General features: G+C 49.8%; 112 protein-coding genes and 1 pseudogene (2 of these 113 running past the window's edge). 99 read left to right on the forward strand and 14 right to left on the reverse strand.

The window, feature by feature from the left end; all coding sequences use genetic code 11:
• The 32 genes from DNH61_RS11665 to DNH61_RS11815 form a co-directional block, all read left to right on the forward strand.
• Window positions 1-473, forward strand: the 3' portion of a protein-coding gene (locus DNH61_RS11665) for a conserved phage C-terminal domain-containing protein (protein WP_111146840.1). 355 nt of this gene lie to the left of the window's left edge; only the last 473 of its 828 coding nucleotides appear in the window; the start codon falls outside the window, past its left edge; it ends in the stop codon at window positions 471-473.
• 109 nt (window positions 474-582) lie between these two features.
• On the forward strand, window positions 583-1,284 hold the full coding sequence (locus tag DNH61_RS11670) for a DnaA ATPase domain-containing protein (RefSeq protein WP_181438673.1): 702 nt from the start codon (window positions 583-585) through the stop codon (window positions 1,282-1,284).
• Window positions 1,271-1,393, forward strand: coding sequence for a hypothetical protein (locus DNH61_RS26995; protein ID WP_281272380.1), 123 nt, complete (start codon window positions 1,271-1,273; stop codon window positions 1,391-1,393). The genes DNH61_RS11670 and DNH61_RS26995 overlap by 14 nt, the downstream gene beginning before the upstream one ends.
• 83 nt (window positions 1,394-1,476) lie before the next feature.
• Window positions 1,477-1,602 (forward strand): hypothetical protein, encoded by a 126-nt coding sequence (locus tag DNH61_RS27000; RefSeq protein WP_281272381.1) that lies wholly within the window; start codon window positions 1,477-1,479, stop codon window positions 1,600-1,602.
• A 12-nt stretch (window positions 1,603-1,614) separates the two neighbouring features.
• Window positions 1,615-2,820 carry a phosphoadenosine phosphosulfate reductase domain-containing protein gene (locus DNH61_RS11680; RefSeq protein WP_111146843.1) on the forward strand — a complete coding sequence of 402 codons (1,206 nt, stop codon included), beginning with the start codon at window positions 1,615-1,617 and terminating at the stop codon, window positions 2,818-2,820.
• Window positions 2,783-3,172 carry a DUF4406 domain-containing protein gene (locus DNH61_RS11685; RefSeq protein WP_245948148.1) on the forward strand — a complete coding sequence of 130 codons (390 nt, stop codon included), beginning with the start codon at window positions 2,783-2,785 and terminating at the stop codon, window positions 3,170-3,172. Before DNH61_RS11680 ends, DNH61_RS11685 begins: the two co-directional genes overlap by 38 nt.
• Entirely contained in the window at window positions 3,169-3,414 is a 246-nt protein-coding gene (locus DNH61_RS11690) for a hypothetical protein (RefSeq protein ID WP_111146845.1), read from the forward strand. Before DNH61_RS11685 ends, DNH61_RS11690 begins: the two co-directional genes overlap by 4 nt.
• A gap of 1 nt (window position 3,415) precedes the next feature.
• Window positions 3,416-3,553, forward strand: coding sequence for a hypothetical protein (locus DNH61_RS26365; protein ID WP_181438674.1), 138 nt, complete (start codon window positions 3,416-3,418; stop codon window positions 3,551-3,553).
• Between the two features lie 27 nt (window positions 3,554-3,580).
• A complete protein-coding gene (locus DNH61_RS11695) occupies window positions 3,581-3,763 on the forward strand; it encodes a hypothetical protein (protein ID WP_111146846.1) in 183 nt (60 codons plus the stop codon).
• 29 nt (window positions 3,764-3,792) lie between these two features.
• Window positions 3,793-3,951 (forward strand): hypothetical protein, encoded by a 159-nt coding sequence (locus DNH61_RS26370; protein WP_181438675.1) that lies wholly within the window; start codon window positions 3,793-3,795, stop codon window positions 3,949-3,951.
• Window positions 3,952-4,160: 209 nt separating this feature from the next.
• On the forward strand, window positions 4,161-4,388 hold the full coding sequence (locus DNH61_RS11700; RefSeq protein ID WP_111146847.1) for a hypothetical protein: 228 nt from the start codon (window positions 4,161-4,163) through the stop codon (window positions 4,386-4,388).
• A 49-nt stretch (window positions 4,389-4,437) separates the two neighbouring features.
• Window positions 4,438-4,947 (forward strand): Holliday junction resolvase RecU, encoded by a 510-nt coding sequence (gene recU / locus DNH61_RS11705; RefSeq protein ID WP_111146848.1) that lies wholly within the window; start codon window positions 4,438-4,440, stop codon window positions 4,945-4,947.
• Between the two features lie 420 nt (window positions 4,948-5,367).
• Window positions 5,368-6,450: a coiled-coil domain-containing protein gene (locus DNH61_RS11710; protein ID WP_111146849.1), complete on the forward strand. Its 1,083-nt coding sequence runs from the start codon at window positions 5,368-5,370 to the stop codon at window positions 6,448-6,450.
• Window positions 6,451-6,651: a hypothetical protein gene (locus DNH61_RS11715; RefSeq protein ID WP_111146850.1), complete on the forward strand. Its 201-nt coding sequence runs from the start codon at window positions 6,451-6,453 to the stop codon at window positions 6,649-6,651. It begins immediately after the preceding gene.
• A gap of 179 nt (window positions 6,652-6,830) precedes the next feature.
• Entirely contained in the window at window positions 6,831-7,358 is a 528-nt protein-coding gene (locus DNH61_RS11720) for a hypothetical protein (RefSeq protein WP_111146851.1), read from the forward strand.
• Window positions 7,359-7,620: 262 nt separating this feature from the next.
• Complete coding sequence (locus tag DNH61_RS11725; RefSeq protein WP_111146852.1) at window positions 7,621-7,809, forward strand: hypothetical protein; 189 nt, start codon at window positions 7,621-7,623, stop codon at window positions 7,807-7,809.
• 14 nt (window positions 7,810-7,823) lie between these two features.
• Complete coding sequence (locus DNH61_RS11730) at window positions 7,824-8,063, forward strand: hypothetical protein (protein WP_111146853.1); 240 nt, start codon at window positions 7,824-7,826, stop codon at window positions 8,061-8,063.
• Window positions 8,064-8,072: 9 nt separating this feature from the next.
• Window positions 8,073-8,336, forward strand: a complete 264-nt coding sequence (locus tag DNH61_RS11735; protein ID WP_146240999.1) for a hypothetical protein — start codon at window positions 8,073-8,075, stop codon at window positions 8,334-8,336.
• Window positions 8,337-8,347: 11 nt separating this feature from the next.
• Complete coding sequence (locus tag DNH61_RS11740) at window positions 8,348-8,905, forward strand: terminase small subunit (RefSeq protein ID WP_111146855.1); 558 nt, start codon at window positions 8,348-8,350, stop codon at window positions 8,903-8,905.
• Window positions 8,902-10,605 (forward strand): terminase large subunit, encoded by a 1,704-nt coding sequence (locus tag DNH61_RS11745; protein ID WP_111146856.1) that lies wholly within the window; start codon window positions 8,902-8,904, stop codon window positions 10,603-10,605. The genes DNH61_RS11740 and DNH61_RS11745 overlap by 4 nt, the downstream gene beginning before the upstream one ends.
• A gap of 12 nt (window positions 10,606-10,617) precedes the next feature.
• Window positions 10,618-12,411: a portal protein gene (locus DNH61_RS11750; protein ID WP_111146857.1), complete on the forward strand. Its 1,794-nt coding sequence runs from the start codon at window positions 10,618-10,620 to the stop codon at window positions 12,409-12,411.
• A 13-nt stretch (window positions 12,412-12,424) separates the two neighbouring features.
• Entirely contained in the window at window positions 12,425-13,870 is a 1,446-nt protein-coding gene (locus DNH61_RS11755) for an SGNH/GDSL hydrolase family protein (protein ID WP_111146858.1), read from the forward strand.
• Window positions 13,871-13,979: 109 nt separating this feature from the next.
• Complete coding sequence (locus DNH61_RS11760; protein WP_111146859.1) at window positions 13,980-14,831, forward strand: hypothetical protein; 852 nt, start codon at window positions 13,980-13,982, stop codon at window positions 14,829-14,831.
• 15 nt (window positions 14,832-14,846) lie between these two features.
• A complete protein-coding gene (locus DNH61_RS11765) occupies window positions 14,847-15,779 on the forward strand; it encodes a N4-gp56 family major capsid protein (protein ID WP_111146860.1) in 933 nt (310 codons plus the stop codon).
• Window positions 15,780-15,823: 44 nt separating this feature from the next.
• Window positions 15,824-16,102, forward strand: coding sequence for a hypothetical protein (locus tag DNH61_RS11770; RefSeq protein WP_111146861.1), 279 nt, complete (start codon window positions 15,824-15,826; stop codon window positions 16,100-16,102).
• A gap of 57 nt (window positions 16,103-16,159) precedes the next feature.
• Window positions 16,160-16,741 carry a hypothetical protein gene (locus tag DNH61_RS11775; RefSeq protein ID WP_111146862.1) on the forward strand — a complete coding sequence of 194 codons (582 nt, stop codon included), beginning with the start codon at window positions 16,160-16,162 and terminating at the stop codon, window positions 16,739-16,741.
• Entirely contained in the window at window positions 16,741-16,953 is a 213-nt protein-coding gene (locus DNH61_RS11780) for a hypothetical protein (RefSeq protein WP_111146863.1), read from the forward strand. The genes DNH61_RS11775 and DNH61_RS11780 overlap by 1 nt, the downstream gene beginning before the upstream one ends.
• Window positions 16,950-17,597: a hypothetical protein gene (locus DNH61_RS11785; RefSeq protein WP_111146864.1), complete on the forward strand. Its 648-nt coding sequence runs from the start codon at window positions 16,950-16,952 to the stop codon at window positions 17,595-17,597. The genes DNH61_RS11780 and DNH61_RS11785 overlap by 4 nt, the downstream gene beginning before the upstream one ends.
• A 208-nt stretch (window positions 17,598-17,805) precedes the next feature.
• Entirely contained in the window at window positions 17,806-18,069 is a 264-nt protein-coding gene (locus tag DNH61_RS11795) for a hypothetical protein (RefSeq protein WP_111146866.1), read from the forward strand.
• A 199-nt stretch (window positions 18,070-18,268) separates the two neighbouring features.
• The gene (locus tag DNH61_RS11805; RefSeq protein ID WP_111146868.1) at window positions 18,269-19,837 is read left to right on the forward strand and encodes a hypothetical protein; all 1,569 of its coding nucleotides are present in this window, start codon (window positions 18,269-18,271) and stop codon (window positions 19,835-19,837) included.
• Window positions 19,837-20,895, forward strand: a complete 1,059-nt coding sequence (locus DNH61_RS11810) for a hypothetical protein (protein ID WP_111146869.1) — start codon at window positions 19,837-19,839, stop codon at window positions 20,893-20,895. Before DNH61_RS11805 ends, DNH61_RS11810 begins: the two co-directional genes overlap by 1 nt.
• Window positions 20,896-20,956: 61 nt before the next feature.
• A complete protein-coding gene (locus tag DNH61_RS11815) occupies window positions 20,957-21,748 on the forward strand; it encodes a trypsin-like peptidase domain-containing protein (RefSeq protein ID WP_111146870.1) in 792 nt (263 codons plus the stop codon).
• A 145-nt stretch (window positions 21,749-21,893) separates the two neighbouring features.
• Here the strand turns inward: DNH61_RS11815 and DNH61_RS26095 are convergent, their stop codons facing one another.
• Entirely contained in the window at window positions 21,894-22,109 is a 216-nt protein-coding gene (locus tag DNH61_RS26095) for a hypothetical protein (protein ID WP_146241001.1), read from the reverse strand.
• 7 nt (window positions 22,110-22,116) lie between these two features.
• Here DNH61_RS26095 and DNH61_RS11820 point away from each other — a divergent pair, with 7 nt between their 5' ends.
• Genes DNH61_RS11820 through DNH61_RS11830 form a run of 3 tightly spaced genes read left to right on the forward strand, consistent with a single transcriptional unit; the run spans window position 22,117 to window position 28,156 of the window.
• The gene (locus DNH61_RS11820; RefSeq protein WP_111146871.1) at window positions 22,117-23,655 is read left to right on the forward strand and encodes a hypothetical protein; all 1,539 of its coding nucleotides are present in this window, start codon (window positions 22,117-22,119) and stop codon (window positions 23,653-23,655) included.
• 14 nt (window positions 23,656-23,669) lie between these two features.
• Window positions 23,670-24,074 (forward strand): lytic transglycosylase domain-containing protein, encoded by a 405-nt coding sequence (locus DNH61_RS11825; RefSeq protein WP_281272382.1) that lies wholly within the window; start codon window positions 23,670-23,672, stop codon window positions 24,072-24,074.
• A gap of 5 nt (window positions 24,075-24,079) precedes the next feature.
• Window positions 24,080-28,156, forward strand: coding sequence for a hypothetical protein (locus tag DNH61_RS11830; RefSeq protein ID WP_111146872.1), 4,077 nt, complete (start codon window positions 24,080-24,082; stop codon window positions 28,154-28,156).
• A gap of 193 nt (window positions 28,157-28,349) precedes the next feature.
• Here the strand turns inward: DNH61_RS11830 and DNH61_RS11835 are convergent, their stop codons facing one another.
• A complete protein-coding gene (locus tag DNH61_RS11835; protein WP_111146873.1) occupies window positions 28,350-28,886 on the reverse strand; it encodes a hypothetical protein in 537 nt (178 codons plus the stop codon).
• A gap of 533 nt (window positions 28,887-29,419) precedes the next feature.
• On the opposite strand from DNH61_RS11835, the gene DNH61_RS26375 reads away from it, so the two are divergent.
• A complete protein-coding gene (locus DNH61_RS26375; RefSeq protein ID WP_181438676.1) occupies window positions 29,420-29,596 on the forward strand; it encodes a hypothetical protein in 177 nt (58 codons plus the stop codon).
• Between the two features lie 26 nt (window positions 29,597-29,622).
• Here DNH61_RS26375 and DNH61_RS26380 read toward each other — a convergent pair whose 3' ends face one another.
• The gene (locus DNH61_RS26380) at window positions 29,623-29,766 is read right to left on the reverse strand and encodes a hypothetical protein (RefSeq protein WP_181438677.1); all 144 of its coding nucleotides are present in this window, start codon (window positions 29,764-29,766) and stop codon (window positions 29,623-29,625) included.
• Window positions 29,767-29,780: 14 nt separating this feature from the next.
• Here DNH61_RS26380 and DNH61_RS27005 point away from each other — a divergent pair, with 14 nt between their 5' ends.
• The 3 genes from DNH61_RS27005 to DNH61_RS11855 are packed head-to-tail and all read left to right on the forward strand — an operon-like array spanning window position 29,781 to window position 30,811.
• A complete protein-coding gene (locus tag DNH61_RS27005) occupies window positions 29,781-29,912 on the forward strand; it encodes a hypothetical protein (protein ID WP_281272383.1) in 132 nt (43 codons plus the stop codon).
• The gene (locus DNH61_RS11850; RefSeq protein ID WP_111146876.1) at window positions 29,896-30,147 is read left to right on the forward strand and encodes a hypothetical protein; all 252 of its coding nucleotides are present in this window, start codon (window positions 29,896-29,898) and stop codon (window positions 30,145-30,147) included. The genes DNH61_RS27005 and DNH61_RS11850 overlap by 17 nt, the downstream gene beginning before the upstream one ends.
• Window positions 30,086-30,811: a peptidoglycan recognition protein family protein gene (locus DNH61_RS11855; RefSeq protein ID WP_111146877.1), complete on the forward strand. Its 726-nt coding sequence runs from the start codon at window positions 30,086-30,088 to the stop codon at window positions 30,809-30,811. Before DNH61_RS11850 ends, DNH61_RS11855 begins: the two co-directional genes overlap by 62 nt.
• A 410-nt stretch (window positions 30,812-31,221) precedes the next feature.
• Here the strand turns inward: DNH61_RS11855 and DNH61_RS11860 are convergent, their stop codons facing one another.
• Window positions 31,222-31,695, reverse strand: coding sequence for a hypothetical protein (locus tag DNH61_RS11860; protein ID WP_111146878.1), 474 nt, complete (start codon window positions 31,693-31,695; stop codon window positions 31,222-31,224).
• Between the two features lie 585 nt (window positions 31,696-32,280).
• On the opposite strand from DNH61_RS11860, the gene DNH61_RS11865 reads away from it, so the two are divergent.
• From DNH61_RS11865 to DNH61_RS27245, 3 genes are read left to right on the forward strand one after another with little or no spacing between them, the layout of a single operon-like run.
• Window positions 32,281-32,862: a TetR/AcrR family transcriptional regulator gene (locus DNH61_RS11865; protein ID WP_111146879.1), complete on the forward strand. Its 582-nt coding sequence runs from the start codon at window positions 32,281-32,283 to the stop codon at window positions 32,860-32,862.
• A gap of 2 nt (window positions 32,863-32,864) precedes the next feature.
• Window positions 32,865-33,605: a CPBP family intramembrane glutamic endopeptidase gene (locus tag DNH61_RS11870; protein WP_111146880.1), complete on the forward strand. Its 741-nt coding sequence runs from the start codon at window positions 32,865-32,867 to the stop codon at window positions 33,603-33,605.
• Complete coding sequence (locus tag DNH61_RS27245) at window positions 33,578-33,844, forward strand: HIRAN domain-containing protein (RefSeq protein WP_111146881.1); 267 nt, start codon at window positions 33,578-33,580, stop codon at window positions 33,842-33,844. The genes DNH61_RS11870 and DNH61_RS27245 overlap by 28 nt, the downstream gene beginning before the upstream one ends.
• Window positions 33,845-34,056: 212 nt before the next feature.
• On the opposite strand, the gene DNH61_RS11880 is transcribed toward DNH61_RS27245, so the two are convergent.
• The gene (locus tag DNH61_RS11880; protein ID WP_111146882.1) at window positions 34,057-35,433 is read right to left on the reverse strand and encodes a S41 family peptidase; all 1,377 of its coding nucleotides are present in this window, start codon (window positions 35,431-35,433) and stop codon (window positions 34,057-34,059) included.
• 188 nt (window positions 35,434-35,621) lie between these two features.
• Between DNH61_RS11880 and DNH61_RS11890 the strand changes: the two genes are divergently transcribed.
• Window positions 35,622-36,215: an HNH endonuclease gene (locus tag DNH61_RS11890; RefSeq protein WP_245948149.1), complete on the forward strand. Its 594-nt coding sequence runs from the start codon at window positions 35,622-35,624 to the stop codon at window positions 36,213-36,215.
• A 135-nt stretch (window positions 36,216-36,350) separates the two neighbouring features.
• On the opposite strand, the gene DNH61_RS11895 is transcribed toward DNH61_RS11890, so the two are convergent.
• A complete protein-coding gene (locus DNH61_RS11895; protein WP_111146884.1) occupies window positions 36,351-38,507 on the reverse strand; it encodes a glycosyl hydrolase 53 family protein in 2,157 nt (718 codons plus the stop codon).
• A gap of 204 nt (window positions 38,508-38,711) precedes the next feature.
• Window positions 38,712-39,539, reverse strand: a complete 828-nt coding sequence (locus DNH61_RS11900) for an AraC family transcriptional regulator (protein ID WP_245948150.1) — start codon at window positions 39,537-39,539, stop codon at window positions 38,712-38,714.
• A 288-nt stretch (window positions 39,540-39,827) separates the two neighbouring features.
• Between DNH61_RS11900 and DNH61_RS27250 the strand changes: the two genes are divergently transcribed.
• The 4 genes from DNH61_RS27250 (at window position 39,828) to DNH61_RS11920 (ending at window position 44,455) form a co-directional block, all read left to right on the forward strand.
• Window positions 39,828-40,130, forward strand: a complete 303-nt coding sequence (locus DNH61_RS27250; RefSeq protein WP_425452244.1) for an HNH endonuclease — start codon at window positions 39,828-39,830, stop codon at window positions 40,128-40,130.
• A 317-nt stretch (window positions 40,131-40,447) separates the two neighbouring features.
• On the forward strand, window positions 40,448-41,404 hold the full coding sequence (locus DNH61_RS11910) for a 5'-nucleotidase (RefSeq protein WP_111146886.1): 957 nt from the start codon (window positions 40,448-40,450) through the stop codon (window positions 41,402-41,404).
• A 443-nt stretch (window positions 41,405-41,847) separates the two neighbouring features.
• Complete coding sequence (locus DNH61_RS27010) at window positions 41,848-41,979, forward strand: hypothetical protein (protein WP_281272384.1); 132 nt, start codon at window positions 41,848-41,850, stop codon at window positions 41,977-41,979.
• A 481-nt stretch (window positions 41,980-42,460) separates the two neighbouring features.
• The gene (locus DNH61_RS11920; RefSeq protein WP_111146888.1) at window positions 42,461-44,455 is read left to right on the forward strand and encodes a hypothetical protein; all 1,995 of its coding nucleotides are present in this window, start codon (window positions 42,461-42,463) and stop codon (window positions 44,453-44,455) included.
• Window positions 44,456-44,630: 175 nt separating this feature from the next.
• On the opposite strand, the gene DNH61_RS11925 is transcribed toward DNH61_RS11920, so the two are convergent.
• Window positions 44,631-45,032, reverse strand: coding sequence for a type II toxin-antitoxin system death-on-curing family toxin (locus tag DNH61_RS11925; protein ID WP_111146889.1), 402 nt, complete (start codon window positions 45,030-45,032; stop codon window positions 44,631-44,633).
• Window position 45,033: 1 nt separating this feature from the next.
• Entirely contained in the window at window positions 45,034-45,300 is a 267-nt protein-coding gene (locus DNH61_RS11930) for an AbrB/MazE/SpoVT family DNA-binding domain-containing protein (protein WP_111146890.1), read from the reverse strand.
• 138 nt (window positions 45,301-45,438) lie between these two features.
• Here DNH61_RS11930 and DNH61_RS27015 point away from each other — a divergent pair, with 138 nt between their 5' ends.
• The 14 genes from DNH61_RS27015 to DNH61_RS11995 all read left to right on the forward strand — a co-directional run bounded on the left by DNH61_RS27015 (window position 45,439) and on the right by DNH61_RS11995 (window position 60,428).
• Window positions 45,439-45,645: an ATP-binding cassette domain-containing protein gene (locus DNH61_RS27015; protein ID WP_281272385.1), complete on the forward strand. Its 207-nt coding sequence runs from the start codon at window positions 45,439-45,441 to the stop codon at window positions 45,643-45,645.
• Window positions 45,614-46,174 carry an ATP-binding cassette domain-containing protein gene (locus tag DNH61_RS11935; protein WP_281272386.1) on the forward strand — a complete coding sequence of 187 codons (561 nt, stop codon included), beginning with the start codon at window positions 45,614-45,616 and terminating at the stop codon, window positions 46,172-46,174. Before DNH61_RS27015 ends, DNH61_RS11935 begins: the two co-directional genes overlap by 32 nt.
• Window positions 46,158-47,768, forward strand: a complete 1,611-nt coding sequence (locus DNH61_RS11940; protein WP_111146891.1) for a hypothetical protein — start codon at window positions 46,158-46,160, stop codon at window positions 47,766-47,768. Before DNH61_RS11935 ends, DNH61_RS11940 begins: the two co-directional genes overlap by 17 nt.
• A 351-nt stretch (window positions 47,769-48,119) precedes the next feature.
• Window positions 48,120-49,322 carry an L-lactate MFS transporter gene (locus DNH61_RS11945; RefSeq protein WP_111146892.1) on the forward strand — a complete coding sequence of 401 codons (1,203 nt, stop codon included), beginning with the start codon at window positions 48,120-48,122 and terminating at the stop codon, window positions 49,320-49,322.
• Between the two features lie 269 nt (window positions 49,323-49,591).
• Window positions 49,592-51,421: a cache domain-containing sensor histidine kinase gene (locus DNH61_RS11950; protein ID WP_111146893.1), complete on the forward strand. Its 1,830-nt coding sequence runs from the start codon at window positions 49,592-49,594 to the stop codon at window positions 51,419-51,421.
• Window positions 51,409-52,989 (forward strand): response regulator, encoded by a 1,581-nt coding sequence (locus DNH61_RS11955; RefSeq protein ID WP_111146894.1) that lies wholly within the window; start codon window positions 51,409-51,411, stop codon window positions 52,987-52,989. The genes DNH61_RS11950 and DNH61_RS11955 overlap by 13 nt, the downstream gene beginning before the upstream one ends.
• A gap of 118 nt (window positions 52,990-53,107) precedes the next feature.
• Window positions 53,108-54,418, forward strand: a complete 1,311-nt coding sequence (locus DNH61_RS11960; RefSeq protein ID WP_111146895.1) for an extracellular solute-binding protein — start codon at window positions 53,108-53,110, stop codon at window positions 54,416-54,418.
• A gap of 71 nt (window positions 54,419-54,489) precedes the next feature.
• Window positions 54,490-55,359, forward strand: coding sequence for a carbohydrate ABC transporter permease (locus DNH61_RS11965; protein ID WP_111146896.1), 870 nt, complete (start codon window positions 54,490-54,492; stop codon window positions 55,357-55,359).
• Between the two features lie 12 nt (window positions 55,360-55,371).
• Window positions 55,372-56,229 (forward strand): carbohydrate ABC transporter permease, encoded by an 858-nt coding sequence (locus DNH61_RS11970; RefSeq protein WP_220036934.1) that lies wholly within the window; start codon window positions 55,372-55,374, stop codon window positions 56,227-56,229.
• A 39-nt stretch (window positions 56,230-56,268) separates the two neighbouring features.
• The gene (locus DNH61_RS11975; protein ID WP_111146897.1) at window positions 56,269-57,756 is read left to right on the forward strand and encodes an alpha-N-arabinofuranosidase; all 1,488 of its coding nucleotides are present in this window, start codon (window positions 56,269-56,271) and stop codon (window positions 57,754-57,756) included.
• A 229-nt stretch (window positions 57,757-57,985) separates the two neighbouring features.
• The gene (locus DNH61_RS11980) at window positions 57,986-58,942 is read left to right on the forward strand and encodes a calcium/sodium antiporter (protein ID WP_111146898.1); all 957 of its coding nucleotides are present in this window, start codon (window positions 57,986-57,988) and stop codon (window positions 58,940-58,942) included.
• Window positions 58,943-59,095: 153 nt separating this feature from the next.
• The gene (locus tag DNH61_RS11985) at window positions 59,096-59,569 is read left to right on the forward strand and encodes a hypothetical protein (RefSeq protein WP_111146899.1); all 474 of its coding nucleotides are present in this window, start codon (window positions 59,096-59,098) and stop codon (window positions 59,567-59,569) included.
• The gene (locus DNH61_RS11990) at window positions 59,566-60,081 is read left to right on the forward strand and encodes a hypothetical protein (protein ID WP_111146900.1); all 516 of its coding nucleotides are present in this window, start codon (window positions 59,566-59,568) and stop codon (window positions 60,079-60,081) included. The genes DNH61_RS11985 and DNH61_RS11990 overlap by 4 nt, the downstream gene beginning before the upstream one ends.
• Before the next feature lie 119 nt (window positions 60,082-60,200).
• Complete coding sequence (locus DNH61_RS11995; protein ID WP_111147342.1) at window positions 60,201-60,428, forward strand: MerR family transcriptional regulator; 228 nt, start codon at window positions 60,201-60,203, stop codon at window positions 60,426-60,428.
• A 288-nt stretch (window positions 60,429-60,716) separates the two neighbouring features.
• Here DNH61_RS11995 and DNH61_RS12000 read toward each other — a convergent pair whose 3' ends face one another.
• Window positions 60,717-60,911: a carboxymuconolactone decarboxylase family protein gene (locus DNH61_RS12000; protein WP_245948180.1), complete on the reverse strand. Its 195-nt coding sequence runs from the start codon at window positions 60,909-60,911 to the stop codon at window positions 60,717-60,719.
• Window positions 60,891-60,944: pseudogene (locus DNH61_RS27255) on the reverse strand (carboxymuconolactone decarboxylase family protein); the annotation flags it as partial. The pseudogene DNH61_RS27255 and the gene DNH61_RS12000, both read right to left, overlap by 21 nt.
• 258 nt (window positions 60,945-61,202) lie before the next feature.
• Between DNH61_RS27255 and DNH61_RS12005 the strand changes: the two are divergent.
• Window positions 61,203-65,357 (forward strand): S-layer homology domain-containing protein, encoded by a 4,155-nt coding sequence (locus DNH61_RS12005; protein WP_111146901.1) that lies wholly within the window; start codon window positions 61,203-61,205, stop codon window positions 65,355-65,357.
• Between the two features lie 256 nt (window positions 65,358-65,613).
• Entirely contained in the window at window positions 65,614-66,282 is a 669-nt protein-coding gene (locus DNH61_RS12010) for an ion channel (protein ID WP_181438678.1), read from the forward strand.
• 135 nt (window positions 66,283-66,417) lie between these two features.
• Here the strand turns inward: DNH61_RS12010 and DNH61_RS12015 are convergent, their stop codons facing one another.
• On the reverse strand, window positions 66,418-68,007 hold the full coding sequence (locus DNH61_RS12015) for a bifunctional metallophosphatase/5'-nucleotidase (protein ID WP_111146903.1): 1,590 nt from the start codon (window positions 68,005-68,007) through the stop codon (window positions 66,418-66,420).
• Window positions 68,008-68,196: 189 nt separating this feature from the next.
• On the opposite strand from DNH61_RS12015, the gene DNH61_RS12020 reads away from it, so the two are divergent.
• The 11 genes from DNH61_RS12020 (at window position 68,197) to DNH61_RS12065 (ending at window position 78,842) form a co-directional block, all read left to right on the forward strand.
• On the forward strand, window positions 68,197-69,300 hold the full coding sequence (locus DNH61_RS12020; RefSeq protein ID WP_245948151.1) for a phosphate/phosphite/phosphonate ABC transporter substrate-binding protein: 1,104 nt from the start codon (window positions 68,197-68,199) through the stop codon (window positions 69,298-69,300).
• Between the two features lie 104 nt (window positions 69,301-69,404).
• Window positions 69,405-70,187 (forward strand): phosphonate ABC transporter ATP-binding protein, encoded by a 783-nt coding sequence (gene phnC, locus DNH61_RS12025; protein ID WP_111146904.1) that lies wholly within the window; start codon window positions 69,405-69,407, stop codon window positions 70,185-70,187.
• Window positions 70,180-70,995, forward strand: coding sequence for a phosphonate ABC transporter, permease protein PhnE (gene phnE, locus DNH61_RS12030; protein ID WP_111146905.1), 816 nt, complete (start codon window positions 70,180-70,182; stop codon window positions 70,993-70,995). Before phnC ends, phnE (DNH61_RS12030) begins: the two co-directional genes overlap by 8 nt.
• Window positions 70,996-71,011: 16 nt before the next feature.
• Window positions 71,012-71,818 carry a phosphonate ABC transporter, permease protein PhnE gene (phnE, locus tag DNH61_RS12035; protein WP_111146906.1) on the forward strand — a complete coding sequence of 269 codons (807 nt, stop codon included), beginning with the start codon at window positions 71,012-71,014 and terminating at the stop codon, window positions 71,816-71,818.
• A gap of 74 nt (window positions 71,819-71,892) precedes the next feature.
• Complete coding sequence (locus tag DNH61_RS26385; RefSeq protein WP_181438679.1) at window positions 71,893-72,060, forward strand: hypothetical protein; 168 nt, start codon at window positions 71,893-71,895, stop codon at window positions 72,058-72,060.
• A 34-nt stretch (window positions 72,061-72,094) separates the two neighbouring features.
• Window positions 72,095-72,745 (forward strand): SGNH/GDSL hydrolase family protein, encoded by a 651-nt coding sequence (locus DNH61_RS12040; protein ID WP_111146907.1) that lies wholly within the window; start codon window positions 72,095-72,097, stop codon window positions 72,743-72,745.
• A 9-nt stretch (window positions 72,746-72,754) separates the two neighbouring features.
• On the forward strand, window positions 72,755-73,513 hold the full coding sequence (locus DNH61_RS12045) for a VOC family protein (RefSeq protein ID WP_111146908.1): 759 nt from the start codon (window positions 72,755-72,757) through the stop codon (window positions 73,511-73,513).
• Window positions 73,514-73,573: 60 nt separating this feature from the next.
• Complete coding sequence (locus tag DNH61_RS12050) at window positions 73,574-74,443, forward strand: hypothetical protein (protein WP_111146909.1); 870 nt, start codon at window positions 73,574-73,576, stop codon at window positions 74,441-74,443.
• Window positions 74,444-74,675: 232 nt separating this feature from the next.
• A complete protein-coding gene (gene bglS, locus DNH61_RS12055; protein WP_111146910.1) occupies window positions 74,676-75,392 on the forward strand; it encodes a beta-glucanase in 717 nt (238 codons plus the stop codon).
• 116 nt (window positions 75,393-75,508) lie between these two features.
• Window positions 75,509-77,218, forward strand: coding sequence for a sensor histidine kinase (locus tag DNH61_RS12060; RefSeq protein WP_111146911.1), 1,710 nt, complete (start codon window positions 75,509-75,511; stop codon window positions 77,216-77,218).
• A 4-nt stretch (window positions 77,219-77,222) separates the two neighbouring features.
• Complete coding sequence (locus tag DNH61_RS12065) at window positions 77,223-78,842, forward strand: response regulator (protein WP_111146912.1); 1,620 nt, start codon at window positions 77,223-77,225, stop codon at window positions 78,840-78,842.
• Between the two features lie 94 nt (window positions 78,843-78,936).
• Here DNH61_RS12065 and DNH61_RS12070 read toward each other — a convergent pair whose 3' ends face one another.
• Window positions 78,937-80,466 (reverse strand): extracellular solute-binding protein, encoded by a 1,530-nt coding sequence (locus tag DNH61_RS12070; RefSeq protein ID WP_181438680.1) that lies wholly within the window; start codon window positions 80,464-80,466, stop codon window positions 78,937-78,939.
• A gap of 176 nt (window positions 80,467-80,642) precedes the next feature.
• Between DNH61_RS12070 and DNH61_RS12075 the strand changes: the two genes are divergently transcribed.
• The 8 genes from DNH61_RS12075 to DNH61_RS12110 all read left to right on the forward strand — a co-directional run bounded on the left by DNH61_RS12075 (window position 80,643) and on the right by DNH61_RS12110 (window position 98,138).
• A complete protein-coding gene (locus DNH61_RS12075; RefSeq protein WP_111146914.1) occupies window positions 80,643-84,980 on the forward strand; it encodes a carbohydrate binding domain-containing protein in 4,338 nt (1,445 codons plus the stop codon).
• 505 nt (window positions 84,981-85,485) lie between these two features.
• Window positions 85,486-86,346, forward strand: coding sequence for an ABC transporter permease (locus tag DNH61_RS12080; protein ID WP_245948181.1), 861 nt, complete (start codon window positions 85,486-85,488; stop codon window positions 86,344-86,346).
• 17 nt (window positions 86,347-86,363) lie between these two features.
• Window positions 86,364-87,242, forward strand: coding sequence for a carbohydrate ABC transporter permease (locus DNH61_RS12085; RefSeq protein WP_111146916.1), 879 nt, complete (start codon window positions 86,364-86,366; stop codon window positions 87,240-87,242).
• A 120-nt stretch (window positions 87,243-87,362) separates the two neighbouring features.
• Window positions 87,363-89,066: an extracellular solute-binding protein gene (locus tag DNH61_RS12090; RefSeq protein ID WP_111146917.1), complete on the forward strand. Its 1,704-nt coding sequence runs from the start codon at window positions 87,363-87,365 to the stop codon at window positions 89,064-89,066.
• Window positions 89,067-89,152: 86 nt separating this feature from the next.
• On the forward strand, window positions 89,153-90,862 hold the full coding sequence (locus DNH61_RS12095; RefSeq protein WP_181438681.1) for a sensor histidine kinase: 1,710 nt from the start codon (window positions 89,153-89,155) through the stop codon (window positions 90,860-90,862).
• Window positions 90,840-92,462 carry a response regulator gene (locus DNH61_RS12100; RefSeq protein WP_111146919.1) on the forward strand — a complete coding sequence of 541 codons (1,623 nt, stop codon included), beginning with the start codon at window positions 90,840-90,842 and terminating at the stop codon, window positions 92,460-92,462. Before DNH61_RS12095 ends, DNH61_RS12100 begins: the two co-directional genes overlap by 23 nt.
• A gap of 257 nt (window positions 92,463-92,719) precedes the next feature.
• Complete coding sequence (locus DNH61_RS12105) at window positions 92,720-95,137, forward strand: glycoside hydrolase family 44 protein (RefSeq protein WP_245948152.1); 2,418 nt, start codon at window positions 92,720-92,722, stop codon at window positions 95,135-95,137.
• A 214-nt stretch (window positions 95,138-95,351) separates the two neighbouring features.
• The gene (locus tag DNH61_RS12110) at window positions 95,352-98,138 is read left to right on the forward strand and encodes a glycoside hydrolase family 3 C-terminal domain-containing protein (RefSeq protein WP_111146920.1); all 2,787 of its coding nucleotides are present in this window, start codon (window positions 95,352-95,354) and stop codon (window positions 98,136-98,138) included.
• A gap of 168 nt (window positions 98,139-98,306) precedes the next feature.
• On the opposite strand, the gene DNH61_RS12115 is transcribed toward DNH61_RS12110, so the two are convergent.
• Entirely contained in the window at window positions 98,307-99,473 is a 1,167-nt protein-coding gene (locus tag DNH61_RS12115; protein ID WP_111146921.1) for a GntR family transcriptional regulator, read from the reverse strand.
• A 584-nt stretch (window positions 99,474-100,057) separates the two neighbouring features.
• On the opposite strand from DNH61_RS12115, the gene DNH61_RS12120 reads away from it, so the two are divergent.
• From DNH61_RS12120 to DNH61_RS12195, 17 genes are all read left to right on the forward strand, one after another.
• Window positions 100,058-101,296, forward strand: a complete 1,239-nt coding sequence (locus DNH61_RS12120; protein WP_111146922.1) for an extracellular solute-binding protein — start codon at window positions 100,058-100,060, stop codon at window positions 101,294-101,296.
• A gap of 87 nt (window positions 101,297-101,383) precedes the next feature.
• Entirely contained in the window at window positions 101,384-102,256 is an 873-nt protein-coding gene (locus DNH61_RS12125; protein ID WP_111146923.1) for a carbohydrate ABC transporter permease, read from the forward strand.
• Between the two features lie 56 nt (window positions 102,257-102,312).
• On the forward strand, window positions 102,313-103,158 hold the full coding sequence (locus DNH61_RS12130) for a carbohydrate ABC transporter permease (protein ID WP_111146924.1): 846 nt from the start codon (window positions 102,313-102,315) through the stop codon (window positions 103,156-103,158).
• A gap of 64 nt (window positions 103,159-103,222) precedes the next feature.
• Window positions 103,223-104,710: an alpha-N-arabinofuranosidase gene (locus tag DNH61_RS12135; protein ID WP_111146925.1), complete on the forward strand. Its 1,488-nt coding sequence runs from the start codon at window positions 103,223-103,225 to the stop codon at window positions 104,708-104,710.
• 148 nt (window positions 104,711-104,858) lie between these two features.
• Window positions 104,859-105,593, forward strand: coding sequence for a suppressor of fused domain protein (locus DNH61_RS12140; RefSeq protein ID WP_111146926.1), 735 nt, complete (start codon window positions 104,859-104,861; stop codon window positions 105,591-105,593).
• Between the two features lie 117 nt (window positions 105,594-105,710).
• Window positions 105,711-106,034 carry a hypothetical protein gene (locus DNH61_RS12145; RefSeq protein WP_111146927.1) on the forward strand — a complete coding sequence of 108 codons (324 nt, stop codon included), beginning with the start codon at window positions 105,711-105,713 and terminating at the stop codon, window positions 106,032-106,034.
• Window positions 106,034-106,321 carry a hypothetical protein gene (locus tag DNH61_RS12150; RefSeq protein WP_111146928.1) on the forward strand — a complete coding sequence of 96 codons (288 nt, stop codon included), beginning with the start codon at window positions 106,034-106,036 and terminating at the stop codon, window positions 106,319-106,321. Before DNH61_RS12145 ends, DNH61_RS12150 begins: the two co-directional genes overlap by 1 nt.
• A gap of 100 nt (window positions 106,322-106,421) precedes the next feature.
• Window positions 106,422-107,786, forward strand: coding sequence for an aminotransferase family protein (locus DNH61_RS12155; RefSeq protein ID WP_245948153.1), 1,365 nt, complete (start codon window positions 106,422-106,424; stop codon window positions 107,784-107,786).
• Complete coding sequence (locus tag DNH61_RS12160; RefSeq protein WP_111146929.1) at window positions 107,783-109,363, forward strand: M2 family metallopeptidase; 1,581 nt, start codon at window positions 107,783-107,785, stop codon at window positions 109,361-109,363. Before DNH61_RS12155 ends, DNH61_RS12160 begins: the two co-directional genes overlap by 4 nt.
• A 13-nt stretch (window positions 109,364-109,376) precedes the next feature.
• Window positions 109,377-109,550 (forward strand): hypothetical protein, encoded by a 174-nt coding sequence (locus DNH61_RS26390; protein ID WP_181438682.1) that lies wholly within the window; start codon window positions 109,377-109,379, stop codon window positions 109,548-109,550.
• 217 nt (window positions 109,551-109,767) lie between these two features.
• Window positions 109,768-110,436 (forward strand): helix-turn-helix transcriptional regulator, encoded by a 669-nt coding sequence (locus DNH61_RS12165; protein ID WP_111146930.1) that lies wholly within the window; start codon window positions 109,768-109,770, stop codon window positions 110,434-110,436.
• 12 nt (window positions 110,437-110,448) lie between these two features.
• Window positions 110,449-111,381, forward strand: coding sequence for a hypothetical protein (locus DNH61_RS12170; RefSeq protein WP_146241003.1), 933 nt, complete (start codon window positions 110,449-110,451; stop codon window positions 111,379-111,381).
• 11 nt (window positions 111,382-111,392) lie between these two features.
• Window positions 111,393-111,752 (forward strand): HAD hydrolase family protein, encoded by a 360-nt coding sequence (locus DNH61_RS12175; protein WP_111146932.1) that lies wholly within the window; start codon window positions 111,393-111,395, stop codon window positions 111,750-111,752.
• Window positions 111,749-112,486: a sugar phosphate nucleotidyltransferase gene (locus tag DNH61_RS12180; RefSeq protein WP_111146933.1), complete on the forward strand. Its 738-nt coding sequence runs from the start codon at window positions 111,749-111,751 to the stop codon at window positions 112,484-112,486. The genes DNH61_RS12175 and DNH61_RS12180 overlap by 4 nt, the downstream gene beginning before the upstream one ends.
• Window positions 112,483-113,688 carry a glycosyltransferase gene (locus DNH61_RS12185; protein ID WP_245948154.1) on the forward strand — a complete coding sequence of 402 codons (1,206 nt, stop codon included), beginning with the start codon at window positions 112,483-112,485 and terminating at the stop codon, window positions 113,686-113,688. Before DNH61_RS12180 ends, DNH61_RS12185 begins: the two co-directional genes overlap by 4 nt.
• A gap of 151 nt (window positions 113,689-113,839) precedes the next feature.
• On the forward strand, window positions 113,840-114,361 hold the full coding sequence (locus tag DNH61_RS12190) for a hypothetical protein (RefSeq protein ID WP_111146934.1): 522 nt from the start codon (window positions 113,840-113,842) through the stop codon (window positions 114,359-114,361).
• 98 nt (window positions 114,362-114,459) lie between these two features.
• Window positions 114,460-115,343, forward strand: the 5' portion of a protein-coding gene (locus DNH61_RS12195; RefSeq protein ID WP_111146935.1) for an FAD-dependent oxidoreductase. 295 nt of this gene lie beyond the right edge of the window; the window shows 884 of its 1,179 coding nt (coding positions 1-884); its start codon is at window positions 114,460-114,462; the stop codon falls past the right edge of the window.

Here is a 115,343-nt window from a genome sequence, read left to right on the forward strand (position 1 = left end):
TTTATGCCCTATGCAGACGGTACAAATACAGTATCAATACGGTATCCATAGACTTGGGGGAAGAAGAAGAAAAAGAAAAAGAAGAAGAACAAGAAGAAGAAATAAAAGATATTGTCCCTTTTTCTGAAATCATCGACTACCTCAATGCTAAAGCTGGAACCAAATACAGGGCATCAACCGATTCAACGAAACGGCATATCACAGCCCGATGGAACCAGAATTATCGGCTTGACGATTTCAAAGCGGTGATTGACAAGAAATGTGCTGAATGGCTTGGAACAGACTTGGAGCAATACCTGAGACCGGAAACCTTGTTTGGAACCAAGTTTGAAGCCTATTTAAACCAGAAGATTGTGATTAAGGGGGGTGGTCCAGGTGGAAAGCATGGGCAAGGCCATGAAAGAAATGCTGGTACGTATCGAGCAGATGCGGATCCACTCGCAGAACTCTACATCGGAACCCCAACAGTCTAATTACAAGTGCAGCAGGTGTAAGGACACGGGAACCATTAACACCTTCCGATGGATTGAAGATGACAGCTACACATACAAGGATAGACCCATTCCCCGACAGGTTGCTCAAGTGGAATTATGTTCGTGCCATTACGACCAGCAATTCACTAAATATAACGCCTCATCGGGCTTCAGCAACAAGGAACTAGGGCACACGTTCAAAAATGCGATCATTGACGACGAAAACCGGTCCTACTTTGAAATCGCGGTGGACTTCATCAAGAACATTGACAATCACCTGGACTGGGGAACATGGCTGTATCTCTTTGGAGATGAGAGCCGGGCGAAGAGCCTGACGGATCAACACGGCAGGGAGTACAGCGCATTCGGTACCGGCAAAACCTACTTGATGCAATGCATCGCCAATGCGCTGACCCATCGAAAGATACCAGCCATCTACGTGAACGAGGAAAAGCTGTTTGGGGACATTAAGGCAACCTATGACCGGGCCAGTGATGAAAGCGAGCAGGACGTGCTGAAACGGTACTACAACATCCCGGTTCTGCTGATTGATGACTTGTTCACGACATCGTACAAGGACTGGGCAGAGGGGAAATTGTTCAGCATCCTGGATGCTCGAGTGAATGAGAAGAAGGTGACCATCATCACCAGCAATTACGCGGTCGGGCGAATCAGGGACCGGCTGCCGGTGAACGGCGGGAAGATAGCCAGCCGCATAACGGGACAAGCTCAGCTGATCGAGATGGTCGGAACGGATCGGCGCAGGACGATAGCCAGAAAACGGAGGGATGAAAGGCATGAGGCAGGTTGACGATTACGAGCTCTACGAATTGGACTTTGACGAATTCATACGCCGTGGCCGGGAGGATAACGGGTTGCGACCGCTGCCAAGGCCGGAGGAAAGGAAAGAGACGGCATGACCTGTCACTGTGACCAACACCAAGACCTGCAGCGTAAATGCCACGACTGCCTCAAACGGATGCGGCAGGAGTACCTGGACGAGATGTCCAGACTAACCCGGCAGATATCACAGATCGAGATTGAATACTGGCAGATAGATTGCAAATACCGCAAGGTGGCAGACGAGCTGAACCGCAGGGATGGCCGGGTAAACCGGATGTTTAGATAGGGAGGGTGAGAGATGAACGGCTATAAGCCCAAAGAGATTACGGCTATCGCAGAAATTCTTAAGGCCTACACGAACGAAGCCATAGAAGGACCGTTCAACGTGGCATATAGCGGGGGCAAAGATTCAACCGTAACACTGGCGCTAGTGATGAGGGCACTGATGATGCTACCTCGGGAAAAATGGACCCGGAGAATATATATCACCTCGGCCCAGACGTTCCTGGACCTCACGACTGATGCGACCAAACAAAATGAGTTCGTGAAGATCCAAAAGCTGATTGATAAGCAGCAGCTGCCGATGGAGATAGCGGAAGTTTCGGCCAAGCCGGGAAGCACGATTCTGGATTGTATCCTTGGCAAGGGATACCCGTTACCGCATAGCAACGACAAGTGGTGTACCCATAAGGCGAAGATCGAGCCGCAGGAGAGGTTCATGAAGGAGAAGCAGTTTGCCTTGGCGGTAGTCGGAACCAGAATTGCAGAGTCCAAGCAACGGGCGGAAACGATCGGCAGCATGGCAGCTGAAGGTGATGTGTTCTACGCCGAGCGCAAGGACAAGAAGGGCAAGGTTGTTGCAACATCCCTGCAGCCTATTGTCCACTTCACAACCGAAGATGTCTGGACGTACCTGGCGACTGAGAAGACACCTTGGGGCGATGCAGAGGAAATTAGCCAGCTATACAAGGATGCAACAGGGGAGTGCGGTCTTAGGCGCCGGAAGGCCGGCAAGGACGAAACAGGGGATGCATGCGGGGCGAGGTTCGGCTGTGTCATTTGCCCGGTCGTAACGATTGACCGCAGCACACAGGAACTGTCCAAGAAGAAGCCCTGGTTCCAGCCCTACGCTGACCTGAGAGATACCATGATCCGGATGTACAAGGACCCGAAGAATAGGTCCGGCCACAGGCGAAACGGGATGAAACTTGCATATGGACAGGGAACCTTCACGGTTAAGGCCCGCATGGAGCTGTTTGAACTGTTCATGGCAGCTGAAGAAGACAACCGGATATTGGCTCGTTACCACGGAGTAGAGCCGCAGCCTCTGTTCACTGAGGAACTGGTCGAGCGGATCAAGCAGCAGTGGCAAGAGGACCTGGCATCGAAACCCTGGCTGGAGGATGCGGAAGAGCTGGGCAGGTTCTTCGAGGTAAAGCTGAAAGGTGCAAACGAGGGATACCAGGTTGAATGGAACCATTATTACGATACGCCGGGAGCGTAGGGGATATAAAAATGACATTATCAACGGAGGTAACATGCTCATTTACTTATCAGGTCCTATGAGCGGAATAAAGGAATATAACTACCCAGCATTCCGTAGTACAGCAAGGGACCTACGAGAAAACGGATATAAAGTGATAAACCCCGCAGAGATAAAGCCAATTGAGCAGACATGGGAAGGTTTTATGAAGGCAGACATTAAGGCTCTTATGGATTGCACGACAGTTGTCATGCTTCCAGGGTGGGAAAGTTCTAAAGGAGCGCAGCTAGAGAGGCACATCGCCGAAGCTCTCGGAATGGAAATATTTGAACTTAGTGAGTTTCAAACAAGCCAAGGGAGGAAACGAAGATGAAAAAGAAAGAACGCCGCACGTTTGCGATGCAGGAAATGAGCCCAGTAGGACCAGCAAGGCCGCTGATGGAGAGGACGGAGCTTGAACGGGCAGAGGCATCGCTGAGGACTTATCACCTATCGCCGGAAGAGCTGGCCGCATACATCGAGAAGACGGGGGCGCCCATACGACCGCTGAATCAAGGGCGCAGGCAGCCAAGCTTGATGCACCGACATAGACCACGGGCAGGCAAGGAGGCATAACATGCCAAGCAACATATGGGTGGTCGCAATCGGCAAGCGGATCCACAAGGAGCATCTAGCGAGGGAGCAGGCTGAGCAGTTGGCAGCGGATCTACGGGAAGGCGTGCGGCAGGTCAGGGTGTATCAGTGGGTTGGGTAGTGAAGATACATGGGGAGGTAACGGAAAATGAAAATCAGCCATGAAGAGTACTTAAAGCGCGTCCTCTTTTCAAAGCAGCTGCAACTTGAAAACCTTAATATAGCTCATAGAGTTGCAATTGCTGAGTATGAGAAAGAAAAGACAATGCTCCACAAGGATATTAATTCACTAGAAAACCAGTTGAATGATGCTCAAGTGGAACAAGCCTGAATAGCAAGATACATGGGGAGGGGAACGCGGTGGAGACGACTTTGGATGAAATGAAATTCATGCCTGTTGGTAGCAAAGTGGGTATAGCATGCCCAGAATGCGAAGGACATGAAGATCATCGAAAGCTGGCAAGCGGAAAATGGATTTGTGAGTGGTGCGGAGATGTCAAGGATATGAACACCGTTTGATATCAAGATACATGGGGAGGGTGGTGTTCATGAGGTGGAAAGGCTTTTGACTAAATGCTGTCATTCTCAAAGAGAGGCGGACAGGGACGATAATGGAATCCCGATTCGTGTGTACTGTCCCGAATGTGACGCTATTGATCCGAAATTAGAATGGGTCGAAATCGAAGAAACAGAATGAATATCAAGATACATGGGGAGGAAGAACGTACATGAACGAATTCTTGAAGTTTTATAACGAGGTAAAGAAACCGGATTGGACATTGGAAATTTACCATTCCCGTTATGCAGACTGGTCGATATCCATTGGATATTTACCGGAAAGCCCTAACCATGGCGATACAATTTTGAGCTTGCAAAACTGCGATTTAAGTTACGCTCTAGCCAAAGCAGAAGTGCTGCTGAAGGACTTTTTAAAGGAGCATGAGGGCGGTTACTAGCATTTGGTGACATGACGGACTGAATATCAAAACATGGGGAGGACAAGCCATGAGCATCCAATACGCAAACCGGGGCATGGGGCTGGAGACGCTGATCGAATACGCCAATGCTCAGTATGCGGCTAAGGGTATCGCAAATATACAGAAGATTGCGACACCTTGGAAGGTGGTGAGACGGGGCAAGCAGATTGTGACGGCGTTCCCGGAGAAGAAAAGCACGGTGGACTTCATTGGGGTGTACGAGGGTAGGGCAATCGCCTTCGATGCAAAGGAGACGGAGAATAAAACGCGGTTCCCATTAGCAAACATTGAGCAGCATCAGGTTGATTTCATGAGGGCATGGGTGGCGAATGGAGGGGTGGCATTCTTTCTCATCAACTTCAAGGCGCACCAGCAGATATTTTACTTGCCATTCGGATATATCGACGGATTGAATGCTACTGGCGCGACAGGCAGTATCCCTTACAAAGATTTCTTGAGATACAGGAACGTAAACGAAGTCATCCAGGGCAACGGTATCGCACTGGACTATCTCAAACATGTGGAGGGGATCGCATGAAACGAGTGGACAAATGGCACAACCTGAACGGCACGTACACGGCTATGACGGATGGAAACGTGATTGTTGGGTGGATCATCCCTCTACGACCTCCTAGAAGGCGTTCTAAGAGATTAAGAGAGTTGGCAGGGTAAATGTCCATCCAGACGCACAGAGCGTCTCAGAATGGCAAATAGGCGGCTTAAATGACGCGCACGAAGGGTGGTGATGGCGTGGGGTGGGAAGTGATGCTCAGGGTGGGGCTAATCTGGATGATGCTGATCCTGTTATTTCTGGCTCTTTTAATCCGCAGGAAATCATAAGTTAAAAAGTCGTAAAAACCGCGTCATATCAACGTTTTTAGCTATTCAGCAGGCAGGTTTTTTGGTATAATTATGTTATCCGTTATAGAACGAATAGAACAATTTTGGAGGGATAAACGTGAGCAATGTATCCGAGCTGCAAGCACAACTGAATGAGCTGGAGCAGAAGAAAGCCCAGCTGTTTGAACAGCCAAGCGTGGATCAGGTAGAAGTACGCCGCATCAATGAGCAGATCAAGGAGATTGAGAAACAGCTGGCCGAGAAGTTTAGTCTTGAGCAGCATGAAGAGCGCATGGAGCAAGCGGCTGTGCAGATCACGCACACCATCGAATCTATCGACATCGGAGAAGGTGAGCGGCTACCGCTGCGGGATCTGGTAACCAGCGAGCAAGCCTATCAACTGCTGCTGGTACACTTCAACACCGCGTTTGTTGGACAAGCCGAGCAGTTCAGCAAGCAAATTTTGACCACGGAAGAGAGTTACCAAGGACAGCTGCAGGCGAACACGGAGGCTCAGAACCAGCTGCAATACCAGATTGCTCAGCTGCAGCAGCGTAACGCGGACCTGACCACTCAGCTTAACCAAGTAGAGGCAGAGCGTGACAATGCCAAGGCTGACCTGGAGGATGCACGCACCAAGCTTGCTAATGCAGCAGCCGAGATTGAGCGCCTGAACAGCCAAGTGGATGACCTGCGGAAAGAGATTGCTGTCGGTGCCCGTGAAGCTGTGAAGGTGGTAGACACGAACCTGACAGCGAACTACGCCAAGGCGGTGCAGGAGTTCAAGAACAGCCGTCCAGCCATCTACAACATGCATCCGCTGGACAATCTGGGCAAGCGTTTTGGTGGCTACTTGCTTGAGACGGATGAGTTTATCAAGTTCGGCTTCTTGGAAAAAGGCAAGTACCGGGAGGTATCGGCTGAAGAAGCTGCGCGATTTCGGGAAGAACGTGCTGCAAGAGGTGAAGAAGTCAAAACCGAACCTGCTGCAGAAGTTATTCCGAATCCTCCACTGGACGTAACACCGCCGGCGCTTGACAGTTCTTTTCGCCCCGAAGAGACCGACATTCCCGGGATCGCTGACGAGTCCGCTGACGGATCGCTGGTACCGCAAACACTTGAGCAGCTCAGCGAGGAAATCATCGAGCTGAAGCGCCGCGTAGACCGGTTGGAAGGTTCGCGGATCGTAGAGGTGGCGTAGATGGAAACATTGGGCGATGCACTGCCGAAGGAAATAGAACGTGTACAGGAGATTATCCGTGAATACGAGAAAATCCCTGCCGGACATCTCGCGGCAGAAATGATGAAGGCTGACGTTAAACGGGCGCAAGAGGCCATGATGAGTGGAGATTTGGCCGGGATGCTTGCGGCATATCAGGCGTTGAAAGAATACGAACTGTAGAGGTGGCGTAAGCGTGACTTATAAATGCCCACAGTGTGGTAGGGAGTTTACGATGGAAAACAGCTTAGTTCACCACCTACTAGAGCATGAGATTGAAAAGCTGAAGAAGAGGACGTAACACATTCAAGGGGGCACCTAACCGGTGTCCCTTCTCATAACCGCTATAAGGGGGAATAGCCATGATTGACGTAAAGCGGCTGCTGTACGGACATACGAAGTTAATCGCGGCACTTGCAAACATCCATAGGAGCATAGCCCAGGTGAACAAGAAACGCAGGTACCCGGGCTGTACTCAGCAGTACAATGACGATGTTCGAGGAATAGGCGGGCTGCCGGTAAGCCAGACGGAACGGTTCGCACTCGACAATGTGATGAACGTGGATGAAGAGCGCCAGCAGTACGAGTGGGATGCAGAAGAGCATGAATACGTCATAGGGCTCGTGAAATCGGCTTTAGAGGCGCTGGATGATCGGCAGAGGGAATGTATCAAGCTGTGCTACTTCCAAGGCAGGGAGCCGGTTGCAGCGTCCATGATGATGAATCTTAGCTTATCCCACTTCTACCATGTACACCGGACGGCGATTGCGGACATTGAGAAGTGCCTGAATGACGGAAACATTTTCATGAATCGGCTGATTCCCGTTAAAAAACCGCAAAAACGCAATAAAAATGCCAGAAAAAGAACAGCTATTTCTGAGGTATCATAGTAATATGCAGGAAATTCATATAGGAGCATCGGAGATTTACCCGTACAATCCCGTACCGGGCGAATACAGACACCCGATGCTCCCGAGAACAACACGGCTCGCCAAACGGCGGGCTTTTTACTTGTTAAGGGGATGAGAGGAATGGAGTGGCACCCCATGACGTAGATCATTTCACGATCATTATCGTGTTGGCAGCAATCGCCTTCCATTGGTGGGCGGTGTTATATGCAAGGGCTGAGAAAGCGGAAGAGGAGGACGAGTAATGGAAATATACGTGCTCTTCATCGAGTATGAGATTATCGAGCTCATCACAACGAACAAAGAACTGTGGTTGGAACAGCTGAAGCGAAGAGCGCGGGAAGATGGAGGATTGCACCCCGGGGACCACGGGGAAGTGTGGAAGGACAGCAAGAAGTTGTATGACGTATATAAGCTATCGGATATCAGGTAAGGGAGGGACGAGTGATGGACATCGTGGTTATCGTAGCCGGACTGACCGCTATATTCGTGGTGCGTGAGTACATCCACTACAAGAGCGATGAACGTAAGGATGCGCTGATCAGTGAGCTGACGGATAAACTCAAGGCCAGCAGCTTCACGGAGTATAGAGAGGCCAAGCAAGAGCCGCAGACGGTGTTATACGAACCAGTGAGCAATGATGATAGGGATTTGTACGAGAGAGAGTTGCAAGCGAACAAGATGTGAGGGGGAGTCATGATGGAAGAGCTGATGAAGTTTAACCCGTACAGCGTAACCATTGATTTCAACGATCACAGAGTTGTACATGAACGTGATATTGAGATGTATTACGGTGGGCGTGAAAACTTTCTGGATTTCGAGCGATGTGTAGAGCTTAACAGAGTCTTCAAAGTCCAGGTATACCCCAAGGGCTCGGTCGGATTCTACACTGTGTGTGCTTCAGAACTTCAGCCTGCTTTGCAAAAGATGTGTGAGGCGCTTGAGAACGATAAAGAGTAGGAGGTGAGACGATGGCGGCACTGACCGACAAACAGAAGCTTTTCGCTCAAGAATACCTCATAGACCTGAATGCGACACAGGCCGCAATTAGGGCAGGATACAGCGAAAAAACGGCCAGAGCAATAGGGGCTGAAAACCTAACGAAACCTGACATTCAGGAATTGATCCAGCAGCTTATGGTGGAACGCTCTAAACGCACTGAGATAACCGCTGATATGGTGCTGAGGGAATATGCCAAGATTGGTTTCAGCAACATATCCGATTACCTCAAGGTTGAGCAACAGGAGGTGATTGTAGGCTTTGAAGGCGATGCAGAGAACGGTAAGAGTCCGGTACGACAAATGGTTCAGATGGTCAGAATATACGACACTGATACTGTGGCGAGGGAGAAGCTTGATGCAGTCGCTGAGATCAAACAGACCAAGGAAGGAATAGCGCTAAAGCTTCATGACAAGAAGGGGGCTCTAGACTCCATAGCGCGTCACCTCGGCATGTTCACTGATAAGGTAGAGCATTCCGGTAAAGTTACGCTGTCCTATGAGGATCAGCTGGCGGAGTTGATTGAATGACCAACGCGCTACTGAAACTGAAGCATGACAACCACCTGTACTTCCGTAAATGTCTCAAGATCAAGGACAAGAAAGCGCGTATTGTACCTTTCACCATAAACGACAGCCAGGACCGGCTTAATCAGATTGTGACGGACCATTACACGAAGTACCCGGACCCGGACACACGGCCCACGCTGTACATCATCATCCTGAAAGCCCGGCAGCAGGGAATGAGCACCTTCACCGAGGGATTGTTCTTCAAGGCCATCACACTGGGGCTGCCGAATGATAAGCCGTTTAACAAAGTGGCTATGATCGTTTCATACGATGATGACTCAGCCAAGACGATTAACGATATGTCAGGGCGATACCTGCAGTACCTGCCGGACGTAATCAAGCCAATGAACCGGCCTATTCGCGGCAAGGGGATCTACTTCGAGAATCCGAGCCGGGAAGAGTTCAAGGTTAAGCCGGGGCTGCAGAGCAAGTTCCTGATTGAGACGGCGAACAACAAGAATGCTGGCTCAGGCTACACCATCAATTACCTGCATATATCAGAGCTTGCCAAGTGGCAGGACGCTGAAACCACCATGACTTCGTTGCTCCAGTCGGTGCCGGACTATAACGGTATCGTAATCGTGGAGAGTACAGCGATGGGCGTAGGTGGTTATTTTTATGATTTGTGGATGAAAGCCAAGCAAGGAAAGAACAACTATGTGCCGCTGTTTATTCCCTGGTACGAGCATAAGGAATACGTCACGCCGCTGGCTGCTGGTGAGGAAGTTAAGCTGGATCAGATTGAAGAAGAGTTGGTGCAGAACTACAACCTGACTCCTGAGCAGGTCAAATGGCGACGCAAGACCATATCCGACAAGCTCAACGGGGATGACGAGAAGTTCAAGCAGGAGTATCCTTCCAACGACATGGAGGCGTTCCTGACCAGCGGACGCACACGGTTCAATACTCGCATCCTCACACAATGGCTCAACCGGGCCAAGGCTGGGGAGCAGGGCAACATCGAGTATGGTCAGTTTGTTCCGCAGCATGACGGCTATATCACCGTATGGAAGCATCCTGAGCCGGGCAGGCGGTACGTGATTGGTGCGGATACATCAGAGGGGCTGGCAACCGGTGACTATGATGCAGCTACCGTATGGGACGCTGAGACATGGGAGCTGTGCGCTAGGTGGCATGGGCACATTGACCCGGATGTATTCGGTGAGATCGAGCTGCCGCGCTTGGGCAAGTACTACAACGAGGCGTTGATCGTGCCGGAGGTTAACAACCACGGTTATACCACGGTAACGGCCCTGAAGCGCGTCAATTACCCAAGGATATACATGCGTGAACGCTATGACGGCTTAGTGGATGAGATGACCAAGGCGCTTGGCTGGCGTACAGATGCCCGTACAAAGCCGCTGGCGATTGACTTCATGGCAAAGTGTATCCGCGAAGGACTCATACGGGTGCATGATGAGCAACTGATCAATGAATGCATAACGTACATCCGGGAGGCAGACGGCACAACGAATGCGCAGGAAGGCTGCTTTGATGATTTGGTGATGGCTTCGGCTATCGCCCTATTTGTGCTTTCTAACTACCTGTCGGATTACTTCGATGCACGAGATCCGGCCGGCAGCATGTATGACCGTCAGGACAACCTGCCACATGCGCTCCGGGATGACCGGGGGCATTTCAATTCATGGGAGAACTACTAGGGAGGTGATGGAGTGGCAAAGGTATTGCAAAGCATATTTGGCAAGCGAGACAAGCCAGAGGGCAAGGCGATTGACAGCGTAGATGGAGCAACACGGTACAAGATGATCAAGACGGGCTTTAACCAGAGTTTGAGCGCACTGAGTGGGGATCACAGCGTTTGGAAAGAGGCCGATGAATTCTATCTCTCCAAGCAATGGCAGCAGGAACGGCCGTCATGGCTGCTTAACCCGGTCATTAACTACATCGCCTACGTGGTGGATCAGAAGACACCGCAGATCACCAACAACCGGCCAAGGGGATTGATACTTCCCACGGTGCAGGGAGACGAAGAGGTAGCCAAGCTGTTCACGCAGGTGACAGAAGTCATCGCTGAACGCGCAGATCTTGATGAAGTCATTGCGGAGGTGGTACCGACAGGCCTGCTGCTCGGCATTGGGTGGTTCAAAGTCTACTGGGACAACACGAAGAGCGGCGGGCAGTATGACCCAATGAATCCCATGCGCTCAAACGTGTGGAAAGGTGATGTATGCGTAGAGTCACCGGACCCGGCAAACATCTACCATGACCCATCCGCTCACAAGGTGGAGGATTGCCGCTATATCATCTATGCGGTGCCAAAGACGGTGGAGTTCATCAAGGAGAAGTTTGGCGTGGACGTTGACCCCGAAAACAGCTTTGAGACGGAGATATACAGCCGTCCTGGTGCTGACAATGCGAAGAATCGCGTCATGCTGTATGAATACTGGTACAAGGAGCAAGGAGGTATCCACTGTACCTATGCAGCTGGCGGTAAGATCCTGAAGGACATCCGTAACGTGTACAAACATGGGCGGTATCCATTCGTGCGGTTCGTACCCAAGAAGAAGCGTAAGTCGATGCTTGGTATCGGTGAGCCGCAGAACATCATGGAGAACCAGAAGCTGCTGAACAAGTTCATGGAGATGCTGACCCGGAACACGGCACTTACAGCTAATCCTATCCTGTTCGTGGATGCGAATAGCGGAATTGACCCTGCCAAGTTCCAAGCTAAGCCGGGAATAGTTCAGCCAGTAACAAATCTATCTCAGACCAAGCCTGCAGAGTGGTTCCAGCCGCCGCAGATCAGCCGGGACGTGCCGCAGACCATAGACAAGCTGATTGAAGTTATCGAGCGTATGGCGGGCATTTATGACGCTCAGACAGGCGAAACACCATCCGGTGTCACCGCAGCCGCAGCTATCCAGATGCTGGTTGAGCAAGGTTCCATCCCAATCAAGGGCATTGCAGCCAACCTTAACCGTGCCATCAAGGACGTTTACGAGCTGATGATCGAGCTGGTCAAGGAGTTTTATACCGAGGAGCGCTATATCCGCATTACAGACGAGCAGGGCAATCATGAGTTCATGCCGTTTGTAGGCGCACAGTACGCCGAAATTGATCTTGACGTGCAGGTGAGTGCCGGAGCATCCACGCCGACATCCAAGGCATATATCGCCCAGCTGGGAGCCGACCTGTTTAGTGCCGGTGTGCTGCTGCCGAGCGAGTATCTGGACATGCAGGAGGGCCTGCCGAACAAGGACAAGATTGTCGCCCGTCTGAGAGAGCAGGAGCAGATGCAACAGCAGCAGATGCAGCCGCCACCGCCTGACCCAATGGCTGAGCAAGCCGCAATGGAGCAGCAGATGATGGCTGAGCAGCAGCGTCTACAACAGCAGCAGGAGCAAGAGGCGATGAAGTTTGAACAGCAAGCAGCGCTGAAGCAGATGGACAACGAAACCAAGCTGCAGATCGCGCAAATGAATGCACAACTAAAACTGAATAGGTAAAGGGGTGAAGGGGATGCCAATCGTGACAGTACAGCCTAGAAAGCAAGCCACCGGAGAAATTGTCAGTGAGTTTGTGGACTCGGTTGGTCCGTCAGCAACGACTTGGACCTACCCAACACCACAGAATCACATCTATGTACGCAATGAAGGAACAGCAGACATCACCGTAACAGTGGGGCTGCACGTGAAGGTGATCAAGCCGGGCAAGTCCTGGAGCGACACACTCACGTTTACATCACTCAAGATCAATGCAGCAACGAGGTCACAACCGTTTGTGCTGCGGACCATCCAATATGAGCGTCCAACCATCGCAAGCTTTGGAGACACTCAGGCGCCTGCAGGGTATAGCTCAACCGTGCTGCTTGTATCGCTCAATAATCCCTTTGAATACACGGGCGTAGCCTTTATAGGGGACAGCATCACGGCGGGCTATGGAGGCACCGGGTACACCAACACGTCAGCCGGCGGCGACATGATCTTTGGTAACTACTGGTACGTCAATACAAACGGCTATTGCTGGTCAAATGAGACGGGCAAATACCTTGTTACCAAGTACAATCGGGATTTCATCGTTCCTGTGACGCATGAACGGATCATCTTCACCAATCCGCAGTTTAGCAATTCAGGGTACACCAGCGGTAACCCGACCAATACCCGGGCGATTGGGCGTAAAATCGCTACGCTGCCCAACATCGGGGCTGGCGACAAGGTATCATGCACCTATTATGGCGATCATTTCGGCGTGTATTTCAGCTACGGCCCGGATCGAGGCATTGTTGAGATATACGTCGACGGCAATCTGGTTCAGACGGTTGACACCTACGCTTCAGCAGCTACATACAAGCAGCTGATATCCATCACAGGGCTGCCAATGGCACAGCATGAGGTGGAAATCCGGGAGACGAACCGGAAGAATGCGAGTGCTAGCCAAAACGCGGTGATTGTTGAGGGCTTTGTTATCCAAAAGGTGGTTAAAGCGTGGAACCGGGGTACAGCCGGGGTGGATAGCCGCTGGCTAGCCCATCAAGCGCTTAACGTACTGCCAGCAGGTGAGCTGATCACGCATGCTATCGTGCAGGTCGGCACCAATGACCGTATCAAGATATCCTCCACACAGGAGACAACGCTCAATGTCTTGGAAATTGTTGAGAAGTTGAGGAGCGCGAACATTAAGCCGATCCTGATGTCATCCATACCGGCTGGCACAACGAATGAAGAGCAGTACAGCATCCATATGGAGGACATCGATAACGCCATTGCTGCTGCCGCTAAGATACTCGGCATTGATTACATTAGCAATTATCACGGGTTCTTGGATTACTGCGACTTAAAGGGCGTGACCATCGAGTCATACTTACCCGATAAGCTGCACCCAGGTGATGCAGGTTACACCGTGATGTTAAACCATATACTCTACCGCCTTGGACAGGCCCGGAAACGGGACGGTGCAACGTGGTAACAGGCCCCTGGTGAGAATCCAGCGGGCCTATTTTCTGTAGTTTATCGCACTAAAAACCAGCGGCGTTGATCGTGTGGAGTTGCGCCGCCCACACAAGGAGGAAATGAGCATGAGGTTACACCCGTTTTTCAATGAAGATGGGGACATTGGCGGCGGTTACGCCCCAGAAGCAGTAGAAACAGCGCCTGAGCCGTCTAGCGTTGTGACAGAGGACTATGAGTCCTTGGGTGATGGGAACGCCCCTGAACCGGCAGAGACAGGCGCACAGCCCACTGAGGACGTTACAAAGCAGCAATCCTTCGCTAACCGGTTGCGTGAGGAGAAAGAACGTGCAATAGCCGAGGAACGAGCCAAGTGGGAGAGGGAACAGCAGGCAGAACTTGCCTATTTGGACAAGGTCGCGCAGATGAATGGTTTCCGTGACCGCGAGGAGTACAAGAGGGCGCTGGATGCGCACCTACAGCAACAACAGATGGAACAGGAAGCACATCGGATGGGGCTTGATCTTGAGACCTATCAGCAGTTTTTCCAGCCGGTAAACACGGAACTGCAGCAGCTCAAGACAGAGGTAGAGGCATTCCGGGAGATGTACCAGCAGCAGGAGACAAAGGCGCAGCAAGCAGCCAAGTGGAGCGCGTTATATAACGAGTTCCCAGCGCTTGCAGAGAGCGCATCAGCGTTCCATGAGGGCAAAGACCCTGAATGGTACAACGACGGCATGAAGGGCTACATTGACCGCGGCTATGACCCGGTAGATGCGTACCGACTGGCCCACGCCAGCACGATTGCAAGGCAGCAAGAGCAAGAAACGCTTGCGAGGATCACCGGCAGAGACGAAAGACAAGTCCTGTCAAGCACAGACTCACCACACAATATGCAGCTTAACCCTGCTGACATGAGCCCGGAGGATATCGAAAGGATATCCGAGCGAGTGCGCAGAGGCGAGCGCATCACATTCTAAGGAGCTGAATAATCAATGGCAACTCAAACAACTCAAACTGCAGGATTAGCACCGTCTATTCAAACTTATTATGATAAAAAACTGCTGGCACGCCTTCTTCCAATGCTGTTCCATCAGCAATTTGGTCAAAAGCGTCCTATTCCCAAAAATGGCGGTAAGACAATCGACTTCCGTAAAATGCAATCCCTTGCGCCGGCCACAACACCGTTGGTTGAGGGTGTAACCCCGAGCGGAAACAGCGTCACTATGGTGAGTGTCACTGCTACACCAAGCCAATACGGTGATTACATTGAGTTCTCGGACGTAGTTGATATGGTGGCAATCGACCCATTGGTTGATGAGTCTATGGATGTATTGGCCGAGCAAGCAAAAGACACCATTGACCGCATTAGCCGGGATGTTTTGGCAGCTGGTACCTCTGTCCAATACGCAAATGGCAGAGTGTCGAGGGCTACAATTGCGGCAACAGATCTTTTGACTGTTAAGGAGATTCGTAAAGCCCGCAGAACCTTGAAACGGAACAATGTTAAACCATTGGAAGGTGGCGATTATGTAGCCATCATTGAGCCGGGAACTGCTTATGACTTGCAAGATGATCCGAAGTGGGAGGAGCCTGTAAAGTATGCGGGTTCGACTCAGATATTCAACGGTGAAATTGGTCGTATTTATGGCGTTCGTTTCGTGGAGACCACCAATGCGAAGAAGTTCCCAGGCGCAGGTGCTTCGGCTATCGACGTTTACGCTACACTCGTACTCGGCAAAGACGCTTATGGTGTGGTAGACGTTGCCGGTTCTGGAGCTGTTCAAACCATCGTGAAGCCCCTCGGGTCCTCAGGCACAGCTGATCCTTTGAACCAACGTTCAACGGTGGGTTGGAAAACCATGTTTACCGCCAAAATTATTGAACAAGCGGCAATGGTGCGTATAGAACACGCAGTATCTCAATAATACGGGGGGTCTCCCCCTTTATCACAACATAGGAGGCTATTAATATGGCAGTAAGTAAACAGCAGATAACAGATGCACAATTGGATGAAATCACAAAATCCACAGCCGAAACACTGGCAGAGCAGCCGAAGCGCAAAATCAGAATTTGGATGTCTCAAGAAGAGCGGAAACGCCTTGAGTCTTCGCAAGAGGCTGGAAAGAAGGTTGAATGGCCGTATGAATTCGTAAGCATTAACGGTCACAATTATCAAATTCAGCGCGGGGTTGAGGTAGAGGTTCCGGAATCGGTAGCCGAAATTCTCAGCGATGCTGGACTTATCTAAGATGGTACAAGGCAGGGCTTGATGGCCCTGTCTTTTTTCGTATAAGGGGGTTTCAACGTGGCAAAAACACTGTCCGATCTGCGGTATACGATGGAGCGCTACGTCCAGGATTCGCTGGATAACCAGAATGTCATTAACTGGTGCAACGATGCACAGACGGAGATCATGCTTTCCATCGAAATACCGGATGCAATGACCCTTGAGGTCAATAACACGGACATATCTTATCCAATTCTGACCGACAACATTAAGCGCATCAGCCGGATGTGGCTAGCTAGTGACCGGCAGCAGGGCGTTGACCGGGATTTACAGGCGACCTACCGGCTTTACGGCGGGCATATCGTGTTTTCACACCGATTCGCGCAGCAGGACGTGCTACATATCGAGTTTTACCGGCATCTGAAGCACTTCGCGGCTATGACGGACACTATCGACCTGTCGGACCGGTATGAATCGCTCTATACGTCCTACGGAATCGCACAGTACTATGACCTGCCAAGCTCCATACAGCGGATGGGCGAGCAGACAGCCAAGCGACTATACGACAAGCATTACACCCGGCACATGATGATCAAGGAACAGATCTCCGTTCAGTACCTGATGGAATCTCAACCGTACACGATTAAGGGGGGCTGGTGATGCCAATGAAAACCTACCAATTCACGGTGGCTACCCGAATTGACGCTCCCGGCACCGAGTGGCACAACACGCTGTACGTCATCCCGGACATGCTGACTCCCCGCGTAAAGACAGACGGCCCGGCAGAGGCTATGCTGAGCGATGAGGTAGTCAACTTCTGCGAGCTGAATAAATGCACAGTCTATGAGCAGGTAAGGAGTTGGGGCGGATGAACACCTGGAATGCTGGCCAGATCATGACAGCCGTCCGGACGATTAATAAGATGGACGTGGACTATCTCGGACCCGACCCTAGCACGCAGGACCAAATCCTGTTCCAGTTCATGAACGTTGCACTCTGGAAGCTTGCACGGCTCTGCTACAACACGGAGGTAAGCGATACGGTCAACGTAACAGGTGATGGCATTGTACCTTTCACCAAGGGCAATGCGGCGATTAAGGACATGTACGAGCCATTACGCATCCTGCAGCTGGTGGACGGCCGGGAGATTGAGGTTCCTAAACGGTACAGCGACACGGCCCCGATTGGGTGGCATTGCGAAGCACCGAACCAGCCCATTGATATTCGCGGTATAACGGGCCAAGTGAAGATGAAGTATATCCGGTACCCCCGGCAGGTTACGCAGGCTGCTGACCCCGTTGACTGCCCGGAGAGCGGCTATCAGACGTTGATCATGGAGATATCTTCTTCCGTGAAGTACGTCAAAAACTTCTACGCCGAGGCTGAAGCTATGGGCGGCGCGGCCAAAACAGGTTATGCTGGTATCACGCAGGCCGCGATATCTGCACGCGGGCCGTCATCGGGCGGTCAGCCACCGAGCTATGACGATGTGCAGAAAGCGAGAGGAGGGATGTAAATGCAGCGACCACCAAAAGCAGGAGACACGATGTATTGTCCGCTATGCGAAAAATCTTATTATCGTTTTAGAGAAGACATTATACCTGGGACGGTATTAAGGGGAAGTTCAGTTGAACCCATTGGGGATGCAGAACTGCCACAGCCCGGAAATAAGATAGAGTGTCCAGTTCACCACTTGCCGTTTGAGATAAGAGGTGGTGAATGATATGCCACAAGGCTTCCAACAGCCTGTTACGCAGGCTGCTGACCCTGTTGACTGCCCGGAGAGCGGCTATCAGACGTTGATCATGGAGATATCTTCGCAGGTCAAATATGTGAAGAACTTCTACAATGAAGCTGATGCAATGGTCGGTGCGGCGAAGACTGGTTATGCCGGTATCACGCAGGCTGCTATCTCAGCGCGTGGGCCATCATCGGGCGGTCAGCCACCGAGCTATGACGATGTGCAGAAAGCGAGGGGAGGGATGTAAATGCAGCGACCGCCAAAAACAGGAGACACATTGTATTGTCCATTATGCGACAAGGATTACTACCGTCTTAAAAAAATTACTTCCATGTTGATCAGAGACACGCTTGAACCCATTGGGGATGCAGAACTGCCAGAGCCCGAAAAAATGATAGAGTGTCCAGTTCACCACTTACCGTTTAAGATAAGAGGCGGTGAATGATATGCCACAAGGCTTCCAACAGCCTGTAACGGTTGATTTAAGCGTGGCAGGTGGAATCAATACGGTTGCTCAGCCGACTGCTCTAGCAGCCAACCAAGCGCGTTATATGATCAACGGTGTGCAGCCGCAGGGGAAGATTGGACCTTGCGCCCAACGCCCCGGCAGTATACCAGTAACGACGACAGCACTCAGCAATCCTATCCGCTGGCTGACCCTGTACCGCACCGGGGCCATAGACAAGATCATTGCCACGGCTGGCACATCGCTTTACCGGTTCAACGGCAGCGCACTACAGCCTGCATCTGGGGCGCTAACGAGTGCCGATATCTACGAAGTGGATTTCACGGACCGTAACTCCGTCAGCCGCAAGATCATCACGGACACGGGCGGCATCAAGGCTTACAATGACGATACATTCTCTGTTGCGGATATTGTCCCTGCGGCAGACGATGCAACGCCTAACCCACCGAATATATTGTCGCAGCTGCACACCAAGAAGATGAAATACTGCTTCAGCTACCAGGGGCACCTGTTCGTGAGTGACGGCAGCGACCAATGGTGGTACTCGAAACGATGGACCTTTGACTATTTCCCTTCGGTTCAGTGGGAACGTTGGGTGCGCCAGAACGACTATATGAACGGCCCGGGCATTGCATTTGATAATGTGCTGATGCTCCCGATGCGCAGGGGATGGGGCGTTCTGTTCGGCACCAACTTTGACACGTTCCAAGGGAATCAATTCTTAAATACACAGGCCGGGGTGGTTGCGCCCCGGTCTATTCAGCGTATCACCTACCCAGACGGGGCACAGTCGGTTGTGTACCTCTCTGATGATGGCATATACGAAATCTACGACACGCAGCTAATGGACACCGGTTCCCGGCGGTACGCTACGCGGTCGATATCGGTAGACAAGGTAGACCTTGAGGCAATCGGGCTATCAGAAGCCGAGAAAACAGCCGCTGTGGGCTATTACGACCCACGGACGAATCTTTATATGCTGCGTTTCAACAAGGGCGAGGAACGACTCTGCTACGCTTACGATACACGCAACCGGGAATGGTATCCGTGGACGAATATTAAGGCTAATGGGTTTGTTCGAGCTGGTGAACTGTACTATGCCGGGGAATCAGGCCATCTGCACAAGTTTGACGCCAATCTCGGCAGCGACTGGAACAATGCGGGGAAGACATCCGGAACACCTATCAATTTCTACCGTGCTTCGGACATGCTCAAGTTTGAGACTACCGGGCAGATGTCAGTTCTGGATGAAGTTATTGTCAACGCCCGGCAGTATGCAACCAAATCTAGCTTGGATGTGAAAGTGGTTTTTTATTCCTCCATGCGAGAGGTAAATCAGGCGATCAAAAACACCTACATGACCTGGGATGTTACAGCTTGGGACGATGGAGTGTGGGCCAACTTAGAATATACGGACCTTGTGAGTGCCCCGAAACCGCTGATTTTCTGCAAAAACTCGTACTATTTCCAGATCATTTTCAAGAATGACAGGGACGAGCTATGCGAGATATACGACATTAACTTAAAAGGGAGGGCATCCGGCTACTGATGGCAAACTTACCTTCGAATAGAACCAAATTGCAGGCGGCTGTTACCAACCAACAGCCGACTATTGTTGCGTCTTCACAAGCCAACCGTGAGGCTATGATAGAAGCATATGACACGATTGACCTGCTCAACCAGAAGGTTGACGGTCTGGCGGCGGGCGGCACACTTAGCCCTCTACCACCGGACTTCATGCACCGCCAAGCTTTGATCAATAGCAATATGGACGTTTGGCAGCGCGGCACCTCCTTTACTTCTGCAGGTTTCGGCCCGGATCGGCTTCGGCTGATATTAAACAACGGGGCGACGATCACATCGCACGGCAGGTCAACCGATGTACCAAACGTGCAAAGCCAATACTCCTACGAAATCAACGTGACCAACACGGGCGGCGGTACGGGTGTCATCGTCCGGCAGATCGTCGAGGCACAGCATTACATGGCGGGCAAGCAGGTCACGCTCTCCGGCTGGATTAAAGGTCCTTCGGGCGCTACCGTCTTCCACGTTGTCAACGATGAATTCAACGCTGGAACCACGATGACAGGCGCGTGGATACCCTTCATGGTTACGGGAACGGTAACAAGCACCGGGAACCTATCCATTGACCCCATCCGGAACGCTAGCCTGCCGGGAACCTATCGCCTGTCACAGCTGCAATTCTGTACGGGTGGAGTAGCACTGCCGTATCAGCCCCGTGGATTTGCCGATGAATTCAGGCTGTGCTTGCGGTATTACGAGAAGAATTACGGATATCTGGCTTATGCTGGTACATCCAACCAGGGGAACATTGCGATTGGCACGGCTGAGGTTGCGGACGCTATATTCTCAAATATCCGATATACCGTTCCAAAACGAGCCCGGCCTACCGTGCTGATCTATTCTTTTGGTGGCACGGCAAATCGTGTGTCTCCTATAAATTCAACTACAACTATAGGCACAAATGTAACTGTGGTAAATGACTTGTCCAATGAATACGGATTTTCAAAATTGGCTGACACAGCAGCAACCTTTACGGTCGGCAGCAGGTACTGGTTCAACTGGGTGGCCGATGCTGAAATCTAATATTGGCGAATCCTGCCAAACCTAGTAAACTGGAACTATAAAACCAGTGAGGTGCTGCCATATGAAACGGAAATCATTAGCTATTATCCTTGTTGCTATATTCGCCTTATCTACTACGGCATTTGCTGCTAAGCCCATATCGCTCTGGATCAACGGGAAAGAGGTTAAGCCAGCTGTCGCGCCGCAGATGATCAACAACACGACGATGGTCCCACTCCGGGTAATCAGCGAGGCGCTGGGTGCGGATGTGAAATGGGATCAGAAGCAGCAGCGTGTGACGGTGACCGCGCCGCAGCAGCCGGTTCAGCAGGCGGGCTTGACGCTTGAGCAGCTGAACAAGATCGGGGAGAGCGTTGGAATCATCTACGCCTACAACGGTGACCAGTACATCTCCCAAGGCTCCGGCTTCATCGTGGACGGTGTGCTGGTAACCAACTGGCATGTTCTGGAGGGCGCGACACAGTTCGTTGTAGCGTTCGGTAACAAGGAGGCTACGCTGCGGGTTGCGGATGCGGTGTTTAAGAATGAAACGGTTGACCTGATCGGCTTCAAGCTGGCCGGCTACCCATCGTTGAAGCTGAATACCAGCGAACCGATGAACAAAGACAAAGTGTATGCGCTCGGCCATCCTGCAAGAAAGTTCACCATTACTGAAGGTATGTTTGTATCGAGCTCTGGGAATGGAACGAGGTGGATGCATTCGGCAAAGACTGATCCAGGAGCTAGTGGAGGCATCGTAATCAACGCAAAAGGCGAGGTAATTGGAGTATCGGTTGAAGCGCTGGAAGGCGGTTACTCCAATTATGCAGTCCAGGCAAAGGTATTGAAACAAGAGCTTGCCAAGGTAAAGTAATATAAGACTAGAGGCACCCAAACGGGTGCCTTTTTCATGTCCCTAGGAGGGTTAAAATGTCGATATTTTCAAATGCGCTTAGTAAGCTGCAGCAGGTCAAGAACAATTCCGTTCCTATGCCCAGCAGCTCGAATTCACTCTTTAATCAGGCAACTACAAATCTTGCTACTAAAAATACCGGTTCATCTGTTCCTATGCCCTCACCTAATTTACCGAAACCCGCGACACCGGCAGTTAGCCTTCCTAAGACTCCGGTAGCGACTAACAATAATGCATCGCGGCTGACGACACCTAACTTGCCTACAGCTAATTCAGTCCCATATCCCGGCATGCCCAAAACAACGGCAGCAGTAGCAAGCAACGTGCCAATGCCACCAGCTAAACCGGCAACAGCACCAACAACCAATTATGGCGGCACTGGAGACCCACTGAACGAAATCCTGTATTCCAAAAAGCAGTATGATTCCGGAAATAAAGGATGGGCCGCTAATAACGCTACCCAATACTATGGCAAGCTGACACCGGAAGAGGCTGCACTTGTAAAGGGGATGAACACGCAGCAGTTGGAGGCTTATATCAACAACAAGAACAAAACAAGCAATACGCTTACAACCACAGATCCACGAGCCCCGCAACCAGAGCTGCCGCCTATGCCAGCAATGCCATCTGCACCATCCAACGGCGGGTACACATCCCCAGTGAACATGGGCGAATACGCACCGATGACGCGGGAACAGATCGAGGCAGAGGCACAGGCGCGGATTGATGCACAGATTCGTGAAAGGGAAGCTGCGGCGAAGCAGGCGAAGGAAGGCATGCAGACGAGCTATAACCGGATGTACGAGAACATCAACGAGGACCGGGCGCTTGAGAATTCCTATAACGAGCGGAACCTCTCGCCATTCAGCGGCAAGTCAGATTATGCGCTGGGTATGGTGGAGCAACAGCGGGGCCGGACAGACCGCGAGAACCAGCAGGACCTGCAATCACGCCTTGCCAGCATCGACGTATCGCTCAAGGACTTCATCGACGCCACGCCGGAGCAGAAGCAAGCCATGATGAACGAGCTCACCCGGATGGAGCGTGAATACGGTCTTGCTGCGGATGCTCAAGCTTTCGGTCAGTTCGACTCCAACCGGAACTATGGGCTGAACTATGCAGGGGTTTACGGCTACGGTCCGGGCGGCCAGATGACGGCAGCCATGCAGAATCAGATGTTCAGCCAGGGTATACAAGAGGGGCAGCTCACAGGAATGTATAAGGGACAATCCACGCTGGATAACAAGAGGTTCAATGTAGATACAGCCTTGGCTTACGGAGACCGCGCGGGCATGATCCTGACTCCGCAGCAGGACGTGAGCGGCTACCCGCGACAAATTCAGAGTGGCAAGGCACCACAGACGCTTGAAGGTCAGAACCAGCAGTTCCAGCAAGGCATGCAGCAAAAGCAGTTTGATCGGGGCGTTTATGAATCTGATCGTAGCTATCAGTACACACAGGGTCGCGACAAAGTGGCTGATGCGCAATGGGAACGGGAGTTCAACCGAATCAAGGAGCAACAAGGTATGCAAAATGCGTTGGCATGGGCACAGCAGAACCTTAATCAGGCAGAATTCGACGACCGCAGCGCTCAAGGTTGGGCTGGTCTGGATTGGCAGATGCAGCAGGGCGGAAGTGCAGGATATTCCTATAATGGCATGACTTCTAGTCAGGTCCTTTCGAGCGTAAGGAAGTTGTATGCTGACGAAGACGGAATGCTGCCGACTGAAGGTAAAAGCAGAGAAGAAATGTTTGAAACGGTAGCTGATTTCGGGTTGCCGCCAGATCAAACAAGACAAGTTCTGTTCTCGCTGGGATTCAGCAAGGAAGAGGTAGATTCCATGCTGGGTAACTACCCGGGAAAGTAGGAAGCTCGGTAAGCGTGCCGCAAGCTTATCAGGGCATAGTATCGACCGCGGCTAAGAATTACGGCATGCCGGAAGGGCTGGTAGCCTCTATTATCAAGGCCGAGAGCAATTACAACCCCAATGCTAAAAGTGGTGCAGGTGCAATGGGAATGATGCAGCTTATGCCGGGAACGGCAGCAGGTTTAGGCGTCAAAAATCCATACGATCCTGCACAGAACATAAATGGCGGCACGAAGTACATTTCACAGATGTACCAGAAGTACGGCGATTATCAACTTGCTCTGGCTGCCTACAACTGGGGGCCAGGGAACGTGGACAAGGCCATCAAGAAATACGGGAAGAACTGGGCGGCGATCAGCGCTCATGCACCAAAGGAAACACAGAATTACGTGACCAAGGTTATGAAAAACTGGGGGTAAGGTAAATGGACGAATTTGAACGGGTCAGGAGAAGGAAGCAAGGGGAAGAGGCAAAACGACGTGTCATGGAACGTTTAGCAGCGCTAAATAGTGGCGCTGGACAACCAGTCGAGGATGAATTTGCTGTTGTCCGGAACCGGCCCGTCAACGTTCCTCCTCCCAACAGCAACAAACTAACACTGCCGGCCACGGCTTTCAATCAGCCAGAGCGAACGATATACGGCACGGATAACCTAACTCGCAGCGTACAAGGCATACAGGCTTTCAACGACAGGGCCGAGGCGGAGAGGCAAGCAAAGAAGGCTGCTGAAGAAAAGGCGAAGCAGGATTATCTGGATAAGCAGAGGGCCACTCGAAATGCGCAGGATCCCAAGAATCCAGTCCTCAAGTTTCTTAAAGACAACACGGTTGATGCCGCTGCTGGCTTTATCGACAAGGCTCAGGTTGGCAAAACCGGCATTCCCGGCGTGGATGATGCAGGGAAGTTCTTGAGCCGTTTTGGACAAAAGGCAGGGCATGCAGTAGGCGTGGACACCCAGAAAGCTGGGGCCGCGCCTATTTTATCGACTGGCAGCAAGGCAGCAGATATTACGGCTGATTTGGGTGGCGCCATTGCAGGATGGACCACTAACCCGGCGAACATCGGGCAGGGGCTGGCTTCCATGCCGTACAAGATCGGCCAGACATTCGCCCAGAATGTCGCTCCTAAAGCTGGACCAGTGGCAACCAGAGCTATCCAGGGCAGCGTGGCCGGAGCTGTGCAGGGCGGTGTCATCGGCGGCGTTCGCGGGGAGACGGATGCCGATCAAATGGCGATGAACATCGGCATGGGTGCTTTAGGTGGTGCAGTCGGTGATGTGGCCATGTACGGGCTGGGCCGTGGTATTTCCAAGCTGGCATCCAAGTTCAGAGGTCCCGGCAATTCTGCTGAGCCGGCAGCGCAGGAGGTTCTTGCCTTACCCGAACCACGGCAGCGCGGTAATGTGAACCGTGCGGACACGCCTGAAGTCATCATGGATGCTGATGTGCGGCCGCTTGGTCTTCCTAGTCCATCTGGACGACCGCAGGGCGTGACAGGGGCAGTGCAGCCGCCACTGCAGCGAGTGGGCAGAGCGGCACAGGTAGAGGTTCTGCCGGCCGCAGATGTCACGGTGCCGAAGCTTCCCCGGGTAGATGTAACCCCACCGCCGGGGCAAGCAGCACCAAACATGAGGCAGCGAGGATTTGCGGAAACTCTTCAGGCGAGTGACAAGCCGCCGTTAAGCTTCAAGGAACGGATGTCAGCGGCCTATCAACCCATACGGAATGCGGACACCCTTGCCGCTGCGAATCTTCGCATCAGCCGGGATATAGAGGAAGCAACATCATTTGTATTGGGAGATACAAGATTCACGGCAGAAAAGGCAACAGTCGCCCAACGGCTGATTGATCACTACAACGGAATTGGAAACCACCAAAGAGCCGTGGACATCGCAATGAAGGTATCGGAAGAGGCGACTACAGCCGGCCAAGCGAATCAGGCTTTGTCCATGTTCAACCGGTTGTCTCCAGAAGGCGTTCTGGTTTATGCGCAGCGTGTGGCAAGGAAAACAAATGAGAAGACCTCTGTCTTTACTAAGGACAAAGTTGTCACACCAGACATGGCGGCAAATCTACAGGGCCTAGCTGCAGCTGCCAAGAAGATGACCGGAATCAAGGAACTCTCCAATAACGTCAATGACATTCTTGACCGTGCCAAATCGGGTGTAAAGCTGACTGAATCAGAGGCTCAAACCTTGAGGCACTTTGTCAACGAGTCGAAGCAATTCATTAAAGAAACCTCTCGCCAACCAAGGGCCCCGAGAGCGCCTAGGCAGCCGAAGGACAACCGGGTGAGGGATAATCTTACCGCATTCCTTGATGCGCAAGAGCAGGCCGCTAAGGAGCGTCTGCGGTCAAAAGGTATACAGGTTAGCAGCACTCCGCTAGACGTGTGGATGGATTATGCGATTATCGGCGCGGCCAAAATGGGAAAACAGGTCATAAGGTTCTCCGATTGGTCCGAGGAGATGGTGAAAGAGCTGGGCGAAGACATTCGGCCACATCTAAGACAACTGTACGAACGATCTATGGAAGCATATGAAGCATCAACTAAGAAAGTCACCAGACGGACGATCAGCGAAGCAGAGAAGTTGACGGACAAGGTGATTCGCACGAAGCAGCTGGAAGGAGATGAGGCGAATAGTCTTCGTGAGTTGGCGAAGAAAGTTTCGTCCCTCTCGGGGGATGCGCAGCAGATTGCTTCACAGGACCTGCAGGTCATCCTCATGGGTTTAGATAAACCCGGTATTTTGAAAAGGATCAGCACCTTTCAAACCATTGGGCAGCTGCTCAATACCAAGACAATGGCTCGTAACGTATTGGGAAATGAGTTGTTTTACCGGCTTGAACGTATCAATAAGTGGGTTGCTACTCCGATAGATATCGCCCGGTCTAAGATCACAGGCGGCGAGCGAACGGTGACATTCAGAACAAACAACCAGGGAGAGTTCTGGAGAAACTGGGTTTCTGGCGGAAAGGCGGGCTGGAAGCAGGTTAACGTCAATGGACTGCAAACAGCATATGACCTTGGCAGTCCTGCGTTTACCTCGAAGTTGAATCCATTAACGTACTTGGAGAAGGCTTTGGGGGCTACGCTCAAGTCGTTCGATACTGCAGCATACATGCGAGCTTACAATAACACGGTAGGCGAGATGGCGACGCTGCGGGCTATTAACGAGGGGCAGGGCAATAATAAAGCGCTAATCCAACAGTACATCCGTGAAGCTGACGAGAACATACTAAAAATCGCGGATGAGTATGGCCGTTATGTTACATTCCAGGACAACAATCTCATTTCGCAAGGACTGGTTAAGTTCAAGAGGGGGCTGAATGTAGGCAAGGATTTCGGCGTCGGGGATCTCGTTATAAAGTATCCGAAGACCCCGGGAGCTTTGCTTATGCGGGCATTGGAGTATTCTCCAGCAGGCTTTCTGCGAAGCGCGAAAATCCTGATGCAGCCGATTTTTAAGAAGGAGCCTAACACGGCAGAAGTCACTCAAGCTCTAACGAGGGCAATTATAGGTACTGCAGGGCTCTCTGGTATGGGATATTACTTGATGGACGTCGGCATTCTTACCGGCTCTGCCAGCAAAGACAGAGACATTAGAGGGTTGCAGCAGGCGGCCGGCCAAGGTCAGTATCAAGTAAATCTTTCGGCGCTAACTCGGTGGGTTCAGAGTGGTTTTGATTCAGAGAAGGCTAAACTCCAAGAAGGAGACCGCCTGTACACTTACGATTGGATGCAGCCGGCTTCTATCGCAATATCCATTGGAGCGAACGTGAAGAAGAATCTCACCGAGGGCAAGGACGGACTGTCCGGCACGTTTGGTACGGTCTATAACAGCTTGGAAGGCGGTTTGGGCACACTCACTGAGCAATCTGTCTTAAGCGGTCTTAAATCAGCTGTAGAGGGGTATCCGGGGCAATCGGTGACGGATAAGATTATGGACGTTCTGACCGAAATTCCAGCATCTTTCGTACCAACGGCATTCAATCAGTTCAAGCAAATGAATGACAACTACAGGCGTGAAACCTATTCACCAAATAAGCTCGAGCAGTCCCTGAATCGCGCACAAGCCAAGATACCTATTTGGGCTGAGTCGCTGCCGCAGCAATATGACACACTGGGTAATCCCAAGGAGACATACCAGGATAACAACGTATTTAATGTGATGTTTAATCCTGGCTTCACTAGCAAGTACAAGCTCAGTCCAGAAGCCAAATATATTGTTGAATTGATCGCGGAGACAGGAGATGAGACGCTTGCGCCGCGTGTTCCTGGCAAGAAAGTGACAATCGAAGGACAAACCTTCATACTAAATGGCGATATGTTCAGCCGGCTGCAGCAGCTGCAGGGCGAGGAAACTAAGAAACGGATTAACAAGCGGATGAACCAGAATATTCAAGATCCGGCGAAGAAATCTAAGAGGATTTCGAAAGAGTTAACGCGAGCTGGAGACGAGGCTAAGAAGCAGTTAGGCCGAGAGTATAACTTAAGATGACGAGTCATTGCACGACTATTTTGGGTATGATATGCTTACAATAACAAAAGGAGAGCGTTGCACCGCTCTCCCTTGGCAGCACCTTGGGGTGGTACCCCTCCAAACATGATGTAGGAGAAAGTAACCCGTCAGGCGTCCAACCTGTGGCGGGTTATTTATTTTGGATAACAAAAAGACGCTCCAAGGAGCGTCTTTATTTTACGTATGCTATGATCGCTGCAATAATCGATCCTGCAGCAGAAGCGAGAGCAATCCAGGTGGTCACTGTAAACCGCGTTCTTTGAGTGGCTTCGTTAAATTGTTCTTTGGTCACCAGATTTTCGATCTTATCTGAGACCTTTTCAAGCTCAGACCTGGTTGCCATTGTGCTGCTGATATTATCTATTTTATCAATGACCCGATTCAGGTTAGCTTCTATTCGACTCACAGATTCGCCAAGGTGTTTAACATCATTTTCAACAATACCTAATTTGCTGCTAATTTGTTCGCTCATGTCGTCACCTTCCTTAGTAGAGGCCATTTTTTCGTAATAGGCCTGCAGTTGGCGGTACGCTTCTTTAAGGTTTTCGTGTTCTTGGTATATACTGCTTATATCCATTTTAACACCAGTTACAGACTCGTCAATCTGCTGTTTGTATTGAAGTATTTGAGATTGTAAGCCGAAAGCTAAATGAGCAATTCTGCCATCTATGGCTTGTCCCAGAAAATCAATATACTTGCTGCTTGTCAAACGCCGTCACCACTTTGTCTACGCTCGTCCAAATACCTTTGATAGATCGCCTCTAGCGACCTAATAATCATCGGTAAATTTTCTGGAGCTACATTAAGGGAAGCGTGTATATAATTTCGAAGGTTCCCTTCTTCATGTTCAACTATAGGCCCGTTGTCTTCCATAGTGAATCTGGTCATTAAAGGTACGTGTTCTTCAAACAGATCTATGGTGACCATGTTCTTATGATAATTAGTTATAACTCCGTTGACATGGATTCGCTTATAGTCCTTGTCTTTTTCGAAGGTAGCAAGAAACTTTTCATTAGACATATAGACCCACCCCATTCATAAGTTAACGGATTTTATTCTACTATAGTTCGATAGTAATTTCTAGAAAAATATGGTGGTGAAGTGATGATAAGAGATGGTCCTTAAATATTATTGACATATTCCGCCAACTCGGTTAATATAAAAACAAATCCGGAAGCACCGGTCAAGAAAGAGTCCATTGGGAAAGCATCCCATGGGCTCTTTTTCGTTGTGGAGGTCCATATGATCGAAATGGAGCCGATGGAATGCGCGGTAGATGAGCGCACCTATTCCATCCTGGACAGCTGGTTCGGCCGGGAGATGGCCGGCAAGCTATTATATGAAGGAAAATCCGCCTATGAGGTGGGGCAATGTACGAACTATACCAATTCATTATTGAAATCAGCCAACGGCCTTTAACATTCGGCACGTTGGCTGCTGTTTTTTTATTCGTCCTTGACAAATTTGGTCGCAAGCTCGTGACCAGTCAGGTCAAGCGCATATTTCACGTTGATGACAAGTCTGAGCTGCGGGAACACTTGGCCCTGCAGCGGCGCATTGAAAGCAAGGTCGATAGCATCATCACACATTTGGGGGTGCCTATATGCGATTCACAACCGAGTACTTTGAATCAACCACCAACCCGGTCCACAAGGACCTTTATGCCATCCTTACAGGCGGTCATAGGCCGGGCAAACCAATCAAGGAGAGTGAGAAGCATGGAAAGGATCAATAAAGGAATACTGCTGCCGCTGCTGGCTGCTATAGCAACCTTTCTCAAGCAGGCGTTTGGCATCGAGGTGCCGGATGAATGGCTGGACGCCACAGCCAATCTGGTGCTGTTTGCAATCATGCTGCTGGGAATCTTCATGAGTCCGAAGAAACCGAAGAAGAAGGAGGTTGAACAACATGACACAGACGACAATCACGAGTTTGCGGGGCTTGATGTGGAGCGCGAATCTGCCGTTTAGCAGCCTGCCGCCCATTGAGGACATCACCGACCAACTACCGAAGCATGCCACAAAGATATGGGGCTGGCGCAAGTATAATGAAGTGAAGCGCCTTGTGGTCCATCATATGGCTTCTGAGGCGCCGCTGGTGAATCAGGCTGATTACCACGTCAATTCCCATAACTGGCCGGGGATTGCTTACAATTTGGTTGTATCGAACGGCCGGCTGCTGCAGACCAATGACCTGCTGACCTACACCACGCATGCCAAGGGGGCAAACGATGATTCCATCGGCATTGCCATCCACGGCGATCTTTCCAAGCGAGAGATGACCAGTCAGGAACGGGAGCTGCTTTATGCCGGCATCCTGTTGGTTAAATCCATCTGGCCAAAAATAGCGGTGGTGGGGCATAACGAAGTCAGCGCGACCGCCTGCCCTTGCACCAGTATGAACCGGATCCGGACGGACATCGCGAACCTGGAGCATCAGATGGAGTTTGCTGCCACACCGCAGAAACAGGCTGAGATGGCTTATCGAATCGCAAATGAACTGCTTTATTTGTACAATCTATCCAAAGGAACGGACCAGTACGGCAAGCCGGTTGAATCGGAACGAGCGGAGAAGGCGCAGCGCAGGCTGCTGCAACTCGAGCCGGAGATGCGGCGGCTGGGTTTCTTGGCATAGTGAAATGGCCTGCTCTTGTAGCAGGTCTTTTTTTATTGCGGTAAAATAACCTTGGGAGGTGCAGCATGCTTACCAGGGAACAAGTAAATGAGCTCTACAAAAACGGCATCTGTAAATGCGGAGCAGCTGGCCGGTGGCGCTGGCGTTATTACCATGGTGTACGTGTATTCGCCTGTACTAAATGCAACCGGCCGAAGTATTGGCCCGTGGGATATGATTGATCATCCTCACCTGTTGATAAGGCGGGGATGTTTTATGTATACAGGTCATTTCCTCTATACATATTTTCTGTATTATCTAGGTATCCATCCCCCTCGCCTCCACCATGAAAAACCCGACCGCGTGAGGTCGGGTTTTTCATTTGCTTATATAGTGCAGCATATCTTATGCTGTAAGGGGGAAGACAGACGTTACTGTTCTGACCAATTGACGGTTAACTCAATAATGCCATCTCTAGAGGTTAAGGCCCCTCCAATCATGGACCAGCTTTCATTGTTTTTAACGTTATCCCCTTGAATAATAATGTTGTTATTATCGATAGTATAATTGGATTGATCCAAGTTTTGCGTATTGAAATAGTCCGTGTACAACTTTGTAATCGTAAACATGCTTTCTTCAGTAGTAAAGATGAGCATTACGGATTTTTTGCCATCGTTGATTTCAGCGTGTGAAGTGCTTATCTTAGCATCTTGTGGTAGAGGAAATGTTTTAGGTAAATACTCTGGTATCTTTTCTTGCTCGTTTAAATGTTGAATGTTCTGGGCAACTTTAGTATTCTCTGATTGTTGTTTACGGTCGTTTTGAGTGGATTGGCAGGCACTGAGCACTACGGTTAATAGCAAAAGGTAAATGATTAGCAAATTTCGAGATTGCTTATGTTTCATTTGACATAGGACTCCTTTCAAGCTTGCTGGTTTTCAAAAGTTTATTTATCTACTTTACCCAATTTTATAAATGATTACAATTCATCGAATGGTCCATTTTATTATACATGTATATTTGTCCCAACTTTAGAGGGATATGCTGTCACATCTCCGCCTGGGGTGTGCAGAAGAAGACAATCAGGCTGACCTAGATCGAAGACGGTTACGGGGCATCGGCCTAGGTGACATCAAAACTGTGACTACACCCGTAGAAGCCTATGTGGCGTTATCTTCGGACAGGTGGTGTTCAAATCCCCTCGCCTCCACCATATATATCCACAACCGCATGAGGTTGTGGGTTTTTCGCTTTTTTGGTAATTTTATTGCAAGCTCTATTTGTTCGGCGGCAACCCTCCACTATGACCCCATCCTGTAGACGAGAAAGACTCATGTTCCGACGGCGTCTGCGTTTGGAAGTATGGTATCAGTCCAATCAAAGACACAGTTGACCGTCTCCCGTAGGCTAAAAATGTGTTGCAAGAATTACGTTAGTAATATAACATATATAATATAACAAGTGTTATTAATAGTTGAGGAGGAAAGCTTATGCCCCCGAAGCCGAAAGTGACGCGCGAACTCGTTCTGGAAGCGGCGCTCGAGTTGGTGCGTGAAGAAGGGATGAATGCCGTCAACGCACGTAACGTTGCAAAGAAACTAGGTACCTCTACCCAGCCAATATTCAGCCATTTTCCATCAATGGAGGAACTGAAGGAAGCGATTTGCGTTTATGCCGAGCATTTATATAACACCGCAATGCTAGAGGCGATGAAGAGCGGCAGTAACGGATTTCTGGCGATGGGCCTTGCTTACATCCGGTTTGCACGAACGGAAAAAAGATTATTCCATCTTCTGTTTATGTCAGGGCGACTTCAGCAGGAGAAGGTGTCGGACATTGCGGGTGCGAATGAAGGTGACGAACAGGTGATTGCGATGATCGGCAGCATGACCGGACTCTCGGTCGGCCAAGCACGCAAATTGTATGCCGGTATCTGGTTTACGACGCACGGCATTGCCTCGCTGCTTGCAACCAACGGCAGCTCGATGGACGATGAGGAGGCACAGGCCGTCTTGGGCCGTGTGTTTAAAGGTTTGTTGATTACACTCAAAAAAGAAGGCGAGGAACTTTAACCATGTCCAATACTTTCATTCGCAAATATCCCTACGTCGCCGCTGTCATCGCGGCGGTGATCTGTACGTTTATTACCGCTGCCGGCTCTGCGGCCGCCGAAATCGCGGGACTGAAGGAAGTCCCTGCTTCTCTCATTATGACGGCCTCCGTAGCATTGTCCATTTTGGTCGGCCTGCTGCTGCTTCGCCGTTCTGGCTTCTCAGCTAAGGAGGCGGGTATTCGGCGACCTGCCTCTGGCAGCGTTCGCCCCGTGTGGCTTTTTGTGCCGCTGCTGCTGATAGAGGTGATTCCGCTTGTCATATATGGCCCCGAGTTTACCCGTCCGGGAGCCGAATATGCGGCGCTGGCTCTGTTCACTGTCGTTGTTGGCTTCAATGAGGAACTGTATTTTCGCGGCTTGTCCTTCACCTATCTGTTGAGCAAGAGTCGAAAGCAGGCCGTTATCGGATCATCGTTCATCTTTGGCGTGCTGCATGCCGCCAACGCTCTAAACGGAACAGAGCCTGTCGAAGTTCTGCTGCAGATCGCCTTTGCTTTTCTCGCCGGCCTTACGCTTGCCCTCATTGTCAGCATTACCCGTAGCCTTTGGGTCGGGATTCTGTGGCATATTGTCCATAATTTTGTCTCTTTCAACACGGAGCTTGTCTTTGACCAGACGGCGCTTATCGTGATTATGGCACAGGTATTCATTTTGGCTGTCTATACAGCCGGCTTATGGAAACGTGGAACGGCAGAAGCCTGAGACTGAGAATAATCTCCTCGCGGACTCAAATTGCTAAAAATATGAGAATTGGAGATAGAGTAGTACTGAAAAGAGAACCAGAGAACTCTTATGACATCTATGCTATTAAAGTACTCGATTACGAGGCTAATATGTTGGGTGATATAGTGAAAGAACCAGCTCTATCATTTCTACTGTTTGAAGACTGGGAGTACCTTGTGTATCATCCAGATATATCACTATTTAACAATAAGGCATAGATGATTTTTATTTTGTCTACACAACCTCTCCAAAAAGCTTAAGCATCACGCGGCGGCGGATGGTAGATTTACCAAGCTGCGGTTCGCCTCCACCATGTAAAACCACATCCGCATGAGGATGTGGTTTTTGCTTTTCCAGCACATGTAACTTTAAGTTATCTCTTCGTAACGGCCTGATGCCAATCGCAGGCTTTACAGCTTCGCTAGCATCACTATTTTAACAGTTCCAGTGCTTTTGCCATTACCGGATCTCTTTCCGAGTCCAGGTCTTCTTCGGTATATATGACTTCTTCGTCCGGCGGCATACCGGCACCTTCGTATATATTTCCGCGTGCATCCGTATATTTTTCACCGCTGAGCGTGACGATCCATTGATTCGGCAGGATATTGAACATCATATCGCTGAATACACCATTAGTGGTCTCGCCGATCACGGTGACGTTGTTCAGTTCACCAAACGCCATGCGGGTCGTTTCAGCGGCGCTCGTGCTTAAGCGGCTGGTTAATACGATGATCTCGGCGGCGTTGATACGATTCTCGTTTGGTTCGATATAAATCGGCGTCGGGGGAAGAAAGCTGTCATAACCCTTATGGTTTCTGGCGGTTTTCGTGTATGCCAATGTTTGGCTGGCTGCGAATCTGCTTACCAAATCCAATCCAAATGCATCCGAACCGCCTCCGTTGAATCGCAAGTCGACGATGATTTGATCAACGTCGCTTAAACGATGCACGACTTGATCAATCGCCGGATTCACTTGCAGCATATCAAAATGGTTAAATGAATCTACAGCAATATAACCGATGCCTTCTTGAATTTGTCCATATTGGATAGCCCCATCAAGCTGGCTGTTCAATCCATCGGGAAAATAAGTTTTTTGAATAATTTCTTTCATCTTCTTACCGTTATTCATATAAAACGCAGTTCTCGGGTCCTCCTTTGCCTGAGAAGCAATCCCCTGCATACCGGCAATGACTTGCGTATGGCCATCATCGAGCTTTTGGATGATCTCTTTAAAGACCTGTTTTAATTCTCCGGCGGAAGTATCACTCTTTACTTTCGGGCGGTAATCATCGTAAAGCTTTTTCCATTCTGCTGAATGAACCCCAAACAAAGCATAATTTTCATCGAATATTTGCCAGAACGTCTCAAAGTTTTGAATGGGATCTTCTGAAAAACGGCTGATGCCGACTTGAGGCATTTGATCGATACGATCGAACTGTTTCCTATAACCGATCTCATCGCTCAAGGTTCCGTTTTGAAACCGGCCGATCGGCATTGGTTTCCACATCAACATATTAAAGAGCGCGTTCCCGCGGATCTTATCGATCCACACCGTGCCGTCTCGCTCTATATGACCATACGCAAATGGCAATACGCTGTCTGTTGTATAATTGAATAGCGTAAGATGCTCATAATCCGTTTCGAGAATATAATTATAAGCTTGCGATTTCCAAAGTTCGCGTTTGGCCGGATCCATAGCAGGGGCCTTCCCGTCATGACTCTGCCATATAAAGTAGATGCTTAGAGCCCCCGTCAATATGAGAATGCCAAGTATTATACCAGCGATTCGCCTAAACTTTTTTTTCATCCAAGGCTCTCCCGCTCTTTTTATAGGATTGTTCACCTTTTAACATAATTATACTTTTTACCAGGTTCCAATTTGCTGGCCTTAGGTCTGAATTTTCACTGGCCTTCTGTCTAGGAGCTTTGAATTGCTGTCGTTCCGCGGCTTCGTCTCTTGCGACGTCTTTATTGATCCAGGTGAAAATGTATAACATGGAAAATAGTGCACACCTTAAAAACGAAGTCGTGCTGGAGCCTGAAGCCAAAAACGAAGCATCACACTCCGCCGAATTGTGGTTTTGCACAACCAGGGTTCGCCTCCATGTTATCTGTGGTTATAACATTATTATACGAAGGGGAAACATCATGATAAAAGTCCTCAATATGGACGGCCAAGAACTAACACCGTGCGTCCTTGACCGGGCATGGCGGGAAGTGAACCGGGCCCGAGCTGTCTGGATTGATGCAGAGACGATACAACTACTATATAATCCATTCGCTTTCCCCGGGTATCGCAAGACTGCATTGAAGAGGGATAATCACACTTGTTTGTGGTGCGGGCTGCCTGCAGCAACAGTCGATCATATCATTCCCTCAAGCAAGGGTGGCTCGGATCTTCCGCAAAACCTGCTTGCTTCCTGCAGCGAATGCAACTCGAAACGGGGAAACCGTTCAGCGATCTCCTATCTTAAAGAAAAATCGGGTGCTGTTCCGAATATACTCAAGCTGCTTCGTCTGGTCATGATAGCATACGGATTTTCTATAAAATCGAAGATGAAAAAAGCACTGTCTCCTAAAGGGAATTAGGTCAGTGCTTTTTTGTTTAGCTTTATCTAGCTTATTTTTGTACATAAGAAACCCGACCGTGTGAGGTCGGGTTTCAACATACAGGATTCGAGACTCCCTGGATTTCCATACGTTTCGCATAGATAACCCCGATAATTACTTCTTGAGACGGTTTGCCTTGTGTAATTCCTCAAGCAGCAGCCGGGCATGCTCAGCAAGAGTTTCTCTTGCATTCGGAGATATATGCTTGTCATTGGATGCCCGATTTAGATGAGTTAGGTATTGGTCCACAAACTTGATTGCGTTCTTCAGCGACCCCTTCTTCCAATGATGCTGAACTTGTTTGAGTGAGTTGGTTAACTGCGGAACCAGGGGACCCGATAGCTCTTTCGATTTTATAAAGTTGTCCATCAGGTTCTCGAGTACACAAGTATCCATCATAACGGCAATCGGTGCCGTAACCTTTCCACTCGCAGTCGTGCCCGTTACTGTAAAGGAACCTAAGGCTGCATAAGACTCTGCTGCAATGGGATCCCACGTTACGGCGATATTTACCACCTCATTGGTCTCGACATCCAGTAATCTCACTGTCTTTGGCAGCTTTGGTGCGTGGTAAAGCCTCGTAGTCAGATAGAGATTGCTCTCAAGAATTTGTTTACTGTATGCTTCATGAAATACGCGCGTGGAATCATTAGCCTGCCAGTAATCCGTATTTCCGATTCTTGTAAACATGGATTGCCAAATCGCCGGCTCCCACACCAGCATGGTGGAACAAGCATTATTGATGGTATCGTTGCAAGCACGCATAACGTCTGTCATAAAGTCTGCTTGACCTTGAACCGAATTCGGATAACCCGTGGCGGACTCTCCGCCCGCTGCGGGATGAGAGGTTTCAGAAATCGCGAGTTCATAATCAGGGAACTCTGTCGCAAATGCGTGTAAGTAAGTGGTCAGGTCAGACATTTTCCCATGCCATTCCGGGTAATAGGAGATGGACATAATATCGAAGCTATTGTTGTAATCTTCTTGAAGTCTATGAGTCAGCTGATTCCAAAACTCCATGGTCTTGGCCAGCCGGTTTGTGCTGACAATAACATGGATTTTGGTCTTGGAAGCAGGTGATGCAGCCTTTGCAGCGCGCAGTCCTGCATCAACTAATCCTGTAAAACGATCCCAGGCAGCATCATAGGCAGCCTGCTCCTCCGGATCAGCTGAATTCCAGTACTCCCACAATAATTCTCCTCCCTGCTCTGCAAAATAAGAAGGATCATTTTTTGCATAGTTGGGTTCAAGTCCTGTTGCTATTTTCTCATTCCCCCACATCATGCCGTTGATAATTTCATTCCCTACCTGTACATATTTAGGCGTTACACCAGCTTCAATATGGGCGGCCGTCACGTCGTAAGTAAAGTTATATACAGCTTCCACAAGCTCTTCGTAGTTCAGGTTCTTCCAGCCTTGAGGCTTCACCTGCTTGCCCGGGTCTGCCCAGCTATCCGAATAATGGAAGTCGAGACCAACCTTCATCCCAAGACCGTTTGCATACAAAGACTTGTTCAGGGTATCTTCCGGATTCATACTTCCGTTCACATTGGGAACAGGGGCACCTGTATTCTCATCTCTGGGCTGGTTCCAGATCCTGAAACGTACAAGAGACATGCCGGTTTCCTGCATGGTTCCGATCATATGTCCGTCAGAAGAAGGAGAATCTGTCCGGTTCTGTGTCGTGTACATTCGATTTGGAAAACTGGTGTCCCACGATATATCAGCACCAACGGTAAGATTTTCTTTAAGGACATAGTTATTGATTCTCAGTTCTGCAATTCCCGGAATAGCCCCGTTTGATACACCAAGCAGGGTTGCTTTCAGGTACCTGATTCCTGCAGATTGCGTGATCAATACATCCTCTCCGCCCGTAATTCCTTTTGCAGAATGATCAGATAGGGTAAACCAGCTTACTCCATCGCCGGAGGCTTCTAATTTGTACCGGTATTCTCCATGCAGGGAAGGAAAGACAACTCCAACTTTACGCATGCCACGGTAGGTTCCGCCTAGATCAATCTCAACGGAGTTCTGCCCGGCTCCCAGAGAGGCTTCCCAATAGGTGTTCAAATCTTGATCGATTGCAAGCTTGGGGTCCCCGGTATTTGATTGGGCTGAAACCCAATCTTTCGTTGTTAGGTTTGTCACGGCGGGTTTAATGGCTGCATTACCGTAATATGCGGAGGCTTGCGTACTGAAGAGCGGAATGGTGAGCAGCGAGATGACACTGGCTAGACTAACGGATTTTCTAAGGAAAGACTGTTTTCTCACGTATACGACCTCCTATAACAGCTCGAGTGATAGTGAAGAGCTTCTGACTGATAAGAAGTACATAAATGCATTGTAAACGATTACAATTGTCTTATGTATAAGGATGCTAAACAATAACTATAAGGATATGAAACTTATGAATGACCATGGCGCCCCAGCTCTAGCTGAGCAGCGGAGTCCATTGGCAAGCGCAGGATCGACTTATCACACATACATTTCACGATACTTCCTGGGTGTAATGCCTTCCCGCCTCTTAAACGTGGCAACGAAGTAACTTAGATCATTAAACCCTACTAGAATAGCAACGGTTTTAAGCGGAATATCGGGATTTTGAACCATGATTTCCTTGGCCTTGCTGATTCTTAATTGAATGAGGAAAGAGTAAGGGCTCACAGCTAGCGTATCTCTGAAAAGCCGGTTTAAATACTGTGGACTCATATGAAAGGTGCTGGCTATATCACTCAGCGTAACATCTTCCGCATAGACGGATTCAAGCCATTCTACGATTCCCCGAACCTTCCCGTAATAGTGGGAGAGCGACAGTTGATTATTCGCCTTGCCATACGTACGGAGTTTGATCAGATAATCGAATAAGAAGCTCGACAACTCCAGCTTTGAAAATTCAGAATCGGTTTCGACTTTTTGGAACATGTCCAGGATGATGGATAGGAAGGGGAGGTCTTCTAGATCGGTATACATCGTTGATGAGTTCAGCTTTAATGACTCTAAGATTGATACAGCGGATGCTCCGCCGAAGGTAATATAAACAGTTGACCAGCGTTTTCCTTCTGTATAATAGGAGTGGGGCGTATAGGGCTTCAACAGGATTCCCCGCCCCTTCGATAGCGAATATTCCTGGCCGTCAAAATAAAATTTACCTTCACCGTCAATGGTAAGTAACCAGTGATAATAGGGATAACCCCTCGTCCTCAAAAAATCCATTTCTTGCGGATTATAGCCTACACTTTCTACAAACAAGGGTAAGGAGTCTTCAACAGTAATGAACTGATATCGCATTTTTTTGTTAAGCACTTGAACACCAACTTTTAACTGGTGAGTGTTATGAATTGCAAGTTAATGCTGATGCGGTAATCGTGTCATTTTCTCCATATAAGAGGATATGTAATCTTTGAAACGTTTGAGGAGTACCGTATGTCTCCATATCTACAGCATGGCCACGATTTACATGTCCCAGAGGGAATATCTAACTTGCCTGGTTACATTCAAGTAGTTAGTGACACAGAGGAAGATTCATGTTTTGACTTAAATAATGAAGTGGTTAGTCTAAAACGGAGCGTATTAGTTCGACTAAGAAACAAAATGCTAGTACACAAAATAAAGCTTCTTTATGAAAATACCTGTCAAATTTGCGGGTTTAAAATGCATATACGTGGGGATTATTACTATTTAGAGGTTCATCATATTAAACCTTTAGGAGAGCCTCACTTAGGGCCTGATACACTGGGAAATATGATTTGCGTCTGTCCAAATCATCACGTTTTATTGGATTTAGTCGCGATCGCTCTAGATAACGATCTAATTTTAAGTATGGCACGACATTCGATTAATAATGAATATATTGATTATCATAACCTGAAAATTGTTAATATAGATAATAGATAAAATCAATTTTACCCAAAAGTCCTAACCAGCACACTCCGACGAATTGTGGTTTTGCATAGCTACGGCTAGCTTTTTTGAACCCTTGTCCTTGCAAAACCACAACTAATAATACTGGACAAGGATTCAGCATGCTTGTCACTAATAGAAGTACCCGACTTACGTCCATACGATGTTGATTGGGTATTTTTTGCAAGTGGAGGTATTTGGAGGATTTAGTCGAATATTGATGTAATATCATTTGAGATGATAATCGATGGGAAGGGACAGGCTTTCCCCTTGGAATTTGCTTACACACATATAACAGTAAGGAGGAGACCATGCCTTATCCCATAGAAGAGAAGTTTGTAGTTGCTGTCGCCTCAAGCGCCCTTTTCAACTTGGAGGAGTCCGACAAGGTATTCAAGGAAAAAGGGGAGGAAGAATATCGCCAGTATCAACATGATCATGAACAAGATGTGCTAGAACCGGGAGTTGCATTCCCTTTGATAAAACGTCTGCTTATGATCAACGGCGATGATCTGACCGATCAACCAGTTGAGGTCGTGTTACTGTCGAGGAACGACCCCGATACGGGTCTTCGTGTTTTCAAATCCATTCAACACTATGGACTTTCGATATCTCGTGCTGCATTCGTTGCAGGATCGAATCCATTCATTTACATGAATGCATTTAACGCTTCATTATTTCTTTCAGCAGATCCTAACGATGTGCGATCTGCCATTGAAATGGGTTTACCAGCTGCTCAGGTGTTTCCTACTGGATATGTTGATGATGAGGAAGAGTTAGAACTTCGGATTGCATTTGACTTTGACGGTATTATCGCCGATGATTCAGCGGAAGGGATCTATCAAGCTCTTGGAATGCAAGGCTTCCATGAGAATGAGAAGCAAAAGGCAAGTGAAGCTCTGCCGCCCGGGCCGCTTTTCAAATTTTTTGGTGAAGTAGCCAGTCTTCAGCGTCGTGAGTGGAAGAGGAAGCAGAAGGATAATGCGTATTCTCCACGTGTCAGGATAGCTATAGTAACGGCTAGAAATGCACCTGCACATGAACGCGTAGTAACGACGCTAAGAACTCTTGGTATATTGGTTGACGAAGCTTTCTTCCTTGGCGGAATAGAGAAGGGTAGAGTATTAAAGGTATTTCGTCCTCATATCTTTTTTGATGATCAGGTAGGTCATATTGAGGGGGTATCAAGTGTTTCACCAACCGCACATGTTCCTTTTGGGGTTGCCAATAAAATTAAGCCGTTGACGCCACCTTCCCAAACATCATAACTAAGACACTACGTCGAATTATGGTTTTGCAGAACCACGGTTCGGTTTTCTGAACCCTTGTCCATGCAAAACCACAATGGTTAATGTTGGATAGGCTTCAAACCAATTTAATATCTGAGATGCTGTAGCATTCTAAGTATTTAGATAATGTGTTGGATAGTAATCTTTAAATATATTTGACATTCAGCAAACTAGTAGAATAAAATTAAGTTGCAAAACAAGGATGGCAATTGTTGGAGAGTTACCGTGATGCGGAGTTGGCATTTTGATGCCCGCAATGTGTTCGGGAGTAATCCGACGAGGCTTCAGCCGTATGCTCAACAGGGCATGCATGTCAAACGACATAAGTTAGTGGAGCTCAGTAGTCTCCATAAATTTATGCAAAATTTGGCGTGCCTTAGCAAGGCGTCTTTATTTTGCAAAAATTTATAGGAGGTTTTTTTGTGTTTATAAAAGCGAAGGGGTTTATTAAAACCTTTAAAAAACGTGCAAGTAAACCAAGTTATTGGGTTACTGTAACTACTCGTATCATTATTGGTGTGGCTGTAGCAGTTGTAGCCCGATACATTTTTTAAGCTAAGTGACTTATAAAAATGGAGCCAGTTCTTAAGACTTCTGCAAAAGGGGTGCTTTCTCAGGAGGGCTCTGATTGTTAATTAGAGTTTGATTGAAAACAACAGAAAGCTCGTTTATAACAGCTTCACAGGCTAAAAAAGCGAGCTTTTTGCTTCTGTAAAATTTTGCAGTGTCTTCCTCGTAAGTGCTGAACAGTAATCCATAAAAATATTTTGATATTTGGCGATTCAATAAGATTGGACCAAGTTGTAAATTAAAGGTATCGATTATTGGAAAGTTATCGTAATAGAGAGTTGGCATTTTGATATCCACGATGTATTAGGGAGTAAGCCGATGATGCTTCTGCTATATGTCCAACAGGGCTCGAATGTCAAACATCATAAGTTAGTGGAACTCAGTAGTCTCCATAAATTTGCGCGAATTTTGCCGTGCCTTTAGCAAGATGTCTTTATTTTTTGAAAATTCACAGGAGGTTTTTTTATGTTTAATGTGCAATCTTCGCCAAACGAGAAGCCTATTAAAGAAGAGAAAGATTACCCCGCAATAGCTGTCATAGGTGGTAGTGGAGAAGGGAAAAGTACAGCAATTGCTGGTTTATGTAATCCCGGGTTTCAGGAAAGTATGCTTCTGTTTGCCGGTGAGGGTAATACAACTTCTTGTATATCGAGAATTGTAATTAACCCTGAGTTGAACAAAGCTGAAATTGTAGTGAATAAATTTAAAAGAAGAGACGAAATTCGAGTTGAATTGGAACGTCACTTTAAAACTTCTTTAGTTTCGGAATTTAAGAATTGTTTGTCGAGTAGGCCCAAAAAGGAATCAGAGCATAGGCGCTTTTATGCAGATGCAGTAGGGAAGAAACTATCGCCTATTGATGCTACCTTTAGAATTGACAAGTTGCTTCAGGGTTTTGAAGATGCCTGGGTTAGATACCAGGATATCATGGTGTCTAGTATAGAGTTCATTGACAAGCAGGCTGACTCGTCTTTTAGAAATAATTATTTTGATTGTTTGAAAGAAGAAAAGAACGAAGCAAATCGTATGATTGATACATTTATTGATCAGAAAATGTTCCCACATGAAGAGAGTCTAAATGGTGTTGATGAGAATAATACTATTTCCACACTGTTAAATGAACTTTGCGATTTGGTGTATGACAAAGCTTTGGACTGTCTTCAAAATGCAGGTTTTCAAGTTGACGAAAATTCACTTGCTGCTTATGCTTTTAATAAAACATCTGAGGGTTTTAAACTCAGTGCCCAAGCTGTTACCAACTCCAAAAGAGTGACTGCACCAAGTGCAGCTTGTATCATCAAGGAAATGGTGCTTCGTGTTCCTGGTCCAGGGTTACTGATAGATAATGGATTGATTGAGACAGCTTACTGTGTGTATGATGTCGTAGGATTTGATAATGATGGAATTGATAAAATTCCGGAGCGTGTTCAAGAGGCACTACTTACGCCTGTTTTGTATGATGCAATTCTCTTTGTGCGGAGCACTGCATCACCAGCCGCGAGGAATCGAGACTATTTAAAAGCTATTAAGCAGTCCGTACGCCCGAGCAAACTTTTAGTAGCAGTTACACATTTCGACCGTACCTCTATTTTTGAGCAAGATGAAGACCCTACTCCGGATATAATACAAAAACAGATTTCTCAGATCAAAAATGACACAATGGATCTGATTGAATCTGTGATTGATATGGAATGTCCTGTAAAGTTACCTAATAAGCCGGATATAATATGCTTTGCAAACATCGCGCGTAAAAGTCGGTTAGGAGAAGAGGCAGTTACGTTCTTTAGGGAGAATGACCCTTATCAAATGCTAAGGATGTCCATTTCCAAAGCATTTGTCCAAGTTCGACCTAAGATAAAAGACCATAACATTCATCAGAGTCAAAAAGGAAAATTTCTCTTAACTAAAGAGCCCATTAATGAAATTATTGGTCAGATAATTAATGGTCTGACCAGTAGCATAAACGATGAATACAGTGTTTTACGGGATCGTTCCAATAAGCTTCATCATTGGACTGTTGATGCAGTTCTATGGAATCTTTATCATGGTCGGCCACATGTATCATATGCTCAAGTCTGGGAAAATGTTAGTATTCAGACATTCTCGAACTTCATTAGAATTTGCATGGAAAACCTGACACCTACAAAAATCGAAATAGGAGTGCAGGTGGGAAAGTATTCAGACCGTGTGAAGCTGGAGTTTGAATCAAATCTTAAACTTGAGTTGGATCAAGTAGCTCGTAAAATTTTTCTTGAATCGGGGGATTCCTCTCAGACAAATTCTTGTAAGGAGACTATATGGCAACTTGCACGTACAACTAAGTACAATAAGTGGAAAATTTTTGATGATCTCCGTAAATGTCTCCTGACTGCAGTAAGCCAACAAAGCTATTTAAAGGATCTACTTGATTCAGCTGTTGAGAATGCCAATCGTTCTACGTATTCCCGGCTTTTCCTGTGAACTTCTCCCGAGATAATAATGATATAAGTTCAATTGTTTGGTGAGGTGATTTACGCCGCCTCCCCAAACATCCGAATCATCACACTCCGGCGAATTGTGGTATTGCACAACCACGCCTCGTCTACACCAAACCAGCAAAAAACCCGACTGCGTAAGCTCGTAAGGTCGGGTTTTGCTATGATTGAAGGGGTTCACAATGTTGTTCGATTACCCGCGCAAGCTCCTGGAACGGATACTGATGGTTGACCATGTCTACAGTAAAATCTTCTGCCGCTTTTTGATTCATAACAAACGCCTGTCCATTTAGGCGCAGAAAAACAACTAATGCTGTAAAGGCTGTCCGTTTGTTAGCATTCTGAAAGGGGTGATTCTGTCCGAGAGATTCAAAGAGTGCGGCAGATTTCTCATGTAGGGTTGAGTTGGCTTCTTCGCCGAACGCGGATGAATAAGGACGATAGACAGCGGACTCTAATAGGCTCGTACTCTTGACTCCAATCTGCTCTCCGGGACTGTAGCGTTGAATCATGGAGACATTTATTGCAATCGTTTCTTGTACGGTTAGGTCACGAATGCCCATCTTAACGATCCTTAAGCCCTTTTAGGGTATCATCATAGCTTTCTATAACTTCCGATAGCGTTTCGAGAAAATCGGCACTGATTCCAGGAGGGAGTTCAGCTTTATTCGCTTTGCGAATCACGATCTCCCCATCCAGGGCTCTTACATGGATATGAACGGAGTCTCCCAGTTCCAAACCAACTTGCTTCAGTGCCTCGGTCATGGTTAGGCCAAGACTGTTCCCAAACTTCGTTACTTTTCGCTCCATATTAATCACCTTATCCCCCATAATAACCTCCTTATCATCATATCAGCTTTTATAACAATTACACCGTTATAACGCGAAGCAGGGAAGTGATAAGGAAGAGCCGCTGAAGTGATTTGGAAACTCTACTGACAAGCTTACCGTATTACAGGGATGGAAGGAGTGATTTCATTGCAGCTGGTGCTGGACAAGATCACGAAGCAGTTCAACGAGAAGCAGGTGCTTCAAGGCGTGGAGCAGCGGTTTGAGAAGGGGAAGATATACGGGCTGCTGGGACGGAACGGGGCAGGCAAGACCACGTTGTTCGTTGTTCAACTGCCTGAGCGGCGAGCTGAAGATGGATGGCGGCCGGGCCTTATTGGAGGTTGACGGCGTGTTACGCGAGCTGCGCGAGCAGGATGTAGGCTACGTCTACTCGCTGCCGATCCTGCCGGAGTTTCTGACAGGCTATGAATTCGTGAAGTTCTTTATGGATAGTAACCGCCACGAGAATCTTCAGGCCGATCTAACGATAGACCAGTATTTCGACAAGATGAGCATGGCGGAGGAGGAGCGGCACCGGCTCATTAAAGGGTATTCGCACGGAATGAAGAACAAGCTGCAGATGCTGCTGTTCCTGATCACGAAGCCGCCGGTCATCCTGCTGGATGAGCCGCTCACCTCCTTTGACGTCATTGTGGCGCTGGAGATGAAGAAGCTGCTCCGCGAGATGAAGCATAATCATATCCTTATCTTCTCCACCCATATTTTGCAGCTTGCATCCGATCTTTGCGATGAGCTCGTTATTTTAAATCGCGGCCAGTTAGCGTCCGTGTCGCCTGAGCTGCTGCGCAGTCCAGAGTTCGAGCAGAGCATTATCGAGCTGCTGAAGGATGAGAGTCATGCTGAAGGTTCTTAGCACGCTGCTGGCGATCCGGACGTCTTCGGCGTTCAATCTGTTCTTCTACTATGTTCAGAGGCTGCCCTTGCTTGGCAAGATGGTCAAGAATTCCGTGTATGCAAGACTGGAGCTGAAACGCACGGCCGCTGTCTTTGTAATTGCCGTATTGCTGCTGTGGAGCGTCATATCCAAGCTGCTATACCTGTACCTGCTTGTCTATTTACCGATAACGGCTGCAAGCGAACGGTCGAACGCACACGAGCCGCTGGAGCTGTTCATTCACGTGTTCGTGCTCATCAGCTTACTGGTTGCAGGAGTGAGCAGCGCCAATGTACTGGAACCGAAGCGGGAAAAATATGTAGCGGTGAAGCTGATGCGAATGTCGCCTACACTCTATATGAAAGCCGCTTTATCTTACCGGTATGTCGTATTCCTCGCCAGTTACCTACCAGCGCTGACGGTATTCGTACTGCTCCTTCAGGGGACGGTGCTGCAGGCGGTCATGCTCGCGGTGTCTGTCACGGGGTGGAGAGTGCTGTGCGAATACCTTCATCTCAAGCTGTATGAGAAGACAGGGGTTGTGCTAGTCAAGCAGGTGGCCGTGGTATGGCTCGTCATTATTGCAGGCTATACCGCTGGGTATTTGCCGCTTTTTCTGGAAAAAGCGCCGATGGCCGGCCCGATATTCACACATGGGTTACCAGTGCTGGCGCTCGCGGTGCTGGGGGCTTCTGCGGCCGTTCTGCTTGCGAGGTACCGCCAATACCGTGAGGCTGTGGATGCCGCAACGAAGCGGGACGATCCGTACTTGAACGTCAGAGGTATGATTGCTGATGCCAACAAGACGAGTGTTCAAGCCAGGGAGAGCGATTATGCAGAGGAGACGATGCGCCGGGAGCCATTTGAAGGGAAAAAGGGCTATGCCTATCTCAACGCAATCTTCTTCGCAAGGCATCGCAGCTTAATCCGTCGTCCCGTCTATAAGCGGCTCGCAATTGCTGCTGCTGCCGGAATCATCGGCTCGATTGCAATGCTGGTTATTGGCCGTATGCAGCCGGGGCTCCTGCAGCTGGAGCTGGCAATGGTGTTCCCCATTCTGCCCATCGCGATGAGCTTATTGACCGTGGGAGAGACCATGTGCAGGGCGATGTTCTACCACTGCGATATCAGCTTAACCCGTTACAGCTTCTACCGCAGGGCAGCTTACGAGCATTTCCTGATCCGGCTGCGCAGGATGATCGGCCAGAATCTGCTGATCGCAGCTGTACTGGGGGGAGCGCTGACGCTGATCGCCTTCGCGGCGGGCGGCGACATTGGGCTGCTTCATGTCGTGCTATTATGGATAAGCATCGCTTCGCTGGCAGTCTTCTTCACCATCCATCATCTGTTTCTCTATTATATCTTTCAGCCGTATTCCACGGACCTCAATATGAAGAATCCGCTATATTTCATTGTGTCCATGCCTGTGTCGGCTGCCTGCGGGTTCGCTGTTTTCTTTCGGGTTTCGCCTGCTGCCTTCGCCAGCGTCGTCTTATCGATTGCAATCATATATTTTGTGGTTGCGGCCTTATCCGTTCGCAAGTACGCGCATAATACGTTCAGAGTGAAATAGGGTTGATAGCTGTACAGTGGACGCTTGCCGTGCAGGATAACTCTAATAGGGATTGACTACGGTTTCGAGGGCAGGTATAATTACCTAGGCTTTGTGGGCAAGCTGTGTATGTTCTCGCAGGACTGTTATACAGGATGGTCTCCATCAGGATCCTTATGGATCAGGATTGAAGGATATCCGCTAACAATGTTACAACAGTTCTCATTCACAGATACCTTTATTTGAATTTACATAATAATAGAGACGGTAGCTTAAGTAAGCACGGTAGCGTGAGTACAAGAGAGGCCTGTGAGGATGCGGAAGCATCTGAACGGGTCTCTCTTTTAACGTCTAGGGAGGCAGGTACAAGGGATGAAGAGATGGTGGGTTGTGCTGGGAGCATTATTGATCCAGATGAATTTGGGAGCGGTCTATGCGTGGAGTTTGTTTAACAAGCCGCTGATGGATAAATTCGGCTGGGAGCGGGAGGATGTGGTCGTTACCTTTTCTATTACTATAGCGACCTTTGCTTTGGCTACGATAGCGGCCGGAAGGCTTCAAGACCGGATTGGACCAAGAAAGGTGGCCACCATTGGGGGACTCTTGCTTGGAGTAGGACTGATGTTATCCGGTCAAGCGGATACCTTATTGGAGCTGTACTTCTATTATGGGGTGATTGGGGGGATCGGCATTGGCACGGCATACGTCTGTCCTCTGTCGGCATGTATCAAGTGGTTTCCGGATAAGCCGGGTCTGATCGGCGGGCTTGCGGTGGCAGGCTTCGGTGCGGGAGGGCTAATATACAAGCCTGTAATCGGAGCCATGATCGAGTCTGTCGGGGTGTCGGCAAGCTTCGTTTATTTAGGTATTGTGTATATGGTTCTTGTCATTGGAGGAGCCCAGCTGCTGCTGAACCCCGCCGGCCAGGCACGGAGCCTTGATGCGTCTGCGACGGGATCAGGGGCGAGACCTTCTTATAAGCCCAAAGAAATGCTGGCCACCCGAACGTTCTATATTATGTGGGCGATGTTCTTTTTCGGTACAATGGCCGGACTAATGGTCATCAGCTTCGCAGTCGACATTGGCGTAGAGATGGCAGGCCTGTCAGCAGAAGAAGCCGCCAATGCAGTAATGTTCATTGCCCTGTTTAACGCTTTGGGCCGGATTTTGCTTGGGAAGCTGTCCGATCATATGGGCCGCAAGAACACACTGCTGTGGATGTACGGGCTGACAGCTGCCGCCCTCCTGTTTATGAGCATGGTTCCCATGACAGACAGTCTGTTTATGATATCTGTGTCCCTGATCGGTTTCTGCTTCGGAGGATTCCTGGCGGTCTATCCTTCCTTAACCGCTGACTATTACGGCACAGGCAGTCTGGGAGCTAATTATGGCCTTGTCTATCAAGCGTATGGACTGTCCGCCTTCGTAGGACCAATCATCGTGAGAAGTGTTTCGTTCACGCAGGCATTTTTCGTTGCGGCGCTGTGCTGCGTTATTGCCATCGTCCTCGCCAACTGGCTTCGGATTCCGGAATACAGGAAAGCATCTCTTGCCAGACCAAGGCGCGCGAATTAACTGAAGCGATGCATGCATCCCTGCCAGCCAGGGGCGTTAACGATTGAATTCAACGTAACTGGACCATCTGACACTAGGTGGTCTATTTTGCGTTTCGCCTTATTGATCAAAGGAAGACAAGCGTTATAATGATGAGAACAAAAGGCGAAATAACAGACATCATGTAAAATTTTTCTATTCGATTCCTAGTAATATCAATGGTATAACTGGTTCAGCAGTTAATGAAGCCGAAATAACCAAAGTTTCACGAAGCGGGAGAGGATATAACGATGAAATTCCTGAGCATGACAAGTATACATTCTTTCATTCGCAGCAAGCCGAGGAAGCTGGCATTCAAAATACCGTTTGCCTACTTTGTCATCATTCTTCTCACGGTAGCACTGAGCTATATGGTGCTGTATCAAATATCGGCAAGCTCCGCGCAGAAGAAAATTAATGAAGCATCCTTGCAAACGGTTACATCAATCCAGACCAACGTCAATCTCATGATTGAGAATGTAAATAACTATTCTAAGATGATTTTCTCGGATTATAACCTGCAAAATCTGCTCAGGCAGGGGGATGTGTACGCCAATCTCCAGACCCAGTCCAAGGTCACTGCTTATCTTCACAACCTGATGCAGGCAGTTCCGATCATCGATTCCGTCTATATCTTTGACAACTCGGGCCACCGTTTTTCCGTTGGTACGCAGGAGCTGCCGGCCTTTATCGAAGCTAACGTAGAGGATGCCCCATGGTATGAGCAGGTGGTGGATAAGAAAGGGATGTACCTTCTGCGGCTGCACGGCAGCGGTACGTTCGCTGGGGGCGAGACAGACGAGAGCTTCGTATCGTTCATCCGGTTGATCCGTGACCTGGACGATACATCCCAGCTCGGCGTTCTGGTCATGAACATTAAGAAAGACGCCTTTGTACAGGCTTATTCAAACCTGATGAATGAAGCCTCGCTGCAGATTGCCATATTGGATGAGCATAATCAGATGATTGCTGCCAATTCTACAGAAGATCCGAGCGGCGCGGATTTTGAACAGATCTTGTCAGCCAACCTGGATAAGATGGAGCAGCAGTTTCAAGAGAGCAGCTCAGGATCGCTGACCCTGCATTCGGGGTCGGGCAAGTACACGGTATCGTATCTTCTAAATGAACATAACGGCTGGAAGGTGATGAGCTTAACACCTTATAACGCCATGGATTCGATTAATAAATCGTTTGTATTCCTGGCGCTGATGCTGCTCATTGTTAATGGTGCCGTCTTCTTCGTCAGTTCATTTATTATATCGCGCAGTATTATTAATCCGATTCATAAGCTCCTGCGGGCCATGAACAAAGCACCAAGCGGACACTTTATGAAAGTCAATGCAGAGCTGAACAGCTATGAATTCGACCAGTTGTTTAACGGATACAATCATATGATTGAACGGATGGATCAGCTGCTGAAGCGGATCATCGAAGAGCAGAATACGCTTCGCAAGGCGGAGCTGAATACGCTGCAAGCCCAGATTAAGCCTCATTTCCTGTATAACACACTGGACTCCGTCACATCACTGGCGCTGTCCGGCTTGAATGATCAGGTGTGCGAGCTGATTGAGGCCCTTGGCAGTTATTACCGCTTGAGTGTCAGCAAGGGGCGGGATGTGATCACGGTCGGAGAGGAAATGGAGATCGTCCGCAATTACTTGAAGATCCTGAAGGTGCGTTATCAGGATGTCTTCGAGGTTCAGTTCGATATAGAGGAGGGCTGCTCCAACTTTCCGATTCCCAAGCTGGTTCTGCAGCCGCTCGTCGAAAATTCAATCTACCATGGCATTCGCCCGAAAGGAACCAAGGGGAATATACGAATTGGCGCGCGAAGGGCTGAAGGAGCAGTAGTATTGACGATAGCCGATGATGGCGCCGGCATGTCGGCAGAGGTCATTGAGCAGGTTATGGACCCGGAGCGGAAGGGCGAGATCAAGAGCTTCGGCCTTTGGGGGACGATGGAGCGGCTGCGTATTTTTTATGGGGATAAAGACTGTGTCTACATCGATAGTGAGCCCGGCAAGGGTACAATCATAACATTAATCATACCGAATGGAGTGGATACCGTATGGAAAAATTAAAGGTTCTGATCGTAGATGATGAACATCTGATCCGGAACTTGCTGCGCATGCGCATAGACTGGGACAAGCAGGGCATGACGATTGCCGGCGAGGCCTCCAATGCCCGTGAGGCATTGGAGATGGTGGATGAGCTGAGGCCGGATATTATGTTTACGGATATTCATATGCCGTCCATCAGCGGTATAGAGCTTAGCAGGATGGTGCTGGACAAGTATCCGGATATCAAGATCGTGATCGTTACCGGTCATGATGAGTTTGAATATGCGCATGAGAGCATCAAGATTGGGATCACGGATTTTATCCTGAAGCCGATTCGGGCTTCCGAGCTGCTTCATGTTACCGAGAAGCTGAACACGCTGATTCGTGAGGAGCGCAGCCGGGATCAGGAATTGGAGAGACTGAAAGAAGAGTTGAAGCGCAATTTTCCCTATCTCAGAGAGAAGTTTGTAAACGGGTGGCTCAGCGGCACGCTTTCCCAGGAAGAGATTCTTGAGAAAGCCAAGTATTTCAGCATACCGGTGCAGCAGGGCAGCGGTTTGTTCCACATTGCCGTCATCGAGGTTTCCCCGGCATCAGATGAGCTGGATGAAGAGCAGCAGCAGCTGCTGAATATGGACGCCAGGAACAAAGCGGCTGCCTATTACGAGGGTGATTCCGGGGTCATTACACTGACAGATACCCGCAACCAGATTGTCGTCCTGTCATGGCAGGTGGATGCCGATCTTGCGAGCGATTGCGAGCACCTGAAGACCATTCTGGCGGAGCCGGGAAAATGCCTGGTAAGTATCGGAATCGGGCGTCCGAGGGAAGCTATTGAAGAGGCGTATATCATCTATCGGGAAGCATGCCGCGCGTTGGAGTACAAAGCCTTTGTGGGAAGAAATCAAGTGGTCTGCTTTGAAGATATGGTGGACAGCAGGGAACAGCCGTACCGTCCCAGCTCCGAGCTTCTTCAGCAGCTGGAGTTCTGTATCAGTGTGGGTTCCGAGGAGCAGGCGGCCGGAATCCTCCATGACATGTTCAATGTGTCCTTCACCAGTGTGTCGCAGTTCCGCATGGCGGCGATGGAAGTGATCACGGAGTGCCAGCGGGCCGCGATGGAACAGCAGCTTGAGGATGAACAGGTGTTTAACAAGGAAACGCTGGTCTCCATCCTTGCCGCAGAGCATCTGCCTGAATTAACGGGTCTATTGGAGAGTTATGTGCTGTCGATTACGGGGGCAATCCACGCCAAACATCAAACGAAGGAAGATAATCTGATCAGCCAGGTGAAGGAATACCTTGAGCAGAACATGGGTGATTCCGAAGTAGGGCTGGCGAGCACCGCGGCGGCCTTTTATGTCAGTCCGGGCCATCTGGGCCGGCTTATGAAGAAGGAGACGGGGCAGACATTTGTCGAGTACTTGACGAATATTCGGATGAAGAAGGCGGAAACGCTGCTGAAGACGACCGATTTGCGGGGCTATGAGGTTGGGGAGCAGGTGGGGATCAAGGACCCTCACTACTTCAGTGTTTTGTTCAAAAAAAATACAGGAAGGTCTGTAAATGAGTACCGCAGCAGCAAATGAAGGCTTGCAAGATGTTCGATTTTTAAAAGCGGATGTGCGGATTTTAAATGGAGTTACGGGGTCAGCTTCCCTAAAATAACTTCTAGGAGCAGCAAAACTTAATTAGGGAGGTCATAAGATGAAAGCGTTACTAAAAAAATCGTTCACCGTTTTATTGACAGTAGGACTAGCAGGAAGTATAGCCGCATGTTCATCCCAAGGAACTCCGTCCGAAGAAAGTGGAAGCGATTCCATTACGTTGAAGCTGTGGGACCAGTCTGTAGGCAATACGGATCCGTCCGCCAAATTGCTGCCGCAGATCATTGAGAAATGGAATAATGAGCATCCCGATATTCAAATTGAACGAACAGGCACGACCGGAGAACAATATAAAACGAAAATCAAGACGGCTCTGGCCGGAGGGGAAGCACCCGATATATTCTATGGAATGGGCGGCGGCAGCTTCATGCAGCCTTTCATCGAATCGGGGAATGTCCTTGAGATCACCAGTTATGTAAACGATGACATCAAGTCAAGAATGGGTGCGGGCATGGCGGAAGCAATTGAAACGGACGGCAAAATTTATACGCTGCCTGTATACACTCATATTGCCAATCTGTATGTCAATACAGAATTGTTCGAGAAGGCGGGTGCCAAGCTTCCGGAAACCTATGCGGAGCTGCTTGATGCGGTAGAGAAGCTGAAGGCAGCTGGAATCACTCCAGCTCTTATTGGCGAGAAGGACCGCTGGCCGGGCATGTACTGGTACGACCTCATTGCGATGCGCCAGGCAGGTAATGAAGCGGTCATCGAGGCATTCAAGGATCCTTCCAAATGGGATTCGCCAGAATTCGTTGCGGCAGCTGCGAAGCTGCAGGAGCTTGCCAAGATGGGCGCATTCAACAGCAGCATGTTCAGCATGAGCTATGACGAAATGCTGGGTGCGTTCAATGCGGGCAATGGTGCCATGATGGTGCAGGCTAACTGGGTAAACGCAGGGATTGAAGATCCATCCTCAGCAGTAAAAGGCAAGGTTAAGGTTATCCCGTTCCCTGTATTCGAGGACGGCAAAGGTGACAAGACGGAAATCTTCGGCGGGGCTGTTGACGGCTTCTATGTAAGCAAGACGACGAAGCATCCGGAAGCTGCTGTTGAATTCCTAAAATATTTAAGCGAGCAGCTTGGCACGCAGGGTTATCTGGCTGGCGCAGGGCTTCCGAGCTGGAAAACGGATGGGCTTGATACGTCAGGACTGTCTACACTTGATCAATCCAGCGCGGAAATTATGCAATCGGCAACATCCTTTATTGCCTGGTGGGACAATATTCTTCCTGCCGAATCGGCGGAAGCACACAAAAACTTGATTGCGCAGCTGTTGGCACAAGATATTACGCCTGAGGGATTCAGCAAACAGATGGCACAGCTCAAACCGACGGAGCTGAAGCTCTAAGCTATAGAATAAACTCAGACCAGATATGGCCAGGGGAAACCCTGTCCATATCTTTTGAGAGGAGGGCAATGATGAATTCCGTATTTTCCAATAAAACAGCCATTGCGATCTTTGTGCTTCCCACACTTCTGATCTTCTGCGCAATTGTATTAATTCCAATCGTCGTCTCCAGTTATTACAGCGTGCTGGACTGGAATGGGATCGGCAAAGGTACATTTATCGGACTGGATAACTTTACCGAGATGTTCACCGATTCGCGGGCATTAAATGCAATCAAGAACTCGCTGCTATTCGCAGGAGCGTCTATTTTCATCCAGCTGCCCTTTTCTCTCCTGCTTGCCCTGATCCTGGCATCGACAGTCAAGGGAGAAGGCTTCTACCGTACGGTATATTTTATCCCGGTTCTGATCTCTACCGTCGTAATCGCACAGCTGTGGTCCAAAATCTATAATGCGGATTACGGCCTGCTGAATACGCTGCTTGTAAACATGGGCCTATCCAATTTGGCGCAGGACTGGCTTGGGCAGAAGCAGACCGCTCTTATCGCTTCGTTCATTCCGATTCTATGGCAGTATGTCGGGTATCATATGCTGCTGATGTATGCCGGTGCGAAGTCGATATCTCAAGATATCTTCGAAGCGGCCAAAATAGACGGCGCCTCCCGCATCCGGACAGCGTTGTCCATTACTATCCCTCTTATGAAGCCGATTCTCAAGGTATGTCTGGTCTTCTCGGTAATCGGGGCCTTCAAGGTGTTCGATCTGATCTATGTGCTGACCGGCGGCGGGCCGTTCTTCACCACGGAAGTGCCTAGCACGCTCATGTACACGACTATCTTTGACACATACCGGTACGGCTACGGCAGTGCGATATCCGTCTTCATCATACTGGAATGTCTGGTATTCACACTGCTCATCAATAAGTTGATCAAAACAGACTAGGGGGTGGAATAAGTGAGTGCCACAACAGCAGTGCTTCCCAAGAAACCCAAGCTCCTCGGAAAAATATTATTGCATGTGTTTCTGATCCTTGTCGCGGTGACCCAAATTTATCCGCTCATCTGGCTGGCTTTTTTCTCTCTGAAGGATAACAGCGAGATATTCAGCGGTGATGTTCTGGGGCTGCCCAAATCATTCTTATGGAGCAACTATACGAAGGCATTATCGGACGGCAACGTCATGATCTATTTTTTCAATAGTGTGCTGGTGACGGCGGTCTCCATTATATTGGTCTTGATCCTTGCCTCCATGACAGGCTATGCCATAACACGGATGAACTGGAAATTCAGCAATGCCGCGATGACACTCATTCTTCTGGGCATGATGGTTCCGATTCACGCAGCGCTGCTGCCTCTCTTTATGGTTCTGAAAAATCTCGGCCTGCTGAATAACTACTGGTCATTGATCATTCCTTATGTTGCGTTCGGCCTTCCCCTGGCTGTGTTTATTCTGGGCAGCTTCTTCAAGGGGATTCCCCGGGAGATGGAAGAGTCGGCAGTCATAGACGGATGCGGCATCTACCGGACATTCTTCTCCATCATCCTGCCGCTTGTCCGTCCTGCGATCGCAACGGTGGCCATCTTTACCTTCCTGTCCTGCTGGAATGAGCTGATGTTTGCGGTCACCTTCATTAACGATACCGCCTATCAGACCCTGACTGTCGGAATGATGTCCATGGTCGGCACCTATATTACACAGTGGGGGATTATTGGCGCGGGTCTCATGATCACGACCATTCCGACCATCATCATTTATCTGCTGCTCAACAAGCAGGTTCAGAAGAGTATGATCGCGGGTGCGGTTAAAGGTTAAGAGCACATTCATAAGATCAGTTAGAGGAGGAAGCTTCTAATGAGCGGAACGATTACCGTCAATACCGATCAGCCGGCAGGCACAATCAGCCGCCACATATACGGGCACTTTGCCGAGCATCTTGGACGATGCATCTACGAAGGCATCTGGGTGGGCGAGGATTCGCCGATTCCGAACACGCGGGGCATCCGCAACGATGTTCTGGAGGCGCTGAGGAAGCTGAGCATTCCGGTGCTCCGCTGGCCGGGCGGCTGCTTTGCCGACGAGTATCATTGGAAGGACGGCGTTGGCCCCCGGGAACAGCGCAAGCGTATGGTCAATACGCACTGGGGCGGTGTTGTGGAGAACAACCATTTTGGCACGCATGAATTTTTTGACCTGTGTGAGCTGCTGGATACGGAGCCGTACATCTGCGGGAATGTCGGCAGCGGCACGGTTCAGGAAATGCAGGAGTGGGTTGAATATATGACCTTCGACGGCGAGTCGCCGATGGCGAACTGGCGGAAGGAGAACGGCCGCGAGAAGCCATGGAAGCTGAAATATTTTGGTGTCGGCAACGAGAACTGGGGCTGCGGCGGCAATATGCGGGCCGAGTACTATGCCGATGAATACCGCCGGTTCCAGACCTATGTGCGGAATTACGGCGAGAGGCGCCTTTACAAGGTTGCCGGCGGCGCCAATGTAGACGACTATCATTGGACAGAGGTGCTAATGCGCGAAGCCGCCGGACATATGGACGGCCTGAGTCTGCACAACTACACGGTGCCTGGCGGCTTTGAAATCAAACGTCCGGCGCTCGGCTTCGACGAGGCGGAATGGTTTGAGACGATGCAGCTGTCGCTTCGAATGGATGAGCTGATTACACGCCACTCGGCCATCATGGACCAGTACGATCCTGAGAAGCGGGTCGGCATGATTGTTGATGAATGGGGCACCTGGTTCCAGGTGGAGCCGGGTACGAATCCGGGCTTCCTGTACCAGCAGAACTCGCTGCGTGACGCGCTTGTCGCGGGCCTGCATTTCCACGTGTTCCACCGTCATTGTGACCGCGTCCACATGGCCAACATTGCACAGACGGTTAACGTTCTGCAGGCGATGATTCTAACCGATGGTGCGGATATGATTCTGACGCCGACCTACCATGTGTTCGAAATGTTCAAGGTTCATCAGGATGCGGAGGCTCTCGCCCTTCATCTGGAGACCGGCGAGTACGAATGGAACGGCGAATCGATTCCGCAGGTCAGCGCCTCGGCATCGAGGCGTGCGGACGGCACAATCGACATCAGCCTTTGCAACGTCGATCCGAACCGTGAAGCACCCGTTCAGCTGCGGCTGCGCGGACTGGCGGGTACTCCGGCGATCAGCGGCCGGGTTCTGACGCACGCGGATATGAACGCGCATAACACATTCGACCAGCCGGAGACGGTGAAGCCCGAAGTATTCGAAGGCATAACGAACATAAGCGCTGACGGTTTATCGGCAGCGCTGCCGCCGATGTCCGTCGTCGTGCTGACGCTGCGCTCCTAAACATGCAGCAGGCGAATTCTGAAGGATCAAGGGCAATACAGAACATGAGGAACCCGACCGTATGAAGGTCGGGTTTTCGTGTTGTGTGGTGTGCAGCGGCCGTTTGAGTTTTGTTCATACATACCGATAATTTTTAAAATAATCGAATGGATACTGTGCCGTATTGTTTAATAAACATATAAATGTCTAAGCTGATTAGTAGTCGGGTGTAGAGGGAGGGGCATGAAGGATGAGCTACCTATTGCTGCTTGTGGGCTTCGGTTTGTTAATCATCGGTGCTAATTATTTTGTGGAGGGCTCTTCGAAGATAGCGGCACTGCTTCGGATCTCGCCCATGCTGATCGGTTTGACCATTGTTGCGTTTGGTACCAGTTCGCCTGAGGCCACCGTCAGTATTATCGCGGCGATGAATAATAATGCAGGAGTGGCGCTGGGGAATGTCGTCGGCAGTAACGTATTCAACACGACCTTTGTCCTCGGGGTGACGGCACTAGTTATGGTCATTAAGGTGCAGAGCGAGACCATCAAGAAGGAAATACCGTTTACACTGCTGGCCAGTATTGTTCTGCTTGTCTTGATCAGCGATATCTCCCTGCAGAATACGGGCACTAATTTAGTTACACGCGGAGACGGCTTCATCCTGTTGGCATTCTTCGCCATCTTCCTCTATTACTTATTAGAGGTCGCGAGGAACAGCAGGGATAAGGATGCCGCAGAACAGGATTCTGCCAGCAGACCGTCCTGGGGCAAGAATCTGTTTTTTGCGCTGGCAGGGTTAGGTGCCATTATTTATGGCGGCCATCTTGTTGTTCAGCACAGTACGGTCATCGCTTTGCAGTGGGGAATGAGTGAAATGCTGGTAGGTTTGACGATTGTTGCAGTCGGTACATCCTTACCCGAATTGGTGACCTCTGTCGCTGCAGCAGTGAAAGGGGAAAATGAGATTGCTGTCGGGAATATCGTCGGCAGTAACATCTTTAATATTCTGTTCATTCTCGGGATCTCTTCGGTAATTTCTCCACTTAGCGTGGAAGGCCTCATGGCCACGGATGTGCTCATTCTGATCGCACTTACAGTTCTGCTGCTAGTTGTAGCCAGGACCGGCTTTAAGGTTGGAAGACTTGAGGGCTTCGTTCTGGCGGCATTGTATATAGGCTATATGGCTTTTGTAATTATGCGTGGCTAATCTAGACTGCAGCATTGCCAATGTATAAGAAACCCGATCGCGAGCGGTCGGTTTTTTTTGCCGGAGTGGCGCGTCGAGAGGTTGTATATGGTTGGAGGGATTTGGCTATACTGTCTACATAAATTGGGTTTATGTGGAGGAGATTTAGGCCAGATGAGTTTTGTAGTGATGTTCGTTGCGGCATGGTTATCCTCATTTATTCTCTATTCAATGAACAAAAGCTTGTCTGTGGCCGAGAACGTGTTTGTTTACTTGATCATTCTTGCAATCGGACTGAATATTTCCTGGTTCGTTGCAGAAGAGTTTAAGCTCGTGGACATAACGAGGAACGGATTATCCTACACGGGATTTTTAATATATCGAACGGTTACCTTCCCAATTCTATATGTGATTATGCTGAACGCCGCATTCAAGTCGGGGAAGACAGCGGGTGCTTTGCTATCGGCATGTGCGGTGGTCGCAGTCATTCTATCGCTGAATGGATTAATGCTTTTCTACGAAGCATTCATTTACAAGAAGTGGAATCTGTTCTATGATGCTGTGATCATTATATTACTGCAGGCGGTGAGCTACGGCTTATTAAAGCTTTATAGAAAAGCGATGTATCGCGGGGGGGATGTACGATGATTCTGTGGGAGCATTTTGACCGGAATGAGTGGTATGTCCTCTTAATGCTGATTGGTTCATATGCGGCTGTTATTGCGCTGCCGAGAAGAATTCCTGCGCATTTGCTAATTCTTAGCTTGGTTTGGGGGTTTGCAAGTGCAACGCTGCTCGATTTTACGATTGGCGGAGGAATGATGGATTTCTATAAGGTTAATGATTCGAATCGATATGAACTGACTGATGTTTTGACTTACTTGATGTTTGCTCCGTTTGGATACTTCTTTATTTATGGTTATGAATTGCTGAACATCCGCAAGAAGACGCTCATTTATTACATATTGGGCTGGACTGTCGTAGGTATAGGGGTGCAATGGATCTCCGAATGGATGAAGATGACGCAATACCAGGGGGGCTACAGGTATGAATACAATATCCCTGTATTTCTTGTCATTCAAACGATTACAGGTTTGTTCTACGGCTATCTGAGAGCTCATCCTATAAATCATGAAAATAAGCGGGAGACGCCTGGGTGAGAGAGTTCCTTGCTTGGCAAGCCCAAGCCTTGGTCGAATATCTATAATATACGTTAAGTCACGAATCCATGGTATACTGTTAGTGTTCCGCTTAAACAGGAACCAGGAGGTTGCCTATGATGCCGAGCTTTAAAGATTGGAACCAGAAAGTTAAGCAAACCTTCAATGCGACAAGCAATGAGATCGTGCTGACCGTTACGGAGGCAGGCGAAGTGCTCGGTCTCTCTAAAGACAATATGAAGCTCTATGTTGATAAGCACGGGCTAACCAAGGTGCGCATCACGAGAAGCGTTCATCGCTACCTGCTGCTAAAGAGTGAAATCGATCATATAGTGGCGAACAGGTAGTGAGCTCGAAGAAATCTATAACGCAAGTGAATGGCCGTAGAGGCAGGTGAGGCACTTTCTTCAACAAGGGGACGAAATCCCCTCGCCTCCACCAATGCCGCATGAGAAACCCGACCGCGTGAGGTCGGGTTTTTGCTAGTGCGCAGTACATTTCTAAACGGAGCCGACGTATACCGAACGTTACATACGGTGGTGCGAGAGGGAGGCTGCTCAATTCATGAGTGGCCTCCTATTCGATTTGACGGTAAAATAGGTCGTTCCCGTTAACAGAAACAATCGGGCTTGCCCTTAGATGGGTTGTCTGCTGCAGTTTCTAGATAATCCAACTGATTGTCGTCGATAGTGGTCAAGAAATTCGTTGCATGGAAGAGGACTACTCCTGCAACAAACACGCTTCAAATATTTTGTTCGAGTTTCGCCGAGTGACTTGAATTTCTGAATATGTACATCAATGCAGTAAGGGCAGCCTGTTAAATGTGCAATGGTAACAGCAATAAGCTCTTTGGTTTTCAAGGGGGCATCCGATTCGTTATAGACCTTACTTTCAAAAGCTAAGAAAGACTGGGCGGCTTGTGGGGCTAGCTCGGCAGCCGATCAGGCAAGGCCGGGTTATCTGTGTCGTGCCTTTCACAGCACTTATTCCCGTCGTGTAAAATTTCACATAAAATTGCGGGAGTCAAGGGGCCATTCGTCCTAAAAATGTGTGGTAAATATTAGTTGGTCATAGTATTCTTGTAGATAGTTGATAAACATTAAGTATAAGGAGATCAGTTCATGCAAACTCAGAGGAAACTATCTTTACTATTAATACTGGTTTTACTGGTCCAGTCAATAGGGGTAACAATACCAACTGCAAGCGCAGACACTTCTGCGACGGCTTCCTTGGAACTCTCTCTCTCGAATGATTTGACTGATTGGCTATTAGATGAAGAAGCGGGTTATATCTATGCTATTTCCAGCGTAGCAAATAGTCTATATTTTATCCGACTAAGCGATCTTAAGATTGAAAAGACCTTGAATATAGGCTCTAGACCGAGTTATCTGGCCCGGGACGGGCAAGATCTGCAAGTTGCGCTCTCGGGAGCAACCATGATTAGGACAGTTAATCTATCAACACAGGAAATTTCAGGTGCGGTTACAACGATCGCACCACCTGAATCGGTAGCTGCTTCTTCCACTCATCTTTTTTATGGGACTAAGGAAGGGGAAATTTATAAATATGATAAGGCTGCTCAAACGAGTAGTTTATTATATAGCAGTTACTGGGATTATTTCGCTCTGGCTTTGGATAAGGACACAAACACGCTTTACGCAGGTAAAAAGTCCTCTTATGGCGGAATCATGGCTTTCGACGCTGGTACTGGAGCGAAGCTAAGCCAAGACATCAGTGACAATATGGAGATAGGAGGGTCCGCTCAATCGCTAAAACACATATTCATTGATGACCAATACGTATATTTTGGCGGACATCAGTTCAATAAAGCAAATTTGATGGAGACCACAGGTACCTACACAAGGACGAACAACGACTACACCTACCTCGAGTCCGTAATATTGAGTGTAACTGATTCCTACGTGCTTACTACGCAGGGTGTATATGATAAAGCAACATATACCCCGCTAGTTCTCTTCCCTTCTAATAAGGGATTTGCCCTGCTCGACTCTAGTGGTCGTGCATATCTTGCAGGCATTGCTAACTGGTTCACAGGTTCAGATAAAATCCAGCGTTACGAGCTTACGATTCCCCAAAGTCCTACAGCTCACTTCACGACGGATGCTTATTCTATTAAAAGTGACCAGGCGTTTACGGATTGGACTACCACGGATAACTCCCCTTATATTTATGCTCTTGTGGCAAGTACGAACCAACTCGTTGTTATTCGCAAGGACGACTTGAGTACAGTCCGTAAGATGCATATCGGTCCTAGCCCAAGTGATATTCAGATCGTTAACAACAAGGTTTATATCATTTTTAACGGTGCGAATCGCATTCAAGTTATGGATATGGAAGATGGCATTCCAGTGGTAGCAACGGCTTCCAGAATTGTTACAAAGCAATATCCGACACATGTCTACCCCACTAACAATGATCGAATACTGTACAATGGTGGAACGAGTGCCAGCGGTATAAGCGTAACATCCGCAGTCTACACCTCTGTCACGGATGCTGTCTATAATGAAAAAAGCACAGGTATAAATTACCTCCGTAATTACACAGTGGATCCTGATCGAGAAATTCTGTATGGTGGCGATTACTATAACCTCTATAAATACAGCAGTGAAGATCTTCGATTAATTGAGAAGACTAAGGTAGAGCCCAGGTATCTCAATAATATGTTTATTGATAATAATGATTTATATTTCGGAAATCTCAGGCTGGATGCAGACCGGACTTCTACTCTGTATGGAACCTATCCGGACAATATAATATATGCACGGGGAAATTACGTGTTTAGTAATTCAGCCGTATTCGATAGGGACAGTTTCAACAAAATCAATGACCTGTTCATGTATATCCGTAATGCTTATATAGAGGTGGATCATACCGTTTACGTCTCAACGGATAAACGTTTATATAAATTTGATAGCATTGAAAACATGCAGACAGTGATGGAGCAGAATCTTTTGCCATATGATGCTGTTTTTGTAGATGAAGATTTAACCTTGGGCAGACTTGAGGGGTCTCTAGTTGTTCAACTGCCAACCGGAGGAAACGAAGTCGTGAGTTATATGGCCTATTTCCTCGATCGTAACGGCAATAAGCTTCAGCAAATCGGAATGTATAAGAATGAGTTATCCACTGATCAGCTACTTGTTTACGATATCGTACCTTCAACTCTTCCCGAGGGAGCGGTGAGTATTGGATTATATCCAGTTATCCGTGGCGAATATGGAGCCACACGTACATTAGAAATCCATACTTCAGTGGCGATATATGATGCGCCGACTTATCTGCCTGTTGATCTGACAGTGACGGATACGAATCCGGATATAAATAAATTTTCCGGTACGGTGACATGGAAGCCGGGAGCGTCAGAAATTCCTAGTACTCGCTATCGTCTGTATTTTGTAGATGAAGATGGACCAGTAGGGGCAGAGATAGCCACTGTAGAGGGTGGAAAAATAGCGTATTCCCTTACGATTCCGGAGAAGGATGTGCCCGTAGAAGCTTTGGGGCTCGGTCTATTCATAGAAAACGATGAGTTCATACCGCCTTTCTTTATTGGAGCACTATTAGAAGATAAACGGACACAGGCTATCCCGGTATCATCCATTACTGTATACAAATATTTTATCCAATCGGATAGAATCGTTGTGAACGGTCTATCAGCCGGGGATATTGTTCGGGTCTACAACGAAGCGCAAACCGCTCTGCTAGGGATTGGGAATGTTGGATTGAACCAAAGTTCAATAACGATCCCTATCTGGAACCTTGGGAATCCCGGAGAAAAGCTTCTTGTAACCCGACAATCTATAAGTAGAGGGGAAAGTAAAGGTACGTTAGTTGTTGTGCCGTCTATTACGGACGACACTTTCGGTCCTATTGGCGGTGGCGGCAGTGGCAGCGGCGGCGGAATCGGTGGCGGTAGTGGCAGCGGCGGCGGAACCGGTGGCGGTAGTGGCAGCGGTGGAATTATTAGCGGTCCGATCTTCATTGGCCCTTCAGGGAATAATAGCACCGGCTCTACAGGTAACGGTGATTCGGGAGATACAAAATTAGTGACAAACATTGTTGAAAGCAAAGATGGTCTCCAAACGTCTCTGACGGAAGTGACATCTGCATTTGTTTCACATGCAATTAAAGATCCCGGTTTTGCCAAACACCCGGTAATAGTAGTTAAGGCCGATGAACAGACAGCAGCCGCTAGGACTCAGTTCCAAATCGAATCGAGCATAGTAGCTGATATTCATAATAACTCGAAGGAAACTCAGTTTATTTTGGAATCGGCTCTTGGAAAATTTCGGTTGCCCGTGAAGTCTCTAATTCCATCCATTTCCAAGAGCAAGGTTTCTAAACAAAAGTTTGTTTTTACGATTGCGCAAGCGGCTCTTGATTATAAAATCAAGCTGGATACGCAACTACATGGTTCTACTAGTACTCCATTGGGACAGCCCGTCGAATTTGAGGTTAAATTAACTGGAGTCGGGCAGGACCTTATTCTTTCAGATTTGCCTCAATACATTGATCATGTAATAAACTTCAATGTTCCAGAAGATGAGAAGGCTGCATATGCAGGTTTAACCTATGATTCTCTTACGCAGACTTACGTTCCTGTACCGATCACATGGGAATGGAAAGATGGAGTTCTTCAGGCAACCCTAAAGCGTAAAGGGAACTCAATCTATACCGTTGTTCAAAACAATAGTAGTTTCGATGATCTGGATACTAAAAATCCTTATAAAGACAGTATAGTAGCATTGGCGAACAGGATGGTTATCTCCGGTTATCCCGACGGAAGCTTTAAGCCGGAAACTGTTGTTACGAGAGCAGAATTTGCCGCCATGCTGAACCGTTCTTTAGGTATATTGCCCAAGCTGCAGGCTTCCAAAAGCTTTAAGGATGTTAAGAATGGAGCTTGGTATGCTGCACAGGTGAACGCGGCGGTAGACGCTGGTCTCATTAATGGATATACGGATGGTACTTTCCGACCTAATCAAGAGATTACGCATCAAGAGATGGTTGTTATGCTAGTAAATGCTCTGAAGTACGGCGAGAGTGCCGCAGATCAGGTGAAGAACAATTCCACAGAGTTCCCCGAAGGTCTGCCAGGTTGGGCAAAACCATATTACACTGCTGCATTGGAAAAGGGAATTCTGCCGGCAGACGGCCCATTCCATTTTAAGACGGGCAAGCATACACAGCGTCAAGAGAGTGCTCTGCTCCTTCATCAATTACTGAAGGTATTAAATCTTACAACAGTCAACTAATTAAATATACCAGTCGTTTATGGTTTGTCTTACGACGGTGCAAGTACATTAATATCATATAGTGACCCGGCCGCTTTGGTCGGGTTTCTGATTTCCACGACTTGAGGGAGTAATTGAGGTTATGGAGATTCACCATCTCAGAATGATAATTCAGGTAGAGCTAACACGACGGCGAAAGATGGTACTATTTCATTGTCGCCTTGTATCCTATCATAAGAGAAAATTAACACAGAGCTTATTACAGAGGAGATTTTTTATGAGCGTTAATAATGAAATAGAACAGCCAAGTCTTATTGTTCTTGTCTGGGAAGCTGTCTTGAAATTTTTAGGACGCATCTCCTTATTTGATCTTATTATGCGGTATCTGATAAAAGATTGGAGTAGACAGAAGAAATTCGCATTTGTTGACTCGTGGGTGATTGGGCACACTATACTTTCCTTTCTAGCGGTATTTGTTTCTTTTTTTAGTGATGTATCTTGTGTTAAATATGCATTACTGTTCTACGGCTTACTCCGGGTGTTTGAAATCTTTGTATACCAAACAAGCGTGGTTTTTATTCATGGCTATCGTTCCGATTCAAATGTAAGAAGCTATAGAAGATCCGTAATCTGTTTAATACATAATTTCTTCGAAATTATATTATGGTTTACTTCGTCCTATATATTCTTAATGGATCGATTCGATGTAATAAACAGTAGTGGAAATTTACTACAGGCTTTTTATATCAGCTTTGTGACTATGACAACATTTGGTCCTCCCAACTTCAATGTAAAAGGTAGCCCAGCAATGATTGTAATAGTAATTCAGTCCATTATTGGTCTATTCATGACTATTATTTCACTGGCTCATTTTATCTCACTGCTTCCTAAACCTAGGACATTGGATAGCCATGAAAATCAACTTATAAAGAACAACGACGTATAAATTATATAAGGACTTTTGGGTTAACATGATTGGGTACTAATAGTAAAAACCCGACCGAAAGGTCGGGTTTTTACTATTACATTTCAACTCTAAATATTCAGAGAGAAATATAATCCTGCTTTTCTTTTCAGTCGCCTACCCGAATCCGCCCACCACACGCCAGTTCCCATTCACGGAGGCCGTGATGCGGCCGCGGGCCCGGATGTAGTCGGCGAGGAGCTCGACCATATCGATCGGAATGTCCTTAACGACCGGCTTGTTCTGGAACATGGTGAAATTGCCGCCGCCGGCTGCGCGGTAGTTGTTCATCACCACATCGAACATGCCATCTTCAGCAAGCGTCTGCCCATCCCGCTCAAGCTTGGTCACACGCTGACCGGCGGGCCTTGTGATGTCTAATACGTACTCGATGCCTTCCCACATATCATAGTTGTAATGCTGCGGCTTGGGCGCCAAGTATGCGGGGCTGACGGCGATCTCACCTTGGTCGTTAAGCTCGAAGTATTCCGCCGACTTCTCCAAGGCCTGCCGGATGTCGGCTCCCGAGATGCGGATCACCTTCAAGGTATTCGGATAGATATAATTCGTTACGATGTCCCGCATCGTGATGCGCTCTCCAAAGCCTGGGGACAGGTTATCGAATAGAGCCGTATTGGAAATATCCGCTCCCGAAATCTCCATCTGCACCCGGTTAATGAATTCAATCAGCGGATGCTCCCGCAGGCGGACATCAGCATGCGATGCTATCGTCATGTCGCCCTCCACATGCCCGATCGGCAGGTCCAGCCAGGTCTGCGTCATCGCTTCAACCCCGCTAGCGAGCTGCTCAACCGCTTCATCCGGGTGATAGTCTGCTGCAGCAATCAGCTCGGACCGCTTATCCGTCACCGTCCAGCCACTCCCGCTCTCCTCAAGCTGCAGTGTAACCTTGCCCAGAAACCGGCCTTCATTGGCAGGCTGCACAACACAGACGCCGTTGATGCTGCAGTCTGCAATAGCGCGGTGCTGATGGCCTGTCAGCAGCACGTCGATGCCGTCGACCTGCTCACAGATTGCGTACCCGACATTCTCTCCGGTGAGCGGCTCTGTAGGTGCGCCCGTCATCGGGTCGCGCTCGAAGCCGCCGTGATAGGATACGACGACAACATCGGCATGTTCTTCATTTCGCAATATATCAACCCATCTGCGCGCGGATTCTACCGGATCATCGAACCGGATTCCCGCAATATGCTGAGGCTGCTCCCAGTTAGGGATATACGAGGTGGTAAGACCCAGTAAGCCAATCCGCAGGCCATTTTCCAATTCTCTCACCAAGTATGGTTTCCCGAACAGCGGCTCGCCGGTCGCAGTATTGATCGTGTTCGCTGACAGCCATGGGAAGGCAGATGCCTCTACGGCGCTCCGCAGATAAGGCAGACCATAATTAAACTCATGGTTACCGAGAACGGCTGCATCATAGCGAAGCTCATTCATACAGGAAATAACGGGATTCGCCGGTTCGCTGTTCACCTTGGCATGGTAATACGTCAGCGGGGTGCCCTGCAGGCAGTCCCCATTGTCGATCAGCAGCGTATTCGGCTGCGCCCTCCGTATCTCTCTCACCATGCTGGCGATGCGCGCCAGTCCGTGCCCGACTTCCTCCGGGGTAGCGTAGCTTCGCGGGCGTACAAAGCCGTGAAGATCGCTTGTCTCCAGCAGAACCACTTCATAGGTTTGAATTGTCATCGTTCTCTCTCCCTGCAAGGTTACTAAGATTTCAATTATACTATCACATCGAAGCTGTCTGTCGACAGAACTCTGCAAGATTTAACACGACCTTTACATCCCTATGATGAATGGATAATAAAACAGGCTTATACTGCTAGAGTATTCAATAGTCATCAGCTTTTAACAAAATTAGGTGGAGGTCTCCAAGTGAAAAACAAATTTATGCTGCTCTTAGCTTCTGTGCTTACATTCGGAATGCTGGCAGGCTGCGGCGGCAACAACGGTACCAATACGCCAGCTCCTGCTAACAATTCGCAAACTCCGGCTGAAACGAACACACCGGCCAATACACCTGAGGAAGATGCCAGCAAGTCAATCGATACACTGAAGGTCAGCTTCGTTCCTTCCAAAGACCCGGACGAGATTATTACGACAACCGAACCGCTGAAGGAGCTGCTGAAGAATCAGCTGGCAACGCAGGGCTATACAGTAGGCGAAGTACAGATTGACGTAGGTACAAATTATGAAGCAGTTGGAGAAGCGCTTAGCGCTGGTACGACTGACATCGGCCTCATTCCGGGCGGAACGTATACGTTATATGACGACGGAGCAGAGGTTATCTTGACAGCAACACGCAAGGCGCTCTCCATCGATTCGGATAACCCGAAAGAGTGGAACGACAACAAGCCGACTAAGGGCCTTGAGGATGAGCAGGCATCGTACTACCGTTCCCTGATCTTGGCTGGTCCTTCTGAGAAGGGGCAAGAGCTTGCAGCTAAAGTAAACAATGGTGAAGAGCTGACTTGGGAAGATCTGAACAGCGCGAGCTGGGGCGTCATGTCCACTTCCTCGTCTGCCGGCTACATCTACCCGACACTGTGGCTGCAGGAGAAGTATAACAAGAAGCTGACCGATCTCGCCAAGGTTACGCCATCCGATTCCTATGGCAGCTCCTTCGGGCGGCTTGCAACAGGTCATTTTGATGTCATTGCCGTATATGCGGATGCGCGCCGTGACAATGAAGAGAAGTGGACAAGCGAGTACAACGGTACAGGTTCAATTTGGGATCAGACGAACGTAATTGGTGTTACGGATCCAATCTATAACGATACGATCAGTGTGAGCAAGAACTCCCCGATCATGACGGATGATCTGAAGAAGGCGCTCCAGGAAGCTTTCATGGCAATTGCAGAGACGGAAGAAGGCAAGGGAGTTATCGCCATCTACACGCATGAAGGATACAAGGTCGCTCAGCCTTCCGATTATGACGGAGAGCGTGAAGCACAGAAGCTGCTCCGCAGCATGCAGTAATTTTAAAGCGCAACCTGCATGAATCCGAAATGAGGACATCATGATTTCATGATGGCCTCATTTTTTACGACTCCAAATCTATCGCTAAAGGATTGAATGCTTCCATGATCGAATTCATCGGTGTAGATAAGAAATATGCTAACGGTACGACCGCTCTGCAGGATATTAACTTAACCATTGAACAAGGCGAATTCGTCGCCGTAATCGGCTTGTCGGGTGCCGGCAAATCGACACTCATCAGATGCATTAACCGGATACACGGGATTACGAAGGGGACCATTATCGTCGATAAGGTCGACGTTTCCAAGCTTAAGGGCCGCGATATCCGCAAATTCCGCCGCAGAATCGGGATGATCTTCCAGTCCTTCAACCTGGTGACACGCACGAGCGTGATCAATAATGTGCTCGTTTCCTTCGTCCCGGAGCTGCCGATGTGGCGCAAGCTGGCCGGTGTCTTCACGAAGCAGCAGAAGATCAAGGCGCTTGAGGCGCTTGATAAGGTAGGAATTCTGGATAAGGCATTCGTGCGGGTTGATCAGCTCTCCGGCGGGCAGCAGCAGCGGGTAGCGCTGGCGCGTACGCTCGCGCAAAGCCCGGATATCATTCTTGCGGACGAGCCGATCGCTTCCCTGGACCCCGTAACCTCGCGCATTGTTATGGACGACTTCAAGAAGATCAACAAGGAAATGAATATCTCTGTCATTATGAATATTCACCATGTGGAGATTGCGCTTGAATATGCGGACCGCATCATCGGCATCCGCAAGGGCGAGGTTGTGTTCGACGGACCATCCTCCAAGGTGACACAGGGTATTCTTCAAAATATCTACGGCGGCAAGTGGGAAGCGGAGAAAGCGGCGATAGAGGAGCAGGCAGCCTATGTATGACAAGATCTTTACGCCCAAGGCAATCACACTTCCGAATGGGAAAGTCGTGCTCCAGAGGCGCTCTCGCATGCCGCTTATCATCCTGATATTGGCGGTTTGCACGGCTCTGTCGGTGAGATTCACGGGATTCAGCCTTCATACACTTGTTACGAGAATGGATGAATTCTTCACCATTATCGGGCAGATGATCCCGCCCAACTGGGCGTACTTGCCCAGGATATGGGGACCTCTGCTGGACACGATCAAGATGTCGCTGCTCGGTTCCATGATTGGGGCGCTGCTGGCCCTGCCTGCTGCAGTAGCGGCTGCGTCCAATATCATACAATCGAAGCTGGTGGTTGTTGTGAGCAAGACGCTGCTGAGTCTGCTGCGGACACTGCCGACGCTGGTTACTGCGCTGATTGCAACCTACGTATTCGGCCTTGGGCCCATGGCGGGTACGATTGCGATTATGCTGTTCACCATTTCCTACGTGGGCAAGCTGCTGTATGAGCAGATCGAGAATGTGGATATTGGCGCCTTTGAAGCGATGGAATCGGTTGGCATGACGAGAATTCAGGCGTTTCGTTTCGCCATATTCCCGCAGATTCTTCCAGGCTATATTTCTACGTCCCTTTATTGCTTTGAAGGAAATGTACGATATGCCGCGATTCTGGGATTTGTCGGAGCCGGCGGCATCGGCCTGGTAATCAACGAAGGACTCGGCTGGCGTGATTACCCGGCTGTCGGCATGATCATTCTGGTGCTGATCGTGACGGTCTATCTGATCGAGAGGGTCAGCGAGCATTTCCGCAAAAAGCTTATCTAAGGGAGACTTCAGGCCTATGAATCATATTGAAAAACAACTGCAAGCAGCGCCTCAGAGCCGCTTATACGTAACGGTTATAGCAACAATCATCGCGGCCTTATTCGCGTGGTCGTTAACAGCGGTCAACTTCAGTGATATTCAGCAGGGCGGACTCGCCATCGCCAAGAACATTCTGTACGGGCTGACACATCCGAATACGGATCTGTTGTTCAACTTATCGAAGCAGAGTGTGCTGTACCTGCTGGTGGAGACAATAGCAATCGCGTTTCTCGGAACAATCGTTGGGGCCATTCTGGCTGTTCCGCTCGCCTTCCTGGCAGCTTCTAACATCGTACCAGGGCCGGTTGCCTGGGTGACGAGGCTGCTGCTTATTATCATCCGGACCATTCCGGCGCTTGTATACGGCCTGTTATTTATCCGGGTGACGGGTCTTGGGGCGTTCGCTGGCGTATTGACGGTGGGACTGACTTCCATCGGGATGCTGGCCAAGCTGTATGTGGATGCCATTGAGGAATTGGATACGCGTGTTCTGGAATCGATGACATCGGTTGGCTGCACGACCTTTGAGAAAATCCGGTTCGGCATCGTTCCGCAGCTCTTGTCCAGCTTTATGTCGGTCGTCATATACCGCTTCGATATGAACATGCGCGAGGCATCCATTCTGGGTCTCGTTGGTGCCGGCGGTATCGGTGCGCCGCTGATCTTCGCCATGCGGAGCTACAAATGGGACGAAGTCGGCTCGATTCTAATTGGCTTGGTCGTGCTGATTCTAATCATCGAATTTGTGTCGAACAAGCTGCGGGCAAAGCTGGTTAGAGGGTAATCGAAGTATGCAGCCTATCACATTTGCCATAACGGCCGGTCCAGGACAAGTCTGGAGCGGCCGTTCCTTTTATTTTGCGTACTGATCAGATATCGGCTGTGCCCGTTACCCGTTCTGCTCCAGGACTGCTCGCGCGGTTGAACGGGCATCTGCCGCTGGGCAAAGCAGGAAATGGCAGGGAAGCGTCGAAGTTGGGTGAAGCTGGACAGGCTTCAAGCACGCAGCAGTGGCTGAGGTTGTAAATGAGTGTAATTATCGTGCAAACGGGGGAGAAGCATGCCGGATTCAAAGACGATTTTATTCATAGGAGATTCGATTACGGACGGGGCGCGAGGCAGAACAGACGATCCCAATCATATTTTGGGCCACGGATATGTCTTCATGATTGCGGGGAGGCTTGGCCTTGAGCTTGGCGGTGGAAGCCCGCAGGTTGTGAACCGCGGGATCAGCGGAGACCGCGTATCGGATTTGTATGCCAGATGGAACGAAGATGCAATCAGCGTGGGTCCGGATATTTTAAGTATTCTAGTTGGCGTCAATGATGCCTGGGCGTGGGCACATGGAGACCCGCGGGGAGCGACGGATCGTTTCGGAAGAGCCTACAGCCATATCCTCGAAGAGACGAGAGAGGTCCTTCCAGATACACGGATTGTATTGTGCGAGCCTTTCATATTGAAGGCAGGAACTCTCGTTGAGAACTGGCCGAAGTGGGAGAGCCGGATAAAGCAGTACCAGGATGAAGTCAGGGAGCTTGCCGGCAGGTACGGCTGTTTGTTTGTGCCGTTCCAGGAGCTGTTCGATGAGGCATGCCGCCGGGCGCCTGCGGACTATTGGCTGTGGGACGGCGTTCACCCGACTGCGGCCGGTCACGAGCTGATTGCACGGCAGTGGCTGAGTGTTGTGCTGGATAATTTGAATTCAGAATGAGGTGCTGGGGTGAAAATCGATCATTTGGTTGTAAATGTCGACCGTGAAATACAAGAGAGCAAGAGTGAGACGGAGAGGTTTCACGCAATGGGACTTCCGTACAACCCCAAGTGGGGCAAGGGGACGAGAGGCTTTAAAGTATCTAACGTGTGGATCGGCAAGGAGTATTTTGAGTTTGTACGGATCAAAAGGCGGGATGGGGGAGGTTGGGTAGAGAACTGGACCGAACAATATGTGCAAGGCCATAGAGGACTGATCGGTTTTGCTCTTGAGGTCGACGATATCGAAGCCGTTTACAGGGAGCTTAAAGACAGAGGAGTTGATATTACAAACCCGGAGCCGCTCAGGTTCCGCTGGTTTTTTAATCTCCTTACGAGAACGATGCCTTGGCGTAATGCTTTTTTGCCCGGATTGAAAGGTGTGCCGTTTCAATTTTTCTTGCAGCAGATGAATGATGAGAAAGCAAGGTCATTCATGGAACAATATATGGTCCCAAACAGCAAGGAGAATAACATTCATGGCATTTCGGAGGTTGTTATCTACGGCCAGCTGACACAGTCAGACCTTAATTTGCTCCATGCATTGTTTAGGGACTGCGAAGAACAGGAGGGAAGTTTCATCGTCCGGCTGGACAATCAGATGATCCGTTTTGTTTCTTCGCCGACCTATTATGTAGAAGTCCTGTTGGACTGCGGCAACATGGACTATCAGAGCGGGCAAGTAGCCCTGAAGAATCTGGTGATTCGCAATACGCAACGCGATATATGAAAAGTGAAGCCGCCCGCAATCAGACTTGCGTATGACTATAGAGGCAAGGAGAGGATCCCTATGCTTAATTGCAAAAAAGGCCGCTTGGCGGTTCTGATACTGGCTTCGTCGGTCATGCTGACAGCCTGTGGTGATTATGGCGGGACCGTCAGAATGACTACAACAGTTCAGGAGACAGAGACGAATCAACCAGCACCAGCCAGGCCGGACGAGAATCATAACGCTGGAAATACGGGTGATATGATAAATTCATCCCATGCTTCAAGTGGAGGGGCAGGGGAGTCAGATGGTAACAGTCCGATCGTCTCACTGCCGGAGAAGGACGTATATCTGTACCCGGCAGCCGAGAATACGGCCCTCCTGCAGATCGGGAATAAGCAGCAGGAGATGGACTGGATGTACAGCAACCCGAGAATGGTCATGCCTATTCTTCACATGCATGACTATGACAGGGATGGTACTGAAGAGCTGGCCGCGGTTATGCAAGTCGGTTCAGGGACGGGACTGGCGATCGATGAACTGCATATCGTGGAATATGCGGATGCGGAAGGGGAGGCGGACAAGCCCTTTATTGACCACCTCTTTCAGGAAGAAGATTACCTGGCACAGCTTCGGAGTGTGCTCCAATTTGAGACATTCGTCAGGGATGATGAGCTGTTCGGCCGAATAACGGTCGATGGCGAGCCTTACGAAGTCAGTCTGAAGACATTCGCGGAGACTTTTGGAGAAATGAATATCCAGGAGCAGATCGGGTTTGGAGCGATTGTGTATTTCCGTCCCAAGGGTGAAGAGCTTTCACTTAGCGCTGCTGTTGGCTTGATCATCGACGGCGTAGCCGAGCCTCAGTATTTTGGGGAAGTGGAGGCTGGGGTGCAATACAGTTCAGGAGCGTTCAAGCTCAGCAAGCTTCGTTTTGAAACTCAAGAATAAACCAGCTAAGGAATGGTGCCGACTCTCTCCAACGGAGGAAGGGGGCACCATCCATATCAATCAGCAATATCCGCACAATCAGAAGTTTAAAAAAAGGTAGAGAAGTTAAAACCTCATTATTGAAGCGCTTTCATCGCGGAGATACAATAAATGAGAAATGAGCTGTATGAATCTAGAAAGAAAGGAGATTGCAAGCGTTTACCAGAATGTCCAACTTATTTGGAGGTGGATGATGAAGAAGAAATCGATTTTCACACTCTGTATTACCGTTTTGCTCTCAGCCGTTCTTATTACCGGCAGCGCACTGGGCGCAACTGGGATATGGGAGCCTTTCAACTATTATAATTCGGATTTGTGGGAGAAGGCCAACGGTTATTCTAACGGGAATATGTTTAACTGTACCTGGCGGTCCAACAACGTAACGAATACAAGCGACGGGAAGATGAGGCTGGCGCTTACGAGCTCGTCGTATAACAAATTCGATTGCGGCGAGCTGCGGAGTAAGGCCAAGACAGGCTACGGTCTGTATGAGGTCAGAATGATGCCGGCCAAGAATCCAGGTATTGTATCGTCATTCTTCACCTACACGGGACCAACTGACGGTACGCCTTGGGATGAAATTGACATTGAGTTCCTGGGCAAGGATACGACAAAGGTTCAATTTAACTACTATACCAACGGTGTCGGAGGCAATGAGAAAATCATCGATCTTGGATTTGACGCCTCCCGGGATTATCACACTTATGCCTTTGACTGGCAGCCAAACCGCATCACATGGTATGTGGACGGTGTGGCCAGACACACGGCAACCACCAACATCCCGAAGAATCCCGGCAAGATTATGATGAACCTGTGGAATGGGACTGGGGTGGACAGCTGGCTTGGGTCCTACAACGGTGCCAACCCGCTGTACGCTTACTATGATTGGGTAAGATATACCAGCAGATAATAGCCACACGTAAGAAAAAGCCGGACTGAGGTCACGCTCAGCGGCTTTTTTTGCTTCTCGGGAACCGGTTCCCGCGTGTATAATGACCCAAGGCAATAAATACGGAGCTGAAGCCAATGAAGTGGAGACCCAAGATCACATTATCCATTAAATTTTCTTTCGTGCTGTTTATTCTGCTGGGCATCGTTTTCCTGCTTAATTCAAATTCCTACAGGGTTAGTGTCCGGGTTATCGAAAAGGACGTGCAGGCTTCTTATCAGGACCAGCTTCATTTCTTCCTCTCCCAGCTCGAAAATCAGGTAGACCAGCTGGCTGCCGCCGTGCTGGAGCTGGAGGAGGACCCGGCCATGAAGCAGTACGTCAATTCAACGCTGCCAGAGGATTTATTTGACCGCAACAAGCTTAAGCTGAGCATACTGGAGAAAATCAAGCTGCAGAGCGCTTCGTCGAACTGGCCGCTGGATATCTCCGTTTATGTGAATAAACAGAAGGAGGTCATTTCTACCCGCTCTGACATTGTATACGACGAACAGCAGGAAGAGTATGCGGCGGGCAAGGGAGAGGGCTTATGGAGCTACGAGGCCAGTGGGAAGGATGGGGGAGGCGCCTTCACAATGGTCCGGTCAGGACAGGGCTATACGATCAGGGCGCAGTTCTCTGCTGCCAATATCAAGGGAATGTTGACCAAATTCCAGCAGGATAGTCTCCGGCACACCATGCTGCTCCATCCGGATAACGGGGTCATTGGGGAAGCTGTCCCCTTGTTTAACTCCTGGCTTCAAGCGCCGGACAGGGAGCCCCTATACAAGCCAAGCAGCGAAATCCTTGAGCTGTCCGGGCAGCGGGTGCTCGTTAATACTTCGCCGGTTGCAAATCTGGGCTGGGTTATTGTGGACCTCATACCGCTGGATGAAGTTGTCCTGCCGGTAAAGGAGAGCAGGCAGTTTTTTGTCCTGGGAATTGCCGCCATGCTGATCCTCGGGCTGGTCATATCCGCGCTTATTTACCGGCAGGTCCAGTATCCGATTAATGAGCTTATCGTGAAGCTGAGAGATATTCGATCAGGCAAGTACTCATCCCGGTTAGTAACCAGGCGAAAGGATGAGTTCGAACATGTATACTCGGGCTTCAACAGCATGGCGGAACGTCTGCAAGAACTGATTGAGAAGATCTATGAGGAGAAGCTCAGGGCGAAGGAAGCGGAGCTGAAGCAGCTGCAATCTCAGATCAACCCGCATTTTCTCTACAACTGCCTGTACTATATCAAGAACATGGCCAAGCTTGGCGGAGAAGATGAAGTGATTGCCATGTCCGTTAACCTGGGTGAATATTACCGGTATATTACTCGTATCGAGAATCCTATGGCTACCGTCAGGGAAGAAGTAAAGCTGTTGAGGAGCTATTTAAACATCCAGACCATGCGCTCAGCCCGGATGACGTATGAGGTGGATATAGAAGAATCTTTAATGGACCAGCAAATTCCGAGATTACTGATCCAGCCGCTTGTGGAAAACGCAATCATACATGGCATTGAGAAGAGTGAAGAAGGCGGAAGGATTGTAATTAGAGGAGAGAACATTCCAGGCGGTTTCCTGATCAGCGTGGATAACTCCGGAGAAGGTTTCCAGCATGACGAAGGGCTGGACGAGCTGCGGCTTCGGGTCAACCAGCCTCTGTCCAGTGATACAGGCTATGGACTGTGGAATATTAACCAGCGCGTGACCAGAATCTACGAGCCCGGCTCGGGGCTGGAGTTTGAGCCCTCTTCGCTTGGAGGCTTAAAGGTGTCCATTCGCTGCATTGTGAAACAACAGGAGGGTTCGTAGAGCTATGTTGAGCATGCTGATTGTAGATGATGAGCCGGCAGTTGTTGAAACACTGGCTTATACAATGGAGTGGGAACAGTTTGGGATCATGACTGTTTATAAGGCTTACTCTGCCAAAGAGGCACTTGCCATCCTGGAAGAGTATGCAGTTGACCTATTGATCGCGGATATCTATATGCCGCGGATGTCTGGTCTGGAGCTCATCAAGCATGTCCGCCAGCAGTATCGTCATGTGAAATGCGTGCTCTTATCCGGTCATGCGGAGTTCGAGTATGCGCAGCAGGCCCTGAAGTACGGAGTTTCCGAATATTTACTGAAGCCCGCAGCCGATGAGGAGATTCTGGCTGTGATCGGCAAGCTGGTGGAGCAGATTAAGAGCGAATGGGAAGAGGTAATTTCCCGCAACCGCCTGCTGAGTACCTTCAAGGAGAGTCTGCCGGTGCTTAGGGGCAAGCTGCTCAATGAGCTGTTGATTACTGGCGTGTCCAACGATTCCCTTGAGCGTCTGCTTCCCTTGTATGATCTGCCCTTCGGCTTCCATGATGACATCTGTGTGATGGTCATCCGGACGGAGGAGAGCCTGGCCGAATACAATGAGCGGGATTTCCACCTGCTGGATTATGCCATTCTGAATATTGCCTCAGAGATGTTCGCGGATGCTTATCATCTATGGTCCTGCCGGGATATGAACGGGTATCTGGTTATTGTTGCGAAGAAAAAGCCGGACATTGAAGAGACTGGCAGCGGGCATGCTGACAGCAGTGAGGTCAAAAAGTTCCATCTGCTCGCGCTCCAACTGCAGCGGAATATCGGCTTGTATCTGAAGCGGGTCGTATCCGTGGTGGTAAGCAGATGGGGCTGCTTTCCCAGAGATATCCAAGAGTTGTACCGCCAAATATTGGGGCAAATCCGCAGCAGGCTTGCTAATGAATCGGGCTGCTTCCTGCCTGGTGATCTTCCGGAAGAAACGGCTGTGCAGCACCCTCTTCACCGTTTATACGAGACTCCGACGCTCCACCATCTCTTGGACAGCCAGCAGTGGGCAGAGTACGAGAGTAAGCTGGAGATTGTTATTAGGCAGATGAGGGAGACGCCTCATTTGTCAGAGGAGCATGTCCGGGAGGCCTATACAATGGTATCCGGTTCCTTCTATTATTACGCTCACAAGCATAACCGCCTGCTGAGCGATCTGGTCGGCGGTTCCGCCGTTTTGGACCGGGCGGTGCGGTCAGTCCAGCAGCTGTCCGAATGGGCCGGATATATGCTGGAGAAGATCAAGAGCAATGCCGCTGCCGAGCAGCGCAGCTCGAAGGAAAAGCTGATCATGAAGGTGAGAGATTATATTGACCGCAATCTGGGAAATGCTTCGCTGCAAACCGCTGCTGATGCGGTGTACCTTCACCCGGTGTACTTGTCCCGGCTCTATAAAGCCGAAACCGGAGAAGGGCTGAGCGAGTATATTCATAAGCAGCGGATGGTGAAGGCTGCGGCGCTGATGAAAGATCATGCTGTTAAAATTTACGAGATTTCCGAAAGCTTGGGCTATAAGAATGCAGCCTATTTCAGCAAGATCTTCCGGGAGGAGTTCGGTATGACACCCCAGGAATATCGTGACCAGCTGTAGAATGGCTTTAGGTCCGTTATAAGCATAGATATGGGAAAATACCTATACGTGCAGCAGTCCTGAGTGGTCAGGACTGCTGCTTTGATGTGCGCTATTATCTGCCTGCCGCAGCTGATGACTGGCTGCTGCGGTACCACGCATTTACCTCATCCGTAATCTGGTCTCCGCCGTTCTCCTTCCATAGCGCCGCGAATCGGTCAAAGTAAGCGATGTCCTGCTTCCCGTATATAATTTGCAAGAAGACCTCGCGCTCCGTTTGCTGGAGCTGCCCCCATTTTTCCCGCATGGTCGTGGTAGGCGGCCCTTGAAATTCATTCAGCAGCCGGCTGCCGGCCTGACGGGCAAGGATGGATTTTTCCGGTTCCGATACGATCTGTGTCCAGTCAGAAGGAACCCGTGCCCCGTCATAGATCAGCGTATAATCGGAAACGTCTACAGGTTCTCCCGGTATTAGGCTGTTGAGAGGCCCCGCTTGTACGCTGCCAGACTCATACAGGTAATTAATATAGCGGAAGAAGGGCTCCGGATCTTGGATGTTCTTGTTAATCAAGATGGCCCCGTTTCTCGGAGGGGAGGACCGGTGATAGGATTTGCCGGACTGGCCGGAAGGTAACGGTATAGCCATGAAGGAGACCCCTGAGTTAGCGGCCAGCATATCGTCCAGCGGCCGATATCTCATCCACGCGGGCCCTACCACAATACCCGCTTTTCCCTGTGTGAACATTCTGGCTGCCATCTCCTCATCCTGATACAAGGCCTCATCGGAGAAGTATCCCTGCTCCTTCCACTCCTTGAGTTTGAGCAGCCCTTGCTTCGCCTCGGGCTGAATGGAGCCATACTCCAGTCTGCCCTCCCCTTCTGCCGTGCCGTTAACCAGATTCCACTGCTCGGGGAGGATGCCGTACATGCCAAATACCCATCCGATATCCGCCATCCATGTATTAACTGCGCGCTGGAGGCTGACGGCGATGCCGTAGGTGTCATCCCTGCCGTTGCCGTCAGGGTCGCGGTGGGTGAACGCATCAAGCACCGCTTCCAGCTCGGAAAGCGACGAAGGGGGAGTGAGGCCGACCTTCTCGAGCCAATCCTCACGAATCCACATCACCGGGTCCGAATTGTAGTGATAATCAAGAATAGGAATGGCATAATGCTTGCCGTCCCGTTCGTAGGGCTGCCATACCGCGGGATCTTCCTTCATGGCTTTCTTCCATACCGGTGAAGCATACTGGGCGAACAATTCATCTACGGCCATGAACTGGCCCGAGTCAATAAGCTCATGTACAACATCTGTCCGCACAGGAATGATGTCAGGCATTTCACGCTTGTTTAACAGCTGCAGCTTGAGCTTGGTGGTGAAGGTACTGTCAGGAGCGGTCCACAAATAATGAATGTCAATGTTCAAGTGTTCCCGTACAGACCGGGTATGTATATTGTCCTCGATGGTTTCGCCAGCATGAAAGCGGATTGCAGGCCGCAGGCTGAATACGGTCGTCAGCGTATCGGGTTCGTCAGCGGACCTCTGAACTTCTTGGGTTAAATGTGTAGCTTGCTTCATCAGCAAGGAGCTGATTACCACAGCCGTTACAAGGAACAGGAGTAAGAATGCAAGCCGCGTTTTTGTCATGTAAATCCCCCCATTCATTATTGTAGCACGGAGTGCCGGTCGTTTGGCGCACAGGTTGTTCTTGAGCCGGAAATAAGAAGTTAAGGAATTCATACAAAAGCTAAATAGTAGTTATATAACGAAACCGGGGCCGCTTTTATAATGTAGTCACACAGGACAAGAGAGGTGGGGCATCCTTGAAGAAGATAATGGCGGCAGGGCTTATATTTACGATGATCTGCGGTTCTTTGACACCAGCGGCTGGTGCGTCCGCAGTAAGAACCGGAGTGCCGGCAAGCGCTTCTGAGGCGAAAGCCGGGCATTGGGCAGAAGCAGCGCTTCGGGAATGGACGGGATACGGAGTTGTTCAGGGTTATGAGAACGGCAGCCTACAGCCAGACCGTCTGATATCCAGGGCAGAGCTTGCGGCGATGCTGCACCGGGTATTCGGCTACGACGGCGGGGGGGCTGGTTCCGCAGCTTTTACGGATACAGCAGATCAGGCATGGTATGGTCCGGCTCTGGAGGCAGTATTTAAGGCGGGTGTCATAACCGGATACGGGGACGGAACTTTCAAACCGCAGAATCCAGTTTCCAGACAAGATGTGGCGGTCATGCTGAGCAGGGCTTTCCAGCTTGTAAATGACAGCGCTTCATTGAAGGCGAACGTGCTTGAGAGTTTTGAGGATGCGGCTTCAATAGGTTCCTATTCCGCGCCTGCACTGAAAGCTATGATTACATCCGGTGTGATGCAGGGGTATCCGGATGGCACCCTTCGTCCGAAGCAGCCATTGACAAGAGGAGAAGCGGTTGTGCTTCTGGACAGGCTCGCGGGAACCTTGTACAGCAAGGCTGGCACCTACGATGAAAGCGAGACGCTGGATCACGCCGTAGTTAACAAAGATGGCGTCATCCTTAAGAATAAGCAGATAACAGGCAATCTATACCTGGCCCCGGGCATTGGAACGGGGGATGTAAGCATGGAGAATAGTGCCGTGTCAGGGAAGACCTATATCAACGGCGGCGGAGAACATAGTGTGCATATCACTAGTTCGACACTCGGGGATACGGTTCTCGCGCATCCGGAACACCCGATTCGTGCAGTGCTGGGCGGGAAAACGGTAATTGGACAGTTGGCGCTGAAGGGACCGATGATCGCAGAGCTGTCGGAGGGGACGGTAATCCATTCTCTGGTGCTGCATGCAGGCTCCAGCGGGACTGTCATCAGCGGCAAGGGCGAGATTGCCAGTCTGCAGGCAGAGACGGACGGAATTAAGGTCAACGGAGTTGTCCTTGCCAAGGGCCAGAAGATGGTGTGGTCGTCCGAATCGCTGAAGCCTGCGAATGCCGGTGCGAGTACGGAGCCTGGCAGGACAGCCGGCGAAAGCAGCAGTCCATCTGCTGGTAGCGGTGGCAGCCCTGGCGGTAACAACGGTGCCCCAGGCGGCAGCAATGGCAGCCCAGGAGGTGACAATGGTACTTCGGGCGGTAACAACGGTACTCCGGGCGGTAACAACGGTGAACCGGGGGGCGGCAATGGCGGTGGGGAACCCTCAGCTGAGTGGTCGCCTGTCGTATCCGTGGGGGATATACCGGGTACGGCGCAGGTATCGGCTTCCGTTCCAGACGGACATACGCTGGCTGTGCTTGTAGCTCACCATGCGATTGAAACGCCGAAGGCTGGTGACTCGCTCCCCAAGGACAGCTTGCTTATCCATCCTTACCAGCCGGGAGACGATATCTCAGGAGTAGATGCCTCGGTCAATAAATATCTGGGCGTGTATGAAGTGGATGCCAGCAAAAGGGTTGTCCATTTCCGGCAGATCATCTTGACGGAGGCGGATGTGAAGCCTGAGACCTGGAGCATGGTCTGGAACGATGAGTTCGAGAGTTCAGAAATCGACGGGACCAAGTGGAATTATATCCAGGGTGGCGGCGGTTATGGCAACAATGAACTGCAAAACTACACGAACCGGCGTGAGAATGCCCGTATTGAGGACGGAAAGCTGGTCATTGAAGCGCATAAGGAAGCTTATCAAGGCAACGATTATACGTCGGCCAAGCTGACGACGGAAGGCAAAGGCGACTGGACGTACGGCAAATTCGAGGTGCGCGCCAAGATGCCGGAAGGCAAAGGGATCTGGCCGGCAATCTGGATGATGCCGACTGATCAGAATTTGTATTCGGGATGGCCGGCTAGCGGTGAAATCGACATCATGGAGCTCTTGGGCCATGAACCGAATAAAATTTACGGCACCCTGCATTACGGCGTGCCTCATGATGAGGTCCAAGGCAGCTATACGCTTCCTGATGGAAGCAGCTTTTCGGATAGCTATCATACCTTCAGTGTGGAGTGGGAACCGGGTGAATTCCGTTTCTATGTCGATGGCATTCTCTACGCCAAGCAGAATGACTGGTTCAGCCAGAACGTGAATGAGGCGGAGAAATATACCTACCCGGCGCCTTTTGACCGCGATTTCTTCATGCAGTTAAATCTCGCGGTAGGCGGCAACTGGCCGGGAAGTCCGGATTCTTCAACCGTATTCCCCCAGCAAATGCTTGTGGATTATGTACGGGTCTATGAGCGTGAGATGAGTCAGTACCGGCAGCCTGTCGAGCCGGCTTCCCACTCTGTTGTTATTAGGGAGCCGGGGGCAGATGGCAGCTATATCGTCAACGGAAGTTTTGAAGATGGCCTTAATAACTGGATCTTCCAGCCCTTTGGCCCTCCGGAGGACCTGTTCGGAGGCAGAGGATCGGTTGCGTTAGATCAAGGTGCTGTACTGACAAGCATCGAGCAGGAAGGGGACGTAGAATATGCCGTTCAGCTGGTGCAGACGGATATTCCCCTGATTAAGGGTGCAGAGTACCGGCTGTCCTTCGACGCGTGGTCATCGGCAGACCGGAGCATGACAGCAGCAATCAGCGGTCCGAACCGCAACTATGCACGCTACATGAACGACCAGACCTTATCGCTTTCGGCGCAGAGACAAACGTACACCTTTGATTTCGTGATGGCATCCGATCCGGATCCGGACGCAAGGCTGGAATTCAATATGGGTAAAGCCGGCGTACTGCCTGTGTGGATTGATGAGGTCAGGCTGCATAAGATTGCCGATCCGGATCCAAGTCTTACCCGGGAGGCCCTCCCCGGTGGCAGTTTGATTTATAACGGTACATTCGATCAGGGCAAGAATCGTCTGGCCTTCTGGTCCCTGGACGGCCCGGCGGCAGCTGAAGCCTATGCGCAGGTAGGCAGTGCGATTGAAGAACGCAAGCTGTACGTTAAGCCTGCCGCTCCAGGCCCAGCTGATTCGCTTCTGCTGAGCCAGAACCAGCTGGGCTTAAAGGAAAACCAAATGTATGTCTTGTCTTTTGAAGCCAAGGCAGCGGCGGAAGGCTCCGTGATCCAAGCAGCCATTGGAAACGAATCGGAACCTGGTCTATATGGCGAACAATCCTTCACAGTAGGTACGGCCAAGGAAAGCTATACGATGATTATTAACATGGGTGTGAAGGAATCCGCAGGCAAGCTGGTGTTCAAGCTGGGTGCGCTGCCGGGCCTCCTTGAGCTGGATAATGTCATGCTTAAGGAAATGGCACCGCCAGTAATTATAGACGGATTTAGCCGCATAGAAGCGGAGAATTATTCAGATATGAGAGGGGTCCAGAAGGGAGAGGACGGACTCAGCGTAGGCTGGATTGATCCAGGCGATTGGATGCAGTATATCGTCGATGTGAAACAGGCTGGAGAATACAAAGTTTCTTATTATGTGGCCTCCGGCTATGAGACGGGCGGCTCGTTGAAGCTGCTGATGAAGCGGGGAAGTGTGCTTGAGCATACCTTCCCGGCAGGCGAAATGGCGGAGTCTGAAGCGGATGCGGTCTATACGCTGGATGTCGCGAATACAGGGGATTGGGGCAGATTCGTACTGGTGGACCAGATGATTACCCTGGAGGAAGGAACCCACACCCTGCAGCTGTATGCGCCTCATGTAAATGTGGATTATATGCTCTTGGCGCCCTCTGATCTAAGCGGTACGACCCGCAACGTTGTCCGCAACGGCACCTTTGACGAGAATGTCGGCGAATGGCGCACGTACCAGGAGGACCAGTTATCCATATCCAGCGTGAATGGAGAGATGAAGGTTCATCTTCCATCCTTGACGCCGGACGCCTGGAACCAGCAGGTCTACCAGGATGGACTCACGCTGGTGCAGGGCGTAACCTACACGGTCACCTTTGACGCCTACTCCACTGTAGACCGGCCTATCCAGCTCGGTGTAGGACATATTGATTCCAGCAACAACTATGCCTATACAGACTTTCTGGCCGGCGGCAAGCCGACCTTGTGGCTGACATCGGAGAAAAAGTCGTATCAGTTCTCCTTTGTCATGAATAATCCGACCGAATTGAACGCCAAGCTTGAATTCAACCTGGGCCAGATAACGGTGGGAGATACCGTGTACAGCGAGGCAGGGGATTTGTTCCTGGATAACATCCGGCTGAGCGGCGGCATGACTCCTTCAAGGTAACCATGAATACGGCGGCGGATGACGCTCGAATGGCTATTAACGCTGGCAGATTTGTGATCTAGTACTGAGCGGGGATTGCGGAGCCCTAATATAGGAACCCGCAATCCCTTTCTCAGCTTCGGATTTTGTACAGCTTTGTACAGCTGGAGGATCAGATAATTCTATAGTAAGCAATATCACAGTAAAAACATATAGAGGGTTATATAGAATGTTTTTTCATTATATTTTAAAGTCCTGAGTGAGCCAACGAATCGTAACATGATGATTTCTTGCTGTTGCTGCTAATCAATATTTTGTTATCCATGCTTTCGATTTATCGTATATCTGAAATCATCAGGGCGGTAACATAGATACATAGAGAATCAACAACGGATGACACCAGAAGGGGAGCATGTGCATGAAACAAACGGTTCCATTGAACAAGGAGAGCGTCAGCAGCCGTGGCAAGCCGGAAGCCCCGGTCCGCAGAAGATCGAAGTGGAAGAAAACGATCAGTCTCGATATTATGCTGCTGCCCGCGCTTATTCTTACGTTTATCTTTTCTTACATTCCGATGGCGGGTCTTATTATGGCGTTTCAAAATTATAAACCGGCACTAGGGATGACAGGATCAGCATGGGTAGGCTTTGATCATTTTGAGTTTCTGTTCAGCATACCGGAGAATGTGCAGGTGATCTGGAATACGGTCATCATTGCAGGCCTCAAGATGGTTGCGAATTTGGTGGTTCCTTTTATATTTGCTCTTCTTCTGAATGAAATCAGGAAGATGTACTTCAAGAAGGTCGTTCAAACCATCGTATATATGCCGCACTTCCTCTCCTGGGTTATTGTGGGGGGCATTCTGATTGATCTGCTCGCACAGAATGGGGGTTTAGTCAACCAGGCTTTGACAGGTCTCCTGGGTATCGATCCGATCTTCTTCTTGGGAGACGGCAACTGGTTTCGGTTTGTCGTAGTAGCGAGTGACGTCTGGAAGGAGTTCGGCTTCAACACGATTGTCTTCCTGGCTGCTTTGGCCGGCATTAATCCGGCACTGTATGAAGCGGCTGAGGTGGATGGCGCCGGCAGATGGCAGCAAACCTGGGCGATCACCATTCCTTCGCTGATTCCGATTACGATTGTCGTCGGTACGCTGGCACTCGGAAACATACTGAACGGGGGATTTGACCAGATCTTCAACCTGTACAATGCTCTTGTCTACGATAAAGGAGATATTATCGACACGTTTGTTTACCGGTATGGAATTATTGGCGGCAAGTTCAGCTTTTCCACTGCTGTTGGATTGTTCAAATCGATTGTCAGCTTCGTCTTGATCGTTATTGCATACAGGCTGGCCTATAAACTGGCGAATTACCGCATCTTCTAGAAAGGGGGCTTAAGCACGTGTATCATAAATCGACATCTTATAAGGCTTTTACAATATTCAACTATACGTTCATGATTCTGATCTCCCTGCTTTGCCTAATCCCTCTGGTGCATATCCTGGCGGTTTCGTTCAGCGGCAAGGCGGCGGCCAGCGCCAACCTGGTCAAGCTGTGGCCAGTGGATTTCACACTGGATGCTTACGTTAAGACGATAGCGAATGAGAACTTTATCCGGTCAATCTGGGTGACGCTGCAGCGTACGGTCCTCGGCACGTTCATCAGTATGGCGGTTGTCATTCTTGCCGCTTACCCGCTGTCCAAGGAGAGCAGCAGCTTTAAACGGAGAAACATCTACACCTGGTATTTTGTCTTCACCATGCTGTTCAGCGGCGGGCTGGTTCCCTTCTACATTCTGGTCCGAAACCTGGACATGCTGAACACGCTGTGGGTGCTCATTATACCGGGCGCGGTTTCGGTCTGGAATATGATCCTGCTTCTTAACTTCTTCCGAGGTATTCCCAAGGAGATGGAAGAGGCGGCCCTTATTGACGGCGCAGGCCATTTCCGGACTCTCATAAGTGTATATCTTCCGATTTCCATGCCTGCATTGGCAACCTTATCGCTGTTTGCCTTGGTGGGGCACTGGAACTCCTGGTTTGACGGCCTGCTCTTCATGACGGATCACACCAACTATCCGCTTGCGACCTACCTGCAGACCGTCATTGTACAGCAGGATTTCAGTAAAGTATCGGTCAGGCCGGAGGATCTGGAGAACATCTCTCAACGAACGGTCAAGGCGGCTCAAATATTCATCGGGATGGCGCCGATCCTGCTCGTATACCCGTTCCTGCAGCGGTTTTTCGTTAAAGGGATTGTGCTGGGGGCCGTGAAGGAATAGGCCCGGTCATCATAGCCATAACTCTGGCAGGAGGTGAGGGAGCGGCAGGTTCGAATCTCGATGGAAGTCTTGCAGATTTTACAATGATGTAGCCAAAGCAAACATAGGGGGATACGACAAATGGCAAAGAAGATGAAACGATCCATGATGGCCCTGTTAAGTACGGTACTGCTGTCCGGCGCCTTGGCGGGATGTTCCGGAAACAACAATAATGGAAATTCGCCAGAGTCAGCCAATGCGGGAGGAGAGGAGAGCCTTTACTCAGCTCCCTTTGAGAACGGTAAATATACAGAGCCGGTAACCATCACGACCGTATTTCCGATTTCCAGCAATGTGAAGTTCAAGAACGGGGAAAATATTGAGAATAACGTTCATACCAAATGGGCAAAAGAAACGCTTGGCATTGATATTAAATACTTGTGGACAGTGAGCGAGCAGAACAATGCTTATGAAACCAAGCTGCGCCTGATGCTGACGGCCGGCGAGAAGATGCCTGATATTGTGGCATTCCGAGGAAATAATGCGCTGATTGCCGATCTGGTTGATAGCGGGCAGTTCACAGATGCCGGCGAGCTGTTTGACAAATATGCTTCAGAAACCTATAAGAAGGCGATGGAAGAGGATCCAAGCGTCTGGAATCCGTTAATCCGCGACGGCAAGAGAATGGGTGTACCAATTTTGGAAAACGCCTACAATAATGATCCTGTCATGTATATAAGAGAAGACTGGCTTAAGAAGCTTAACCTCAAAGCTCCGACAACGATTGATGAGCTTGAGAACGTCATGAACGCTTTCACAACACAGGACCCGGACGGCAATGGCCAGAATGATACAACGGCCCTTTCTGTCGGCTTCAAGAACAACCTGAATACCTGGATGTCGGATTCCGGCTGGATATTCGGAATGTTTGGCGCCATGCCGAACCAATGGAACAAGACGGCAGACAACAAGCTGGTGTATGGCTCCGTTCAGCCTGAGATGAAGCCTGCTCTTGCCAAAATGCAGGAGTGGATGGAAAAAGGTTATATTTCATCCGAAGCTGGACTGTATGATGAAACAAAAGCTACTGAGGCCTTTACGGCAGGAAAGTCCGGTATTATTGTCGGCCCTTACTGGATGACAGGTTGGCCGCTTCCGGATCTGAAAGCGAACGTGCCAGGAGCGGAGTTTAAGGCATATCCTCTGCCTGCTGGCCCGGATGGTAAAGTTGGCCGCCATGGAACGCCAATCAGCAGCGGAGCTGTCCTCATTAATAAGGATATGAAGCATAAGGATGCCTTCTTTGTATACCAGAACTACTTGTTTGACCACTGGGCAAACCCGGAGAGCACAACCTTTGCCAACGGCTTTGCCAAAGGGTATGACTATGATCTGGGTCCGAACGGTGAAGTGTATCGCGAGCAGCAGAGCGATCAGATCCCTGGGGGATGGGTCGATGCCATCCGTTATACACTGACGTTCGATGGTGCAATCATTCCTAACATGATGATGAATACACTGGCCAAGCTTGCAACAGGAGCAGAGCCAACTAACCAGTATGAGAAAAATCTGTCGGAGCGTCTGCCGGAGCAGATCCAGGCTGCCAAAATCGTGGTTGATCAGAAGGATGCCGTTATGCCGGAAATGTTCACGGGTGCCCCGACTGAGACACAGCTTTCACGCGGCGATATTCTCTCTAAGCTGGAGAAAGAAGTGCTGAATAAAATTATTTACAACAAAGCCCCAATTGATGAGTTCGATCAATTCGTAGAGAGATGGTATTCTTCCGGTGGCGATCAAATAACCGAAGAAGTCAACGCATGGTATGAATCAGTTCAACAATAACATATCACATGGGCGGCCCTAGGGCGGCCCTTTCTTTGCAGTACGCTGCTGCATTGTCAGGACATAAGCACCAGGAGGAGCCCGCTATGCTGAACCGTCTTTCCATATTCCAGAAGCTCTTTTATTTCCTTCTGCTTATGGTGGGGATATTCGTGATCGCGTTCTGGTCGATTTACAACCTGAATGTGAAGGATATACAGCTCGAAATGAGCCGGAATAAAATGAATGATGTGCGGTTGATGGCATCGCAGCTTTCGACTCAGTTTGAGCAGGTGCTGATGAACACGATAACGCTTTCGCAGGATTCATCCATTCGGGATTATCCCTATATTCTGAAATTCGGAGACAAATATTCCCGGTATGAGGGGAAGCTGTCCATTATCGATAAACTGGCGATCAATGCGGCTTCTACATCGTGGAATAATAGGGTCACTCTCTATTATACGGATGAGCAGGAGCTCGTCTCGTCGGCTAATTCCCCTTCGATCGCCCCGCTTGACCTATCGGCCTCGAAGGTCAACGAATGGACGGTTCGTATGGATGAAGGAGGCGGCGGCTACTATTCCTATATCATGAAAACGCATATCAGTGAGCTGCTGATTGAGGTTAGTGTTTCTCTAGAAAATCTAAAAAAAATGATGGAGCCTTACAATTCAGGGACTCCCCTATTGTATGATGCGGGCCAAAGCGTATTTATTCGGAAGGAATCCAGATTTCTTGAAGATGCCTATCCGAAGATCGCCTCGGAAATCAGCGGCGAGAGCGGATCGTTCCTATTTCAAGATCAGGGTACAGAGTATCTGGTTCACTATATGAAGTGTGCGATGCTCGACCTTTATTTCCTGGATTTCCATCCGCGGAGCCAATTCATCCGTCCGATCTCCCGCAACAATCAATATTTCATCTATGCGGTGCTCATCGTAGTGGCAGGGGTCATCTTCTATACGCTGCTGCTGCGCAGACAGGTCCAGAAGCCGGTTAACGTGCTCCGGAGAGCGATCAACCGGTTTGACCGGGGTGATTTGTCCAGTCGTGTCGCTACTCTCCATGCACATGAGTTCAGGATGCTGGGCAATTCATTCAACCGGATGGCGGAGAATACCCAGAGACTGATCGAACAGGTATTATTCTACGAGCTTGAAGTGAAGGAAGCTAAGCTCAAGCAGTATCAGGCACAGATCAATCCGCATTTTTTGTTTAACTGTCTGAACTATATCCAGAGCAAGGCAAGTGTAAAGGATCATCAAGCCGTAACAGCCATGACGCTTCATCTCGGCTCATACTGCCGTTACATTCAGAAGATTGAGCTCATTGATTCCACCTTACTCGAGGAAATTACGTTTGTGGAGCATTTCCTTTCCATTATTCAGCTTCGCAAACGGGAAATCTCATTTGATATCCATATCCCTGAGCATATGTACGGCTACCGTGTTCCTAGGATGATTCTCCAGCCGCTGGTAGAGAACTGTATCAAGCACGGCATCGAGCCGGGAATGGAGCAGGGGGTTGTTACAATAACGGCAGAGGAAACCGATAATGGTCTTCAAATCATTGTAAAGGACAACGGAGCAGGTATGACGGAAGGAAGACTCTTGGCCGTTCGAAGACATATGAATGATTTCATCCATCAGGATGAAACGCTTGGAACCGGAATTCGGAATGTGAATCAGCGGATCCGCCTGTACTTTGGCAAGAGCTCGGGGCTGGCCGTAGAGTCTATGCCTTCGGGAGGTACCTGCTACCGGATTCATATCGATAACGGGGAGGACAACAATGCTGCAAATTCTGCTGGTTGACGATGAACAGTATGTAGTGGATGATCTGGAAATCGCCTTCCCTTGGGAGGAATATGGAATTAGCCGGGTCCACAAAGCCTATTCGGGATCTCAGGCCATTCAGATCATGGAAAATTTCCCAATCGATATCCTTCTGTCAGATATCGCTATGCCAGGCATGAGCGGGCTGGAGCTGGTTGGATATGCGCGGAACAGCAATCCCAGAATCAAGTGCATTCTGCTTACGGGGTATTCTGATTTTGAATATGCTGTGGAGGCGCTCAAGAATGGGGTGATGGAATATCTGGTCAAGCCTCTGGATCAGAACAAGCTGCGCCTGGCTCTGCAAACTGCGGCAGAGGCGATCAACGAAGAGCTTCTTCAATCGGCGTCTTATGACCAGGCAGTGCTTGCCTACCGCGAACATTTGCCCTTGGTAAAAGACAGGCTGCTCTATGAAATTATACAGGGTAAGAAATTCAGAACCGAATACCTGAACAAGAAGCTGGCTGACTATCGAATACCTATTCGCGATCAGGATACGGTTTATCTGTTAGTCGTCCGTCTCGAGGAGCATTTCACCAGTTATGACGCTGACAGCCAGCTGCTTTATGAATATGCTGTTGCCAACATTGCTGAAGAAATACTTGGAGAGGATTTTGCCGTGTGGCACTGCCGGGATGCTTATGAGTATCTGGTCTTTATCCTTAAGCATACAGGAGAAGACTTGCAGCAGGATGAACAAGCAGTTCTTGACAAGCTTAAAGGCCATGCGGACCAGCTGCATTATAAAGTGAATGAGTATTTAAAAGGCGGCATTACGGTTATATTGTCATCCTCCGGCATGTTTGTCCGGGATGTCCGCTCCATGTATGAAGAGACCTTATCGGCCTTGAGACAGCAGGCGGGTGTCCATAACGGTTATTTTTTGTCTGTGGCGGACAAACCCGCCAACATCCCGGTGCAGCCGCTCAGAATGCTGTATGAGCCTCCGACCTTTATTCATCTGCTGGAGACAGGTCAGTGGGCGGGCTTTAAGGAACGGCTGGAGCGGGTTAAGCAGGTCTGCGAAGGCTTGCCCGGGCACAATGAAGAATATTTTGAGGAGATCAGGAGTGTCCTGCTGGCCGCCTTTCATTATATCGCACACAAAAACCGGGAGCTGTTGTCCGATCTGGTAGGGCATGAGCTGTTAAATAAACCGTCATTCCGCTCGCTGGCACAGCTGGTCGGTTGGGGGCAGGGAATAGCTGACATCCTAAAGGACAAGCTGGAACACGATACGAAGTCCAATCAGCAGAGAATTGTGCAAGAAATCTGCAATTTCATCGATCAGCGGTATGCGGAAGCCAGCCTGCAGTCCATAGCCGATTATGCCGCCCTGCATCCCTCCCATGTATCCAGATTGTTTAAACAAGTGAGCGGGATCAGCATAAGCGAATATATTCACCATGTGAAGATGGAGCGGGCAGTCACTCAATTAAGGGAAACAGAATCGAAAATATACGAGATTTCAGATAAACTGGGCTACTCCAATTCCCAGTACTTTATTAAGGTCTTTAAAGAACAGTTTGGTATGACGCCGCAGGAATACCGGGAGAAACAGCAGGCGAGGTCATAGAAAGACCGCACAATCATAAGGCATGACGGAGGGTCGGGACAGGTCATATAAAGCTAAATAGCAATCAAGCGGATATTGGTTTGGGTTGGAATAATTTATATAAATGGTATGTACTTTGGAAAGTCGAGGTTTTATAATAAAGGAGCGGTATGTAAGGGTTTTCATGAAAGGGGGTGATAAAGCGGGTACAAGCACAAGCATTGTACGTCTCTGACAGGTTGGATTAATATGCACAAACCAAAGGAGGAATGAATGATATGACAACGAAGACCCGGAAGAAGAGATGGGCTGTATCGGTATTGACTGCCGCAGCGGTATTGGGAAGCTCGCTGATTCCGCTCTCATCGGCCGGTGCCGCTGCTGCCATACCGGTGTCCATCCAGGTGGATACGGGCAAGGACCGGAGTGAGATCAGCCCCTATATCTATGGCACGAATGCGGGAATGGATATGACCGGAACGGAAGGCTTCACAGCGAGAAGGCTGGGCGGCAACCGGATGACGGGCTACAACTGGGAAAATAACGCCTCGAATGCTGGCAGCGACTGGTACCACAGCAGTGATTCCTACATGTGTACGGTGATGGGCATTCCGGATGCACCGGGTACCACAGAATGCGATACGCCGGGACTTGTGCATACGAAGTTCCACGACCAATCCCTGCAGCAGGATGCCTATTCGCTGCTGACGCTGCAGATGGCAGGCTATGCTGCGCGGGACAAGGACGGAGAAGTGGCTGAATCCGAGACAGCACCTTCCGCCCGCTGGTCCGAGGTTCAGTTCAGCAAGGGAGCACCTTTCTCATCTCAGCCTGATCTCACGGACGGCAAGGTATATATGGATGAGTTCGTCAACTTCATGGTGGACCAATACGGCAGCGCTTCCACCTCTACAGGGGTACAAGGGTACTCGCTGGACAATGAGCCGGCCTTGTGGTCTCATACGCATGCCAGAATCCACCCGAATCCAGTGGGAGCGCGCGAGCTTGTGGATCGTTCTGCTTCGCTCTCGAAGGCTGTTAAAGCGGTCGATCCGGCAGCCGAGGTTTTCGGCGGTGTGTTCTACGGCTTCGGCGCCTATCTGAACCTTCAGGAGGCTTCTGACTGGGAAGCGGTGAGAGGCAATCATAAGTGGTACATCGATTATTACCTGGATCAGATGAAGCGGGCCTCTGAGGCTGAAGGCAAGCGCCTGCTGGATGTTCTGGATGTGCACTGGTACCCGGAGGCGCAAGGCGGCGGCCAGCGGATCACGTTCGGGGGAGTAGGGAACACCGAGACCAAGAAGGCGAGAATGCAGGCGCCAAGAACGCTCTGGGACCCTACGTACCAGGAGGACAGCTGGATCGGCCAGTATTTCAGTGATTACCTGCCTCTGCTTCCGAAGCTGAAGCAGTCCATCGACGAGCATTATCCGGGGACGAAGCTTGCGATGACGGAATACAATTACGGCGGTGAAGGTGATATATCCGGGGGGCTGGCTCAGGCGGATGTGCTTGGCATTATGGGCAAGCAGGGCGTCTATATGGCCAACTTCTGGCAAATCGGGGAGGACACCAGCTATGTCAGCGCCGCTTACAAGCTCTACCGCAACTATGACGGCAGCGGGTCGGCCTACGGAAGCACGAATGTGCGCGCGGTGACGTCTGATCTGGACAACAGCTCCGTCCACGCCTCCGTTGCAGATGAGACCAATGATGAGCTCCATCTTATTGTCATGAACAAGAATATGGAGGCGCCGCTGCAAGCGGATATTGCCATCACAGGTGACAAAACGTACAGCTCGGGCCGGGTATTCGGCTTTGATGCTGCAAGCCCGAACGTGACAGAAGCTGCTCCGGTAACAAGCATTGCCGGCAACCACTTCACGTATACGGTTCCGCCGCTTACGGCTTATCACATCGTGCTGAAGGCATCAGGCGACAGCAATAACCCGCCGGAAACGGCCCCTGAGACACCAACAGGCTTAAAGGCAGCTGCGGGCGAGCAGTCGGTGACGCTCAGCTGGAATGCTTCGGCTGGCGCCGCCAGCTATACCGTGAAGCGCGCTGCGGCCGGCAGCAGCAGCTACGTGACGCTGGCTTCACAAGTCGCAGGCACCACGTATACGGATCCCAATGTAACAGCTGGCACGACGTATCATTATGTGGTGAGTGCGGTTAACAGCAAAGGGGAAAGCCCGGACTCCGCCCCAGTCAGTGCGACGCCGACCGGGTCAACAATGCCTCCCGAGACAGGTCTGGTGCTTCAGTACCGCGCGGCGGATACCGATGCGAAGAACAACCAGATCAAGCCACATTTCAACATTAGGAATACGGGGACGAAGGCGGTTAACTTGAGCGATCTGAAGATCCGCTATTATTTCTCCAAGGATGGCAGCGCTGCGATGAACGCCTGGATTGACTGGGCTCAGGTGGGCAGCAGCAACATCAACCGGACATTCGCGGATGGCTACGTGGAGGTAAGCTTTGCTGCCGGCGCCGGTACGCTTGCAGCGGGTGGACAGACGGGCGACATCCAGCTTCGCATGGCGAAGAATGACTGGAGCAATTTTGACGAAAGCAACGACTACTCATTCGACCCGGCGAAGACATCCTACTCCGACTGGAACAAGGTGACGCTCTATCATAACGGTACGCTTGTCTGGGGGATTGAGCCTTTAAGCGCTTCCTACTGAATGATAATCTTCATAAAGGTTACGCAGCAGCCTTGTTCCGGTTCAGCCGGGTCAAGGCTGCTTATCGTAGAATTGGAGCTGCTTGTCTGCTCATCTCATAAGGTCAAGCTAGTTAGCCAAAATCGCATACTTTTACGCCTTCTGCCTCCGCTATATTTCGCAGGGGCTTTTGCTATACTGGTTGTAAAGACATGACTGATCTGGAGGGATTCGATTGGACACGAACAAGATTGGCATACCGCTTGAAGGCTTTGCGGAATTCAGCCGGACGGCTGCTGCTGAAGGTGCCGTGCTGCTCAAGAATGATGGACAGGCGCTTCCGGTCCGGAATGGTGAAAGCGTTTCAGTATTTGGCCGTATACAAGTTAACTACTACCGCAGCGGCACAGGCTCGGGCGGGAGTGTTAATGTCACCTATACAACGAATTTGCTGGATGGTCTGCGCAGCAAGAAGGACATCGCGGTCAATGAAGAGCTCGCAGCGGTCTATGAGAAGTGGATTGAAGAGAATCCGTTCGATAACGGAGGTGGCGGCTGGGCGGCCGAGCCGTGGCACCAGAAGGAAATGCCGCTGACAGATGAGCTGGTGGCAGAGGCAAGACGCAAATCCGGTAAAGCGATCGTTGTCATTGGCCGTACAGCAGGTGAGGATCAGGATAACGCGGATGCCCCGGGGAGCTATCAACTGACTTCAGACGAGAAGGCTATGCTGAAGCTGGTTACCAGCCATTTTGAGCAGACCATTGTGGTTTTGAACGTATCCAATATTATTGATATGAGCTGGGTAGATGATGAAGCTTATGCTCATCCAATTCCGTGTGTCATCTATGCATGGCAGGGCGGCATGGAAGGCGGCAATGCGATTGCCGATGTGCTGGCCGGTGATGTGACGCCTAGCGGCAAGCTGACGGATACGATTGCGTATTCGATCGATGATTATCCGTCTACCATTAATTACGGGGACGAACATAAGAACCTGTATCAGGAAGATATCTATGTAGGCTATCGTTATTTCGAGACGTTCTGCCCGGACAAGGTGCAGTATCCGTTCGGCTATGGCTTGTCCTATACGGATTTCAAGCTGGAGCCGGAGGAGGCGAAGGTAACCGGTAGCGGTGCTGAGACTCAGATTGAGGTCGGTGTTACCGTCACCAATACAGGTTCTGAATATGCAGGCAAGGAAGTCGTACAGGTCTATGTGGAAGCGCCGCAGGGCAAGCTGGGTCAGCCGGCCAGATCGCTGGCGGCATTCGGAAAAACAAAGCTGCTCCAGCCGGGCGAATCGGAGCGTCTAGTGCTGAGCGTTCCGCTAAATAGCCTTGCATCCTATGATGACGGCGGCGTGACCGGTTATCCTTCCGCTTACGTACTGGAAGCGGGGACCTACCATTTTTACGCGGGCAACAGTGTAAGGAATCTGACTCAGGTCGGCGTTGATGGTCAGAGCGGCTTTATCGTGAATGCGCTGCAGGTCGTGGAGCAGCTGGAAGAGGCGCTGGCACCAACCGAGAATTTCACCAGAATGCGGCCGGGCGCACGCCGGGAAGACGGCTCTTATGAGCTTGTTTACGAAGAAGTGCCAAGACGCAAGGTTTCGCTGGCGCAGCGGATTGAGAAGAACCTGCCTGCGGCCGTCGAGCAGACCGGGAACCGGGGCTATACCCTTAGGGATGTACATGCCGGCAGGGTCAGCATGGATAATTTTATCGCACAGTTCTCAGATGAGGATCTGGCTGCCATTGTGCGCGGAGAAGGCATGAGCAGTCCACTCGTCACATCCGGTACGGCTTCCGCCTTCGGCGGCGTAACAGACAGCCTGCTGGGTTATGGTGTGCCTGTAGGCTGTACGGCGGACGGACCGTCGGGCATCCGGATGGACAGCGGAGAGAAGGCTACACAGGTTGCAATCGGAACACTGCTTGCGGCTACCTGGAATACGGAGCTGGTAGAAGAGCTGTATGTGCTGGAGGGCAAGGAACTGCTCCGCAACCAGATTGACACTCTGCTAGGACCGGGCATGAACATCCGCCGCAGTCCGCTTAACGGGCGGAACTTTGAATATTTCTCAGAGGACCCGCTGGTGACAGGTATATTCGCAATCGCCTGCGTGCGGGGGATTATGAAGGGCGGCTCGAACGCCACGCTCAAGCATTTTGCCTGCAACAATCAGGAGAAGCACCGTACCAAGGTGGATGCCGTTGTATCCGAGCGGGCGCTGCGGGAAATTTACCTGAAGGGCTTCGAGATGGCTGTGAGGCAAGCGGGCGCGAATTCCATTATGACCTCCTACAACCCGGTTAACGGACACTGGGCAGCGTCCAACTATGACCTCAATACCACCATCCTGCGGGGAGAGTGGGGCTTCAAGGGTATTGTGATGACGGACTGGTGGGCAAGAATGAACGATACCGCACATGGCGGGCCTTCGGATACGAAGCTTACGAACTGGATGGTGCGGGCACAGAATGATCTGTACATGGTGGTCAGCAACTATGGCGCGGAGATCAATGCTTCGGAGGATAATACGATTGAATCTCTGCAGAGCGGCACGCTCACACGCGGGGAGCTGCAGCGCTGCGCACGTAACATTTGCGAGTTCCTGATGCGGGCGCCGGTGTTCTCCAGAGAGCGGCACACAGGGGAAACGGTTCAGAAATTTGAAGCGGTCCCGTCGCTTTCAGCGGACCAGGCTCTGGCCGTATCGGGAGGAGAACAGATACAGCCTTCTGCGGTAGGGACGACTTACATGAAAGTGGATAAGGCCGGTGAATACCGGATCTTCGTGCGCATCATGTCGACCGAGAGCAACCAGGCTCAGAGCGCCTGCAATGTAACGCTGAACGGCCAGCAGCTGGTGACTATTCAGACCAACGGCACGGACGGCAAATGGGTGAACCGGAAGCTCGCGAAGGTTGAGCTTGGCACAGGAGTTTACGAGATGAAGCTGGACTTCATCAAGCCGGGACTGCAGGTTGACTGGATGGAGTTTAGGCAGGTTTAATGGTGAAGTTTCAGAAGAAGGCGGTATGTTCAGACGTTCCCTCCCTATGCTGTTCCTCAATGTAACTGACATAAATCACTTTGTTGCCACTAAAAAACACGGGTTTTGAGCCCGTGTTTTTTTCTTTCCGTACTTCAATTAACTACGGCTGAGCCTTCAGTTTAACCATCAGCTGAAATGAACGGCGGACATCTCCTTCGGCGGAGCCGTAGAGCTTCGGATGACTAGCTGGGGCTCATACACAACCGCCCCTTCCTGGCTGTTCCGGTTCTCGACAGCATTGACGATCCATCTGGCTGCTTCAATGCCCATGAGCGTCTTCGGATGGGTTACTGTCGTCAGCTTGACCTCTGTTGCTTCGGCCAAGTAGGAGTCGTCGTAACCGGTAATGGAGAACTCCTCGGGAACCCGCAGGCCCTGGTTTCTCAGCATATCCAGTACGTGCAGGGCAATCTGATCGTTATAGCATACTGCTGCGGTATGAGCACCCGGTGATGATAGGGGAAAGAAATCTCTAAGTTTGGCCAATATATGGCCATCATCCTGCTCCTCAGTCGTGTAGGAAACAATCATGTCAGGAAAGACCGGCAGCCTGTGTTTTCTCAGGGCCCGTATGAATCCCCTCATGCGGCTTATGCCCTGCAGATCATCTACCTTAAAGATCCCGATGATCTTCTTGTGACCAAGCTTGATTAGATGCTCCGTGACGAGAAAGCCTCCGCGTTCATCATCTACTACCATATGAGAAGGCATAAGCTGAGGATAGAATTGATTAATCATCAGATAAGGGATGCTGCGCTGCTCCAGCTCCAGGTAGATTTTCATGTTGGGGTTAAAGCTGCTGCTCTTGGTTGGCTCAACGATCAGCCCGGCAATATTCTGGCTCAGCATGGATTCAAGGCACAGTCGTTCTTTCCCGGCATCATTGTCCGTGCAGGCCAAAGTAAGAGAGTAACCGTGGGACGTTAGATAGGACTCTATCCCTTTAATGATGGTTGGGAAGATATAATCCGAGATATAGGTTGTTATGACTCCGATAGTCTTCCGGGCAGGGGCGGACGGTAGTAGGAGAGACTGTTCCGCTTGTTCTGTCGTAAGCCGTTCGAGAGGAAGCCCGCTCTTCCCTGAACAGAATGTACCGGCACCCCGCTCCCGGTAAAGCCATCCTTCGTGAACCAGATCTCCGACAGCTTGTCTGACGGTATGTCTGCTGACTCCGAACAACCGGACAAGCTCATGTTCCGAATATATTTTATCCCCCGGCTTGACTCTTCCTGTCCGGATCCATTCGGTTATCTTTTCTTTAACGATCGTATATTTGGTCTTGCTCCCCATAGAATCACCACTTTATCTAGAAATAATCATCCTTTAAGCGTTTACAAAAGGCTGCAGCAAGGCGGATGTTGTTATCGATACCTCTTTGTGATTAACGTGAAACAGGTATGTCGAGTCTAGTTGGTGACCACAGGTTGTTGTACGTACAATGGAGAGGCGGCAATACAATCGTAACAAAAAAGCTAACGACCTACCACTAGAATTTTACATGTAAGCGCATTAATTTTTAATTTTAGCTTAATTCAATAATATTTTTATAAAAAACCCCATTGACATGTACGAACAAGTATATTAGTATTTTGGGTACATAGAATACGCTTTCAATCCTTTTACAGGAAATGTTTTAGAAGAGGGGTAGAAAATTTTACAGAAAATTCCGAAAAACTTTGCGGAAGGATGGGGTCTTTTCGACAAATGCATTCAGGAATATTGACATGTCCGTACATCCAGAGAGTATGCTTGGCAATTGGTGGGTAACTATATGTTTAATTTAGAAGTGGTTGCGTTTACAAGGGCATTCATACCAGACAACATGTACGTTTAATAGGTTTCGCCAACTACGGAATTAACAGGAGGAGAGTTTTATGAAGAAGAAATTAGCAATGCCATTGGTGCTCGTCTTTTTGGCAGTAGCAGTATTGTCGGGCTGCAGCGGCGAAGACAAGAATACGATCACGTTCTGGACACCGCTTACCGGTGAGGATGGCGCTTATATGAACCAGCTGGTTAAGGACTATAATGCGACTGAACCGGAATTCAAAGTTAAGCATATTGTAACAGCTGATATGTACACGAAGATGTCCACTGTACTGAATACAGGCAAAGGCGTACCTGACCTGGCCATCATCCACGCGGACCGTGTTCCTAACTATGTTAAGCAAGGCCTGCTTGAAGAAATGACAACTGTACTGGCTGCACACCCAGAAATTAAAGAAGAGAACTACCTGCCGCAAGCTTGGTCGACGGGCACGGTAGATGGAACACAGTACACTGTACCTCTTGATATTCACAGCAACGTGATGTACTACAACAAGGACCTGCTTGCCAAATACGGCGCAGAATCGTTCCTGGATGACAATGTTGTAACGATTGATGAAATGCTGTCACTTCAAGGCAAGCTGGAAGAAGGCCATTATGTTGTAAATGACGCTTTGCTCGGATGGGTGATCCTGGCTCAGATTCAGAACCTTGGCGGCGACATTCAGGAGAACGGCAAGCCTGCTGTCAACACACCGGTTATGAAGCAAGCCTTTGAAGAAATCAAGAAGGTCGCTGATGCCGGTCTGATGACACCGTTTGGCGAAGACGGCTTCCTGATGTTCCAATCCGGCAACGTATTGTTCTCCACTGATGGTACGTGGAGTTCAACGGCGCACGCTAGTGTAGAAGGCTTGAACTTTGGTGCAACCAACATCTACTCTGTAACACCTGAGAAGTACACGAACAGAGCTTCCTCCCACTTGTTCGCGATGCTGACGAACAAGGAAAGATCGGATGAGAAGGAAGCTGGCATTGGTAACTTCCTGGAGTTCATCCGCCAGAATTCTCTTGAGTGGGCTAAAGCGGGTCAGATTGTAGCAAGTAGAGAAGTTATTGAAAGCCCAGAGTACAAGGATTACATGCAGTCCTTCTTCACATCGAGCGAAGAGCAAATTGAGTCGCTTTACATCTACACTTATGAGCATTATCCATACATCCAGGAAGCAATCGACCAGAATGCGGCAGACCTCGTCCGCGGCCAAGTGGACATGGATGAGACGTTAGCCAAGATGCAGAAGCAGGTTGAGGATAAGATTGCTCAAGGCAGCAGCGGAGCCCAATAGAGAAGGCAAACCATTGTGAAAAGTAATGTGTCCTAGCGGCACATTACTTTTCCGACATTATTGTTCACGAGGGAGGATTGCAAGGCTATGAAGAGAAAACTAATGCCTGCTTTCTTTGTGGGACCGCATCTTATTTTGTTTCTTGTGTTTGTTCTCATACCAACGGTATACGGTATTTATGCTTCGTTTACACAGTGGAATCTGAATAGCGATCCAGTCTGGACTGGCCTTGATAATTACAGGACGATCCTGTTTGACAGCGGGTCAACCTTCCACCGCCAATTCTGGAACGGCCTCAAGAATACCTTGCTGTTCGTTGCGATGAGCGTTCCTTTGCTGATTGTCATTCCTTTGATGGTCGCAGTCGCTCTCGAGCATAAGAAGGTCAAGATGAAAGGCACGATTCAGGCTATCATTTATGTGCCGGGGCTTATTTCGATCTCCGCTGCCGCACTGATTTGGTCCCTGATTTTCAACAAGCAGCTTGGTGTCAGCAGCAACGTCTTCGGATCGGATGCGGTATGGTCCACTACCCAGCCTTATGCCTGGATGATCATCATTATCCTGACGATCTGGGGCGGTGTGGGCGGTAACATGATTATCTACCGTGCATCGATTAATGGCGTCTCGAAGGATCTCTATGAAGCCGGAGACATTGATGGTGCCGGACCGATTCGTAAGTTCTTCAGCATTACGCTTCCGTCTATCCGTTTCCCGCTCATCTACACATTTGTTATGACGACTGCCGGAGCCTTTAACGTGTTCGGCCAGCCGCTGATGCTTACTGATGGCGGTCCGCGTGAGAGCACGACCGTTCTGATGATGTACATTCGTCAGTTAGCCTTTGGTCACGGGGATTCTATCGCCGGTATGGCATCTGCGATGGCGGTTCTGCTCGGGGTGGTTATCCTGGTAATCTCGGCGCTTCAGTACTACGTGATGAACCGCAACGCGAACTAAGCATAACAATTGAGACGTTCAGGAATTAAGGAAACGGAAAAGGCAGGTGTAGCGAAATGTCAAAAAATATGACGATATCAAAATATATATCTTACCTATTTTTGATCTCCATTTGTGCAGCTTGGGCCATCCCTGTTATATTTGGTCTGACAACTTCATTCCGTTCACAGACGGAGGTCATTAACTCCGGATTCAGACTGCTGCCGCTTGAATGGATTATGGATAACTACAGGGCAATTCTCGACAATACGTCAACAGCGCCGATTGTTCGCTGGCTGGGTAACTCGCTGTACATCGCGATACTTCATACCTTCTTTGTCGTTGTTGTGATTTCGCTTACAGGTTATGGTTACTCCCGCATGAAGTTTAGAGGAAGAGACACGATGTTCTTCGTGCTGCTTGGAATCTCCTTCTTCCCGCCGGTCGTTAACCTGATCCCTTCCTACAAGATCATCGACGCGCTTGGATGGGTTAATACGTCATGGGCCATGATTGTGCCCGGTCTCGCAGGCATGGGTAATATCTTCCTCGTCAGACAATTTATGCTCGGTATCCCGCATGAGCTTGATGAGTCTGCACGTGTGGATGGTGCCGGCGACTTCCGGATTTATTTCTCCATTATTCTGCCGCTGATGAAGCCGGTGCTGATCGTCTGTGCCCTGTTCTCGTTCGTAGGCTCCTGGAATGACTTCCTCTGGCCGGTTATCGTATATACGGATGTAGACAAGATGCCAATCACGGCAGGACTGCTGCTGCTTCAGGATATTTACGGCAACTACCGGATGATTGGTCAACTGATGGGTTCGGCAATGCTGGCGATTATACCGACGCTGCTGCTCTTCTTCTTTGCGCAGAAATACTTCATCCAGTCCATCAACTTGAATTCGGGTATCAAGGGCTAGGAAGTACCATTCATGCCCATAATTTTAATAGTGCTGCATCCACTTATGGAGGTGTAAGGAATCAATGGCAAATCAGGTAATTGTGAATACGGATATTCGTAAAGGTACGATTAACAAGAACATTTATGGTCATTTCGCCGAGCATTTGGGCAGATGTATCTATGAAGGAATCTGGGTAGGCGAGGATTCCTCCATCCCGAATACGAAGGGAATCCGGAATGATGTATTGGAAGCCTTGAAGCAGATCAAGGTGCCGGTCCTCCGCTGGCCGGGCGGCTGTTTTGCGGATGAGTATCACTGGAAGGATGGCGTCGGGCCAAGAGAAAACCGCAAGCGTATGGTGAATACGCACTGGGGCGGCGTAGTAGAGAACAACCACTTTGGAACGCATGAGTTCATGCTGCTCTGCGAGCTGCTGGAATGCGAGCCTTATATCTGCGGCAACGTAGGCAGCGGCACGGTACAGGAAATGTCCGAGTGGGTTGAATATATGACCTTTGAAGGCGAATCTCCGATGGCGAACTGGCGCCGTGAGAACGGCCATGATGAGCCTTGGAAGCTGAAGTACTTCGGCGTTGGCAACGAGAACTGGGGCTGCGGCGGCAATATGCGCCCGGAATATTATGCGGATCTGTACCGCCGTTTCCAGACCTATGTCCGCAACTATGGCGATAACAAGATCTACAAGATCGCCGGCGGTGCCAACATCGATGACTACAACTGGACGGAAGTGCTGATGCAGAATGCAGCCGGCCTGATGGATGGCCTCAGCCTTCATTACTATACGATCCCGGGTGACTTCTGGCTCGGCAAGGGCTCGGCGGTGGACTTCCCTGAGGACGAGTGGTTCATCACGATGAAGAAGGCCCTGCATATGGATGAGCTGATCCGCAAGCATGGAACGATCATGGATAAGTATGATCCGGACAAGCGGATTGGCATGATTATTGATGAGTGGGGCACCTGGTTTGATGTCGAGCCAGGCACAAACCCTGGCTTCCTGTACCAGCAGAACACGATTCGTGACGCCCTGGTGGCAGGCCTGCACTTCAACATTTTCCACAATCATAGCGACCGTGTTCAGATGACGAACATTGCACAGACCGTTAATGTGCTGCAGGCGATGATTCTGACCGAGGGTGAGAAGATGATTCTTACGCCGACGTATCACGTGTTCGATATGTACAAGGTTCACCAGGATGCGGAGCTGCTCGCGGTTGATTCCACGTTCGGCACGTATGAGCTAAATGGCGAGAAGCTGCCTCAGGTAACGGTATCGGCATCCAAGGATGCCAGCGGCAAGGTGCATATCAGCCTGTGTAACATCGACCATCAGAATGAAGCGGTACTGGATCTGGACCTGCGCGGCATCAATGCGGCAGATAAGAAGGTTTCCGGCACCATTATCACAGCTGACGCGATGAATGCACATAACACCTTCGAGCAGCCGGATGTTGTTAAGCCTGCTGCGTTTAACGGAGTTGCAGTGCAGGGCAATAAGCTGGCCATCAAGCTTCCGGCGATGTCGGTTGTGACGATTGCGGTAGAATAGTTAACCAAATTCTAATCCTAAGCCCGATCATGCGATCGGGCTTTTTACTTTGCAGAGGGATTTGTAACGTAGGAGAGAATTATAAAATAATGGAAAGATTAAAGGGCTGCGGCCAGCTTGAATCTAAATAAGGGGGAAGTTAATCGTCATGTCAGAAGAGTACTCAAAAGCAGGCGATCAGATTTATCGGTACAATGCCAAGGAACCGGAATGGCGGCCGCCAACCTACGGGGAAGATGGCTGGATGGAGGCAATTGTAAAGCATGTTGAGAGATATTATGGTGAGACCGATACTGTCTACCATGAAATTATATCCGATCTCATCCATGTAGATGTACATCATATCAGCCCAACGAACCGGCATCCCTATCACGTCCTGTTTACAACGGGGATGAGTTATCTGCCAATGGCCGTACCGGAAGGACGGGAGGATTACCGGTTTGCGGAATTAATGATATGTCTGCCGCCAGAGTGGCCGGTCTCTGATGAAGCCTTCAAGGATCCCAATCATTATTGGCCTGTCTACTGGCTGAAGATGCTGGCAAGGCTGCCGCACGAACACGGAACATGGCTTGGAGCAGGACACACCATTCCTAATGGCGATCCAGCCGAACCGCTTGCTGACAATACACGGATGAGCGGGATTATCCTGCTGCCGCCAGTCAGGACGGAAACCGACTTCCTAACGTTAAGTATGGCTGATGGCCGGCTGGTTCACTTCTATTGCCTGGTCCCCCTGTATGCGGAAGAGATGGATCTTAAGCTTGCCAAGGGAGCAAACGCGCTGACGGATAAATTTGATAAGTACCAGGTTAATGAGTGGATTGATCCGGCACGGAAAAACACCTGCAAGCGGTCTTTCTTTTCCAAGTGGAAAGGCTAATCCTGCTGCCTGTTGCTTCCTGCTATGCAGTTTGGGTATACTACCCAGAGTTATATGGTACAAGGAATCGTCGATTCGGCTGCACAGCCCTGTGCGACAAGAGGAGTGGTTGGATAAGTGGGCATGGACCACCTGGCTGCGCAGCTTCTTTTCCAATTGAATCTGGTTAAGGAGAAGCCATATTTGCCCCATTGGGGACCCATTTATGGCCTCTTATATGAGATAAGACGGTTAGCCAGATTAGCGAAGCAGGATGCCGCAATTTATGCCATTAGCCAGCAGGCACGTGTAATGTATCATTACGGCAAGGATCAATTTGCAGTTGAAATGCCTGAAATGACTATTTTCCTGAGGGATACTGAGCTTGCAGATGCGCTTGTATCGGGAAGCTTCTATCCGCTTGCTGAAGCAGGCGGGTCATTAGGATACCGGCGAAATTAATGCCTGCCGGCACAATCATCGCCGAGTCTTCATTCTTCGTGCTGGCCTATGCTTGGTCTGATGACCAAGGAAAGGGTGGAAGGAAGCAGATGAAGAAGACAGATGAACACTGCTGTCAATCGTGCAGCCTGCCTAATAAACGCAGGTCTTGTGGTACAAGAAAGGCGGACAGCATGGAGTCTGAACGGCGTCAGCAGTCTGAACAGGCGTATTGGAAGAAGAAATATGATCACTTTGACTCCCGGCTGTTGTTTCGCGGGGGTTATACAAGGTACACATGGCTGTAAAATTATCAGCTCACGTAATCGCCCCACAAAAGCAGAGTGTTCCCCGCCTCCGGTTAGCTATAATAACGCCAATCGTACCTTAGGAGGTGGGGAATTCCCCTTGGAAGCTATTAACTCTGGGCAAGGCCCGTATGCCACGCTTCATCCCTTCACTTATATGTCTGGCTTCTCTTCCATGACTGAGCAGGATTTTCACTCTTACAATACGTATTTAACCCGGGGAGAAGGTGTCTGGGTATATGACAATCATGACAACCGTTACTTTTATGCAACGACTGCTGTTCCCTCGGTGGGACTCGGCAACCGTTACGTCATTGACCGTATGATGGAGCAGTACCATGCACTGCACTTTGCTTCGACCTGCGGGCAGACCCACCCCCTCATCGAGCGTCTGTCCCAGAAGCTGCTTGCGTTATGCGGAAGTCCCTTCGGCCAGGTGTTCTACAGCAATGACGGCTCTGGAGCGATAGAGACTGCGATGCGGCTTGCCCGCCAGTATTTCCTGTCCATCGGTGAGAAGAAACGGGTTAAGTTTATCAGTCTGGAAGGCAATTACCACGGAACTACATTTGGCAGCGGCTCTGTCACGCACATGGGCATTCAAGAGTCGTTCGGCCCTAGTATGCCGGGATGTTACGCCGTGCCTGCCCCAGTCGGATATCGGCCGCCTATAAGCGGGACACCTGAGCAGGTGGCCAAGTTCTGTCTGGATATGCTCGAGGAGACGGTCTTCGAGAATGGACCGGATGAAATTGCGGCTATTCTTATTGAACCTATTCAGGGCGTCAATGGCGTGGTGGAAATCTCACCGGATTATATCCGTCAGGTACGGGAACTGGCCGACCGCTATGGAATCCTTCTTATTATGGATGAGGTTGCGACAGGAATCGGCAGGACGGGCAGCTGGACCTTGTCCCGGCAGCTGGGTGTCGAGCCTGACCTGTTAGCTGTTTCCAAAGGGCTGACGGGCGGCTATTTTCCGATGGGTGCTACCTTGATCTCGAAAGACGTAGCTGCAGGGCTGTTTAACAACGGGGGGATCTTCCTGCACGGCTCCACACAGAGCGGACATCCTGTAGGCTGTGCTGCTGCCCTGGCGGTACTCAGCTTCCTGGAAGATAACCAGTTAGTGGGCCAAGTGAAAGGCAAAGGCGAGTATGTAATGACAAGTCTTAAGCAAGAGCTGTCGGATCACGTCCATGTGGGGGATATCCGGGGCCATGGACTGATGATCGCGATCGAGTTTGTCTCGGACAAGTCCAGCAAGGAAGGTGTGGATTATGCGTTTGGACAGAGCCTGTCGGCAGATCTTCGGTGTCAAGGAGTACTGGGGAACTGGTTCAACAGCACGCTAATCCTATATCCGCCTTTAACAGCACAGCGGGAAGAGCTGGACTTCATGATTGACGGCATCATCCGCGCAGTTAAAGGTGAAGGCTTACACTCAGCAGCGGCTGGCTCATGACCATGAATATTTCTAATCTGCAGTTTCAAGGGTTTGACGAACTAAATGAAGTAATGGCTGGTGCTTATACGCCTATGATGAATGCATTATGGCATGTTATGGCAACCGGTGATGAATGGTGGGCAGAAGAGCACACACGCTGCGAGGAGCAGGTGTATGAACTGCTCTCCTCTTCCCAGCTGCAGGCTTTCCTGAATAGAAGGGAAAGTCTGCCGGGGGGCAGCTTGCATGATTCCCGCCAGATAACCGTTCTGCGTAATGAAATGCTGGAGCATCAGGGTCAAGAAGCGCTGCAGCGCCGCATTTTAGAGCTGTGGAACCAGATGCACTACCGGATCGCTACACATCGGGCCACGCTGGATGGAGCCTCGCTCTCGAATGCTGATCTTACAGCTTTGCTGCAAGCGGAGAGGGACCAAGCAATGCGGAAGAGAATCTGGGAGGCTGGCATGCAGCTGGGCGGACAGCTGGCACCTGGCCTGCTGGACCTGGTAGCGCTTCGTAACCAGGTGGCCGTCAGCCAAGGCTATGACAACTACTTCGTCATGAAGCTGGCCGCTCAAGAAGTCACCTTGGCACAGCTGAACCAAAGTATAGATAGCTTGAGAGCCGGGCTGGATCAAAGCTACAGGAGCGTAAAGGAAGAGCTCGATTCGGATATCAGGGAAACGTTTGGATTAGGGCCGGGTCAACTGCGTCCGTGGCACTATAATGCCTTGATGCTGCAGGGGTATCCCGTCTCTTCTGTCTCTTCTTCAGATAAAGTATGGGACCCGTCCGTAATTATTCCGAAGCTGGCGGACTGGCTTGCAGTAAGGGGCGTTAAGACGGATTTCCTTACAACAGCCGATCTGCTGGGGAGGGCAGGCAAGAGCCAGGCGAACTGCTGCCTCAATATTAACCGGGGTGAGGATATACGGGTCATGTGCAGCTTATCCGAGGACTGGAGAGGTCTGCAGGTTCTGCTGCATGAGACAGGGCATGCCGTCTATGAACAGGGGCTTGACCCGTCCCTGCCCTTCCTGCTCCGCCAGCCGGCTCATATTTTCCTCAGCGAGGCGATTGCCCTGCTGTTTGAGCGGTTGTCAGCGGATGAGGAATGGCTGGGCAAAATGGGAGTCCTAATGCCCGATCTCTTCAGCTCGGAGAGGAAGAACTGGCTGCGGAAGCATCTCTTGATGAAGTTGTATTCAACCATAGCGATCGTGGAGTTCGAGAAGGAACTGTACCATCATCCGGGCGGCTGTCTGAATGAGCGGTGGTGGGAGATCGTTGAAGACATACAGCTGATCCGCCGCCCGGAAAGCTGGGATTACCCGTACTGGGCATCTAAGGAGCACCTGACCACGCTGCCGGTTTATTACTACAATTATTTGTGGGGGGAAGTTGCGGCCTCGCAAGTACAGAATGCCCTATGCTCGCAATATGGAGCAGTGTCTGACCTGGCTTCCTTAAGGAGCTTGGATCGTCAGCTCTTTAAACCGGGAGCTTCGCTAGATTGGCAAACGCTCCTTGCCGCTTGTACAGGAGCCCCAATGAACACCTCATATCTAATAGATGAGTTGAAATCGGATTAGGAGGGGATACAGGTTGGCCAAAATGCATATCTTCAAGAGGACGGTTGTTCCGCGTCCCCAGAAAGAGCGGCAGTCTCCGAACAGTGAGGTTAAGACATACTACCTGTCAGCGGAGGAGCTGGAGTATTACCGGTTGCTCCCCAAGCAGGAACACCCGCGCATTATTATACCGGGAAGATATATATAATCGCTCTAGGAAGCATTGCCTGGTACGACTCCCTTCGGGGGATCGGATCGGGTAATGTTTTTCTTTTACCTCAAACATTCAGATGATATCATATAGGAACAAGTGTTCCTGTAATGCGCAATTAACTCCTATTCTTGCACAATAGATACAGATCATAAAAGGATATCCATTGGTACCATTAACTTACCTGGAACAACAAGGCTGGGAGGTAAGCTTAATGGATGTGTTGCTGGTTATCAGTCATGAATTAAAGGAAGACGAGCATCGCCGTGTGCAACAGATGTTTGCCAACATGAATATTTTAGCTGAGCATAATTTCGCTGCCGTATCCCGTCATATCCGGACAAACCCTTACAAGTTTATTGTCCTGCTAAGTTTTGAGGATACACTGCCTCCATCCTGGAAAGTAGAAGACTTGAAACTCGAAACTCCCGTTATGATTTTGCTGAAGGTTAACAAGCTGGATTTATTCGTGTTCTATTCCTTCCTTGATTCTGTCGGACTATTGTCCAAATCTTCAGCTGAGGCTGCAGACAAGCAGCCGCCTCCGCCATTACTGTACAAATCAATAGAATACATTGAGGAAAATCTGTGTGAGAACGAACTGTGTCTTGAGACGGTAGCAGCGAGCATTTTTGTCAGCCGCTGCCACTACAGCCGAATGTTCAAGGAGCATTTTGGCATCGGGTTCAAGGAATACATTATGAATAAGCGGGTGCAGAAGGCAAAAGTGATGCTGCAGGAAGGTGTTCCGGTTACGGATGTATGTTATGCGGTTGGCTATGGGGATCTGACTCATTTTGGCCGTGTCTTTAAACGGCTGGTTGGGGAGAGGCCATCCGACTACCGCAGGAAGAATGCCCGGCATGGCTCTCATACTGCATAGAGGGGGATGATTGTGAAGACAAGATATTTTAACCACGTAGAGTTCTCTAATGACGGCATCTCTGTTACCAAGACAAGTGATCTTCCAAGCAAGCTGATCGATGAAATCGTCTGGTACTTGGATTTGCCGGAGGAGCTTAAACAGTACACGCCTCACGTTCAATCCTTCTCCCTGGGGAAGCCGCGTGCCTATTTGACACTGGATTATGTGCCGGGCGGTACACTGGGGGATTCGTTAGTAGAAGGCAGCCGAAGCCGGCAGGAATGGAGCCGTATACTTGGGAGCTTGCGTCTTGTGCTGGGCAGTTTTGCAGCGCATACCGGCAGTCTGTCACGGCTGCATCTTTATACGATGTACATAGGCAAGACGCATCAGCGGCTGAATACCTTCCTTCTTCAGAGTGAATGGGCCAGAGAAGTGCATAAGCAGGGCTACTATTACTTGAATGGCAGGCCAGTGATGAGCCCGACTGCCATTCTGCAAAAAGGGATGAAGGAGCTGATTAAGCTGCTGGACAATCCCGAAATTGCAGTTATGCATGGTGATTTCTGTCTGTCCAATCTCTTTTATTCAGCTGAAGGGGACAGTGTTAAGGCAATTGATCCGAGGGGCCGGTTTGGTATTCAGACGATCTACGGTGACCATCGTTACGATTGGGCTAAGCTGCGCCACAGCCTAACAGGGTATGAGCATATTGTCAGGGGCCAGTATCAGGCAGTCATTCTTCCGGGTTCCATTGAACTGGAGATCAAGCAGAATCTGGATCTGGTATGGATGCGTAATCTGCTGGACAGCTGGATGCAGCAGGATCGTCTGCGGTCTGTTCGTGTCATTGAGGCGTTGCTGTTCTTATCCATGCTGCCCCTCCATAAGGAGGACCACGCACGGCAGCTTGCTCTGTTCGCGCTCGGAACCAAACTCTTGGAAGATATACTGGAGGGATAGGGGGGAGATTATTGCGGATTGTAATCGATCTGGATGGAACACTGTGCGGGTTAAGGCAGGAGGGGCAGACATACGCTGACGTGCTGCCGCTTGAGGGTGCCGTTGAAGCGGTTAAGCAGCTGAAAGCGGAAGGGCATACGATTATTATCCATACAGCACGTAATATGAAGACAACCGGAGGCAATGTAGGCGGGGCTATTGCCAATATAGGCCTTACTACACAGCGGTGGCTGGAACGCTTCGAGGTTCCTTATGACGAGCTGGTATTCGGTAAGCCATATGGTCACCTGTACATTGACGATCTGGCCCACCAATTCCAAGGTTGGGAGCATGCATTAACGGCGGTCAAACGGAAGGGCGATGAGAGATGAATATCGTGATCCCCTTGGCCGGTGAGGGCAGACGGTTCCAAGAAGCAGGATTTCATGTTCCCAAGATGCTGATTGATGTTGCGGGCCGCCCTATGCTGTACTGGGCACTCGACAGCCTGCTTCCTTTTTTTCAGAACCATCATTTCATTTTTGTCGTACAGCAGGCGCATCTTAACAGTACTGATCTGGAACAAGTGATTTACCGCAGGTGCCCTGAGGCAGCAGTAGTTGCGCTCGATCGTAAAACCCGGGGACAAGCGGAGAGTGTGTGGGAAGCACGCTCGGTTATGTGCCAATCAGACCCGCTGCTTATCTTTAATGGCGATACCTATGTGGGAACGGATATCGGCAGGGCCCTGTCGGAGGATGCAGGCAGTCTCGATGGTCTGATTAATGTGTTTCAATCGTCAGATCCTTCTTTCAGTTATGTAGAGCTTCATGGTAATGAATTGGTCCGGTCGGTCAGGGAGAAGCGGGTTATTTCCCCTTGGGCAACGTCCGGACTTTATTATTTCCGAACAGCTGCTGAATACCTCCGGCTTGTATCACAAGCAGTAGAAGAGGATGTTCCGGCAGGGGAAGGGGAGTGGTATGTTTCTGAGATTTACAACCTCATGATTCGGGCTGGGGGACGGGTTGGTATAGACAGGGCTTTATTCTGCCACCCGCTTGGCACACCGTCACAGATGGATGCTTTTATTAACATTCAGAGGAGTCAGGGGGGAATGCCTTGAGGCGTATTTTCTTTGGACTGAGTGGAGGAATGGGGCCGGTTCTCCGGACTCTTCCAATTGCGGAACAGCATCGTCAGGCCGGTGATACCGTATCATTCAGTATTTATGACCAGCAGGCGGCTCAGTATCTGGAGAGCATCGGTTACCGGCATGTGGAGGATCAGGACCCCACTGTACCGAGTCCGGGCCTGCTTGTCCCTGCAGGATGCACCTTCTATCATCTGGATCACTATTATGCCAGTCTTGGGCTTGCTGACTATGCGTTCGTCCGTTCCTGGATTACCAGCCGTATTGCTATGCTGAAATCATTGGACCCTCATCTGGTTTATGCCGATTTAAGTCCTCATACGATTATAGCCGCGCGTTATCTTGGCATTCCTGTTGTTAGTCTTACACAGGCCTGCTTTCATCCTGCCGGACTGCCCCTTCATTACTGGAGTAAGCCTCCGCGCAACGTATCTAGAGTAACCCCCGTGGTCAACCGGGTGCTTCAGGAGCTTGGACTAAGTCCTGTCAGCCGCATGGAGGAGCTCACCGCCGGCGATATCACGGTTGTTCCCAGTATACCGGAGCTTGATCCCATCAGGAGCGAAGCTGTCCATTACGTGGGGCCTATTGGGGAAGAGCTGAAGGATAACCCTGCTGCCCGTGAGTTTGCTGACCTCTCTCCGGATGTAGTGGTTTATGCAGGAAGGGTATCCGATACGGCTGGTGATTCCGGACTGCGGCTGGTCAGGATGGTACAGGAGGCATTCCGGGACAGACAGGAGCGTGTTGCCATCGTGTATTCAGGCAAGCTGCCGCTGCGGGAGGCCCGGGCTATGCCTGCATCGGTTATCCGGGTTGAGCGTTTTCGTTCCGACTGGCTCTCCAGAGCCAAGCTGTATATTCACCACGGCGGCCATGGCAGTTGTCTGTCCTCCATCCTGCATGCTGTGCCCTCACTAATCATTCCTACCCATTCTGAGCGGGAATATAATGCGCGTAATCTATGGAAGCAGGGCGGATGCGAGTATGTGCTGCCGGATACCTGCACGTCGGGGCATTTTTACGAGCTGGCACGGTACGTCATGGAAGATGAATATAAACGTAAACTGGAATTGCTGCGTGACACCATTATGAGGCGCCCTTACGGCGGAGCGAAGCATGCTTACCGGCTGGGAAGGTCCCTGATAAGGCTGGAAGCAGGGGGGACACGTTGAATCGTGACAGTTGGCATTACCCTTACTAGCTATGCGGGGCACAAGGTAATAAAAGACGAATAACGCAGAAGGAAACGCAGGGCGCCATAAATTGCATGGTGAGATAATAAAGATGTCCCCGGGAGACAATCCACTAATCAGGAGGCATAACATGAAATTATTGTCCGCTAAGCAAGTACAAATGACGCTGCCAAGCTCGAACAGCAAGACGTATCTGGAACTGATGGATGGCCGTTCTGAGGAACTGCAATTCACACAGGTAAATCCGACGAAGTTTACCGTTAACGATTCGGAATTCAGCTTGAAGTCGGGTGTAACCGTTGACCTCGAAATCGAGAACGTAGAGCTTGTTGCCACGTCAGAAGTGCTGTGGCCAGGACAGCAAGTCCGTGTTCGCGGCGGTGTAAACGGTCAAGGCCAGCCTATTAAAGCGTCTGCTGCTGTACCGGTTGGCAAGAAAATGGCGGATGGCGTTCAAGCAGAGTCCTTCCTCTACTGGGTTATCGAGACGCCTGAGGGCACCTTCCACAATAACCAGCCGATCCACATGAAGGGCCGGATTACTGGACTTCCTCCACGCAATGCCACTTTCCACTCCGAAGGTACAATTGCCATCTATGACGAGAAGGAAGACCAGGTTGGCACGCTGTACGGCTGCCTGCAGTCCAACTAATCCCTACTTGCCATCCCCGCTTTAAGTAACCCCGCAAGATCCAAAGAGACCATCCCCTGGTCTCTTTGGTTTATTCCCAGCCAATCTGAGGTGTGAGCATGTATGATGTAGCAATTGTGGGCGCGCGCTGCGGAGGTGCGGCTTTGGCTGCCTTCCTGGGCAGGCTGAACCACCGAGTGCTGCTAATTGACCGCTTTACTCGTCCTGGAGCAACTCTATCTACCCATATCATTGGGGAGACAGATGTTTACGAACGGCTCGGGATCAGGGATAAGATGGAGAGTGCGGGTGCGCCAGCTATCACACGTATGCGGGTTGACCTTAACGGTACTGTATTTGAGTCGGACTTGACAGTGACTTCCAGGGTTATCGGCCTAAGAAGGGAGCTGCTCGATCCAATGCTCCTTCAAGCGGCTGCCGGTCCCCAGGTAACCGTCCAGTTAGAGAGAACTGCCCGCCGGGTGATATACGAGAATGGACGGGCCGCAGGCCTTGTGATCAGTGACCGCAGGGGCCGAGAGGAGACGGTTAAGGCCAGGGTAGTTGTTGGGGCGGACGGCCGGGAATCGACCATTGCAGGCCTGGTTAATGCCGGTGTTGAGATGAGTGGAGATTACTCGCACGGCGTGCTGTATGTCTATGCTGAGAACATTGACCCGCAGGCAGTACCGGCGCTGGAGTGGTACTGGCATGACGGTTCGGTAGTTCTTGTTAATCCGATTGACAGCTCCCGCCATTGTATTGCAGCCATGCTGCCAAAAGCGAAGATTCAGGCGTGGGGCTCCAAGCTGCTGCCGAATCTGATGGGGTGGCTGATGCAGATTCGTATGCTGGCCCCACGCCTTTCACATATACGGGTTGTTGGCCCCGTTAGGGGAACGCCTCATATCCAAGGCTACCTAAGAGAGTGTTTTGGCCCAGGCTGGGCCCTGGTCGGCGATGCCTGTGCCAACCTGCACCCGGTAGCAGGTGTGGGAATTGA

This window comes from Paenibacillus sambharensis (assembly GCF_003233845.1).
Lineage (GTDB): Bacteria > Bacillota > Bacilli > Paenibacillales > Paenibacillaceae > Paenibacillus_I > Paenibacillus_I sambharensis.

Excerpts from the sequence above, each read along its gene's own strand:
- DNH61_RS11725 (WP_111146852.1), top strand. The coding sequence starts at position 7,621 with ATGGAAATATACGTGCTCTTCATCGAGTATGAGATTATCGAGCTCATC.
- DNH61_RS11910 (WP_111146886.1), top strand. The coding sequence starts at position 40,448 with ATGCCTTATCCCATAGAAGAGAAGTTTGTAGTTGCTGTCGCCTCAAGC.
- DNH61_RS11815 (WP_111146870.1), top strand. The coding sequence starts at position 20,957 with ATGAAACGGAAATCATTAGCTATTATCCTTGTTGCTATATTCGCCTTA.
- DNH61_RS12165 (WP_111146930.1), top strand. The coding sequence starts at position 109,768 with ATGGATGTGTTGCTGGTTATCAGTCATGAATTAAAGGAAGACGAGCAT.
- DNH61_RS26375 (WP_181438676.1), top strand. The coding sequence starts at position 29,420 with ATGATCGAAATGGAGCCGATGGAATGCGCGGTAGATGAGCGCACCTAT.
- DNH61_RS11820 (WP_111146871.1), top strand. The coding sequence starts at position 22,117 with ATGCCACCAGCTAAACCGGCAACAGCACCAACAACCAATTATGGCGGC.
- DNH61_RS12130 (WP_111146924.1), top strand. The coding sequence starts at position 102,313 with ATGTCAAAAAATATGACGATATCAAAATATATATCTTACCTATTTTTG.
- DNH61_RS12080 (WP_245948181.1), top strand. The coding sequence starts at position 85,486 with ATGCTGCTGCCCGCGCTTATTCTTACGTTTATCTTTTCTTACATTCCG.
- DNH61_RS11785 (WP_111146864.1), top strand. The coding sequence starts at position 16,950 with ATGAACACCTGGAATGCTGGCCAGATCATGACAGCCGTCCGGACGATT.
- DNH61_RS11765 (WP_111146860.1), top strand. The coding sequence starts at position 14,847 with ATGGCAACTCAAACAACTCAAACTGCAGGATTAGCACCGTCTATTCAA.
- DNH61_RS11870 (WP_111146880.1), top strand. The coding sequence starts at position 32,865 with ATGTCCAATACTTTCATTCGCAAATATCCCTACGTCGCCGCTGTCATC.
- DNH61_RS12050 (WP_111146909.1), top strand. The coding sequence starts at position 73,574 with ATGCTTAATTGCAAAAAAGGCCGCTTGGCGGTTCTGATACTGGCTTCG.
- DNH61_RS11920 (WP_111146888.1), top strand. The coding sequence starts at position 42,461 with ATGTTTAATGTGCAATCTTCGCCAAACGAGAAGCCTATTAAAGAAGAG.
- DNH61_RS11740 (WP_111146855.1), top strand. The coding sequence starts at position 8,348 with ATGGCGGCACTGACCGACAAACAGAAGCTTTTCGCTCAAGAATACCTC.
- DNH61_RS12115 (WP_111146921.1), bottom strand. The coding sequence starts at position 99,473 with ATGGGGAGCAAGACCAAATATACGATCGTTAAAGAAAAGATAACCGAA.
- DNH61_RS11880 (WP_111146882.1), bottom strand. The coding sequence starts at position 35,433 with ATGAAAAAAAAGTTTAGGCGAATCGCTGGTATAATACTTGGCATTCTC.
- DNH61_RS11715 (WP_111146850.1), top strand. The coding sequence starts at position 6,451 with ATGGAAACATTGGGCGATGCACTGCCGAAGGAAATAGAACGTGTACAG.
- DNH61_RS12065 (WP_111146912.1), top strand. The coding sequence starts at position 77,223 with ATGTTGAGCATGCTGATTGTAGATGATGAGCCGGCAGTTGTTGAAACA.
- DNH61_RS11745 (WP_111146856.1), top strand. The coding sequence starts at position 8,902 with ATGACCAACGCGCTACTGAAACTGAAGCATGACAACCACCTGTACTTC.
- phnE (WP_111146906.1), top strand. The coding sequence starts at position 71,012 with ATGAATCATATTGAAAAACAACTGCAAGCAGCGCCTCAGAGCCGCTTA.
- DNH61_RS11930 (WP_111146890.1), bottom strand. The coding sequence starts at position 45,300 with ATGGGGGATAAGGTGATTAATATGGAGCGAAAAGTAACGAAGTTTGGG.
- bglS (WP_111146910.1), top strand. The coding sequence starts at position 74,676 with ATGAAGAAGAAATCGATTTTCACACTCTGTATTACCGTTTTGCTCTCA.
- DNH61_RS12090 (WP_111146917.1), top strand. The coding sequence starts at position 87,363 with ATGGCAAAGAAGATGAAACGATCCATGATGGCCCTGTTAAGTACGGTA.
- DNH61_RS12040 (WP_111146907.1), top strand. The coding sequence starts at position 72,095 with ATGCCGGATTCAAAGACGATTTTATTCATAGGAGATTCGATTACGGAC.
- DNH61_RS12070 (WP_181438680.1), bottom strand. The coding sequence starts at position 80,466 with ATGACAAAAACGCGGCTTGCATTCTTACTCCTGTTCCTTGTAACGGCT.
- DNH61_RS11960 (WP_111146895.1), top strand. The coding sequence starts at position 53,108 with ATGAAAGCGTTACTAAAAAAATCGTTCACCGTTTTATTGACAGTAGGA.
- DNH61_RS26995 (WP_281272380.1), top strand. The coding sequence starts at position 1,271 with ATGAGGCAGGTTGACGATTACGAGCTCTACGAATTGGACTTTGACGAA.
- DNH61_RS26365 (WP_181438674.1), top strand. The coding sequence starts at position 3,416 with ATGCCAAGCAACATATGGGTGGTCGCAATCGGCAAGCGGATCCACAAG.
- DNH61_RS12095 (WP_181438681.1), top strand. The coding sequence starts at position 89,153 with ATGCTGAACCGTCTTTCCATATTCCAGAAGCTCTTTTATTTCCTTCTG.
- DNH61_RS11990 (WP_111146900.1), top strand. The coding sequence starts at position 59,566 with ATGATTCTGTGGGAGCATTTTGACCGGAATGAGTGGTATGTCCTCTTA.
- DNH61_RS11795 (WP_111146866.1), top strand. The coding sequence starts at position 17,806 with ATGCCACAAGGCTTCCAACAGCCTGTTACGCAGGCTGCTGACCCTGTT.
- DNH61_RS27005 (WP_281272383.1), top strand. The coding sequence starts at position 29,781 with ATGCGATTCACAACCGAGTACTTTGAATCAACCACCAACCCGGTCCAC.
- DNH61_RS12120 (WP_111146922.1), top strand. The coding sequence starts at position 100,058 with ATGAAGAAGAAATTAGCAATGCCATTGGTGCTCGTCTTTTTGGCAGTA.
- DNH61_RS11690 (WP_111146845.1), top strand. The coding sequence starts at position 3,169 with ATGAAAAAGAAAGAACGCCGCACGTTTGCGATGCAGGAAATGAGCCCA.
- DNH61_RS11830 (WP_111146872.1), top strand. The coding sequence starts at position 24,080 with ATGGACGAATTTGAACGGGTCAGGAGAAGGAAGCAAGGGGAAGAGGCA.
- DNH61_RS11760 (WP_111146859.1), top strand. The coding sequence starts at position 13,980 with ATGAGGTTACACCCGTTTTTCAATGAAGATGGGGACATTGGCGGCGGT.
- DNH61_RS27000 (WP_281272381.1), top strand. The coding sequence starts at position 1,477 with ATGTCCAGACTAACCCGGCAGATATCACAGATCGAGATTGAATACTGG.
- DNH61_RS11810 (WP_111146869.1), top strand. The coding sequence starts at position 19,837 with ATGGCAAACTTACCTTCGAATAGAACCAAATTGCAGGCGGCTGTTACC.
- DNH61_RS11755 (WP_111146858.1), top strand. The coding sequence starts at position 12,425 with ATGCCAATCGTGACAGTACAGCCTAGAAAGCAAGCCACCGGAGAAATT.
- DNH61_RS12005 (WP_111146901.1), top strand. The coding sequence starts at position 61,203 with ATGCAAACTCAGAGGAAACTATCTTTACTATTAATACTGGTTTTACTG.
- DNH61_RS11925 (WP_111146889.1), bottom strand. The coding sequence starts at position 45,032 with ATGGGCATTCGTGACCTAACCGTACAAGAAACGATTGCAATAAATGTC.
- DNH61_RS11700 (WP_111146847.1), top strand. The coding sequence starts at position 4,161 with ATGAACGAATTCTTGAAGTTTTATAACGAGGTAAAGAAACCGGATTGG.
- DNH61_RS12160 (WP_111146929.1), top strand. The coding sequence starts at position 107,783 with ATGACCATGAATATTTCTAATCTGCAGTTTCAAGGGTTTGACGAACTA.
- DNH61_RS12135 (WP_111146925.1), top strand. The coding sequence starts at position 103,223 with ATGGCAAATCAGGTAATTGTGAATACGGATATTCGTAAAGGTACGATT.
- DNH61_RS11780 (WP_111146863.1), top strand. The coding sequence starts at position 16,741 with ATGCCAATGAAAACCTACCAATTCACGGTGGCTACCCGAATTGACGCT.
- DNH61_RS11850 (WP_111146876.1), top strand. The coding sequence starts at position 29,896 with ATGGAAAGGATCAATAAAGGAATACTGCTGCCGCTGCTGGCTGCTATA.
- DNH61_RS11855 (WP_111146877.1), top strand. The coding sequence starts at position 30,086 with ATGACACAGACGACAATCACGAGTTTGCGGGGCTTGATGTGGAGCGCG.
- DNH61_RS12140 (WP_111146926.1), top strand. The coding sequence starts at position 104,859 with ATGTCAGAAGAGTACTCAAAAGCAGGCGATCAGATTTATCGGTACAAT.
- DNH61_RS12015 (WP_111146903.1), bottom strand. The coding sequence starts at position 68,007 with ATGACAATTCAAACCTATGAAGTGGTTCTGCTGGAGACAAGCGATCTT.
- phnC (WP_111146904.1), top strand. The coding sequence starts at position 69,405 with ATGATCGAATTCATCGGTGTAGATAAGAAATATGCTAACGGTACGACC.
- DNH61_RS11735 (WP_146240999.1), top strand. The coding sequence starts at position 8,073 with ATGATGGAAGAGCTGATGAAGTTTAACCCGTACAGCGTAACCATTGAT.
- DNH61_RS11680 (WP_111146843.1), top strand. The coding sequence starts at position 1,615 with ATGAACGGCTATAAGCCCAAAGAGATTACGGCTATCGCAGAAATTCTT.
- phnE (WP_111146905.1), top strand. The coding sequence starts at position 70,180 with ATGTATGACAAGATCTTTACGCCCAAGGCAATCACACTTCCGAATGGG.
- DNH61_RS12105 (WP_245948152.1), top strand. The coding sequence starts at position 92,720 with ATGACAACGAAGACCCGGAAGAAGAGATGGGCTGTATCGGTATTGACT.
- DNH61_RS26380 (WP_181438677.1), bottom strand. The coding sequence starts at position 29,766 with ATGTGTGATGATGCTATCGACCTTGCTTTCAATGCGCCGCTGCAGGGC.
- DNH61_RS11890 (WP_245948149.1), top strand. The coding sequence starts at position 35,622 with ATGGAAAATAGTGCACACCTTAAAAACGAAGTCGTGCTGGAGCCTGAA.
- DNH61_RS11935 (WP_281272386.1), top strand. The coding sequence starts at position 45,614 with ATGGATGGCGGCCGGGCCTTATTGGAGGTTGACGGCGTGTTACGCGAG.
- DNH61_RS11980 (WP_111146898.1), top strand. The coding sequence starts at position 57,986 with ATGAGCTACCTATTGCTGCTTGTGGGCTTCGGTTTGTTAATCATCGGT.
- DNH61_RS12150 (WP_111146928.1), top strand. The coding sequence starts at position 106,034 with ATGCCTGCCGGCACAATCATCGCCGAGTCTTCATTCTTCGTGCTGGCC.
- DNH61_RS11995 (WP_111147342.1), top strand. The coding sequence starts at position 60,201 with ATGCCGAGCTTTAAAGATTGGAACCAGAAAGTTAAGCAAACCTTCAAT.
- DNH61_RS11940 (WP_111146891.1), top strand. The coding sequence starts at position 46,158 with ATGCTGAAGGTTCTTAGCACGCTGCTGGCGATCCGGACGTCTTCGGCG.
- DNH61_RS12100 (WP_111146919.1), top strand. The coding sequence starts at position 90,840 with ATGCTGCAAATTCTGCTGGTTGACGATGAACAGTATGTAGTGGATGAT.
- DNH61_RS11965 (WP_111146896.1), top strand. The coding sequence starts at position 54,490 with ATGAATTCCGTATTTTCCAATAAAACAGCCATTGCGATCTTTGTGCTT.
- DNH61_RS27250 (WP_425452244.1), top strand. The coding sequence starts at position 39,828 with ATGCTAGTACACAAAATAAAGCTTCTTTATGAAAATACCTGTCAAATT.
- DNH61_RS11985 (WP_111146899.1), top strand. The coding sequence starts at position 59,096 with ATGAGTTTTGTAGTGATGTTCGTTGCGGCATGGTTATCCTCATTTATT.
- DNH61_RS11955 (WP_111146894.1), top strand. The coding sequence starts at position 51,409 with ATGGAAAAATTAAAGGTTCTGATCGTAGATGATGAACATCTGATCCGG.
- DNH61_RS11730 (WP_111146853.1), top strand. The coding sequence starts at position 7,824 with ATGGACATCGTGGTTATCGTAGCCGGACTGACCGCTATATTCGTGGTG.
- DNH61_RS12125 (WP_111146923.1), top strand. The coding sequence starts at position 101,384 with ATGAAGAGAAAACTAATGCCTGCTTTCTTTGTGGGACCGCATCTTATT.
- DNH61_RS11865 (WP_111146879.1), top strand. The coding sequence starts at position 32,281 with ATGCCCCCGAAGCCGAAAGTGACGCGCGAACTCGTTCTGGAAGCGGCG.
- DNH61_RS27245 (WP_111146881.1), top strand. The coding sequence starts at position 33,578 with ATGGAAACGTGGAACGGCAGAAGCCTGAGACTGAGAATAATCTCCTCG.
- DNH61_RS11945 (WP_111146892.1), top strand. The coding sequence starts at position 48,120 with ATGAAGAGATGGTGGGTTGTGCTGGGAGCATTATTGATCCAGATGAAT.
- DNH61_RS11695 (WP_111146846.1), top strand. The coding sequence starts at position 3,581 with ATGAAAATCAGCCATGAAGAGTACTTAAAGCGCGTCCTCTTTTCAAAG.
- DNH61_RS11720 (WP_111146851.1), top strand. The coding sequence starts at position 6,831 with ATGATTGACGTAAAGCGGCTGCTGTACGGACATACGAAGTTAATCGCG.
- DNH61_RS12190 (WP_111146934.1), top strand. The coding sequence starts at position 113,840 with ATGAAATTATTGTCCGCTAAGCAAGTACAAATGACGCTGCCAAGCTCG.
- DNH61_RS11950 (WP_111146893.1), top strand. The coding sequence starts at position 49,592 with ATGAAATTCCTGAGCATGACAAGTATACATTCTTTCATTCGCAGCAAG.
- DNH61_RS12010 (WP_181438678.1), top strand. The coding sequence starts at position 65,614 with ATGAGCGTTAATAATGAAATAGAACAGCCAAGTCTTATTGTTCTTGTC.
- recU (WP_111146848.1), top strand. The coding sequence starts at position 4,438 with ATGAGCATCCAATACGCAAACCGGGGCATGGGGCTGGAGACGCTGATC.
- DNH61_RS11805 (WP_111146868.1), top strand. The coding sequence starts at position 18,269 with ATGCCACAAGGCTTCCAACAGCCTGTAACGGTTGATTTAAGCGTGGCA.
- DNH61_RS11860 (WP_111146878.1), bottom strand. The coding sequence starts at position 31,695 with ATGAAACATAAGCAATCTCGAAATTTGCTAATCATTTACCTTTTGCTA.
- DNH61_RS11770 (WP_111146861.1), top strand. The coding sequence starts at position 15,824 with ATGGCAGTAAGTAAACAGCAGATAACAGATGCACAATTGGATGAAATC.
- DNH61_RS12180 (WP_111146933.1), top strand. The coding sequence starts at position 111,749 with ATGAATATCGTGATCCCCTTGGCCGGTGAGGGCAGACGGTTCCAAGAA.
- DNH61_RS11975 (WP_111146897.1), top strand. The coding sequence starts at position 56,269 with ATGAGCGGAACGATTACCGTCAATACCGATCAGCCGGCAGGCACAATC.
- DNH61_RS12060 (WP_111146911.1), top strand. The coding sequence starts at position 75,509 with ATGAAGTGGAGACCCAAGATCACATTATCCATTAAATTTTCTTTCGTG.